This window comes from Kribbella kalugense, assembly GCF_004365875.1.
Lineage (GTDB): Bacteria > Actinomycetota > Actinomycetes > Propionibacteriales > Kribbellaceae > Kribbella > Kribbella kalugense.
Window position 1 is genome coordinate 458,931 of sequence record NZ_SODF01000003.1, and the last position, 115,063, is coordinate 573,993.

General features: G+C 67.9%; 108 protein-coding genes (2 of these 108 only partly in view). 49 read left to right on the forward strand and 59 right to left on the reverse strand.

The window, feature by feature from the left end; genetic code table 11:
- Positions 1-195, forward strand: partial view of an RNA polymerase sigma factor gene (locus EV650_RS33505; protein ID WP_238174645.1) — the 3' portion only. Its footprint begins 348 nt before the window's first position; only the last 195 of its 543 coding nucleotides appear in the window; the start codon falls outside the window, past its left edge; its stop codon occupies positions 193-195.
- Here the strand turns inward: EV650_RS33505 and pepN are convergent.
- Genes pepN through EV650_RS33520 form a run of 3 tightly spaced genes read right to left on the reverse strand, consistent with a single transcriptional unit; the run spans position 182 to position 4,109 of the window.
- Entirely contained in the window at positions 182-2,629 is a 2,448-nt protein-coding gene (pepN, locus tag EV650_RS33510) for an aminopeptidase N (RefSeq protein ID WP_134123168.1), read from the reverse strand. The two genes, EV650_RS33505 and pepN, sit on opposite strands and share 14 nt — an antisense overlap.
- Positions 2,630-2,639: 10 nt before the next feature.
- Entirely contained in the window at positions 2,640-2,999 is a 360-nt protein-coding gene (locus tag EV650_RS33515; protein ID WP_134123169.1) for a hypothetical protein, read from the reverse strand.
- Positions 3,000-3,008: 9 nt separating this feature from the next.
- Entirely contained in the window at positions 3,009-4,109 is a 1,101-nt protein-coding gene (locus EV650_RS33520; protein ID WP_134123170.1) for an FAD-dependent oxidoreductase, read from the reverse strand.
- Positions 4,110-4,182: 73 nt separating this feature from the next.
- Here EV650_RS33520 and EV650_RS33525 point away from each other — a divergent pair, with 73 nt between their 5' ends.
- Entirely contained in the window at positions 4,183-4,887 is a 705-nt protein-coding gene (locus EV650_RS33525; protein ID WP_134123171.1) for a TetR/AcrR family transcriptional regulator, read from the forward strand.
- On the opposite strand, the gene EV650_RS33530 is transcribed toward EV650_RS33525, so the two are convergent.
- Positions 4,877-5,752: a LysR family transcriptional regulator gene (locus EV650_RS33530; RefSeq protein WP_134123172.1), complete on the reverse strand. Its 876-nt coding sequence runs from the start codon at positions 5,750-5,752 to the stop codon at positions 4,877-4,879. The genes EV650_RS33525 and EV650_RS33530 overlap by 11 nt on opposite strands.
- A gap of 82 nt (positions 5,753-5,834) precedes the next feature.
- On the opposite strand from EV650_RS33530, the gene EV650_RS33535 reads away from it, so the two are divergent.
- On the forward strand, positions 5,835-6,578 hold the full coding sequence (locus EV650_RS33535; protein ID WP_134123173.1) for a sulfite exporter TauE/SafE family protein: 744 nt from the start codon (positions 5,835-5,837) through the stop codon (positions 6,576-6,578).
- Positions 6,575-7,018, forward strand: coding sequence for a hypothetical protein (locus tag EV650_RS33540; RefSeq protein ID WP_134123174.1), 444 nt, complete (start codon positions 6,575-6,577; stop codon positions 7,016-7,018). Before EV650_RS33535 ends, EV650_RS33540 begins: the two co-directional genes overlap by 4 nt.
- Here EV650_RS33540 and EV650_RS33545 read toward each other — a convergent pair.
- Entirely contained in the window at positions 6,936-7,448 is a 513-nt protein-coding gene (locus tag EV650_RS33545; protein WP_134123175.1) for a YkvA family protein, read from the reverse strand. The genes EV650_RS33540 and EV650_RS33545 overlap by 83 nt on opposite strands.
- Before the next feature lie 485 nt (positions 7,449-7,933).
- Between EV650_RS33545 and EV650_RS33550 the strand changes: the two genes are divergently transcribed.
- Positions 7,934-9,922 (forward strand): HNH endonuclease signature motif containing protein, encoded by a 1,989-nt coding sequence (locus EV650_RS33550; RefSeq protein ID WP_166678371.1) that lies wholly within the window; start codon positions 7,934-7,936, stop codon positions 9,920-9,922.
- Between the two features lie 69 nt (positions 9,923-9,991).
- On the opposite strand, the gene EV650_RS33555 is transcribed toward EV650_RS33550, so the two are convergent.
- From EV650_RS33555 to EV650_RS33575, 5 genes are read right to left on the reverse strand one after another with little or no spacing between them, the layout of a single operon-like run.
- The gene (locus EV650_RS33555; protein ID WP_134123177.1) at positions 9,992-11,500 is read right to left on the reverse strand and encodes an FGGY family carbohydrate kinase; all 1,509 of its coding nucleotides are present in this window, start codon (positions 11,498-11,500) and stop codon (positions 9,992-9,994) included.
- A gap of 10 nt (positions 11,501-11,510) precedes the next feature.
- Positions 11,511-12,974: a mannitol dehydrogenase family protein gene (locus tag EV650_RS33560; RefSeq protein WP_134123178.1), complete on the reverse strand. Its 1,464-nt coding sequence runs from the start codon at positions 12,972-12,974 to the stop codon at positions 11,511-11,513.
- On the reverse strand, positions 12,971-13,813 hold the full coding sequence (locus tag EV650_RS33565; RefSeq protein ID WP_134123179.1) for a carbohydrate ABC transporter permease: 843 nt from the start codon (positions 13,811-13,813) through the stop codon (positions 12,971-12,973). Before EV650_RS33565 ends, EV650_RS33560 begins: the two co-directional genes overlap by 4 nt.
- Complete coding sequence (locus EV650_RS33570) at positions 13,810-14,763, reverse strand: carbohydrate ABC transporter permease (RefSeq protein ID WP_134123180.1); 954 nt, start codon at positions 14,761-14,763, stop codon at positions 13,810-13,812. The genes EV650_RS33565 and EV650_RS33570 overlap by 4 nt, the downstream gene beginning before the upstream one ends.
- Before the next feature lie 13 nt (positions 14,764-14,776).
- Positions 14,777-16,141, reverse strand: a complete 1,365-nt coding sequence (locus EV650_RS33575) for an ABC transporter substrate-binding protein (protein ID WP_134123181.1) — start codon at positions 16,139-16,141, stop codon at positions 14,777-14,779.
- A 123-nt stretch (positions 16,142-16,264) separates the two neighbouring features.
- Between EV650_RS33575 and EV650_RS33580 the strand changes: the two genes are divergently transcribed.
- The 4 genes from EV650_RS33580 to EV650_RS33595 all read left to right on the forward strand — a co-directional run bounded on the left by EV650_RS33580 (position 16,265) and on the right by EV650_RS33595 (position 19,382).
- Positions 16,265-17,230 (forward strand): sugar-binding transcriptional regulator, encoded by a 966-nt coding sequence (locus tag EV650_RS33580; RefSeq protein WP_202875158.1) that lies wholly within the window; start codon positions 16,265-16,267, stop codon positions 17,228-17,230.
- A 6-nt stretch (positions 17,231-17,236) separates the two neighbouring features.
- Positions 17,237-18,025 carry a phosphotransferase gene (locus EV650_RS33585; RefSeq protein ID WP_134123182.1) on the forward strand — a complete coding sequence of 263 codons (789 nt, stop codon included), beginning with the start codon at positions 17,237-17,239 and terminating at the stop codon, positions 18,023-18,025.
- A 22-nt stretch (positions 18,026-18,047) separates the two neighbouring features.
- Entirely contained in the window at positions 18,048-18,656 is a 609-nt protein-coding gene (locus EV650_RS33590; RefSeq protein WP_134123183.1) for a uridine kinase family protein, read from the forward strand.
- Between the two features lie 72 nt (positions 18,657-18,728).
- Complete coding sequence (locus EV650_RS33595) at positions 18,729-19,382, forward strand: hypothetical protein (protein ID WP_134123184.1); 654 nt, start codon at positions 18,729-18,731, stop codon at positions 19,380-19,382.
- Between the two features lie 6 nt (positions 19,383-19,388).
- Here EV650_RS33595 and EV650_RS33600 read toward each other — a convergent pair whose 3' ends face one another.
- From EV650_RS33600 to EV650_RS33625, 6 genes are all read right to left on the reverse strand, one after another.
- Positions 19,389-20,663, reverse strand: a complete 1,275-nt coding sequence (locus tag EV650_RS33600; protein WP_134123185.1) for a thymidine phosphorylase — start codon at positions 20,661-20,663, stop codon at positions 19,389-19,391.
- A complete protein-coding gene (locus tag EV650_RS33605; RefSeq protein ID WP_134123186.1) occupies positions 20,663-21,073 on the reverse strand; it encodes a cytidine deaminase in 411 nt (136 codons plus the stop codon). Before EV650_RS33605 ends, EV650_RS33600 begins: the two co-directional genes overlap by 1 nt.
- A complete protein-coding gene (locus EV650_RS33610) occupies positions 21,048-22,337 on the reverse strand; it encodes an ABC transporter permease (RefSeq protein WP_134123187.1) in 1,290 nt (429 codons plus the stop codon). Before EV650_RS33610 ends, EV650_RS33605 begins: the two co-directional genes overlap by 26 nt.
- On the reverse strand, positions 22,334-23,551 hold the full coding sequence (locus EV650_RS33615) for an ABC transporter permease (RefSeq protein ID WP_134123188.1): 1,218 nt from the start codon (positions 23,549-23,551) through the stop codon (positions 22,334-22,336). The genes EV650_RS33610 and EV650_RS33615 overlap by 4 nt, the downstream gene beginning before the upstream one ends.
- Positions 23,552-25,102 (reverse strand): ABC transporter ATP-binding protein, encoded by a 1,551-nt coding sequence (locus tag EV650_RS33620; protein WP_134123189.1) that lies wholly within the window; start codon positions 25,100-25,102, stop codon positions 23,552-23,554. It lies immediately after the preceding gene.
- A 95-nt stretch (positions 25,103-25,197) separates the two neighbouring features.
- The gene (locus EV650_RS33625) at positions 25,198-26,289 is read right to left on the reverse strand and encodes a BMP family lipoprotein (RefSeq protein WP_134123190.1); all 1,092 of its coding nucleotides are present in this window, start codon (positions 26,287-26,289) and stop codon (positions 25,198-25,200) included.
- A gap of 289 nt (positions 26,290-26,578) precedes the next feature.
- On the opposite strand from EV650_RS33625, the gene EV650_RS33630 reads away from it, so the two are divergent.
- Positions 26,579-27,760, forward strand: coding sequence for an amidohydrolase (locus EV650_RS33630; RefSeq protein WP_134123191.1), 1,182 nt, complete (start codon positions 26,579-26,581; stop codon positions 27,758-27,760).
- Here EV650_RS33630 and EV650_RS33635 read toward each other — a convergent pair.
- Positions 27,757-29,331, reverse strand: a complete 1,575-nt coding sequence (locus EV650_RS33635) for an acyl-CoA mutase large subunit family protein (protein WP_134123192.1) — start codon at positions 29,329-29,331, stop codon at positions 27,757-27,759. The genes EV650_RS33630 and EV650_RS33635 overlap by 4 nt on opposite strands.
- Positions 29,332-29,465: 134 nt before the next feature.
- On the opposite strand from EV650_RS33635, the gene EV650_RS33640 reads away from it, so the two are divergent.
- The 4 genes from EV650_RS33640 to EV650_RS33655 all read left to right on the forward strand — a co-directional run bounded on the left by EV650_RS33640 (position 29,466) and on the right by EV650_RS33655 (position 32,560).
- Positions 29,466-29,696, forward strand: coding sequence for an AbrB/MazE/SpoVT family DNA-binding domain-containing protein (locus tag EV650_RS33640; protein ID WP_134123193.1), 231 nt, complete (start codon positions 29,466-29,468; stop codon positions 29,694-29,696).
- Entirely contained in the window at positions 29,683-30,117 is a 435-nt protein-coding gene (locus tag EV650_RS33645; RefSeq protein WP_134123194.1) for a type II toxin-antitoxin system VapC family toxin, read from the forward strand. Before EV650_RS33640 ends, EV650_RS33645 begins: the two co-directional genes overlap by 14 nt.
- Positions 30,118-30,191: 74 nt before the next feature.
- Positions 30,192-31,334 (forward strand): glycosyltransferase family 4 protein, encoded by a 1,143-nt coding sequence (locus EV650_RS33650; protein WP_238174646.1) that lies wholly within the window; start codon positions 30,192-30,194, stop codon positions 31,332-31,334.
- Complete coding sequence (locus EV650_RS33655; RefSeq protein WP_439648823.1) at positions 31,331-32,560, forward strand: glycosyltransferase; 1,230 nt, start codon at positions 31,331-31,333, stop codon at positions 32,558-32,560. The genes EV650_RS33650 and EV650_RS33655 overlap by 4 nt, the downstream gene beginning before the upstream one ends.
- A gap of 108 nt (positions 32,561-32,668) precedes the next feature.
- Here EV650_RS33655 and EV650_RS33660 read toward each other — a convergent pair whose 3' ends face one another.
- Positions 32,669-33,478 carry an MBL fold metallo-hydrolase gene (locus EV650_RS33660; RefSeq protein WP_134123195.1) on the reverse strand — a complete coding sequence of 270 codons (810 nt, stop codon included), beginning with the start codon at positions 33,476-33,478 and terminating at the stop codon, positions 32,669-32,671.
- A gap of 185 nt (positions 33,479-33,663) precedes the next feature.
- Between EV650_RS33660 and sdhC the strand changes: the two genes are divergently transcribed.
- From sdhC to EV650_RS33685, 5 genes are all read left to right on the forward strand, one after another.
- The gene (sdhC, locus tag EV650_RS33665) at positions 33,664-34,041 is read left to right on the forward strand and encodes a succinate dehydrogenase, cytochrome b556 subunit (protein ID WP_134123196.1); all 378 of its coding nucleotides are present in this window, start codon (positions 33,664-33,666) and stop codon (positions 34,039-34,041) included.
- A gap of 1 nt (position 34,042) precedes the next feature.
- Positions 34,043-34,498, forward strand: coding sequence for a succinate dehydrogenase hydrophobic membrane anchor subunit (locus tag EV650_RS33670; protein ID WP_134123197.1), 456 nt, complete (start codon positions 34,043-34,045; stop codon positions 34,496-34,498).
- 7 nt (positions 34,499-34,505) lie between these two features.
- Positions 34,506-36,248 (forward strand): succinate dehydrogenase flavoprotein subunit, encoded by a 1,743-nt coding sequence (sdhA, locus tag EV650_RS33675; protein ID WP_134123198.1) that lies wholly within the window; start codon positions 34,506-34,508, stop codon positions 36,246-36,248.
- Positions 36,248-36,952, forward strand: coding sequence for a succinate dehydrogenase iron-sulfur subunit (locus EV650_RS33680; RefSeq protein ID WP_134123199.1), 705 nt, complete (start codon positions 36,248-36,250; stop codon positions 36,950-36,952). The genes sdhA and EV650_RS33680 overlap by 1 nt, the downstream gene beginning before the upstream one ends.
- Before the next feature lie 66 nt (positions 36,953-37,018).
- Positions 37,019-38,170 (forward strand): WD40/YVTN/BNR-like repeat-containing protein, encoded by a 1,152-nt coding sequence (locus tag EV650_RS33685; protein WP_134123200.1) that lies wholly within the window; start codon positions 37,019-37,021, stop codon positions 38,168-38,170.
- On the opposite strand, the gene EV650_RS33690 is transcribed toward EV650_RS33685, so the two are convergent.
- Positions 38,167-38,589 (reverse strand): DUF2000 domain-containing protein, encoded by a 423-nt coding sequence (locus EV650_RS33690; protein WP_238174648.1) that lies wholly within the window; start codon positions 38,587-38,589, stop codon positions 38,167-38,169. The two genes, EV650_RS33685 and EV650_RS33690, sit on opposite strands and share 4 nt — an antisense overlap.
- Before the next feature lie 52 nt (positions 38,590-38,641).
- A complete protein-coding gene (locus EV650_RS33695) occupies positions 38,642-39,469 on the reverse strand; it encodes a M55 family metallopeptidase (RefSeq protein ID WP_134123201.1) in 828 nt (275 codons plus the stop codon).
- Between the two features lie 23 nt (positions 39,470-39,492).
- Here EV650_RS33695 and EV650_RS33700 point away from each other — a divergent pair, with 23 nt between their 5' ends.
- Positions 39,493-40,284 (forward strand): helix-turn-helix transcriptional regulator, encoded by a 792-nt coding sequence (locus EV650_RS33700; protein WP_134123202.1) that lies wholly within the window; start codon positions 39,493-39,495, stop codon positions 40,282-40,284.
- Here the strand turns inward: EV650_RS33700 and EV650_RS33705 are convergent.
- The 8 genes from EV650_RS33705 to EV650_RS33740 form a co-directional block, all read right to left on the reverse strand.
- Positions 40,256-40,486 carry an SCO4848 family membrane protein gene (locus EV650_RS33705; RefSeq protein ID WP_134123203.1) on the reverse strand — a complete coding sequence of 77 codons (231 nt, stop codon included), beginning with the start codon at positions 40,484-40,486 and terminating at the stop codon, positions 40,256-40,258. The two genes, EV650_RS33700 and EV650_RS33705, sit on opposite strands and share 29 nt — an antisense overlap.
- Positions 40,487-43,249, reverse strand: coding sequence for an AAA family ATPase (locus EV650_RS33710; protein WP_134123204.1), 2,763 nt, complete (start codon positions 43,247-43,249; stop codon positions 40,487-40,489). It abuts the gene before it with no gap.
- Between the two features lie 231 nt (positions 43,250-43,480).
- Entirely contained in the window at positions 43,481-44,983 is a 1,503-nt protein-coding gene (locus EV650_RS33715) for an amino acid permease (RefSeq protein ID WP_134123205.1), read from the reverse strand.
- 86 nt (positions 44,984-45,069) lie between these two features.
- A complete protein-coding gene (locus EV650_RS33720; RefSeq protein WP_134123206.1) occupies positions 45,070-45,789 on the reverse strand; it encodes a FadR/GntR family transcriptional regulator in 720 nt (239 codons plus the stop codon).
- 174 nt (positions 45,790-45,963) lie between these two features.
- Positions 45,964-46,740 (reverse strand): 3-oxoacyl-ACP reductase, encoded by a 777-nt coding sequence (locus EV650_RS33725; protein ID WP_134123207.1) that lies wholly within the window; start codon positions 46,738-46,740, stop codon positions 45,964-45,966.
- A complete protein-coding gene (locus EV650_RS33730) occupies positions 46,741-48,087 on the reverse strand; it encodes an aldehyde dehydrogenase family protein (RefSeq protein WP_238174649.1) in 1,347 nt (448 codons plus the stop codon).
- Positions 48,084-48,788 carry a gamma-glutamyl-gamma-aminobutyrate hydrolase family protein gene (locus EV650_RS33735; protein ID WP_238174650.1) on the reverse strand — a complete coding sequence of 235 codons (705 nt, stop codon included), beginning with the start codon at positions 48,786-48,788 and terminating at the stop codon, positions 48,084-48,086. Before EV650_RS33735 ends, EV650_RS33730 begins: the two co-directional genes overlap by 4 nt.
- Entirely contained in the window at positions 48,769-50,121 is a 1,353-nt protein-coding gene (locus tag EV650_RS33740; protein ID WP_238174651.1) for a glutamine synthetase family protein, read from the reverse strand. The genes EV650_RS33735 and EV650_RS33740 overlap by 20 nt, the downstream gene beginning before the upstream one ends.
- A 201-nt stretch (positions 50,122-50,322) precedes the next feature.
- Here EV650_RS33740 and EV650_RS33745 point away from each other — a divergent pair, with 201 nt between their 5' ends.
- The gene (locus EV650_RS33745; RefSeq protein ID WP_134123210.1) at positions 50,323-51,267 is read left to right on the forward strand and encodes a zinc metalloprotease; all 945 of its coding nucleotides are present in this window, start codon (positions 50,323-50,325) and stop codon (positions 51,265-51,267) included.
- Positions 51,268-51,313: 46 nt separating this feature from the next.
- Positions 51,314-52,441 (forward strand): D-alanyl-D-alanine carboxypeptidase family protein, encoded by a 1,128-nt coding sequence (locus tag EV650_RS33750; RefSeq protein ID WP_134123211.1) that lies wholly within the window; start codon positions 51,314-51,316, stop codon positions 52,439-52,441.
- Here EV650_RS33750 and EV650_RS33755 read toward each other — a convergent pair.
- Genes EV650_RS33755 through EV650_RS33785 form a run of 7 tightly spaced genes read right to left on the reverse strand, consistent with a single transcriptional unit; the run spans position 52,438 to position 58,800 of the window.
- Positions 52,438-53,478, reverse strand: coding sequence for a YihY/virulence factor BrkB family protein (locus EV650_RS33755; protein ID WP_134123212.1), 1,041 nt, complete (start codon positions 53,476-53,478; stop codon positions 52,438-52,440). The two genes, EV650_RS33750 and EV650_RS33755, sit on opposite strands and share 4 nt — an antisense overlap.
- A 28-nt stretch (positions 53,479-53,506) precedes the next feature.
- Positions 53,507-54,019 (reverse strand): 2'-5' RNA ligase family protein, encoded by a 513-nt coding sequence (locus EV650_RS33760; RefSeq protein ID WP_134123213.1) that lies wholly within the window; start codon positions 54,017-54,019, stop codon positions 53,507-53,509.
- A complete protein-coding gene (gene trpS, locus EV650_RS33765; protein ID WP_134123214.1) occupies positions 54,016-55,074 on the reverse strand; it encodes a tryptophan--tRNA ligase in 1,059 nt (352 codons plus the stop codon). Before trpS ends, EV650_RS33760 begins: the two co-directional genes overlap by 4 nt.
- 51 nt (positions 55,075-55,125) lie before the next feature.
- Positions 55,126-55,530 carry a hypothetical protein gene (locus EV650_RS33770; protein WP_202875161.1) on the reverse strand — a complete coding sequence of 135 codons (405 nt, stop codon included), beginning with the start codon at positions 55,528-55,530 and terminating at the stop codon, positions 55,126-55,128.
- Between the two features lie 56 nt (positions 55,531-55,586).
- Positions 55,587-56,588, reverse strand: coding sequence for an iron-siderophore ABC transporter substrate-binding protein (locus EV650_RS33775; protein WP_134123215.1), 1,002 nt, complete (start codon positions 56,586-56,588; stop codon positions 55,587-55,589).
- A 47-nt stretch (positions 56,589-56,635) separates the two neighbouring features.
- Positions 56,636-57,979: an N-acetylglucosamine/diacetylchitobiose ABC transporter substrate-binding protein gene (ngcE, locus tag EV650_RS33780; RefSeq protein WP_134123216.1), complete on the reverse strand. Its 1,344-nt coding sequence runs from the start codon at positions 57,977-57,979 to the stop codon at positions 56,636-56,638.
- A gap of 29 nt (positions 57,980-58,008) precedes the next feature.
- Positions 58,009-58,800, reverse strand: a complete 792-nt coding sequence (locus tag EV650_RS33785; protein WP_134123217.1) for a sugar isomerase domain-containing protein — start codon at positions 58,798-58,800, stop codon at positions 58,009-58,011.
- A gap of 202 nt (positions 58,801-59,002) precedes the next feature.
- Between EV650_RS33785 and EV650_RS33790 the strand changes: the two genes are divergently transcribed.
- Complete coding sequence (locus EV650_RS33790) at positions 59,003-60,013, forward strand: N-acetylglucosamine kinase (RefSeq protein ID WP_134123218.1); 1,011 nt, start codon at positions 59,003-59,005, stop codon at positions 60,011-60,013.
- Between the two features lie 38 nt (positions 60,014-60,051).
- Here EV650_RS33790 and EV650_RS33795 read toward each other — a convergent pair whose 3' ends face one another.
- Entirely contained in the window at positions 60,052-60,435 is a 384-nt protein-coding gene (locus tag EV650_RS33795) for a YciI family protein (RefSeq protein WP_134123219.1), read from the reverse strand.
- 95 nt (positions 60,436-60,530) lie between these two features.
- Between EV650_RS33795 and EV650_RS33800 the strand changes: the two genes are divergently transcribed.
- Positions 60,531-61,373 carry an alpha/beta fold hydrolase gene (locus tag EV650_RS33800; RefSeq protein WP_134123220.1) on the forward strand — a complete coding sequence of 281 codons (843 nt, stop codon included), beginning with the start codon at positions 60,531-60,533 and terminating at the stop codon, positions 61,371-61,373.
- On the opposite strand, the gene EV650_RS33805 is transcribed toward EV650_RS33800, so the two are convergent.
- Positions 61,374-62,972, reverse strand: a complete 1,599-nt coding sequence (locus tag EV650_RS33805) for an MFS transporter (protein ID WP_202875163.1) — start codon at positions 62,970-62,972, stop codon at positions 61,374-61,376.
- A gap of 72 nt (positions 62,973-63,044) precedes the next feature.
- Here EV650_RS33805 and EV650_RS33810 point away from each other — a divergent pair, with 72 nt between their 5' ends.
- Positions 63,045-63,638, forward strand: coding sequence for a helix-turn-helix domain-containing protein (locus EV650_RS33810; RefSeq protein WP_134123222.1), 594 nt, complete (start codon positions 63,045-63,047; stop codon positions 63,636-63,638).
- Positions 63,639-63,640: 2 nt separating this feature from the next.
- The gene (locus tag EV650_RS33815; RefSeq protein WP_134123223.1) at positions 63,641-64,900 is read left to right on the forward strand and encodes an MFS transporter; all 1,260 of its coding nucleotides are present in this window, start codon (positions 63,641-63,643) and stop codon (positions 64,898-64,900) included.
- Here the strand turns inward: EV650_RS33815 and EV650_RS33820 are convergent.
- Positions 64,842-66,170, reverse strand: coding sequence for a hemolysin family protein (locus EV650_RS33820; protein WP_134123224.1), 1,329 nt, complete (start codon positions 66,168-66,170; stop codon positions 64,842-64,844). The genes EV650_RS33815 and EV650_RS33820 overlap by 59 nt on opposite strands.
- Positions 66,171-66,337: 167 nt before the next feature.
- Here EV650_RS33820 and galT point away from each other — a divergent pair, with 167 nt between their 5' ends.
- Complete coding sequence (gene galT / locus EV650_RS33825) at positions 66,338-67,384, forward strand: galactose-1-phosphate uridylyltransferase (RefSeq protein WP_134123225.1); 1,047 nt, start codon at positions 66,338-66,340, stop codon at positions 67,382-67,384.
- Positions 67,381-68,511, forward strand: coding sequence for a galactokinase (gene galK, locus EV650_RS33830; RefSeq protein ID WP_134123226.1), 1,131 nt, complete (start codon positions 67,381-67,383; stop codon positions 68,509-68,511). Before galT ends, galK begins: the two co-directional genes overlap by 4 nt.
- Here galK and EV650_RS33835 read toward each other — a convergent pair.
- Complete coding sequence (locus EV650_RS33835; RefSeq protein ID WP_134123227.1) at positions 68,508-69,320, reverse strand: DeoR/GlpR family DNA-binding transcription regulator; 813 nt, start codon at positions 69,318-69,320, stop codon at positions 68,508-68,510. The genes galK and EV650_RS33835 overlap by 4 nt on opposite strands.
- A gap of 78 nt (positions 69,321-69,398) precedes the next feature.
- Between EV650_RS33835 and EV650_RS33840 the strand changes: the two genes are divergently transcribed.
- The 6 genes from EV650_RS33840 (at position 69,399) to EV650_RS33865 (ending at position 76,170) form a co-directional block, all read left to right on the forward strand.
- Positions 69,399-70,517 carry a GNAT family N-acetyltransferase gene (locus EV650_RS33840; RefSeq protein ID WP_134123228.1) on the forward strand — a complete coding sequence of 373 codons (1,119 nt, stop codon included), beginning with the start codon at positions 69,399-69,401 and terminating at the stop codon, positions 70,515-70,517.
- 208 nt (positions 70,518-70,725) lie between these two features.
- Complete coding sequence (locus tag EV650_RS33845) at positions 70,726-71,388, forward strand: GNAT family N-acetyltransferase (protein WP_134123229.1); 663 nt, start codon at positions 70,726-70,728, stop codon at positions 71,386-71,388.
- A gap of 96 nt (positions 71,389-71,484) precedes the next feature.
- The gene (locus EV650_RS33850) at positions 71,485-72,300 is read left to right on the forward strand and encodes a CAP domain-containing protein (protein ID WP_134123230.1); all 816 of its coding nucleotides are present in this window, start codon (positions 71,485-71,487) and stop codon (positions 72,298-72,300) included.
- A 196-nt stretch (positions 72,301-72,496) separates the two neighbouring features.
- Entirely contained in the window at positions 72,497-73,480 is a 984-nt protein-coding gene (locus EV650_RS33855; protein ID WP_134123231.1) for a CAP domain-containing protein, read from the forward strand.
- Positions 73,481-73,682: 202 nt separating this feature from the next.
- A complete protein-coding gene (locus tag EV650_RS41225) occupies positions 73,683-75,743 on the forward strand; it encodes a hypothetical protein (protein WP_238174653.1) in 2,061 nt (686 codons plus the stop codon).
- Positions 75,744-75,909: 166 nt separating this feature from the next.
- The gene (locus tag EV650_RS33865; RefSeq protein WP_134123232.1) at positions 75,910-76,170 is read left to right on the forward strand and encodes a hypothetical protein; all 261 of its coding nucleotides are present in this window, start codon (positions 75,910-75,912) and stop codon (positions 76,168-76,170) included.
- Here the strand turns inward: EV650_RS33865 and EV650_RS33870 are convergent.
- Positions 76,146-77,099 (reverse strand): GlxA family transcriptional regulator, encoded by a 954-nt coding sequence (locus EV650_RS33870; protein ID WP_134123233.1) that lies wholly within the window; start codon positions 77,097-77,099, stop codon positions 76,146-76,148. The two genes, EV650_RS33865 and EV650_RS33870, sit on opposite strands and share 25 nt — an antisense overlap.
- An 82-nt stretch (positions 77,100-77,181) precedes the next feature.
- Between EV650_RS33870 and EV650_RS33875 the strand changes: the two genes are divergently transcribed.
- A complete protein-coding gene (locus EV650_RS33875; RefSeq protein ID WP_134123234.1) occupies positions 77,182-77,943 on the forward strand; it encodes an MBL fold metallo-hydrolase in 762 nt (253 codons plus the stop codon).
- Between the two features lie 111 nt (positions 77,944-78,054).
- Positions 78,055-78,525, forward strand: coding sequence for a lamin tail domain-containing protein (locus tag EV650_RS33880; RefSeq protein ID WP_166678372.1), 471 nt, complete (start codon positions 78,055-78,057; stop codon positions 78,523-78,525).
- A gap of 6 nt (positions 78,526-78,531) precedes the next feature.
- On the opposite strand, the gene EV650_RS33885 is transcribed toward EV650_RS33880, so the two are convergent.
- On the reverse strand, positions 78,532-79,383 hold the full coding sequence (locus tag EV650_RS33885; protein WP_134123236.1) for an MOSC domain-containing protein: 852 nt from the start codon (positions 79,381-79,383) through the stop codon (positions 78,532-78,534).
- Between the two features lie 57 nt (positions 79,384-79,440).
- Between EV650_RS33885 and EV650_RS33890 the strand changes: the two genes are divergently transcribed.
- Positions 79,441-79,953 (forward strand): helix-turn-helix domain-containing protein, encoded by a 513-nt coding sequence (locus EV650_RS33890; RefSeq protein ID WP_166678373.1) that lies wholly within the window; start codon positions 79,441-79,443, stop codon positions 79,951-79,953.
- Here EV650_RS33890 and EV650_RS33895 read toward each other — a convergent pair.
- Complete coding sequence (locus EV650_RS33895; protein ID WP_134123238.1) at positions 79,916-80,722, reverse strand: spermidine synthase; 807 nt, start codon at positions 80,720-80,722, stop codon at positions 79,916-79,918. The two genes, EV650_RS33890 and EV650_RS33895, sit on opposite strands and share 38 nt — an antisense overlap.
- 16 nt (positions 80,723-80,738) lie before the next feature.
- Positions 80,739-81,881 carry a glycerophosphodiester phosphodiesterase gene (locus EV650_RS33900; RefSeq protein ID WP_238174654.1) on the reverse strand — a complete coding sequence of 381 codons (1,143 nt, stop codon included), beginning with the start codon at positions 81,879-81,881 and terminating at the stop codon, positions 80,739-80,741.
- A gap of 192 nt (positions 81,882-82,073) precedes the next feature.
- Here EV650_RS33900 and EV650_RS33905 point away from each other — a divergent pair, with 192 nt between their 5' ends.
- A complete protein-coding gene (locus EV650_RS33905) occupies positions 82,074-83,066 on the forward strand; it encodes a malate dehydrogenase (protein ID WP_134123239.1) in 993 nt (330 codons plus the stop codon).
- Between the two features lie 46 nt (positions 83,067-83,112).
- Here the strand turns inward: EV650_RS33905 and EV650_RS33910 are convergent, their stop codons facing one another.
- The 3 genes from EV650_RS33910 to EV650_RS33920 form a co-directional block, all read right to left on the reverse strand.
- Positions 83,113-86,331, reverse strand: a complete 3,219-nt coding sequence (locus EV650_RS33910) for a S8 family serine peptidase (protein WP_134123240.1) — start codon at positions 86,329-86,331, stop codon at positions 83,113-83,115.
- Positions 86,332-86,401: 70 nt separating this feature from the next.
- Complete coding sequence (locus EV650_RS33915; protein WP_134123241.1) at positions 86,402-89,743, reverse strand: S8 family peptidase; 3,342 nt, start codon at positions 89,741-89,743, stop codon at positions 86,402-86,404.
- 164 nt (positions 89,744-89,907) lie between these two features.
- Positions 89,908-90,618, reverse strand: a complete 711-nt coding sequence (locus EV650_RS33920; protein ID WP_134123242.1) for a transporter substrate-binding domain-containing protein — start codon at positions 90,616-90,618, stop codon at positions 89,908-89,910.
- 137 nt (positions 90,619-90,755) lie between these two features.
- Between EV650_RS33920 and EV650_RS33925 the strand changes: the two genes are divergently transcribed.
- Both EV650_RS33925 and EV650_RS41535 read left to right on the forward strand, forming a co-directional pair.
- Positions 90,756-92,027, forward strand: a complete 1,272-nt coding sequence (locus EV650_RS33925) for a glycoside hydrolase family 18 protein (protein ID WP_134123243.1) — start codon at positions 90,756-90,758, stop codon at positions 92,025-92,027.
- Positions 92,028-92,669, forward strand: a complete 642-nt coding sequence (locus tag EV650_RS41535) for a phosphotransferase (protein WP_134123244.1) — start codon at positions 92,028-92,030, stop codon at positions 92,667-92,669.
- Here EV650_RS41535 and EV650_RS33935 read toward each other — a convergent pair.
- Positions 92,657-93,577 carry a GlxA family transcriptional regulator gene (locus EV650_RS33935; protein ID WP_134123245.1) on the reverse strand — a complete coding sequence of 307 codons (921 nt, stop codon included), beginning with the start codon at positions 93,575-93,577 and terminating at the stop codon, positions 92,657-92,659. The genes EV650_RS41535 and EV650_RS33935 overlap by 13 nt on opposite strands.
- 71 nt (positions 93,578-93,648) lie before the next feature.
- Here EV650_RS33935 and EV650_RS33940 point away from each other — a divergent pair, with 71 nt between their 5' ends.
- Entirely contained in the window at positions 93,649-93,951 is a 303-nt protein-coding gene (locus EV650_RS33940; protein WP_134123246.1) for a cupin domain-containing protein, read from the forward strand.
- Here EV650_RS33940 and EV650_RS33945 read toward each other — a convergent pair.
- Entirely contained in the window at positions 93,948-94,928 is a 981-nt protein-coding gene (locus EV650_RS33945) for a pirin family protein (protein ID WP_134123247.1), read from the reverse strand. The genes EV650_RS33940 and EV650_RS33945 overlap by 4 nt on opposite strands.
- 136 nt (positions 94,929-95,064) lie before the next feature.
- Here EV650_RS33945 and EV650_RS33950 point away from each other — a divergent pair, with 136 nt between their 5' ends.
- The 3 genes from EV650_RS33950 (at position 95,065) to EV650_RS33960 (ending at position 98,604) form a co-directional block, all read left to right on the forward strand.
- Positions 95,065-97,212: a glycosyltransferase family 39 protein gene (locus tag EV650_RS33950; protein WP_238174655.1), complete on the forward strand. Its 2,148-nt coding sequence runs from the start codon at positions 95,065-95,067 to the stop codon at positions 97,210-97,212.
- A 230-nt stretch (positions 97,213-97,442) separates the two neighbouring features.
- On the forward strand, positions 97,443-98,300 hold the full coding sequence (locus EV650_RS33955; RefSeq protein WP_134123248.1) for a bifunctional methylenetetrahydrofolate dehydrogenase/methenyltetrahydrofolate cyclohydrolase: 858 nt from the start codon (positions 97,443-97,445) through the stop codon (positions 98,298-98,300).
- A gap of 34 nt (positions 98,301-98,334) precedes the next feature.
- Positions 98,335-98,604 carry a DUF3017 domain-containing protein gene (locus tag EV650_RS33960; RefSeq protein ID WP_134123905.1) on the forward strand — a complete coding sequence of 90 codons (270 nt, stop codon included), beginning with the start codon at positions 98,335-98,337 and terminating at the stop codon, positions 98,602-98,604.
- Positions 98,605-98,610: 6 nt separating this feature from the next.
- On the opposite strand, the gene EV650_RS33965 is transcribed toward EV650_RS33960, so the two are convergent.
- A complete protein-coding gene (locus EV650_RS33965; RefSeq protein ID WP_166678374.1) occupies positions 98,611-99,243 on the reverse strand; it encodes a TetR/AcrR family transcriptional regulator in 633 nt (210 codons plus the stop codon).
- 68 nt (positions 99,244-99,311) lie between these two features.
- Between EV650_RS33965 and EV650_RS33970 the strand changes: the two genes are divergently transcribed.
- From EV650_RS33970 to EV650_RS33980, 3 genes are all read left to right on the forward strand, one after another.
- Positions 99,312-99,959, forward strand: a complete 648-nt coding sequence (locus tag EV650_RS33970) for a hypothetical protein (RefSeq protein WP_166678375.1) — start codon at positions 99,312-99,314, stop codon at positions 99,957-99,959.
- 147 nt (positions 99,960-100,106) lie between these two features.
- The gene (locus EV650_RS33975) at positions 100,107-100,424 is read left to right on the forward strand and encodes a helix-turn-helix domain-containing protein (RefSeq protein WP_238174656.1); all 318 of its coding nucleotides are present in this window, start codon (positions 100,107-100,109) and stop codon (positions 100,422-100,424) included.
- A 26-nt stretch (positions 100,425-100,450) separates the two neighbouring features.
- Positions 100,451-100,915 carry a GNAT family N-acetyltransferase gene (locus EV650_RS33980; RefSeq protein ID WP_134123252.1) on the forward strand — a complete coding sequence of 155 codons (465 nt, stop codon included), beginning with the start codon at positions 100,451-100,453 and terminating at the stop codon, positions 100,913-100,915.
- On the opposite strand, the gene fes is transcribed toward EV650_RS33980, so the two are convergent.
- The 4 genes from fes to EV650_RS34000 are packed head-to-tail and all read right to left on the reverse strand — an operon-like array spanning position 100,912 to position 105,607.
- Positions 100,912-102,144, reverse strand: coding sequence for an enterochelin esterase (fes, locus tag EV650_RS33985; RefSeq protein ID WP_134123253.1), 1,233 nt, complete (start codon positions 102,142-102,144; stop codon positions 100,912-100,914). The genes EV650_RS33980 and fes overlap by 4 nt on opposite strands.
- 4 nt (positions 102,145-102,148) lie before the next feature.
- Positions 102,149-103,708: a bifunctional phosphoribosylaminoimidazolecarboxamide formyltransferase/IMP cyclohydrolase gene (gene purH / locus EV650_RS33990; protein ID WP_134123254.1), complete on the reverse strand. Its 1,560-nt coding sequence runs from the start codon at positions 103,706-103,708 to the stop codon at positions 102,149-102,151.
- Positions 103,705-104,331: a phosphoribosylglycinamide formyltransferase gene (gene purN / locus EV650_RS33995; RefSeq protein WP_134123255.1), complete on the reverse strand. Its 627-nt coding sequence runs from the start codon at positions 104,329-104,331 to the stop codon at positions 103,705-103,707. Before purN ends, purH begins: the two co-directional genes overlap by 4 nt.
- Before the next feature lie 16 nt (positions 104,332-104,347).
- Positions 104,348-105,607 carry a cell division protein PerM gene (locus EV650_RS34000; protein ID WP_134123256.1) on the reverse strand — a complete coding sequence of 420 codons (1,260 nt, stop codon included), beginning with the start codon at positions 105,605-105,607 and terminating at the stop codon, positions 104,348-104,350.
- A 176-nt stretch (positions 105,608-105,783) separates the two neighbouring features.
- Between EV650_RS34000 and EV650_RS34005 the strand changes: the two genes are divergently transcribed.
- Positions 105,784-107,124 carry a hypothetical protein gene (locus EV650_RS34005; RefSeq protein ID WP_134123257.1) on the forward strand — a complete coding sequence of 447 codons (1,341 nt, stop codon included), beginning with the start codon at positions 105,784-105,786 and terminating at the stop codon, positions 107,122-107,124.
- Positions 107,125-107,170: 46 nt separating this feature from the next.
- On the opposite strand, the gene sucD is transcribed toward EV650_RS34005, so the two are convergent.
- The gene (gene sucD, locus EV650_RS34010) at positions 107,171-108,061 is read right to left on the reverse strand and encodes a succinate--CoA ligase subunit alpha (protein WP_134123258.1); all 891 of its coding nucleotides are present in this window, start codon (positions 108,059-108,061) and stop codon (positions 107,171-107,173) included.
- A 14-nt stretch (positions 108,062-108,075) separates the two neighbouring features.
- Positions 108,076-109,248, reverse strand: coding sequence for an ADP-forming succinate--CoA ligase subunit beta (gene sucC, locus EV650_RS34015; protein ID WP_134123259.1), 1,173 nt, complete (start codon positions 109,246-109,248; stop codon positions 108,076-108,078).
- Between the two features lie 128 nt (positions 109,249-109,376).
- Here sucC and EV650_RS34020 point away from each other — a divergent pair, with 128 nt between their 5' ends.
- Positions 109,377-111,014 (forward strand): glycoside hydrolase family 13 protein, encoded by a 1,638-nt coding sequence (locus tag EV650_RS34020; RefSeq protein ID WP_134123260.1) that lies wholly within the window; start codon positions 109,377-109,379, stop codon positions 111,012-111,014.
- 173 nt (positions 111,015-111,187) lie between these two features.
- Here the strand turns inward: EV650_RS34020 and EV650_RS34030 are convergent, their stop codons facing one another.
- The 4 genes from EV650_RS34030 to icmB all read right to left on the reverse strand — a co-directional run.
- Positions 111,188-112,042 carry a carbohydrate ABC transporter permease gene (locus tag EV650_RS34030; RefSeq protein WP_134123261.1) on the reverse strand — a complete coding sequence of 285 codons (855 nt, stop codon included), beginning with the start codon at positions 112,040-112,042 and terminating at the stop codon, positions 111,188-111,190.
- Entirely contained in the window at positions 112,042-113,109 is a 1,068-nt protein-coding gene (locus tag EV650_RS34035) for a carbohydrate ABC transporter permease (protein ID WP_134123262.1), read from the reverse strand. The genes EV650_RS34030 and EV650_RS34035 overlap by 1 nt, the downstream gene beginning before the upstream one ends.
- A gap of 94 nt (positions 113,110-113,203) precedes the next feature.
- Positions 113,204-114,484, reverse strand: coding sequence for an ABC transporter substrate-binding protein (locus tag EV650_RS34040; RefSeq protein WP_238174657.1), 1,281 nt, complete (start codon positions 114,482-114,484; stop codon positions 113,204-113,206).
- Positions 114,485-114,864: 380 nt separating this feature from the next.
- Positions 114,865-115,063: the 3' end of a coenzyme B12-dependent isobutyryl CoA mutase small subunit gene (gene icmB, locus EV650_RS34045; RefSeq protein ID WP_134123264.1), read on the reverse strand. 212 nt of this gene lie beyond the right edge of the window; 199 of the gene's 411 nt are visible here — the last part of the coding sequence; the start codon falls outside the window, past its right edge; it ends in the stop codon at positions 114,865-114,867.

Genomic DNA, 115,063 nt, shown 5'->3' on the forward strand with positions numbered 1-115,063 from the left:
CGCCTCGACCTGCTCGAGGCCCTCGAGGCGCTCGAGTCCAGCCACCCGCAGCTCGTCCAGCCGCTCGTCCTCCGCGATCTCGGCGCGCTGTCGTACGCCGAGATCGCCGACGAGCTCGACGTACCGCTCGGCACCGTCAAGGCCCGCATCCACCAGGCCCGCAAGGCCGTCGCGGAACGCCTCACCGTCCGCTGAAGGTACGCCGCACCTCGACCGCCCGACGCAGGTCATCGAGGAAGTTGGCCGTCTGCCGGCGGACAGCAGGATCCACGGCCGGGTCAGCGATCAGCCGTTCGGCCGGGCCGACCAGGCTCTCGTCGATCGCGAACCGGGGCGCGATCCGGTGTGCGGTGAGTCCGATGACCATGCCGGCTCGGATGTCCGCAGTACCTGCGATGTCGGTGAAGTAGCGCTGCACGTACGGCGCGGTGATCGCGGCCTGACCTGGATGCCAGAAGCCGTCGGCCGCCGCGAGCAGTTCCTGGACGCCGATCGCCGGGTCGGTCATGATCCGGGTCCAGGCCGCCTCCTTGCCGGCAGGCAGCGCGGCCCGGCAGCGAGCGGCGTGGTTGACGCCCTCGGTCGAGGTGTCGCGGGCGAGCTCGTCGTTAATCTCGGTCGCGCCGAACGCGTCGAGCCGGACGAGGCGCAGTACCAACTGCCAGCGCAGATCCTGGTCGAGCTCCAGGCCGGCCGGCGTGTCGACGCCGTCGAGCCATGACTTCAGCAACACCACGTCGGCCGTGGTCTCGACGAACCCGCGGAAGGTCGCCAGTTGCACGCTGCTGCCCGGCTCGACGCTCGCCAGCTTGTTGCCCAGGGCATCCGCTACCGGACCGCGAGCCTCGTCGTACGGGAGGTAGCTGCCGAGCAGGTGCTCCTCCACCCAGCGCACCACGGAGCCGACGGCGATGTCGCTGTCCTCGTGCTGGATCGCGGTCACAAACAGGTCGAGGGCCTGGCGGGGATCCAACTCCGCGTCGGCGGTGGCGTCGCGGACCGAGTTCCAGATCACCGCGCGGGTGGTGCTGTCGGTGATCTTCGGCAGCACCTGCGGAAGGTTGGCGAGGCTGGTCGGATCGAGACGGAGCTTGGCCCAGGTGTCGTCGTTCGCGTCCGGGACGATCATCGCGAAATCATTGCCCAGCGCAACGTCCACGCTGTCCTGGTCGAGCAGCACATCGACGGTCGTGCAGGCTCCGGTCGCGTCGTACCCGGCGACACTGAGCTTGTGCGGCCGCCGCGAATCGTCCGGGCTCCGGCGATGCAGTACGACGCCATCGGTGGTCCGCTCGACGGAGATCGTGTCCAGGCCCGACGTCCGCAGCCACTGCTCCGACCAATGGTCCAGGTCCCGCGCGCCGGCCTCGGTCAGCTTGGCGATGAACTCCGCCAGATCAGCATTGCCGTACTCGTGCGCCTCCAGGTGTGAGTTGACTCCCTTGAGGAACACGTCGTCGCCGAGGTACTTGACCAGCTGCTTGATCACCGCCGCGCCCTTGGCGTACGTGATCCCGTCGACATCGTCGAGCGACTGCCGGGCGTCCTTGAGACTGTCCGGTGCGACCGGGTGCGTCGAGCTGCTCTGGTCGGTCACGAGCCCCCACCACTTGCGGACGAAGGCGAAGTCGGTCCAGTTGCCGCCGTAGCTGGTGGCGTCCTCCGCGACCCGGTGGGCCATGTACTCGGCGAACGACTCGTTCAGCCACAGGTCGTTCCACCACTTCATGGTGACCAGGTCGCCGAACCACATGTGCGCCATCTCGTGGTCGATGATGCGGGCCCGAGTACTGCGTTCCGCCTCGGTCACCTGCCCGCGGAAGACCAGGCTGTCGGCGAACGTCACGCAGCCCGGGTTCTCCATCGCGCCCAGGTTGAAGTCCGGAACGAACACCTGCCAGTACTCACCGAACGAGTACCGCTGCCGGAACATCCGGTGGTACTCGTCGAACGCCTCCCGCGTGGTCCGGAACAGATCCTCGGCGTCCCGCTCCAGGTACTCCGCGAGCGACTGCCGGCAGGCGAGTCCGAGCGGAATCCCGTCGTACTCGCTGCGGATCTGGTGGTACGGACCGGCGACCAGCGTGACGAAGTACGTCGACAGCGGCTTGGTCTCGGCGAGCGTCCACTCTCCCGGCCCGGTCTGCGTGGCCGCACCGTTGCCCATGACAACCCAGTCCTCGGGGCACTTCACCGTGACTGTGTACGGCGCTTTGAGATCGGGCTGATCGAAGCACGGGAAGTAGCGCGGCGCCGACTCGAGCGATGACATGCCATAGGTGTAGACCCGGCCGTCGGCCGCGTCGACGGACCGCTGCAGGCCCTCGCCGTCGGCGGCGTACTTCATCTCAGCTGCGACTACGAGCTCGTTCTCGGACTGCAGTCCGTTGAGTGGGAACCGGCCGCCGTCGAGTGCGGCGGGATCAAGCGTCTGCCCGTTGAGCTCGACGCTGATGAGCCGCTCGGGCTTTACGTCGACCCAAGTCGTCTCGGTCGTGGCGGCGAACCGGATCCGGCTGGTCGTGACAAACGTGTCGCCGGAGCCGGTCAGATCGAACGCAACCTCGTACGACCGCAGGTCCAGATCCGTCGCCCGCTGCCGGGCCTCATCCACTGTCAACGCGCGCATGTTCTGAACGCTATCTGGTGCGAGTAGCCACCAGCGTCGCTACTGCACGGATCTGGTCGTCCGTCGTGCTTTGGAGTATGCGGTCGATCAGCTCGGCGTCCTCCGGCTCGGCCAGAGTCGTCAGCACATTCAACGCACTCAGATGATCGAACCCGGCCGCGATCTCGTCACCGGCCTCGACCGGCGGCCGCGACAGGACCTCCCGGGCAACCGTGCGCACCTCTCCGGCCAGCGGTTCGAGCGGATTGCCGCCGCTCAACCGGGTGTACGACGCGGCCACCTGATACATGTTCAGCGCCCGGCACACAGTCGGGATGTTCTCGCTGTGCAGCAACGCGCTGAACGCCTGCAAGGGGATGTCCGCGGTCATGGTTGAACGCTAGTCGACGAGGTCGGGCTGGAAGAACCGCAGTACCTTCTGTGCGGCACCCGGCCCAGAGATCATCTCCATCGCCTTCGCGGAGTCCTCCGCAGCCTCGGCCGTGCGAGCCTGCATCGCCGGCTCGTAGACCGCGACTGCGGCGTCCAGGTCGTCCGGATGCGCGGCGATGGCGAGGGCGAGCTCGGCACCGTCCAGCATGGCCGCGTTCGCTCCCTCTCCCATCGGTGGCATCAGGTGGGCGGCGTCGCCGAGCAGGGTGACACCGGATCGACGCGGCCAGGTCAGACCGATCGGCAGTACGGCGATCTGCCGCACCACGAACGGCTCGTCACAAGCACGCACCAGCTGCCCGAACCGGGGATCCCAGCCGTCGACCAGCGCCGCAGCGTCCGTCTCTTCGTCGAGCACCCCCTCCGGACCCCGCATCGACAGGCTGACCCGGATGGTGCCGTCACCGTTGCGTTGCGCGGACAGACGCAGGTCGCCTGGCCCGAAGACCCAGAAGTTGCCGCGGCCAACCATCTCGGCGAGCTCAGGCTGGGTGCGATCGGCGTCGTGAATGATGCTCTGCAAGGAGGTACTACCGGCGTACGTCGGCTCGGCGTCGGTCAGCAGTCGGCGCACCCGCGAGTTCGCGCCGTCCGCACCTACGAGCAGGTCGGTTTCGACGGAGCTGCCGTCGGTGAAATGTACGACGTACCCGCTTGATCTTGGCTCGGCGTGACTGAAGGCACGCCCCCAGCTGATTGCCTCGGCCGGAAGCGAGTCGACCAGCAGGTCGCGCAGGTCCGAGCGGTCGATCTCCGGACGGGCCATCGGCGCATCGTCCGGGGTGTCCTGTTGCAGCAGTAGCGCGCCGGTGTGGTCCATCATGCGCTGGTCCTGCCCCTCGCGCCGGGCCGCGGCGAGGAACTCGCTCTCGAGCCCGGCCGCCTGCAGCGCAGCCTGGCCGGTCTCGGTGTGCAGGTCGAGCATGCCGCCCTGGGTGCGGGCCGCGCGGGAGGCGTCTCGCTCGTAGACGACTGCGTCGATGCCGTGGACGTGCAGGACCCTCGCGAGGGTGAGCCCTCCGGGGCCGCCGCCGATGATCGTGATCATTCGCCACTCCTTCTTCGATACGCTGTATTGATGCAATACACTGTATCTCACGCGACGCTGTATCGTGCGACGAGTGGAAGACACCCCATCGGTCTGGGAACGACCCGAACCGCCCGAGCGGCGCGCACCGAGCCCGTTGAGCCGCGAGCGGATCGTCCGCGCCGCACTCACGCTGGCCGACGCCGAAGGCATCGAGGCGGTCTCCCTGCGCAAGGTGGCGGCGGCGCTCGACGCCGGCCCGATGCGGCTCTACCGCTACATCGGCACCAAGGACGAACTGCTCGAGCTGATGGTGGACGCGGTGTACGCCGAACTCCCACCACCGACCGGATCCGGCTGGCGCGAGGTCGCGGCGTCCTTCGCGCACGAGATCCGCGCGGCGGGGCTGCGGCACGAATGGTTCATCGACCTGCTCGACGGCCGGCCACGCCTCGGCCCCGCGACCCTCGCCCACTCGGAGGCCACCCTGTCCGCGCTCCGGGCGGCAGGCCTGGAGAACATCGACATGATCATGAGCACGATCGAGGTCCTGACCGTCTACCTGATCGGGGCGGTCCGCAGGGAGGTCGGCGAGCACCGAGCCGAACGCGCCAGCGGTCTCACCCAGCGCGAATGGCAGCACTCCCGGGCGCCGCATCTCCTCGCGATGCTTGCTACTGGCAACTACCCGATCCTGGCCGAGGCGGTCCACGACGCCCAGCACCGCGACCCTAGTCAGAAGTTCGAGCTAGGTCTGGGCTACCTGCTGGACGGAATCTCTAAGCGCCTTAAGGCTTAGCGGCCGCGTGGAGATGGGCCGCTAGGAGGTGGGCGGGCTCGGGGGCGTTCGCGGCGTAGCAGAGCAGGTGCTGGCGGGTGGACCACGCGTCCTGAAGCGGGCAGATCTCGACGGCGGTACTGGCGTCGACAGCTCGCCGCGGAACGATCGCGAGCCCTGCGCCCGCCGTGGCCAACGTGATCAGCGCATGCAGGGTGGGTACGACGGTGCGGTAGCGCGGCGCGGGGGCGTGCGGGCCGAGACGGTCGTCCATCCATTGGCTGAGCGGTGAGTTTCGATCCAGGCCGACCAGGGGATGTTCGGCAACTTCGGCGTACGCGATCGAAGCGCGGCCCGCGAGGATGCCGCCGGCCTGGCCGATCACGACCAGAGAGTCGTCGGCCAATGGTTCGGTCCTGAGCGGCGTGGGCTCGTCGTCGAGAATGACGCCGAGATCCGCCTCACCGGCCGCGAGCAGGCGGACGCTGCGAATGGTCCGGCGTTCGCTCACATTCACGTCGTACTCCGGATGGTCGCGGAGGAACGTGGCGAGCGCGATAGGGACCAACTGATGCATCGCGGACCCGCCGGCGACCAGGCGGATCGGGGCGGTTGTTGAGACCGCGTACGACGCAACCGCACTGTCCAATCTGGTTGTCTCGGCGAGCACCTCGCGGGCATGCCGGGCCAACGTGGCCCCCGCCGGGGTCAGCCGGACGCCGCGGCGCTCACGGACCAGCAGCGGCACGCCGGCCTGCGTTTCGAGCGCTCTGACCCGCGCACTCGCCGAAGGCAGGCTGAGGTGCATCACCCGCGCGCCGCCGGTGATCGAGCCCTCCGCCGCCACGTTTGTGAACAGCCGGAGATCATCGAGGTCGTACCGCATTCAGCCAGCCTACGCCTCAGACTAAGGCTGGCTACGGGGATCGCGCATTGTGAAGCGTCGGCTTTGCGTCGATGCTCGAACGGTGCTGCTGATCCTCCTGGCCGGTGTCGCAGCCGGCGCACTGAACGCCGTCGGCGGCGGCGGAAGTTTCGTAGCACTCACCGCCCTGGTCGCAGCCGGCATGCCACCGGTCACGGCGAACGCGACCACAACCGTCGCCCTACTGCCCGGCAACGCGACCAGCGCGTGGGTCTACCGCCGAGACATCGAGAGCTTCACCCACCCATCGCCAGTCCGTCTCACGATCGCCAGCGTCTGCGGCGGTGCGATCGGCGCCGGCCTGCTCTTGTTGTTGCCCTCAGCATCTTTCGACGCGGCGGTACCGTGGTTGCTGGCGTTCGCGACCGTCGTACTCGCCTTCGGCCGGCGACTGACAGCCGCCCTGCGGCTCGGGCAACCTGGTCCAGCGGCGATCTTGGCCGGGCAGTTCCTGCTGGCGATCTACGGCGGATACTTCGGTGGCGCGGTCGGGCTGATGATGCTCGCCTTCTGGACCGCGACGACCTCGCTCGACCCGGCGCGCGGGAATCCGCTTCGCGTTATCCAAGTCGCGGCCGTGTATCTGACGGCGGCGGTGATCTTCGTGTTCGCGGCCGACGTCCTGTCCCAGCCGATCCACTTGGTCGCGCTGCTTTGCGGTGCTGTTGTCGGCGGCTACCTCGGCGCTCATCTCGTACGCCGTCTGCCTGCGACGGTCCTGCGCGTCCTCGTGCTCACCACCGCAATCGCGATGACCGCCGTCTTCTTCGTACGGGCCTTCGGATGAACCGCGCCCAGCTAGCCATGGCCTACCAGGCCTGCGAAATCGCCGACCTAGCAACCTTCGCAGTCACTGTCAGCGACCCGACCGAGGCCTTGGCACAGGCAGCGCGGGTACTCGCCGCCGCCCACCAACTGCTCGCCGCCGCAGACTCAATGGCGGCCTACTCAGTCGCCACCGACTCAGTTGCGGCCGACGATTTTGTGGCCGACGCCGACTTGGTGGCTGAGGCCGATCCGGTGACCGCCGCCGACTTAGCGGCCGCCGACCCGGTCGCCGCCGACCGTCCTGCCGATCATGTGAAGCCGACCGATCCGCTCCAACTCTTCGCCTACGAACATCCCGAAGAAGCAGCAGCCGACATCAGTGAGTGGCTCCGTTCCCGAGGTCACGATCACCGAGATCACGACCGCCTGGAAGGCGCCGCCGCTCCCGCTCCCGATTGAGGTAGAGCCCGGTCGCCGTCGACACGCTGGTGAGCAGCCAGACAGCCACCCCGGCGTCATCGGTGACCCCGATCACCGGCAGCAGATCAGGCAGGATGTCGATCGGCGAGATCAGGTAAACGAGCGCGAGTACCCAGATGAACGGCCGGCTCTTCGGCAGATCGGCGTACGTACCCTGGCGAACCTCCCGCAACAACCGCGGCAACGCCCGAGCCCGCTGAAACACATCCCCAACCGGCACCGGCTCTCCCCGCGCAATCTTGCGCCGACGCACCACCCGCCGCCGCACGACGCCAAACGCACCCACCACCACGCCCACCACCAGGAGCCCGACCCCAACCGCCACCGCAGGCATCCCGGCCACATCCCCGTCCCGGAACACCAGCGTCAAGAGCCCGATCAGCCCGAGGAACCCACCGAAGTACACCATCCGCTAACTGTAGGCCGTACCCACGCCATCTTCCTGTTCAACCGATGCCCACAAGCCCACCCACGACACCATCATTTAGTTGCTATCAGCAACTTTTAGCCAGATCGCCAACCCCACAAGACCTTCCGGACCTTCCTCTCGAAGCCCATGATTTTGAATCTATCGAACACCTGTTCTAATATAGACGCATGAGCGAGTCCGTGATCACATACGCCGGCCATGATCCATCGATCACCGCCGGCAGGATCACGCCGTCCCCGGCCGGCGCGACCGGCGCTCGACCTGGTCGGCACGATGGTCCTTCCCCAGCCGGCGACCGGCCGCCTACGACACCGTGTCGATGCTCATGCTCGTGCTCATCGTCAGTCGGCGCCGACTGGAGAGAAGCCGCCACGTCCTCGCTGGATCGAGAAATTCCGGCCGATCTAGACATCCCAGAGGATCCCGACGATCCCCTAGGCCCCAGATTCTTCAGCGAACAGGACATGCTGGACGCCGAACTCGACGAACTCCTCGGCGGTCACCGCTTCTCACGAGTAGACGCCCTCGAGTGGGAGCTCTGGGACGGCGTCGAACAAGACGAGGCCGAGCGAGCAATGCTCCGCCGCGAAGCACCGAGATGGGTATTCCTCAAGCCCGGCGGCGATCTCGCGACCGCATTGGAAGACACCAGGCCACAAGCAATGTCCCCGACAGCGCTAATAGAGCTGATGAAGGCCGCGGATCGCCTGACCGGCTGGTCCGAATCGATCAAGGCGACCGCGATCGCATCCTTCATCCGGCAACGCCGCGCCGAACACCAAGACTCACCCCGCCCAACCCAACTGGACGCCAAAGGCCGCCCAATCGACCCCGAACGCTCCTGGTACTCCGAGATCGCCCTAGCACTCGGCCTGTCCCCAGACACCGTGGGCCGCCGAGCCGAAACAGCCCTCCGCCTCACCTCAACCCTGTCAGCCACCCACTCTGCGCTGAGGTGCGGAGCCCTGACCTGGGGCAAAGCCCTGGCCATCTCCGAAGCCACCAGAACCCTCCCCGACGACGCCGCCCAAGCAGTAGAAGCCCACGTCCTGAAACGCGCCGCCTCCCAAACCCATCGAAACCTCCGCGAATCCCTGCGCCGCCAAGTCGCGAAACACACCGCCCCACAAGCAGCCGAAGATCACCGCGCCGCCGCAGCCGACCGCACCTGCAAGATCGTCCCCCTGTCGGACGGCATGGCCGGCCTATGGATCGTCCACACCGCCGACAAGATCCAGCAAATCTGGATAGCCATCCAAGCCATGACCACCCTCGCCAAACGAGCCACCCCCACCGCACCCCAAACCCCCGAGCCCACTAACTCCCCCATCCCAGAAACCACACCCCAAACCCCCGAGCCCACCAACTCCCCCACCCCAGAAACCACACTCCACCACCACAACCCGCCACCCCAGAACAACCCGTCACGCGATGACAACCCCTCGCGCCCGGGAACCCCTCCACCCGCAGCCGATCCTCCGCGCGCCCCAAGCCGACCACACCGCACCGACGCCACCCTCCACCGCGACCCCACACACCAAGACGAAAGCACCGCGGCACCCGCCACCGCAGACGCTGCCGCCGCTGCTACTGCTAGTGCTGCGAACTGCGATGTTCCGGACGCCCGCGCCCTGGATGCCAACCCTGCGAGCGCTGGTCCTGGCGCGGCGGACCGTGGAGCAGCGGACGTTGGCGACCTGGACACTGACACGTCGGACGCTGGTGCTGTGGACCGTGGTGCCGAGAAGGACACCCGGACCGCCGAGCAGCGCCGCGCAGACGTGGCCGCTGACCTGTTCGAACACATCCTGCACAACGGCGTGGACTGGCTCGGTCGTCGGCTCCCCGATCAGCATCGACGCCGTCCGCACATCGAGGTCGTCGTACCCGCGTCGACCTTGCTCGGCCTCGACGACGACCCCGCCGAACTCACCGGCTACGGCCCCATCCCTGCCGAGATGGCCCGCCGAATCGCCGCTGACGGTACCTGGCGACGACTCCTCACGGACCCCATCAACGGTGCCGTACTCGAGGCCTCCACCACCCGCCACGACCCCGGATCACTCGTCACCGAAACCCTGCTCGCCCGCCACCCCGTCTGCGCGTGGCCCGGCTGCAACCGCACGTCCCGCGACTGCGACCGCGACCACCTCACGCCGTTCGCTCAGTCCGGACGTACGAGTCTGTCCGGCATGGCGCCGTACTGCGAGTACCACCACGTCATCAAAGACACCCCTGCCTGGGGCTGGACCACCACCAGCCACCCGGATGGCTCCATCACACTCGTCACGCCAACGGGCCACCGCCACACGACCGTCCCACCCGCCCGCGGCCCAATCACCCAACAAACCAACACAAGTCCCCCGACCCAGCAAAGCCCCACCACCCAGCAACCCACCACTGATCCCACTGCCGACCCCAAGCAGACAGCTCACGACCCACCACCGTTCTGAAGTACCGCGCGGTGGGTCGAGCCCAACCGCACAGAAGCTACGGCGGTGGAGGGTCGGACGTCGTTGGGGCTAGCGGTTGTAGGGGTGGGATAGGAGGGGGCGGGTGTTGGTGAGGATTTGTTCGTAGTTTGCGCGGATCTTTTCGGGGTTGAGGGTGATGGGGGGTTCGGGTTTGCCGAGGGGGACTTGCCAGGTTGGTGGGGTGTTGGCGCCGGAGAGGGCCCAGGCGGCTTGATGGGCGGCTCCTAGGGCGACGTACTCGGCTGGTTCGGGGAGGACGACCTCGGCGCCGAGGAGGGCGGGGGCCAGGGCTTGTACGGCGCGGGAGCGGGCGCCGCCGCCTAGGAGGAGGACTCGGTGGACGGGTAGACCCTGGGCGCGGAGGGCGTCTACGGCGTCGGCGAGGCCGCAGAGGAGGCCTTCGACGGCGGCGCGGGCCATTGTCGCGGGCTGCATGGTTGCGCGGGTGAGGCCGTAGATGAGGCCGGTGGAGTGGGGGAGGTCTGGGGTACGTTCGCCGTCGAGGAACGGGAGCAGGACCAGGCCGTCGCTGCCGGGTGAGGTGATTGCGGCTTCGTCGAAGGCGGCTAGGTCTAGGCCGAGCATTTGGGCTGTTGCGGACATGACTCGGGCTGCGTTGAGGGTGCAGACGAGCGGGAGGTACTCGCCGGTGGCGTCGGCGAAGCCGGCGACGAGGCCGGTGGGGTCGGCGGTTGGGTGGGTTGAGCGGGCGAACGCGGTTCCGCTGGTTCCGAGGGAGACTGCGACGTCGCCGGGCTGGAGGTCGAGGCCGAGTGCGGCGGCGGCGTTGTCCCCGGTGCCGGCTGCTAGGGCCGCGCCGAAGGCTGTTTGGCCGACGATCTCGGCTGGGGCGGCGACTCGGGGGAGCTTGAGCGAGCGGCCGAAAGCGAGTTCGACGAGGTCGGGGCGGTAGCTGTTCGTCGCAGGCGACCACCAACCGGTGCCGGACGCATCGCCGCGGTCGGTGGTGATCCCGTCGATGCCGCGCCGGTCCGCCGCCAGCTTCTGGGTCATCCAGTCGTGCGGCAACACGACCGCGGCAGCCCGCAGTGCAGCCTCGCGCCGCATCGCAGCCTCCCGCCGCACCGCGTCTGTGTCCGCCGCACCGTGGGCAGCCCCGCCCGCCGGTTTGCTTTCGCCCCGCGCAGCCTCATCTCGGAGCCAGCGGAGTTTGGTGACTGTGAAGGATGGGACGGGGACCGAGCCGATTGCTTCTGCCCAGGCCTCGGCGCCGCCCAGTTCTGCGATCAGCTCAACGGTTGCGTCGGCCGAGCTGGTGTCGTTCCACAGGACGGCGGGGTGGACGACCTCACCGGAGTCGTCCAGGAGCACCATGCCGTGCTGCTGACCACCGACGGCGATCGCCTCGACCCCGTCGAGTAGGCCGTCGGAGGCGTGTTCCCACGCCTTCCACCATTCGGCCGGGTCCACCTGGGTGGCGTCTGGATGCGGTGCGCGGCCCTCGCGGACCACGGCTCCGGTTTCGGCATCGCATACAAGGACCTTGGTCGCCTGGGTGGAGCAGTCCACCCCGGCGACCAACCTCAGCTCAGTCATACAACCCAGACTAGAGGGCTTCGAGAGTGGCGCGGGCGCCGATCTCGTGCAGCGACTCGAGGGCGGCCTTGTACTGCGTGACGAAGCGGTCGTCGGACGCGAGATCGCCGAACAGATCCGGGTCCGAGATGAAGACCAACGGATCGTCCCGGTTGTGCTGGGCCCGTTCGACCAGTTTGTCGCGCAGTCGATCCACGACCTCGATCGGCTCACCCTGTTCGTCGACACCCTCGGCGTACCGGGCCCAGGACGCCACGACCAGGACCGAGCGCTTGATCTCGCGCGAGGCCGCGAGCTGCTCGCGGACCACCGGCAGCAGCCACTTCGGGATCCGGTCCGAGCTCTCCGCGCACAGTCGGGCGAGCGTGTCGCGGACCTCCGGGTTTGCGAACCGTTCGATCAGCTGGTGCTTGTAGCGGTCCAGATCGACCCCAGGCACCGGCGGCAACGTCGGCGTACCTTCGTTGTCCATGTAGCCGAGCAGGAAGTCGATGAACAGCTTGTCCTGGCACACCTCGTGCGCATACCGGTAGCCGGCCAGATACCCGAGATAACACAACGCCTGGTGCGACGCGTTCAGCAATCGCAGCTTCATCAGCTCATACGGCTCGACGTCCTCGACGATCTGTACGCCGACATCCTGGTACGGCGGCCTGTCGTCACCGAAGTCGTCCTCGAGCACCCACTGGGTGAACGGCTCGCACACCACCGGCCAGCCGTCCTCCACGCCGAAACGTGAAGCCAGCGCCTCCCGGTCCGCATCCGTGGTGACCGGCGTGATCCGGTCGACCATGCAGTTCGGAAACCGGACCGCTTCGGAGATCCAGTCGGCGAGCGCCGGATCCTTCAACCGGGCAAACGCGACCAGCATTTTGCGCGCCACGTGTCCGTTGCCCGGGATGTTGTCGCACGACATCACCGTGAACGGCGGTACGCCGGCCGCCCGCCGCCGGGCGAGCGCCTCGATGATGAAGCCGAACGCGCTCCCCGGTGTCGCGCCCGGCTCCAGATCAGCGGCCAACGAGGGATCGGACGCGTCCAGCTCGCCGGTCACCTGGTTGACGTGGTAGCCGCCCTCGGTGATCGTCAGCGACACGATCCGGGTGGCCGGATCGACGAGACGGTCAAGGACGGCGGACGGGTCGTCCGGGGCGAACAGATAGTCCACCATCGACCCGATCACTCGAGGCTCGAGGGTCCCGTCCGGGTGCTTGATCACCAGTGTGTACAGGTGATCCTGCGCGGACAGGACGTCGTACATCCGCTTGTCCTGCGGGAGGACGCCGATGCCGACGATCCCCCAGTCGAGCGCCTTTCCCTCGTTCATCAGCCGGTCCAGGTACATCGCCTGGTGTGCGCGGTGGAAGCCGCCGACGCCGAAGTGCACGATGCCGGGGCGTACCGCCGTACGGTCGTACGACGGCACCCCGACCTCGTTGCCTAAAGCATCCAGAGCAGCAGTACCCAGTTTCACTTAACCGCCCCCAGCGACAGACCCTGGACGAGCTTGTCCTGTGCGGCGAACCCGGCGATCAGCACCGGCAGCGACACCACGAGCGACGCGGCACAGACCTTGGCGAGGAACAAACCTTGACTGGTCACGAAACCAGTCAAGAACACCGGAGCCGTCTCCGCCACTGTGCCGGTCAGCACTCGGGCGAACAGCAGCTCGTTCCAGCTGAAGATGAAGCAGATCAGCGCGGCCGAGGCGATACCGGGTGTGACGATGGGTGCCACCACCGACCGTAGTGTGCGCGGCAGGTTCGCCCCGTCGACCGAGGCCGCTTCGAGGATCTCGACCGGTACTTCGGACAGGAAGCTACGCAGCATCCAGACCGCGATCGGCAGGTTCATCGAGGTGTACAGGATGATCAGCAGCCAGATGTTGTCCAGGAACCCGACCGACTGCGCGAACAGGTAGATCGGCAGCAGGCCGGCCACCACCGGCAGCATCTTCGTGGACAGGAAGAAGAACAGTACGTCCGTCCACTTCTTCACCGGCCGGATCGACAGCGCGTACGCCGCTGGGAAGGCGAGCAGGATGACCAGCGCGGTGGACAGGATGCTCGCCGTCAGCGAGTTCGCGATCGACGGCCAGGGTCCGGTGTCGAAGAACGCCCGGTAGCCGTCGAGGGTCAGCGGCGCCGCGATGTCCGGCGGGTTCTTGGCCGCGTTCTCCTCGGAGTGGAACGACGTCAGCAGCATCCACAGCACCGGCAGCACGAACAGGACGCCGACGACCCACGCGACGACACTCAGCACCGAGCCGCCCCGGTTCTTCCGTCCGGTCACGATGGTGACTTGGCCGCTCATTTGCTGGTCTCCTCTCGGAACAGCGTCGACACCGACCGCAGTGCGAAGGTCGCGATCAGGATCGTGCCGATCACGACGATCACGCCCGCCGCCGACGCACGGCCGTAGTCGTGGGCGGTGTAGAAGGTCTGGTAGATCGTGTACGGCAGGTTCGCCGTACCCAGGCCGCCGGAGGTGATCGTGAAGACCGCGTCGAAGTTCTGTACGACGTAGATCGAGCCGAGCAGCGCAGACAGTTCGAGGTACTGGCGCAGGTGCGGGAGCGTCATGTAGCGGAAGATCTCCCACTGGTTCGCGCCGTCGATCCCGGCCGCCTCGATCACGTCCAGCGGACGGCTCTGCAGGCCGGCCAGCAGGATCAGCATCATGAACGGCGTCCACTGCCAGACCAGCGCGAAGATGATCGACCACAGTGGCTGGTTGCTGATCCAGTCCGGTTGCGGCGCGTTGTCGCCGAAGATCCACTTCAGTACGCCGTTGAAGAGGCCGTACGTCGGGTTGTAGAGCGCGTGCTTCCAGAGCAGGGCCGCCGCGACCGGTACGACGAGGAACGGCGTGATCATCATCGTCCGGACCGCTCCGCGTCCGCGGAACTTGCGGTCGAGCAGCAGCGCGATCAGCAGCCCGAATACCAGGCTGATCAGTACGACGCCGGCGGTCAGCAGGATCGTGATCCAGATCGCGTGCCGGGTGTTCGCGTCGGTCAGTACCCGGCGGAAGTTGGAGAAGCCGGCGAACCCGCGCTCGTCGGGGTAGTAGGCGTTCCAGTTCATGAAGGACACGATGATCGTGACCACGAACGGCAGCTGGGTCACGATGATCATGAACACCAGCGCGGGCAGCAACGGAGCGCGCCGGGCCCAGTCGCCGGTCCTGCGCATCAGCGAACCCTCCGAACCAGGCGGCGGAGCAGAGTGCCGGCTCTTCGGCGTCTCGGTAGTTACAGTCATGGCCTCTCCCCTCTCACTTCGCCTGTCGCGAGCGGTAGCGCTCGGCGACGTCGTCGGCGAGCACCTGCCCGCGTTTCAGCGCCTTGTCGACGCTCATCCGCCCCGCGATCGCCGAACTCACGTCCTGACTGACCTGGGTCCCGAGGTCCGGGAACTCCGGGATGTCGATGAACTGGATCCCCGGCGCCGGCCGCGGCTGGGTACCCGGGTTCTTCGGGTCGGCGTTCTCGATCGCCGACTTGGTCGGCTCGGCGAAGGCCGCGGCCTGCTTCACGTACTCCGGGATCTCGTACGTCGAGGCGCGCTTGCCGGCCGGAACGTTGGACCAGCCAACCTTCTCGCCGACCAGCTTCTCGTAGTCCTTGCCGGAGGCCCAGGAGATGAACTTCCAGGCGGCGTCCTTCTTCTTCGAGGCTTCCTGGATCCCCCAGGCCCACGCGTACAGCCAGCCGGAGCTGTCGGTCTTGACGACCGGAGCCGGTGCGTAGCCCATCTTGCCCTTGACCGGCGAGTTCGGCGCCTCGAGCGATCCGGCCGCCGACGTCGCGTCGTACCACATCGCGACGTTGCTCTGGATGGTGTTGTTCAGGCACTCGGTGAAGCCGGCCTGCGGTGCGCCCGCCTCACCGTGCTCGCGGACCAGGTCGACGTAGAACTTGGTCGCCTCGGTGAACGCCGGCGAGTCCACCTGGGCCTGCCAGTCCTGGGTGAACCAGGTGCCGCCGAAGGTGTTCACGACCGTGGTGAGCGGGGCGAACAGCTGACCCCAGCCGGGCTGGCCGCGCAGGCAGATGCCGCGCATCCCAGGCTGGGCGTTGTCGACCTTGGCGGCGATGTCCGCGACCTGCTGCCAGGTCGGCTTGTCCGGCATCGTCACGCCCTTGGACGCCAGGATGTCCTTGCGGTACATCAGGAACGACGACTCGCCGTAGAACGGCTCACCGTAGATCTTGCCGTCGTCCGCGGTCATCGACTGGGTCATCGGCTTGAGGATGTCGTCCTGGTCGAACGACGAGTCCTTGGCGATGTAGTCCGACAGCGGCGCGATCCACTTGCTCCGGGCGTAGATCGGGATCTCGAAGTTGCTCACCGACGCCACGTCGTACTGACCGGCCTGGCTGGAGAACTCCTGGCTGATCTTGTCCCGGACGTCGTTCTCCGGCAGCACGGTGAAGTTCACGTGGATGCCGGTCTCTTTGGTGAAGTTGTCGGCGGTCAGTTTCTGCAGGTCGACCATCTGCGGGTTGTTCACCATCAGCACGTTGATGCTGTCGGCGCCACCGCCGCCGGCCCCGCCGCCCCAGCCCGCACAGCCGCTGACCGCACTCACCAGGAACGCGACCCCGACCGCTCCGATCCGTTTACGCCTACTCAGCACGAGCCACACTCCCTTGCTGGTGGTCTGCTCATTTGAGCATGCCTCTGCTCACAGCATGAGTGAACCGGGAAGCCCCTTGACCTGTCAAGGGTCTGTGCAACACTTGGGTCCGATGGTGCTCATATGAGCGGGGAGGCTTTGATGGAGTCCTTCGGGCCGGCACACCTGGTGCTTACCGCGTCGATCGCGCGGCGGTACTACGTCGACGGGCGGTCGAAGGTGGAGATCGCGGACGAGTTCCGGCTGAGCCGGTTCAAAGTCGCGCGATTGCTCGACCAGGCGCGCAGTAGTGGGCTGGTTCGGATCGAGATCAGCCACCCGGGAGCCATCGATCTCGACCTGTCCTCCCGTCTGCAGGAGTCGCTCGGCCTGCGGCGCGCGATCGTCGTAGACACTCCGGAGGTCGACGAGCCCGCTTTGCGGACGCAGCTCGGGAAGGCCGCAGCGGATCTGCTGTCGGAGATCGTCACGCCGGAGGACGTGCTCGGGTTGGCCTGGGCTCGCGCGGTGACCGCGATGACCGAGCAGCTGACCTCCCTCGCACCGGTGCCGGTCGTCCAGCTCACAGGTGCGCTCACCCGGCCGGACGTCGAGGCGAACTCGGTGGAGCTGGTCCGCCACACGGCCCGATTGTCGGGCGGCCCGGCGTACCTGTTCTACGCACCTCTCGTCGTACCGGATGCGGCGACGGCGCGGGCGTTGCGGCAGCAGCCGGAGGTGGCGGAGGCGATCGGTCACTTCGAGTCGGTCACCAAGGCCGTGGTCGGGCTCGGTTCTTGGGCCGCGGGGCAGTCGACGTTGTACGACGCGATGGACGAGAAGGCCTGTGATCAGCTGCGGAAACGGGGTGTCGTCGCGGACATTTCCGGGGTGTTCGTGGACGCGGACGGTGCGGCGGTGCAGAGCCGGGTCACCGATCGTGTGATCGCGATCAACGCCGAGCAGATGGACAAGATCGACGAGGTGATCGCGATCCCGTACGGCCTGGCCAAGGTCGCGGCGGTGCGCGCCGCCGTACGCGGCGGGCTGGTCAACGGGATCGTTACCCACGCACCCCTGGCGAAGGCCCTGCTGAACGAGACACACTGACCCGCGATGCCTGCTGAGGTTGAGACCGAGTTGCTCGGCGGTACTGCGAACCGTGGGCTGGTTGTGCGGGTCGGGGACACCGTCCGGAGGCCGTTGCGCGCCAGCAGTACGGCGACGCACGCGCTGCTGCAGCATCTGGAGAGCGTTGGGTTCAAGGGAGCGCCGACGTTTCTCGGGGTCGATTCGCAGGGGCGAGAGGTGCTGTCCTACCTGACCGGTGAGACGGTCACGACGCCGTACCCGGACTGGTCGATGACGGATGAGGCGCTCGACAGCGTCGCTCACCTGCTGCGGGCGTATCACGACGCGGTGGCGGACTTCCGGCCCGTCGGGTACGAGTGGGCCGAGCCGGTGCCGCCCGCTTATGTCACGGGGTTGATCAGCCACAACGATCCGAACCTCGACAACGTGGTGTTCCGGGACGGCGTCGCTGTCGCGTTGATCGACTTCGATCTGGCCGGCCCGGGGTCGGCGCTGTGGGATATCGCGACCGCGGTGCGACTGTGGGCGCCGCTGCGTCCCGAGGCAGACATTCACGACGTACGGCGTGGGCGGTCGTTGACTCGGCTCCGTCGTTTCGCGGACGCGTACGGGCTGACGGACGAGGATCGGCTCCGGCTGGTGGACGCGGCCGCGGACAACCACGTCTGGTGCATGGACTACGTACGCCGTGGCGCCGAGACCGGACACCCGTGGTTCCACCAACGCTGGACCACCGGCGAAGCCGACCTGACCAACCGAACCAACACCTGGTTCACCCACCAGGCCCAGGCCCTCCGCGAGGCCCTGCTCTAACCACTCGCGCTCATGGCGGAGAATGTGGCCTGTGCGTTCACGGGTGGTGTTGTTGGCTGGGCCGTCGGGGGCGGGGAAGTCGCGGCTGGCGGAGCAGGTTGGGCTGCCTGTGGTTCGGCTGGACGACTTCTACCGGGACGGCGACGACGAGGCGATGCCGCGGTCGCCGCTCGGCATCGTGGACTGGGACGATCCGCGATCCTGGGACGGGGATCGCGCGGTCGCGGCGCTCGAGCAGTTGTGTACGACGGGAGCCGCGGAGCTCCCGATCTACGACATCGCTGCCGACGGCACTGTCGGTCACCGGCCGGTCACTACCGGCGGTTCCCCGCTCATCGTTGCCGAGGGCATCTTCGCCGACCAGATCACCGGCGCGCTCCGTGATCGCGGTCTGCTCGCCGCCGCGATCTGTGTCCGGCACCATCGGATCGTCACGTTCGTACGGCGGTTCCAGCGCGACCTGCGCGAGCACCGCAAACCCCCGCTGACGCTGCTTCGTCGCGGTCTGCTGTTACTCCGTGACGATCCGCAAGTGGTACGCCGCTGTGTCGAAGCCGGCTGCGAACCGCTGCACCCGAAGGCCGCCCGGGCCCGCATCGAGACACTTCTCACGCAGGCGACGTCCCAGTAATACAAGGTTGTTAGCCTGAAGTTCACCAACATCTGATGGCATCAAGGCCGGAATATCGGATGGAGAGGGATCGTGAAGCGGACAGCACCAGGCGTTGCCATTGGCGTGACAGCACTGCTGCTGGGTATGACTGCCTGCGGGAACGAGGACGGTACGTCGGCCGCCGGAGAGACCCCGGCCGCCAAGCATTCGGCGCTGACCGGCCCGAAAGCGGCGAAGGGCACTCTCGCGGGCCTCGCGGTGCTGCCCCGCGGTTATGTAGCCGACCCGCGCAACACCACCGGCCCGTTCACCGCGACCGCCTTCCTGAACACGTGGTCCGCTGACCCGGCGCTGGACCGCGCCCTGCTGCTGAACGCGAGCTTCGTCGAGGGGTACCGCGCGACCCGGCTCAGTCCGGACAAGAAGAAGCGCTACACCCTGCAACTGTTCAAGACCGGCTCGGCAGCCAAGGCGACAGTTCTCCAAAACGGGCTCTGGGGCCAGGACACCCACGACCACCCGTTCAAGCTCGCCGGCGCCCTGGCCGACGCCCGGGTCGAGTACGACGGTGGCGCAGCCCAGTCCGCGGCCGTCGCCGAGGTCAGCCTCGCGGTCGGCCCGATCGTCGTCGAGATCAGTGTCCGCGAAGTAGGTGCCGTGGGCAGCAATCTCACCCCGGACACCGCTCTGGTCACCTCCCTCGCCAAGGAACAGCGCACCCGCCTCACGGCCACCAACAGCTAGCGGCTTTCAGCCGATGCGGTCGATCACCAAAGGACCCGGCTGGTAGGAGTACGACACCGCTACAGCATCGGTCAGGGCCTCCAGCGCACGCTCGATGCGAGTTGGGTCGTCGGTGTGGAGGGTCAGAAGGGGCTGGCCTTCCTGGATCTGGTCGCCAGGCTTTGCGTGCATTTCCACGCCGGCCACCGCCGACACTGGGTCTTCCTTGCGAGCGCGACCAGCACCGAGGCGCCAGGCAGCCACACCGACGGCAAGAGCGTCGAGCTTCGACAGGGTTCCAGACGCAGGAGCTGGTACGGCGTGTTGCTCCGGGGCGACCGGGAGTTCGGCGGATGGGTCGCCGCCCTGGGCCGAGATCATGCTCCGCCAAGCGTCCATCGCCGTACCGTCGCGGAGTTTCTCGGCTGGATCGACGCCGGTCACGCCGGCCGCGGCAAGCATTTCGGTGGCCAGGGCAACGGTCAGCTCGATCACGTCGGCGGGTCCGCCGCCGGCCAGCACCTCGACCGACTCGCGGACCTCGAGTGCATTACCCGCGGTCAGGCCGAGTGGAACGGACATGTCGGTGAGCAGGGCAACGGTCTTCACGCCAGCGTCGGTGCCCAAAGCAACCATGGTCTCGGCGAGCTCGCGGGCGTCGGTCAGATCCTTCATGAACGCGCCGGAGCCGACCTTCACGTCCAGCACCAGGGCACCGGTGCCCTCGGCAATCTTCTTGCTCATGATCGAGCTGGCGATCAACGGGATCGCCTCGACCGTACCGGTCACGTCACGTAGCGCGTACAGCTTCTTGTCGGCCGGCGCCAGACCGTCACCGGCAGCGCAGATCACCGCGCCGACGTCCTCCAACTGCTGCATCATCTCGTCGTTCGACAGCGCCGCCCGCCAGCCCGGGATCGACTCCAGCTTGTCCAGCGTCCCGCCGGTGTGCCCGAGACCGCGCCCGGACAGCTGTGGTACGGCGACTCCGCAGGCCGCGACCAAAGGTGCCAACGGCAACGTGATCTTGTCGCCGACGCCACCCGTCGAGTGCTTGTCCGCGGTGGGCCGGGACAGCTTGCCGAAGTCCATCCGCTCGCCGGACGCGATCATCGCGGCGGTCCAGCGGGCGATCTCGCGCCGGTTCATTCCGTTCAGCAGGATCGCCATCGCGAGCGCGGACATCTGCTCGTCGGCGACGTCGCCCTTGGTGTAGGCGTCGATCACCCAGTCGATCTGCCCGTCGCTCAGTTCACCCTTGTCCCGCTTGGCCCGGATGACATCCACCGCGTCGAAACTCATCAGTTCTCCAAGTCCTCCGGCCCGAACGCGTCGGGCAACAACTCACGCAACGGCCGCGGTCCGGTCGGTGTCTCCAGCAGCAGGCCAGGCCCGCCGTTCTCGTGCAGTAGCTGCCGGCACCGCCCGCACGGCGTCAGGAGGTCGCCGTGGTGGTCCACACAGGTGAACGCCACCAGCCGCCCTCCCCCGGTCCGGTGCAGCTCCGACACCAGTCCACACTCCGCACACAACGTCAGGCCGTACGACGCGTTCTCGACGTTGCACCCGGCAACCACCCGCCCGTCGTCCACCAGTGCCGCCGCACCCACGGCGAACCCGGAGTACGGCGCGTACGCCCGCCCCATCACCTCGACGGCCACCGCACGCAACGCGGCCCAGTCGATCTCACTCGGTGACGTAGGGCTCACCATCGGCCTTTGGTGCTCTGACTCGTCCGACCAGACCGGCTACCGCGATGATGGTGGCCAGGTAGGGAGCCATCAGCAACAGTTCGCCGGGGATCGGCGTCTGGATGATCTGGAGCTGGGACTGCAACTGGGTCGCGAACCCGAAGAACAGTGCGGCCACGGTCGCGCCGATCGGATGCCAGCGCCCCATGATCAACGCTGCCAGCGCGATGAACCCGTTGCCGGCGGTCATCTCCTTGCTGAACGAACCGGCGTACCCGACCGTGAAGAACGCGCCGCCGAGACCGGCCAGGATGCCGGCCGCGAGAACCGCGGAGTACCGGATCCGCTTGACCTTGATGCCGACCGTGTCGGCCGCCTTCGGGTGCTCGCCGACCGCGCGGATCCGCAGGCCCCACCGGGTCTGGAACAGCACGAACGTGACCACGGCGACCGCGAGGTAGGTCAGGTAGACCAGGATCGTCTGGTTGAACAGGATCGGCCCGAAGAACGGGATGCTGGCCAGGCCGGGGATCTTCACCGCCGACAGCACGTCCGGCGTGTTCAGCTTGTCCGCATTCGGCTGCAGGAACTCGTCGAACAGGAAGCCGGTGATGCCGGTCGCGAAGACCACCAGGACGACACCGAGGACGACCTGGTTGACCAGGTACTTGATCGAGAAGACCGCCAGCAGCGCGGCCATCAGGACACCGGTCGCGGCTGCGGCGATCAGGGCGGCCGCTGCGCTTCCCGTCGTACTGGAGACGACGGCCGCGGTGAACGCGCCGACCAGGAACTGGCCCTCGATCGCGATGTTGATGACGCCGGCCCGCTCGGACAGCACACCCGCGAGCGCGCCGAGGATCAGCGGGGTGGCGAAGTTCAGCGTGCCCTGGAACTGGTTCGCCAGCGGGAAGACCTTGCCCGCGGACGCCCAGCACAGGAACGCGCCGATGAAGCAGATACCGAGTACGGCGGCCAGCCAGCCGGCGTACCGCTGCGGCACCCGGCGCACGATGTAGGCGGCCGCGGCGCCGACGCCGATGATGCCGAGCAGCAGACCGACCGCCTGCGCGGGCAGATGGAGCAGGTTGTTCTGCAGATCGCCGGAGACCAGCTGGAACGTCGCCTTGCCGCTCTTGGTGAAGATCGCCAGGAAGAGGCCGATCAGCGCGAACACCAGCATCAGGGTGCCGACCCGCAGCCGCCGGGTCCGCTCGGCCGGACCCTCGATGACCTGCGGCTTGGCCGGGGCCGCGGGTACGGCGTCCGGAGTTGTCTCGGTCATCCGTTCCAGCCTTTCGCGAGGACAGCTCCGATACCGCGTTCCTTCGGCAGGAACCGGAAGATCGAACGCACCAGCGCCGGAGCCGCGACGAACAGCACGATCACGGCCTGCAGGACGGTGGTCAGGGTCAGCGGCGTCTGGGTGATCAGCTGCATCTGCAGACCGCCCGCGTTCAGCGCGCCGAACAACAGGCCGGCCAGGACGGTGCCGAGCGGCGTACCGCGGCCGAGCAGCGCAACCGTGATCGCGTCGAACCCTACCGACGCCGCGACGCCGTCGGTCAGCGGGAGGTCCGTCCCGAGCACCTGCTGGGTGCCGGCCAGACCGGCGAGAGCACCGGCCACGACCATCGCGATGATGTACGCGCGGCCGACCGACATGCCCGCGGTCCGGGAGGCGTCGGCGTTCGCTCCGACGGCGCGCAGCTCGAACCCGACGGTCGACCGGTTCAGCAACCACCAGACGAAGACCGCGGCGAGCAACGCGAGGATGAAGCCGGCGTGCAGCCGGGTGCCGCCGAACTGCGGGTACTGCGCGTTGCCGTCGACGATCGGCGAGATCGGGTCGGTCCGCCCGGGCCGCCGGAACGTCGACGTGGTCAGCAGCCAGGCGAGCAGGTAGATCGCGACGTAGTTGAGCATGATCGTCACGATCACCTCGTGCGCGCCGGTGCGGGCCTTCAGCAGGCCGACGACGCCGCCCCACAGCGCTCCACCGAGCAGACCGGCGAGGATCGCCACGATCAGGTGCAGCCCGGCCGGCAGGTGCCAGGCGAAACCGACGTACGAGGCCAGGATCGCGCCGGCGATCAGCTGGCCCTGGGCGCCGATGTTGAACAGTCCGGTCCGGAAGGCCAGTGAGACCGCGAGGCCACCGCAGATCAGCGGCGTTGCCTGGGTCAACGATTCGCTGATCGGGGTGATCCCGCCGAGCGCGCCGACGGCGAGTGCCTTGTAGGCGTCGCCGACCGCGCTCGCGGCCGCGGAGAAGGTGTCCATCGGCGCGGCACCGAAGTACCCGGCCGCTGCCTTGACCTGATCGTCGGTGACGATGATCAGGATCGCGCCGACCACCAGGGCCAGCACGATCGCGCTCAGCGAGACCAGGCCCTGGATCGCCCACGACGGCAGGCCGGAGCGCTCTGGTTCCTGCGCCGGTGCCGGCGCGGCCGGGGCCGGCTCGACCGTGGTGTCTGTGTCTTCTTCGGGGCTCATCTAGATGGTTCCCAACGTGGTCGGGTTCTCGATCGCGACATCGTGCGCCTCGGACTTGGAGGCGCCGGCCATCATCAGGCCGAGCTCGTCGCGCGGGGTGTCGGACGGTACGACGCCGACCACCTTGCCGCGGTACATCACCGCGACCCGGTCGGTCAGGGCAGCGATCTCGTCGAGTTCGGTGGACACGATCAGCACCGCGGTGCCGTTGTCGCGTTCCTCGACGATCCGGCTGTGCAGGAACTCGATCGATCCGACGTCCACACCGCGGGTCGGCTGCGACGCGACCAGGAGCTTCAGCGGCCGGGACAGCTCGCGGGCCAGCACCACCTTCTGCTGGTTGCCGCCGGACAGCGACGACACCGGCAGGTCGATGCCCTGCGTGCGGATGTCGAACTCGTCCACCCGGGCCTGCGCGTTCTTGTCGATCTCCTCGGTCCGCAGCGACAGTCCGTTGCCGAACGGCGCCTTGCGGAACAGGTCCAGGACGAGGTTCTCGGCCACTGTGAACGAGCCGACGAACCCGTCGTGCGCCCGGTCCTCGGGAACGTAGCCGATCCCGGCGTCGAGCCGCTGTCTGGTCGTCCGGCCGGTCAGATCCTCGCCGTCCAGCGAGATCGTGCCGGCCGCGATCTGGATCAGCCCAAGCAGCGCCTCTGCGAGCTCCGTCTGACCGTTGCCCTGGACACCGGCCACCGCGACGATCTCGCCGGCCCGGACCTCGAGGTCCACGTCGTCGACGGCGGTGAACCCGCGCTCGTCGATCACGGTCAGGCCTTCAACCCGCAGTACGACGTCCTTCGGCTGGGCCGGCGCCTTGTCCACCACGAGGTCGACGGCGCGGCCGACCATCAGCTCGGCGAGCTGTTCCTCGGTCTCCGACGGCTCGGCCTGGCCGACCACCTTGCCGCGGCGGATCACGGTGATCTTGTCCGCGATCGCCTTGACCTCTTTGAGCTTGTGGGTGATGAAGACGATCGAGGTGCCGTTCTCCTTGAGCTGACGCATCACGCCGATCAGCTCCTCGATCTCGGCCGGGGTGAGCACCGCGGTCGGCTCGTCCAGGATCAGCACGCTGGCGTCGTTGGTGAGCGCCTTGATGATCTCCACCCGCTGCTGGACGCCGACCGGAAGATCCTCGACCAGCGCCTCCGGGTCGACCTCGAAGCCGTACCGGTCGGACAGCTCGGTGACGAGTTTGTGGGCCTTCTTCCGGTCCAGCACACCGCCGGCCCGGGTGTTCTCCCGGCCCAACATGATGTTCTCGGCAACGGTGAAGACCGGGACGAGCATGAAGTGCTGGTGCACCATCCCGATGCCGTGGTGGATCGCGTCGCTCGGCGAGGTGATCTTCACCTTCTCGCCGTCGATCAGGATCTCGCCCTCGTCGGGCTGCAGCAGCCCGTAGAGCATGTTCATCAGCGTGCTCTTACCGGCCCCGTTCTCGCCGAGCAGGCAGTGGATCTCGCCCGGCTCGATCACCAGGTCGATGTGGTCGTTGGCGACCAGCGAGCCGAAGCTCTTGGTCAGGCCGGACAGCTCGAGGTGCATGGCAGCCTTCCCTCTCAGACGGAGAGCCAGGAAGGCACGACCTGTAGGTCGACTGCCTTCCTGGCTCGCACCGTACTACGCAATCGTGCGGCGGTTCAGGATGCCTTCGGCTGAACCTTCGACTCGATGGTGATCTTGCCGCTGATGATGTCGGCCTTGATCGTGTCCAGCTCGGACTTCACGTCCGCCGGGATCTTGCTGTCGAAGTCGTGGAACGGCGCGATCGCCGTACCGCCGTTCTGCAGGGTGCCGGTGAACTGGGTGTTGTCGAACTTGTTGTCGACGACCGAGATCACCGCGTCCTTGACCGCGACGTCCATGCCCTTCTCGACGCTGCTCATCAGCACGGAGCAGTACTCCTCGGCGCTGATGCAGCCGTCGGTGTCGACCCAGATCGCGTTGACCTTGCCGTTGCTGGCCTTCGCCGCCTGCAGGGCGCCCAGACCGGACGGACCGGCCACCGGGAACACGATGTCAGCGCCCTGGGTGATCAGGTTCTGCGCGTTGTTCTGGCCCTTGGCCTTGTCCTCGAAGTCGCCCGTGAACAGGCCCTTCTGCTTCTGGTCGTCCCAGCCGAGCACCTGGACGTTCTTGCTCTTCTGCGTGTTGTAGTAGCGCACGCCCTGGGCGAAGCCGTCCATGAAGATCGTCACGGTCGGGATCTGCAGACCGCCGAACGTGCCCACCTTGCCGGACTTGGTCATCGCGGCGGCCAGGTAGCCGGCCTGGAAGCTGGACTGAGCGGTGTTGAACAGCAGCGGCTTCAGGTTCGCGATCGGGCCGCCCTTGGTCGGGTCCGGCGCCGAGTCGACGATGGCGAACTTGATGCTCGGGTTGGCCCTGGCCGCCTTCTCGGTGGCGTCCTCGAGCTTGAAGCCGACGGCGACGATGACGTTGCACTTGGCGCTGACCATCGCGGTCATGTTCGTCGTGTAGTCGTTGTCCGACTTCGACTCGGCCTTGACCTCGGTCAGGCCCCGCTCCTTCACGGCGTCCTGCAGGCCCTTGTACGAGGTCTGGTTGAACGACTTGTCGTCAAAACCCCCCGAGTCGGAGACCATGCAGGCCTTGAAGTCCTTGTTGGCGCTGCTGCCGCCTGAGCTGCTGTCGGTCGGCTTGCTGCCACACGCGGCGACGGCGAGCGTCAGCACGCCCACGATCGCCGTTCCCCGCACGTACTTCTTCACCGGATGGTCTCCTTCGTCAACCAGACAAATCTTTGCCGGGCACGCCTTCCCCCACGTGCCGCATCCGCAGACTATAGGGCTCGGCCCGTCATTCTTTGAACGTCGCGCAGGCCTCGATACCGGAAAGTGACCGGCATGTCCGTCACATTTCGACAACATCTCCGGCCCGGTCACCGGCTGCGGTGCCGGCGTCACGGTGTGCACGCTCCGTGGTTGCGTTCACCGTCTGTGTTCGTCACCACCCGTCACCTGGGCTGTACGGCGTGCCTCGGGGTGTCACAATCTCCGGATGAGTCATCAGTTGCTGGCCGCGGACGTCCTGGCGCGCGTCGAGGCGGTGCGCGAGGAGATGGTCGACGTACGGCGTGATCTGCACGCGCACCCGGAGCTCGGGTGGCACGAGGTCCGCACGACCGAACTGCTCGAGAAGCGGCTGGTCGCGGCCGGACTGTCGCCGCGGGTGCTGCCGACCGGGACCGGGCTGATCTGCGACATCGGGTCGGGCGACACGTGCGTCGCGCTGCGGGCCGACATCGACGCGCTGCCGGTGCCGGACGGGGTGGACGCGCCGTGGCGGTCGACTATCGACGGGGTGGCGCACGCCTGCGGTCACGACGTACACACGTCGGCCCTGCTCGGAGCGGCGCTGGTGCTGGCCGGGATGGCGCGTGACGGGCAGCTCGATCGGCGGGTGCGGGTGATCTTCCAGCCGGCCGAGGAGGTGATGCCGGGCGGGGCGCTCGGTGTGATCGCGGCCGGCGGACTCGACGGAGTACACCGTATTTATGGTCTGCACTGCGACCCACGGCTGCAGGTGGGACAGGTCGGGTTGCGGGTCGGCGCGCTGACGGCGGCTGCGGATCGGATCCTGGTTCGGCTGACCGGGCCGGGTGGTCATACGTCGCGGCCACACCTGACTGCCGACCTTGTTTATGCGCTCGCGACTTTGGTGTCGGAGCTTCCGGCGGCGCTCTCCCGGCGGGTCGACCCGCGGGCGGGGATGTCTCTTGTTTGGGGCCGCATCACGTCCGGCTCGGCCGCCAACGCGATCCCGTCGCGGGGTGAGGCCGAAGGGACCTTGCGTTGCCTCGACGCGAACGCGTGGCGGCTCGCGGAGGAGCTCATTCCGACCCTGGCCGCGCAGATCGTCCGCCCGTACGGCGTGGAGGTCGACACCGAGGTCACGCACGGCGTACCGCCCGTCGTGAACGACGCGACCGCGATCAACGTCCTGCACGACGCCGTACAGCAGACCCTCGGCTCCAGCGCGATCGCACCCACCGACCAGAGCCTCGGCGGCGAAGACTTCGCCTGGTACCTCGAACACACCCCCGGCGCGATGGCCCGGCTCGGCGTCCGACCACCCACCCTAGAAACCGCCGCCGACCTCCACACTCCCGGCTTCACCCCCTCCGAAGAAGCCATCACCCTAGGCACCACGGTCCTGACCTCAACCGCCCTACTGGACTAGAACGTGTCGGCGGGGATGTAGACGCCCCAGACTTCGCGGAGGGTGTTGCTGACTTCGCCTACGGTGGCTCGGGCTTTGAGGGCCTGTTTCATCGGGTAGAGGCAGTTGTCGTTGCCTTGGGCAGCTTTTTTCAGGGCGGCGAGGGCTTCGTCCACCGCGGTCTGGTCGCGGGTGGCGCGGAGGGTGGCCAGGCGGGCTGTTTGCTGAGCCTCGATGGTGGGGTCGACGCGGAGCGGCTCGTAGGGCTCTTCCTCGGCGACCCGGAACTTGTTCATGCCGACGACGACGCGTTCGGCCGAGTCGATCTGCTGGGCGATCTGGTACGCCGAACGTTCGATCTCCTGCTTCTGGAAACCGACCTCGATCGCGGCGACCGCACCGCCGTACTCCTCGACCTGGTCCATCAGCTCGACCGCGGCGGCCTCGACCTCGTCGGTGAGCGACTCGACGACGTACGAGCCGGCGAAGGGGTCGACGGTCGCGGTGATGTCGGTCTCGTAGGCGAGGACCTGCTGGGTGCGCAGCGCGAGGCGGGCGGCCTTCTCGGTGGGGAGAGCGATCGCTTCGTCGTACGAGTTCGTGTGGAGGGACTGTGTGCCTCCGAGTACGGCGGCCAGGCCCTGGACGGCGACGCGGACCAGGTTGATCTCGGGCTGCTGCGCGGTGAGCTGGACGCCGGCGGTCTGGGTGTGGAAGCGGAGCATCTGCGACTTGGGGTTCTTGGCGCCAAAGGAATCGCGCATCACCCGGGCCCAGATCCGCCGCGCGGCGCGGAACTTCGCGACCTCTTCCAGCAACGTCGTACGGGCGACGAAGAAGAACGACAACCGCGGCGCGAACTCGTCGACGTCCAGCCCGGAGGCGAGCGCGGCGCGGACATACTCGATCCCGTTCGCCAGCGTGAAGCCGATCTCCTGCGCGGGCGTCGCGCCGGCCTCGGCCATGTGGTAGCCGGAGATCGAGATCGTGTTCCAGCGCGGCAGCTCCTTCTGGCAGTACGCGAAGATGTCGCTGATCAGCCGCAGCGACTCCTTCGGCGGGTAGATGTACGTCCCGCGGGCGATGTACTCCTTCAGTACGTCGTTCTGGATCGTCCCGGTGAGCTTGTCGGCGGAGACGCCCTGCTCCTCGGCGACCAACTGGTACAGCAGAAGCAGCACCGAACCGGGCGCGTTGATCGTCATCGAGGTCGACACCTGGTCCAGCGGGATCTTGTCGAACAGCACCCGCATGTCGTCGATCGAGTCGATCGCCACCCCGACCTTGCCAACCTCGCCGGACGCGATCGGCGCGTCGGAGTCGTACCCCATCTGGGTCGGCAGGTCGAACGCGACCGACAGGCCCATCGTGCCGGCGTCGATCAGGTGGTGGTACCGCTGGTTCGACTCGGCCGCCGTCCCGAAACCGGCGTACTGGCGCATGGTCCAGGGCCGCTGCGTGTACATCGTCGGGTAGACGCCCCGGGTATACGGGAACTGCCCCGGCTCACCCAGCTTCGCCTCCGGATCGAACCCGTCCAACGGCTCGTAAACCGGCGAGAACTCGAACCCAGACTCGCTGCGATGACTCATCCTCCCACCGTAGGCCGAACCACCACCCAACTGGTATGCACCAGGTGGGTGACGTCGAGCACGCCGAGTGAACAGCGCGCTCGAGCGACCTCGGGTATGATTCCTACTGGTTGGATTCCTACCAGGAGGTGTCCATGAAATTGCGGCCAAAGGGTCAACTGACCGTACCGGTGGAGATCCGCGAGCATCTGGGGCTCCACGACGGGGACGAAGTGGAGTTCGTCGTCCGCGGGAACGCCGTACAGCTTGTCCGCGCGAAGTCCAACCGGTCGCACGGCCGGCGGGCTGCCGCACGGCTGCGCGGCCGTGGCACGAGCGGCATGAGCACCGACGAGATCATGGAGCTGCTGCGTGGCGAGGACTGACCTGTCACTGGTCCGGCCACCGACAACTCTCGTCGACGCCTGCGTCATCCTCGACCTCACCACCGACGACCCGAAATGGGCCGACTGGTCGGAGGACGCCCTCGCGCAAGCGGCCGACGAAGGACCACTGGTGATCAACCCGATCGTGTACGCCGAGGTGTCGGTCGACTTCAATTCCGTCGAGGAGCTCGACGCAGTCCTCGACGAGGGCGAGCTGGGACGCGAGCCGCTCCCGTTCGACGCCGGATTCCTGGCTGGGAAGGCATTCCTCACCTACCGTCGGCGCGGAGGGCCTCGCCGTTCGCCGCTCGCCGATTTCTACATCGGAGCCCACGCCGCGATCGCCGGCCACCGGCTCCTCACCCGCGACGCCAACCGCTACCTCACCTACTTCCCAACTGTTCCGCTCATCGCCCCCTGACCCGCGCCCTGCGCCCATCCGTCGACAGGGGATCGACGTCGTGTCACGAGAGCGTCGCCCAGGGTTCATGCACGGTGAGGAACCTTCGAGATGTGCGAATCGTGATGGTTGCCGAGACCTTCCTGCCGCAGATCAATGGCGTGGCGAACACGGCTCGCCACGTCGCCGACCGGCTGCGTGCCCGCGGGCACGAGCTGCTGATCGTCGCGCCCGGACCGGGCCCCGACGCGTACGGCGACGTACCGGTACTGCGGGCCCGCAGCTTCCGGACGCCGGGGTACAAGGAGTACCCGGTCGGGCTGCCGGACCCCTCGATCGAGCGCGCGATGGCCGACTTCAAGCCGGACCTGGTGCACCTCGCCTCGCCGTTCATCATCGGCGCGTACGGGCTGCGCGCGGCCCGCAAGCTCGGCGTGCCTACGGTCGCGATCTTCCAGACCGACATCGCCGGGTTCGCCCGCCAATACCCCTGGTACGCCGCCGCCGACCGCGGCATCTGGCGCTGGGTGAGCCGCACGCACTCCCGCGCCGACCGCACCCTGGCGCCCTCGACCTCGGCTGTCGACGCGCTGGTTCAGCGCGGGGTACCTCGGGTGTATCGATGGGGCCGCGGCGTGAACCTGGACCTGTTCGACCCCAAGCACCGCGACGAGAGCTGGCGCCGGGAGATCTCCCCGGACGGCAAGCCGATCGTCGGGTACGTCGGCCGGCTGGCCGCCGAGAAGAAGGTCCGTCGGCTCGCCGAGCTGACCGATCTGGACTGCCGGATCGTGATCGTCGGCGACGGCCCCGACCGCGCCTCGCTGGAGAACGCGTTGCCGACGGCAACCTTCCTCGGGATGCGCCGGGGCGCCGATCTGGCGTCGATCTTCGCCGGGCTCGACGTGTTCGTGCACACCGGCGAGCACGAGACCTTCTGCCAGACGATCCAGGAGGCGCAGGCTTCCGGCGTGGCAACGGTCGGTCCGGCCGCGGGAGGTCCGCTCGACCTGATCCAGCCGGGTGAGAACGGTCTGCTGTTCGAGCCGGGCAAGACCGGATCGCTGCGTGACCAGGTGAAGATCATGCTCGACCACCCTGCCGCCCGCAGCCGGATGGCGGCGAGTGGCCTGCAGCGGGTGCAGTCCCGGACCTGGCCGGCGGTGGTCGACGATCTGGTCGACCGGCACTACGCCGAGGTCCTGCGTGAGGCGGCGGCTGTCCGGCGGGTCGCGTGAGTGCACTGAGGATCGCCCAGCTGGCCAACTTCGTCGGCCCGACGTCCGGTGGGATGCGGACCGCGATCGAGCAGATCGGCCAGGGGTACGTCGAGGCCGGCGCCGAGCGGATCGTGATCACGCCGGGTGAGCGCGACACCGTCGAGGAGACCGCGTCCGGCACGGTGGTCCGGGTGAAGGCGCCGAAGGTGAGCGGCGGCTACCGGCTGATCACCAACCCGTGGAACGTGATCGACGTACTGAAGAAGTTCGGCCCGACCACGGTCGAGATCTCGGACAAGTCGACGCTGCTCCCGGTCGCGCGCTGGGCCCGCCGGAACGACATCGGCACGGTCCTGTTCAGTCACGAACGCCTGGACGCGATGCTGGCGCTGGGCTCGGCCCGCCCGGGTCAGCTCGGCGGTCACGACGTACTGCGTCCTGGGCGGATGCTCGGCGAGGTCAGCCAGCGCACCAGCCGCTGGACCGGTGAGAGCGTTCAGCGCCGGGCCGAGGGTGTGAAGGCCAGCCAGCTCCATGTGGTCGCGACGGTTGCCGCGCTGTACCGGATCCTCAGTCGCACGTACGACGCTGTTGTCGTGACGTCCCGCTACGCGGCGGCCGAGTTCGATGAGGTGACGACCCCGCTGGTGCGGATCCCGCTGGGGGTCGACCTGGAAACCTTCCATCCGTCCCTGGGCGCGCCAGTGGACGACGGCGTACTGAAGCTCGTGCACGCCGGGCGGCTGTCGCGCGAGAAGAGCCCGCATCTTGCGGTTGCCACGGCGGCCGAGCTGCACCGCCGTGGCGTCAAGCTACGGATGGACGTGTACGGCACCGGACCGCACCTCGACGAGTTGGTCGAGATCGCGGGCGATGCGCCGGTCACGTTCCACGGGTACGTCGACGGCCGCCACACGCTGGCCAGGCATCTCGCCGAGGCCGACGTCGCACTGTCCGTCTGCCCCGGCGAGACCTTCGGCCTGGCCGTCCTCGAAGCCCTCGCCGCCGGTACGCCGGTAGTCACCGCCAACACCGGCGGCGCCCGCGAGCTGGTCGACGAAACCTGCGGCCGCTGGGCGCCGGCCAACCCGTCCGACCTCGCCGACGCCACCCTCGCCCTGGCGCAACTCCCCAACCGCAGAGCCGCCGCCCGCCACCGCGCCGAGCTCTACAACTGGGACACCTGCATCCGCCACATGCTCGCCCTGCATGCCCGCCTGGCCCAGTCGCGGATCGCAGCCTGACGGGCGGCAGCTCGACAGGAGGTGTCGCCGATTCCGGCATCTTCCGATGTCCGGTTGAGCGTGAGCGATTGGCCCAGTGGACGTATACGCACTGTCGAGCTGCAGACGTCAGGTCAGATGGTCGTAGTCGCCCCGGGTCCAGGCGGCGTGGCGGTCGGCTGAGCGGCGGACTACTGCCTTGGCGTCGACGGGGATGCTGGCGCCGAAGTTGTTGTAGAGGCGGTCGTACTCGTAGGGGTCGAGGGAGCGGGCGACTCGGTCTACTACCGCACCGGACAGCGGGATGCGGTTCGGGTAGCTGCGCATGAAGCTGACCGAGGTGCGGTCGGGGTTGGCGAAGATGGTGTCGCCGGACAGGATCACACCCTTGCCCTCGGCACCGTTCTGCCAGTGCACGACCGCGCTGCCCGGGAAATGACCGCCTGGTTGAAGAACCGTCACTCCGGGTAGCGGCGTCAGTGTGCCGGACCAGGTCTGGATGACCGCGTCCTGGCGCGCGACCCATTCCTTGTCCGGCTCCGAGACGTACACCGGTACGTCGCCGAGACGGTGGCTCCACTCGACCTGGACGCCGTACATGTGCGGATGACTGGCGATGATCGCGACCACGTCGCCGTGCTCGCGGACCCGGCGTACGGCGTCGTCGTCCACGTACCCGATCGGGTCCCAGAGCAGGTTGCCCGCGTCCGTTGTCAGCAGCATCGACTGCTGGCCGATCCCGACCGGCGGCTTCGAGCGGATGCCGTACAGGCCGGGCTCCACCTCGGCGATGGTCACCTCGGTGCCGGCCAGCTCTTCGAGCGTGGTCCAGTGCTGGCCGTCGGCGGGCACCCACTGCCGCTCGTCGGCGCAGATCGCACAGACCTCGACCTGCTCGGAGTGTTCGACCGCGCAGGTCGCACAGATCCAGAAACTCACTGTCATTCTCCCCTTAGGCTCTGATGTGCCGGTAAGCCAACGCGTTCAAGCTCAGTTGAAGTCAAGCGCATCGACGCGACCGAGATCACACGCCTGGCGATCGATGTCACATCTGTCAGGACATTTCACCTCTCGGAGCGGGTCTAGCATCAAGACGACCTGGCGTTTGCGACGAGGAGGAACTGGTGCCCAGCAAACCAGCCGGCACGCTGTACCGCGGCCGGGAGGGCATGTGGTCATGGGTCGCGCACCGGATCACCGGTGTCGGGATCTTCTTCTTCCTGCTGGTGCACGTGCTCGACACCGCGCTGGTCCGGGTCTCGCCGCACGCGTACAACGAGGTCATCGGCACCTACAAGAACCCGATCGTCGGCCTGCTAGAGGTCGGTCTGGTGGCGGCGATCCTGTTCCACGCGTTCAACGGCATCCGGCTGATCCTGATCGACTTCTGGGCCAAGGGCCCGCGCTACCAGCGGCAGCTGATGATCGGCGTCGGGGTGATCTGGGTGGTGCTGTTCGTACCGTTCGTCATCCGGCATCTGACCCACGTGTTCGGAGGCTGAGATGTCGGAGATCGCTGCTCCCCGGTCCAGTTCGCGCAGCCGCTCTGTGAAGGGCGGCGGACGGAACCACTCCGGTCAGACCAACTTCGAGCTGTACAGCTGGTTGTTCATGCGGCTGTCCGGGCTCGCGCTCGTCATCCTGGTGCTCGGGCACCTGTTCGTGAACCTGATGCTCGGCGGCGGGATCACCGCGCTGGACTTCGGTTTCGTGGCCGGCAAGTGGGCCAACCCGCTCTGGCAGGTCTGGGACCTGTTGATGCTGTGGCTGGCCATGCTGCACGGCGGCAACGGGCTGCGCACGATCATCAACGACTACGCCGAGAAGGACCAGACCCGGTTCTGGCTGAAGGCCCTGCTGATCACGGCGGCGCTCGTCATCGTCGTACTCGGCACCCTGGTGATCTTCACTTTCGATCCCTGCCTCGACCCGAACAGCACGCTGTCCGTCTGTAAGTAAGGAAGTCATGCAGCAACATCAGTACGACGTCATCATCGTCGGCGCGGGTGGGGCCGGAATGCGGGCCGCGCTGGAGTCGAGCACGCGGACCCGGACCGCCGTACTCACCAAGCTCTATCCGACCCGGTCGCACACCGGCGCGGCCCAGGGCGGCATGTGCGCCGCGCTGGCGAACGTCGAGGAGGACAACTGGGAGTGGCACACCTTCGACACGGTCAAGGGTGGTGACTTCCTGGTCGACCAGGACGCGGCCGAGGTGATGTGCCGCGAGGCCGTCGACGCGGTGCTCGACCTGGAGAAGATGGGTCTACCGTTCAACCGGACCGCCGAGGGCAAGATCGACCAGCGCTTCTTCGGCGGACACACCCGCAACCACGGCGAGGCCGTCGTACGGCGTTCGTGCTTCGCGGCGGACCGTACCGGTCACATGATCCTGCAGACGCTGTACCAGCAGTGCATCAAGCAGAACGTCGAATTCTTCAACGAGTACTACGTTCTCGACCTGCTGATGACGGACGGCAAGGCGAGCGGCGTGGTCGCGTACGAGCTGGCGACCGGCGAGCTGCACGTGTTCTCGGCCAAGTCGGTCATCTTCGCCTCGGGCGGGTTCGGGAAGGTCTTCCGTACGACGTCCAACGCGCACACGCTGACCGGTGACGGGATGGGCATCGTCTGGCGGAAGGGTCTGCCGCTGGAGGACATGGAGTTCTTCCAGTTCCACCCGACCGGCCTCGCGGGTCTCGGCGTACTGCTGTCAGAGGCGGCCCGTGGTGAGGGCGGCATCCTGCGCAACTCGGACAACGAACGCTTCATGGAGCGGTACGCGCCGACGGTGAAGGACCTTGCACCGCGGGACATGGTGGCCCGGGCGATGGCGAACGAAGTACGAGAGGGTCGTGGCTGCGGGCCCGACAAGGCTTATGTGATGCTCGACCTGACTCACCTCGAGCCGGCCCACATCGACGCGAAGCTGCCGGACATCACGGAGTTCGCCCGGACGTATCTGGGCGTGGAGCCGTACACCGAGCAGATCCCGGTCTTCCCGACCGCGCACTACGCGATGGGCGGCATCCCGACCAACATCAAGGGCGAGGCGCTGGCCAACAACGAGGACGTGATCCCCGGCCTGTACGCCGCCGGCGAGGTCGCCTGCGTCTCGGTGCACGGTGCGAATCGGCTGGGCACGAACTCGCTGCTCGACATCAACGTATTCGGCCGGCGGGCCGGTATCGCGGCAGCGGAGTACGCCGAGACCGCGGTCTTCGAGGAGCTGCCCGACGACCCGTCAGCGTACGTCGTGGACCTGGTCGAGGGGCTGCGGACGTCCACCGGTGAGGAGCGGATCGCGGCGATTCGGTCCGATCTGCAGGCGACGATGGACCTGAACGCGCAGGTCTACCGGACCGAGGGCTCGCTCAAGCAGGCGCTGGTCGACATCGAGGCGCTCAAGGAGCGGTTCAAGAGCGTCGGGGTCCAGGACAAGGGCCGGCGGTTCAACACCGACCTGCTCGAGGCGGTCGAGCTCGGCTTCCTGATCGACCTGGCCGAGGTGCTGGTGGTGTCCGCGCTGGCCCGCAAGGAATCCCGCGGCGGGCACTTCCGCGAGGACTACGCGACCCGCGACGACGTGAACTTCATGCGGCACACGATGGCGTACCGCGAGGTCGATGCTGAGGGCAACGAGAACATCCGGCTCGACTACAAACCGGTCGTCCAGACCCGTTACAAGCCGATGGAGCGCAAGTACTGATGGACGTGAAGGTCAAGATCCTCCGGTACAACCCCGAGGTACTCGACGAGGCCGAGTGGAAGACGTACTCCGTCACGCTCCAGCCGACCGACCGGGTCCTCGACGCGCTGCACAAGATCAAGTGGGAGCAGGACGGCACGCTGACCTTCCGCCGGTCCTGCGCGCACGGGGTCTGCGGCTCGGACGCGATGCGGATCAACGGCCGCAACCGGCTGGCCTGCAAGACGCTGATCAAGGACCTGAACCCGGGCAAGGAGATCACCGTCGAGCCGATCAAGGGCCTGACCGTGCTCAAGGACCTGGTCGTCGACATGGACCCGTTCTTCGAGGCGTACCGCGCGGTGATGCCGTTCCTGGTCACCAGCGGTCACGAGCCGACCCGGGAGCGGATCCAGTCCCAGGCCGACCGGGACCGGTTCGACGACACCACCAAGTGCATCCTCTGCGCCGCGTGTACGACGTCCTGCCCGGTGTTCTGGTCCGACGGCCAGTACTTCGGCCCGCAGGCGATCGTCGGCGCCCACCGGTTCATCTTCGACAGCCGCGACGAGGGCACCGAGCAGCGGCTGGAGATCCTGAACGACAAGGAAGGCGTCTGGCGCTGCCGGACCACCTTCAACTGCACCGACGCCTGCCCGCGCGGCATCGAGGTCACCAAGGCAATCCAGGAAGTGAAGCGCGCGCTCATCTTCCGCCGGGTGTGATCGGCTGCCCCAGGCGTCACATAAACTTCTCCCCGGCCATCTTCGGGGGTGATTGTGTACGCGCGCGTGCGTGAGTTCTTCGACCGCTACTACCCGCGACTGGTAGAGCTGTTGGAGCGCTGCGGCGTACCCCGGAGCAAGCCGCCGCTACTCGTGCTCGGCGTACTGGCCGCCACCACGTCCGTCGTCATCGCGACGCTGGTGTGGATCTCCCACCGGACCGGAGCCGACGACGCGCCGGTCGCGATGGAGCCGGCGGCCGCTGGGCGAGCCGGGATCGACGTGGTCAACGCCGAGCGGGCGCAGGTGCTGTCGATGACGATGGTGACCCGGAACCGCTGGGCGGCCGGCTGGTCCGACTGCACCACCGCCCCAAATTGCCGGTACGCCGCCGTGGTCGACCGGGACGGCGCCCGCGCCACCGCACCAGAGTGGCCGGTCCCGTACGCGACCCTGCAGGCGGGCGACGAGGCGATCGCGGTCGCACCGCCCCGCGAGGGCACGCTGACCGGAGGCGCGGCGCTGATGTTCCGGCTCACGTACGACGGCCCGGTGCTGACCCGCCTCCGGTACCGGCTGCCGACCTCGACCTTCCAGCCCGACGAGATCCTCACCGACCAGATCGTGCCCGGCCGGATCGTGGTGGTGAACCCGAAGGAGTTCACCGTCCGGATGCTCCAGACCCGCGGCACCCGGTCGCCGGTCTGTGACACCACCGGCCGCTGCTGGATGCTGACCGGGATCGGCCGGACCGACATCGTCTGGACCGACGACGGCGGCAAGACCTGGCGCGCGCAGGCGCTCGACAGCCACAACCAGCTCGGCGAGCTCGCCGTCAGCCCGGACGGCAGCACCCTGCTGACGACCTCGATCATCGTCGGCGACAGCGGGCAGGCCGTCGCGAAGATGCGGATCTCCAAGGACCGCGGGGCAACCTGGACCGTCGTCCAACACCCACCGGCGACCCTGACCGCGCCGCCGCTCGCCTTCGACGACGGCACCGCGCTGATGCTGGGCGGCCCGGCAGGCGCTCGGCCGCGGCTGTACCGGGTCCGCGACACCTCCGCCAACCTGGACAAGGGCTACCCCGGCGACCTCGCCGACCTCTCCGGCGACGACCACCTGATCTACGGCTTCGAAGTCCCCAAACGCCGCACCACCGAGGTAGTCCTCAGCACCGACCAAGGCGCCACCTGGACCAAGTTCGCCCCCCGCTAGTGGTGTTTGGTGGCGCCCTTGAGGATCTTGTCGACGGCGTTCTTGGGGCCGTAGACGGCGATGCCGACCAGGTCTAGTTCGGCGGTGGCGACTGCTTTCACGGCAGCCCGGTTGTCGCGGTCGTTGCCGGTGGCAAACAGGTCCTGGGTGAAGACGGCGTGCTCGACTTCTCGGCGTACCGCCCGGTCGTGGGCGGTGGTCATGAACTCTTTGCTGCCTTCGAAGACCATCACCGGCTGGCGGAACATCGGCAGGTAGCGGGTGCCGTCGGCGTCCTCGTAGGGTTCGCCCACGACCTCCGGATGCGTACCGGCGATCCCGCTGACCAGGAACGCGGTCACGTTCAACCGCTGCCACACCGCCAGATCGTCGCGCAACAGCACAGCAATCTTCGTATCAAATCTGATCGGCTCATCCACAGCACCGATCGTCACCGAAGACCCCGGCGGCCGTCTTGTACGTTTTAAGCCTCTAGCAGTATGGCGGGTTCGACGTGACGGCTGTGCAGACTCGCAGGAACAGGTTGAAGAGTCGGTAGAGCTGGAGCATGTCGCCCTCGACGGTCACCGTGCGGTCGTCACGCCGTTCGACACCGGGGATGGCGGTGAGGTGCGAGGCGACGGACGCGGACTGCCAGCGGACCGTGAGGGTGCGGGGACCAGGCGGCGCGTCGGACGGCGAGAGGCTGCGAAGGGCTTGCGCCGCCGTCGTCTCGATCGACTCGTGGGATTCGGCGACGGGGACGAGTTGGGCGGCGAAGCGGTCCTTGGCGAATTTGACCGGGACGGTGGCGACGGTCGGGTCCCAAGACTTCATTTCGTCGCAGGCGGTGTCGTCGCCGGTGAGAAGGGCGACGGGTACGCCGTACGCGGCCGACGCGGCGTGGAGGAGGCCGATCTCGCCGGTGAGCTGGTCGTCGAGCCAGATGTCCTCGATCTCGTGGCCCATGAAGCTGTGACTCAGTACGCCGAGAACGCCGGCCCGGGCGTGGAATCCGATGCAGACAGTCGCTTCGTACTCGCTGGTGAGGCCTTCGATCATGCCCATCGGCTTCGGGCGGCCCTTGATCAGGCGGGCGCGGGGGTCGAGCAGGTCGGGGAGCAGGTTGCGCATCGGGCCGTGGGCGTCGTTGACCAGGACGGCTGTCGCGCCGGCGGCGTACGCACCGCGGATGGCCGCGTTCACGTCCTGGGTCATCAGCACCCGGCCGCGCTCGTAGTCGCGCCCCGGCGGCTGCACGTCCTCCGCGTCGACCAGTCCGGTGACGCCTTCCATGTCCGCACTCACGTAGACCTTCACGCCGAGAAGCGTATGTTCTGAGTATGAGTCGTGGCGCCACGGTCCGGGCGTGGCGGCCCGGGCTGGCCGGGGTCGTCGAGGTTCTGCACGCCCACTTCCCGTCGCATGCGTACCCGAGCCACACCCACGACGCGTGGACCGTGCTCATCGTCGACGAGGGCGCCGTACGGTACGACCTGGATCACCGCGAGCACGGGCTCGCCCAGGCTCAGGTCTCGCTGCTGCCACCGCATGTGCCGCACGACGGGCGGTCGGTGCGGCCGGAGGGGTTCCGCAAGCGGGTGCTTTACCTGGCACCGGATCGGCTCGGGGACGGCCTGATCGGCGCGGCCGTCGACCAGCCGGAGTACGTCGACCCGCTGCTACGGCACCGGATCCACCAGCTGCACGGCGTACTGCGGGATGGTCTGGAGGATCTGGAAGCGCAGAGCCGGTTGACGCTGATCGAGGAGCGCCTGCAGCAGCACCTCCGCCGCCACGTGGTCGATCCACCGGACCGGTACGACGCCGGCGTCGCCACGCGGCTACGTGAGCTGCTGGACGCGAACGTCGCCGATGGGATCACGCTGGAGGATGCGGCGAAGGTGGTGCATGCGCATCCGGCGCATCTGGTGCGGGCCTTCAGCCGGGAGTTCGGGATGCCGCCACATCGGTATCTGACCGGACGGCGGGTCGATCTCGCGAGGCGATACTTACTCGACGGGCATCCGGCCGCTGAGGTGGCAACGTTGGCCGGCTTCTACGACCAGTCGCATCTGAACCGGCACTTCCGGAAGATGCTTGGTGTTACACCGGCGAGTTTTGTGAAGCCTTAGACGCCTTGTACGCACGGACACCCCAGGTGCCGAGCAGTACGGCGATCAGCAGGTTCACGATGACCAGGATGGTGTGCGCCACGTAGTACCCGGTCGGGCGGCCCTCGGTGTCCATCAGCGCTTTGATGAAGCGCAGATACGTGATGACGTTCCAGGCGGCGATGGCCAGCAGGATCAGGGCGTGCTTGCGTTCGAGTTTCACCTAGCCATTGTGACCAGGGCGGTCCACGGTCCGGAGTAGCTGGGTGCGGTTGGCGACGCCGAAGCGGCGGTAGAGGCGGGTGAGCTGGGACTCGACCGCCTTCACCGACAGGTAGAGGGCCGCGGCGATCTCGCGGTTGGTGGAGCCGTCGCGGACCATCGAGACGATCTGCTGCTCGTTGTCGGTCAGCTCGGAGGGCTGCCGGCTCCGGCTCGGTACGTCGAGACGCGCGAGCTCAGTCTCGGCCACCTCGCGCCAGGCGGGAGCGCCGTACGCCTCGAACTGCTCGATCGCGTCCAGGAACGCGGTCCGCGCGACCGATCGGCGGCGGGCCTGCCGGGCGACGCGGCCACGGGTGAGTTCGCAGCGGGCGAGGTCGAGCGGGTAGACCCGGTCCCCCGCCGTACTGATCGTCTTCTCGAGCAGCTCCAGCGCCGCGGCCGGGTCGCCCTGCTTGGCGATCAGCAGCGCCTCGGACCGGGCCAGGCCGATCATGATCACGGCGCGGTCCAGGTTCTCCGCGCGGGTCCGGATCTCGGCGATCAGCGCGGCCGCGTCGTCCAGCCGGCCGGCCGCGACCAGCGCCTCGGCATAGTCGGCGTGCCACGGGATCACGGCCGGGTCGTACGGCATCGCGGCCTCGCCCGACTCGGCGACCGCGTCGAACGACTCGACCGCACGCTGCGGATCCCCGGTCAGCACCCCGATCAGCCCGAGACTGACCAGCGCCGGGCCGGTCCACTCGTCGTTCGCGACCAGGCGGACGCCTTCGAGCGCGGCCTCGGCCAACTGCCGGCCCATGGCCGCCGAACCGCCGACCCACTCGGCCCGGCTGGCGATGATCATCCCGACCTCGGCCTCGTCACCGATGTCCTGCATCAGCTGGTAGCACTCGTGTCCGGCGGCCAGCGCGTCGGCGCCACGTCCGCTGCGCTCGTAGATCGCGGTCGCTGAGATCAACGCGGACGCCAGCCAGCGCATCGCGCCGTGGTCGCGGACCTCGTCGACCAGCGCGGTGATCGCCGTGATCGCCTTGTCGGTCCGGCCGCGGAACAGCTCCCGCATCGCCGCCATCTGGCGCGCGTTCACCACAGTCCTGGTCAGCGGCAGGCTGCTCGCCAGCTCGGCGGCCTGCTCCAGCACGGCATCCGAGGACTCATCGGCATCGCGAGCCATCAAGACCGAACTCGCCGCACTCAGCGCGTCGACGATCGCTTCCGTGTCGCCGGACTCGCGCGCCAGATCCTCGGCGATCCGGGCGTCCTCCTGCGCGTCGTCCAGGCTGCGGTCGAAGTAGTGGCTGTGGCTGCGCTCGATCCGCACCCGGGCCTCCAGCCGCTTGTCCCCTGCGGCCGCCTCGAATGCTTCCGCGAGCAGCTCGACCCGATGGTCGCGCTCCGGCCAGACCGCGTCGGCGCACAGGAGCAGCGCGGGCACCTTGGTCTCCGGCGTCATCGCCGCCTGTACGGCGAGGCGCGCCATGTCGGCCGATTCCGCGACGTGTCCGGCAGCTGCTGCGTCGTCGGCGGCCCGGGTCAGTCTCCGGGCGCGTTCGTCCGGCTGCGTGCTCGGCGTCCGGTCTGCGCTTAGCTTCCAGAGGGTCGCGGCGGCACCGGGCGCGCCACGGCCGGCCGCAACGACAGCGGCCTCCTCGATGGTGACCGCCAGCTCCGGGTCTGCCTCCTGGGTGGCGAGAGCGCGGTGGGTCGCCTTCTCGACCGGCTCGTCGACCACGGCCGCCAGCTGGGCGTGGGCCTGACGGCGGGCGGCAGACGTGGCTTCGGCGTAAACGAACTCGCGGAGCAGCGGGTGGGTGAAGCGGAGGCGTTCGGCGGTGATGTCGATCAGCCCGAGGGTCTCGGCTTCGGCCAGGTTGGTGTCGATCCGGCGGTCGAGGGACCGGGCGAGCTGGGTCGTGGTCGGGCGCGGCGAGGACGCGGCGTGCAGGAGCAGCTCGTGGGCGCCGGCAGTCAGGTCGGACAGGCGGTCGCCGAGCAGGATCTTGAGCCGGCTGGACACCGGGAGCGGGTCGTTCGGCGAGACGCTCTTCGGATGCCGCAGTACTGCGCGACCGAGCTCGAGCGCCATGAACGGGTTGCCGGCGCTCGCCGCGAAGATCCGCCGCGCAGTACGGACCGGGAGCGGGCTCGACAGACGCTGGCGGAGCAAGCCGAGAACGTCCGGCTCGGTCAGCGGCGGGACCTCGAGCTGGAGCACGGGCTCCGGGCAGGCGTCGGCCATGATCGGCAGGTCGCCATCGGCCACCTGCTCAGTCGCGAGCAAGTGCACGCCCTCGGACAGGCGGCGGGCGCAGAAGGTCAGGACCTCGAGGCTGGACGGGTCCACCCACTGGATGTCGTCGACGACCAGGAGGACCGGGCCGGTGGTGGCGAGGCGGCGGAGGACGTGCAGTACGGCGAGGCGGACAGCGAGCTCGTCCCGGACGGTGTCGGGCGCACTCGCCTTCAGCAGCGCGACCTCGAGAGGTTGACGGAGATGGTCGGGGAGCACCTGCCAGGCGAACTCGAGCTGGTTGGACAGCAGATCCAGCAGTGTGACGTACGGGAGGCCGGCCTCCGAATTGGACGGGGCCGCGCTGAGAATCCGGCAGCCCTTCCGGCCACGCTCCGCGACGAGAGCCCGGCCGAGAGCCGACTTGCCGATACCGGTCGGGCCGTAGAGCAGCACACTGCCGCTGGTCTCGAGCTGCTTGGTAGCACGCTCGACCAGTCCGGCACGCCCGACCAGCTCGTCGTCAGTCATTCAGCTCCCCGAAGGATTACCTTCGCTGATTATCACAGGAAACGACCGTCCGACACGGCAAGTGTCACATCACGAAAGTTTCTGGACACCATCCTGTCACCGACCGCTGCCCAGATCCGAGCAGTCGCGACGGCACGATCGTGCCGGGGCACCGGATGGTCTACGCCTTGTAGACAAAGTTCAACCGCCTGCCGAACTCTTGCGCAGCAGGCGGTTGAACTTAGTTCTGGACTAGATAACTTCGAGGTCGCGCTCGATCTCGGCCAGCTCTTCCTCGCTGCCCTGGACCTTGGGTCCGGTGAACCAATGGCGAGCGGAGACGAACCAATAGACGGCCGCGAAGCCCAGGACGACCAGGACTGCTAGCGGTGTGTAGTTGAAGGTGCTGCCGGTGACGGGGCTGACCTGAGGCAGCATGAACAGGATCGTGATGAAGCAGACCCAGACGATCGCGATGATGCCGATCGGGCGGCTCCATCGGCCGAGGTTCCACGGGCCGGGCTGGAAGCGGTCACCCTGCATGAGCCGGAGCAGGGTGGGCAGGACGTAGGCGATGTAGAGACCGATCACGGCGATCGACGTGACTGCGGCGTACGCCGTCGCGTTCCACAGGTACGGCAGGCCGAGGACGAAGGCACCGGCCGCGGCCAGCCAGATCGCGTTGGTTGGCGTCCGGGTCCGCTTGTTGATCTTGTGCCAGAGGCTCGACCCGGGCAATGCGCCGTCCCGGGAGAACGCGTAGATCATCCGCGAGTTCGCCGTCACCGACGACATCCCGCAGAACAGCTGGGCTCCGATCACGACCAGCAACAGGATCTTCCCGGTGACCTCACCGACCGCGTCGATGAAGATCTGCGCCGGCGGTACGCCGCTGGAACTGTGCAGCGACCCGTCGTAGTTCTGGATCGCGAACGTCAGGCCGATCAGCAGCACCCATCCGGCCACGAGTGACACCAGGATCGACATCACGATCCCGCGTGGACCGGACCGCGCCGCGTCATGCGTCTCCTCGGTCATGTGCGCGGAAGCGTCGTACCCGGTGAAGGTGTACTGCGCCAGCAGCAAGCCGAGCAGTGCGACGTAGAAGGTCGAGCCCCACCCGGTGTTGTTGACGAAGTGGCCGAACACGAACGACGCCGACTGGTGCTTGTCCGGTACGAAGACCAGGACGCCGACGATGATCAGTACGCCGAGAATGTGCCACCAGACGCTGATGTCATTGAGCCGCGCGACCAGTTTCACGCCGAACGAGTTCAGCAAGCCGTGCACGATCAGGATGATCCCGAACAGCAGGATCGTGTGCCCGGGCGTTGCGGTGAACCCCCACTGCAGGTCCAGGAACGCGTTCAGGAAGAACGCCGCCCCGAAGTCGATCCCGGCCGTCACCGCGACCTGGCCGAGGAAGTTGAACCACCCGGTGAACCACGACCACGCGGCGCCGTTGGACGGCGCGAGTTTCGCGGACCAGTAGTACAGCCCGCCGGCGGTCGGGTAGCTCGAGCACACCTCCGCCATCGCGAGGCCAACGAACAAGGTCATCAGCCCGACGATCGGCCAGCCCCAGACGATCATCACCGGGCCGCCGGTGTTCATCCCGAACCCGTACAGGGTCAGGCAGCCGGACAGGATCGAGATGATCGTGAACGACACCGCGAAGTTCGAGAACCCGGACATCGTCCGGTTCAGCTCTTGTGCGTAACCCAGTTGGTGCAGGCGATCCTCGTCGTCCGTCATTGAGCCTCCTAGACACACAGCGCCTCAATGGTCTTCCCCCAGACCTTTACGCAATTGAGGCATCCGGTATCGCGAGTGTCAAGGAGTCAGGCGAGAAAGCCGTGCAGGAGGACCGCCGTACCCGAGAGGTGTTCCTGCATCGCCTGCCGGGCGGCCTCCGGGTCACCGGCCAGGATCGCGTCGACGATCGCCGTGTGCTGCTGGTTCGAGTGCTGGATGTTGCGCTCGAGCAGGGGGATCGCGTCGAGGAGCTCGTTGAGGCGCATCCGGACGTCGGCCATCGCCGAGGTCAGCGACGGCGAGCCGGTCACCTCGGCGATCGCAAGGTGTAAGCGTGAATCCAGGCGACGGTAGTCGGCCAGGCGTGCGGCCGATGTGTCGGCGAGGCAACGTTCAAGATGGTCGCGTTCGCCGCTGCTGAGCTCCCGGGACGCGGCCGTTTCTGCGGCGCCGGTTTCCAGCACGGAGCGCAGCGTCAGGGCGTCGTCCAGTCCGTCGGCGAGGTCGCGGGCGAGCCGTTTGGCCGTCGTACGGCGGGGTTTCGGCAGCTGCTCGTTGACGAACGTGCCGCCGTACCGTCCGCGCCGGGACTCGACGTACCCGGCCTCGGTGAGGGCGTGGATCGCCTCCCGGAGCGTGACCCGGCTGACGTTCAGCCGGGCCGCCAGCTCGCGCTCCGGCGGCAACCGGTCGCCGGGCACGACGACGCCGAGCTTGATTGCCTGGAGCAACCGCTCGACCGTCTCCTCGAACGGGTTCCCGGCCCGGACCGGCCGGAACACCGCGTCATCTGCCTGAACGACCATGAGGCCAGACTAGGGGGTGTCTCCCGCTCCCACGCCGTAGCGAGCAGGTGCTCGGTGCGGTGCATCGGCGCGCGGGAGCGAAGGTCTCGATGCGGAGCATCGTGGCCTTTGCTCACGTGCGCCGAGGTGCCGTGCCGAGTGCCGCGCAGTAGGCGTGGGAGCGGGAGACACCCCCTAGATCGGTGTTACGTAGGCGCCCGAGATTCCGCCGTCGACGAGGAACGTGTTGGCGGTGATGAAGGACGAGTCGTCGCTGGCCAGGAAGGCGACCGCGGCGGCGATCTCGTCGGGTTCGCCGAAGCGACCCATCGGGACGTGGACCAGGCGGCGCTGGGCGCGCTCCGGGTCCTTGGCGAACAGCTCGGTCAGGAGTGGGGTGTTCACCGGGCCCGGGCAGAGTGCGTTCACCCGGATCCCCTGCCGGGCGAACTCGACGCCGAGCTCCCGGCTCATCGCCAGTACGCCGCCCTTCGAAGCGGAGTACGAGATCTGCGAGGTCGCCGCGCCCATCACCGCGACGAACGACGCCGTGTTGATGATCGACCCCTTGCCCTGCCGTTGCATGTAAGGGATCGCGGCCTTGCAGCACAGGTAGACCGAGGTCAGGTTGACCTCCTGGACCTTTCGCCACGCCTCCAGTCCGGTGTCCAGGATCGACGCGTCATCGGGCGGCGAGATGCCGGCGTTGTTGAAGGCGATGTCCACGCTGCCGTAGGTGTCGAAGGCCTGTTTGAAGAGGTTCTCGACCGCAGTGGGGTCGGTGACGTCGGTCTGCACGAAGAGGCCGCCGACCTCGTCCGCGGCAGCCTTGCCGGCGGCCGGATCGAGGTCACCGATCACGACGTGCGCGCCCTCCGCTGCAAGCCGTCGTACCGTGGCCAGACCGATCCCGCTCGCACCACCGGTCACCACGGCGACGCGACCCTCGAGCCGATGAGCTTGTGAGTCCATTCAGTCCTCCGTACTGATGAAGATGTTCTTGGTCTCGGTGAACGCGGCCAGCGCGTCCGGACCGAGTTCCCGACCGAGGCCGGACTGCTTGTAGCCGCCGAACGGTGTCGAGTACCGGACCGACGAGTGCGAGTTGATGGAGAGATTGCCGGCTTCGACACCGCGGCCGACCCTGATCGCGCGACCGACGTCCCGCGTCCAGATCGAGCCGGACAGCCCGTACTCGCTGTCGTTCGCGATCCGCAGCGCGTCGGCCTCGTCCTCGAACGGGATCACCGCGACCACCGGCCCGAAGATCTCCTCGCGGATCGCCCGGTCCGACGCCGGCGCGAGGACCGTCGGCGGGAACCAGAAGCCGGGGCCGCTCGGCGCAGTCCCTTGAAATGCTGGGTTCTCGACGTACGACGCCACTTGCTCGCGTTGCTTGGCGGAGATCAGCGGCCCCATCTCCGTTGCCGGATCGCTCGGATCGCCGACCTTGAAGTTCTTCACTGCGGGTTCGAGGAGTTCCAGGAAGCGGTCGTACGCCTTGTTTTCAACGAGGATCCGGGATCGCGCGCAACAGTCCTGGCCGGCGTTGTCGAACACGCCGTACGGCGCTTGCGCTGCCGCCTTCTCCAGGTCCGCGTCGGCGAAGACGACGTTCGCGGACTTGCCACCCAGCTCCAGCGTCAACCGCTTCACCTGGTCGGCACAGCCGGCCATGATCTGTTTGCCTACTGTGGTCGAGCCGGTGAAGACGATCTTCCGGACGGCGGGATGCGTGACGAACCGTTGCCCGACCACGGTGCCTTTGCCTGGCACGACTTCGAATACCCCGGGCGGAATGCCGGCCTCCAGCGCCAGCTCGCCGAGCCGGATCGCGGTCAGCGGCGTGAGCTCGGCCGGCTTGAGTACGACGGTGTTGCCGGCGGCAAGGGCTGGGGCGAAACCCCAACCCGCGATCGGCATCGGGAAGTTCCAGGGCACGATCACGCCCACCACGCCCAGGGGTTCGTGGAAGGTGATATCGATGCCCCCAGCAACGGGAATCTGCTTGCCGAACAGGCGTTCCGGCGCGGCCGCGTAGTACGTCAGGACGTCGCGGACGTTGCCTGCCTCCCAGCGGGCGTTGCCGATCGTGTGGCCGGCGTTCTCGACCTCCAGCTCGGCCAGGTTCTCCAGGTCGGCGTCGACCGCGTCGGCGAACCGTCTCAGCAGCTTGCCGCGGTCGGCGGGCGTCACGTTTCGCCAAGTTTCGAAGGCCTTTGCGGTTCTGGCGATCGCGGCGTCCGTCTCTTCTTCGGTGGCCAGCGAGATCGTGCGGATCACCTTTTCGGTGGCCGGGTTGATCACGTCATACGTCACGTTGCACTCCTGATCAGAGCGGTGAACAGCCGCAGGTCGTCGGGGGTCTCCTCCGGATGCCATTGCACACCGAGCGCGAAGTCGTGGCCTCTGACTTCGGCCGCCTCGACCGTTCCGTCGCCGGCGCGGGCGGTGACCTTCAACGCCGGTGCGACGACATCGATGGCCTGGTGGTGGTAGCAACTGCCGCCGGCGTGATCGCCGAGGATGCGAGCGGTGAGGGTGCCGGGCTCGACCTTCACCTCGGTGGTGCCGAACACCGCGGGCGACGGGCGGTGCTCGTCGTGCGCGACGACGTCGGGGAGGTGCTGGTGCAGCGTGCCGCCGAGGGTGACGTTGAGCATCTGGAGGCCTCGGCAGATCGCGAGGAGCGGGAGATCGCGGTCCAAGGCGGCCTCGATCAGCACGCGCTCGTGCTCGTCGCGGCCCGGTCTGGTGTCGACTGTTTCGGGATGCGCTGACGCTTGATAGGACGCCGGATCGACGTCGCAACCGCCTGCGATGACCAGGCCGTCGAGCACGTCGAGGATTGTGGTGTCGGTGCCGACTGGAGGCAGTAGAAGCGGCACCCCTCCGGCCGCGACTACCGCATCCAGGTACACCTTCGGGAGCAGAGCAGCCTCCCGCTGCCAGATCCCCCAGGTCGCCGGCTCCAGGTACGTCGTGATGCCGATCCGGGGCCTAGAGTCGTTCGAAACCACGGACCCGCTCCCAGTCGGTGACAGCAGCGTCGTACGCATCGAGCTCGACCCGCGCTGCGTTGGCGTAGTGGTCGACCATCTCGTCGCCGAACGCCTCGCGGGCGAGCTTCGAGCCGGTGAAGAGCGCAGCCGCCTCGCGCAACGTCGCCGGTACGTGCTCCTTGTCGGACTCGTAGGCGTTGCCGACCAGCAGCGGCTCCAGCTCCAGTTCGTGCTCGATGCCGTGCAGGCCGGCGGCGATGATCGCGGAGACGGCGAGGTACGGGTTCACGTCGCCGCCCGGGAGGCGGTTCTCGACCCGGAGCGACTCGCCGTGGCCGACGACGCGGAGCGAGCAGGTGCGGTTGTCGAGACCCCACGCGATCGCGGTCGGCGCGAAGCTGCCTTTCTGGAATCGCTTGTAGGAGTTGATGTTCGGGGCCAGCAGATAGGTGAACTCCGACAGGCACGCGAGCTGACCGGCGATGAACTGCTCCATCAACCGGGAGAACCCGTGGTCACCGTCTCCGGCCAGGACCGCGTCACCGTCGGTCGAGCGGAAGCTCAGGTGGATGTGACAGGAGTTGCCTTCACGCTCGTCGTACTTCGCCATGAAGGTCAGACTCTTGCCGTGCTTGGCCGCGATCTCCTTCGCCCCGGTCTTGTAGATCGAGTGGTTGTCGCAGGTGGCAAGCGCCTCGTCGTACCGGAAGGCGATCTCGTGTTGCCCGAGGTTGCACTCGCCCTTCGCGGACTCGACGTACAGGCCGGCGCCGGTCATACCGTTGCGGATGTCGCGGAGCAGCGGCTCGATCCGGGACGTGCCGACGAGCGAGTAGTCGACGTTGTACTGGTTCGAGGGGGTCAGATCGGCGTACCGCTTGTTCCAGGCGGTCTCGAAGGTGTCGTCGAACACGATGAACTCGAGCTCGGTGCCGACGTACGCCTTCAGGTTCCGTTCGGCCAGCCGGTCGAGTTGGGCTCGTAGTACCTGACGCGGCGACGCGACGACCGGGGAGCCGTCCAGCCACTCGACGTCGCAGAGGACCATCGCCGTACCTTCGAGCCACGGGATCAGCCGGAGCGTGTCCAGGTCGGGCGCCATCACCATGTCGCCGTACCCACGCTCCCAGGACGACATCGCGTACCCGTCCACGGTGTTCATGTCCACGTCGACCGCGAGCAGGTAGTTGCACCCCTCGGTCCCGTGCTTCAGCACCTCCTCCAGGAAGTACCGAGCACCACACCGCTTCCCCTGCAACCGCCCCTGCATATCAGTGATCGCCACCAACACCGTGTCGACCTCACCAGCCTCAACCAGCCCCCGCAGCTCCTCCACACCCAACACAGCCACTCCCGGAGTCTATTGGTCTACGTCCAGTCCATTGACTCAACCCCACCGCCCGCTGTCAATCCCGCCCGGCCCACAGGACTCGCGGCGCTGTGGTGCCTTGGCACTGTGCGGACAGTGAACGGCTAGGCACTGTGCGGGATCGTGGGGAAAATCTCCGGATCCGGCCGCACCGCCCAAGTGGCCCGATTCAGGAGGACCGCTATGCGATCTTTCATTACCCGCCCCCGCGCTCTGGCCGTTGTGCTGGCCGGTACGGCGCTTGCGTTCAGCCCGCTCGCTGGTCAGGCGACTGCCCAGCTGCCGGCGAATCAGACCGGGAACCCGGCCTGCTTCACGCCCGAGGAAGGCCCGGCCGCACGTGGTGGCTTCGGTGCCGACCACCGCGAACTGTCGGCCGCCGAGCAGAAGGCGATCGACGCCAAAACCGCGCAGATCCTCAAGGCCAAGCAGGCCCGCGGACTCGCGCCGACGGACGGGAAGCTGGCCGCGGCGAGTGTTCCGGTGTACGTGCACGTGATGCTCAGCACCTCCGGCGCCGGTGATGTCACGGACAGCCAGATCAGCCAGCAGATCGCCGAGCTGAACCAGGACTACGCCGGTCAGGAGTCGTCGCAGGCGGCGAACACCGGCTTCACGTTCACCCTGGCCGGCACCGACCGGATCAAGAACAACACCTGGCACACCGACGGACAGAGCACGACGTACCGCTCACAAACGCGCAAGGGTGGTAAGAACGCGCTGAACATCTGGCTGGTCGACTTCTCGTACCTGGGGATCGCCACCTTCCCGTGGGACTACGCGAGCAACCCGAAGATCGACGGCATCCGGGTCCAGTACAGCTCGCTGCCCGGTGGTTCGGCGACCAACTTCAACCTCGGCAAGACCGCGTCGCACGAAGCCGGCCACTGGTTCGGGCTCTACCACACGTTCCAGGGCGGCTGCACGAGCACGAACGACTCGGTGTCCGACACGCCCGCCCAGAGCAGCTCCTCCAGCGGCTGCCCGACCGGCCGGGACTCCTGCTCGCTGCCCGGTCTCGACCCGATCCACAACTACATGGACTACTCCTACGACTCCTGCTACAACCAGTTCACGCCCGGCCAGTCAACCCGCATGAGCAACATGTGGACCGCATATCGGGCATGAGACCCTCCTGTGACATCTGCACCGTCGGGCAACTAGAGTGCCCGCGATGCGTTTGCTTCTGACGGCCTGCGCAACCACCGCACTGGTGGTCGCCGGACCTCTGACAGCTACCGCCGCCGGCCAGGGCTCACAAAGCCCGGTCGGCGGCGACCTGCTGACGGCGAAGCCGACGGTGATCGCCGACGGGGCGGCACCGCCGGCCGTGCAGGCGTCGGCGTACGTCGTGGCCGACCTGGACACCGGTCAGGTGCTGGCCGCGAAGGCTCCGCACGCGCAGCTCCGCCCGGCCAGCACGCTCAAGACGCTGACCGCGCTGGTCCTGCTGCCGCGGCTGAAGAAGACCGATCCGGTGATCGGTTCGGACGCCGACGCCGGGATCATCGGCAGCAAGGTCGGCGTGTACCCCGGCCTGCACTACACGGTCGACCTGCTCTTCCAGGGCATGTTCCTGGCCTCCGGGAACGACGCCGTCCACGCGCTCTGCGCTCACGACCAGGGCGGCATCCCCGCGACCATCCAGCGGATGAACGCGAAGGCCAAGGAGATCGGCGCGCTCGACACCCACGTGACCGACCCGACCGGCCTGGACGCCGACGGGCAGTACTCTAGCGCCTATGACCTGGCTCTCTTCGCGCAGGCGGGGCTGGCTCGGCAGGACTTCGCGAAGTACGCCTCGACCAAGTTCACGAACTTCCCGAACGCGGGCAACAAGGGCACCTACCAGGTCGCCAACCAGAACAAGCTGCTGTTCAACTACGACGGCGCGCTCGGCGTCAAAACCGGCTACACCACGCTGGCCCGCAACACGTTCGTCGGCGCCGCCCGCCGCAACGGCCACACGCTGGTCGTGACGATGATGAACGCGCCGCACGGCATCACCGAGGACGCGAGCAACCTCCTGACCTGGACGTTCTCCAACTACGCCAAGCTCAAGCCGGTCGGCAACCTGGTCAAGGAGGCCGCGGCTCCGCCCAAGACCCAGAGCGAGGGAAAGCCGGAGACCAAGACCTCAGGTACGGCGCACCCGCCGGGCAGCCGCACCGTCCTCAGCCCGGGCCAGGCCGTCCAGTCGCTCGCCCTGCGCGTCCCCGTCTGGGCGTACGCCGCCCCGCCCGTGCTACTCCTCAGCCTGTTCCTCCGCCGCCCCCGCACCCTGCGGCGCCGCCGCCACTAACGACGGACCGAACGCACCGCTCGTACCGCCTGGACGGCAATCGTGGTGAGCGTGGCACCCAGCACGGCGCCGGCGGCGACTGCGACCGTGTCCGCCTGGCGCTCCGGAATCGGGACCACCTTGAAGCGCTTGCCCGGCGGCCCGAGCAGGAGCGGCTCTTCCTCAACAGGCTCCGGCGCCGCTTCCTCTTCGACCACGCGCAGGTCGACGGTCGCTTCCTTTGTCCAGGCCGCGACCAGCATGATCACCCGGGTCATCAGGTAGATCCAGACCAGCAGTGCCAGCGGCAACGCGAGAGCGCCGTACGCCGCGTTGGCACCGATCACGTGATTCACGTAGATGTTGCCGAGCTTCTGCGCGAGATAGAAGGCGATGCCGCCCGCCAGCGCAGCGATCAAGGCGACCTTGCGCGGCAGGAGGATCCGCGGCAGCGCGGTCTGCATGTAGAGGAACAGGACCGCGCCTGCTCCGATGCCCACGACGATGCTGATCAGGTCGATCCCCCAGCTAGCCAGCCAGGTCCCGTCCAGGTCGGAGGCGTTGACGATGCGCTGGGACAGGCCGGTCAGCACCGACGAGGCGCCGGTCGCGATCAGGCCGATCAGGCCGAGGCCGACCAGTGCGCCGAAGTCGACGACCTTCAGCCTGATCGCGTTGCCGGGCTCGTCGTCCAGTTCGTGCATCGAGCGGATCGAGGCCCGCAGCGAGTCGATCCAGCCGAGACCGGTGAACAGCAGCGAGACCCCGGAGACCAGGCCGATCGTGCCGGCATGGTTGACCAGGCTGTCGATGTCGATCCGGTCGCCGATCCCGGGCAGGTTCTGCTGGAGGGCGTCCTTCAGGGTCTGGATCGCCTTGTCGCCGAGCAGCGGCCCGGTCACCGCCGCGGCCAGCACGATCAGCGGGAACAACGACAGGAACCCGAAGAAGCTCGTCGCCCCGGCCAAGCGGTTGCCGCGCTGGTCGCCGTACCGCTGCCAGGCGCGCCACAACTGCGTCTTGCTGAATCGCGCCCAGACGCGCTTGATCGTCCCCATGAGACTCCTGTACCCGAGAGTGGCGGGCTCAGCCTGCCAGCGGGAACGACCGCTGCGGGCGCCACACGCCGTCGGCGCCGTGTTCGTAACGGCTGAAGTACTCGACGTCGAAGGCACAGTCGTACTCCGACAGGGCGTCGTACGCGCGGTCGAGCGCGTCCTTGTCCAGGTCGTGGGCGACCGTCACGTGCGGGTGGTACGGGAACCGCAGGTCGACCTTGAGCGGGCCGGACCGGACCTGCGACTGCAGCACCTCGCACGACGAGATGCCCTCGGCCAGCGGCACGAACACCACCGGCGAGATCGGCCGGAACGTCGCCGTACCGCGAAGCCGGATCCGGAACCGCGGGAACCGGGCCGCCAGCCCGAGCAGGTGCTCGTCGATCACGTCCAGGTCGGTCGCCTCGATCTCGGTCGGCGGCAGCAGCGTGACGTGGGTCGGGATCGACGCGGCCATCGGATCACCGAACTCGGCCCGGAACTTCTGCAGCTCCGTGCCGTACGGCTCCGCGATCGGGATCGCGACACCGATAGTCGTCATCCGCGGCCCTGCGGGGGGCCAGGAACGAACCCGATCCGGTCGTAGACCCGGGCCAGGGTCGGCTCGGTGACCGCACGGGCCCGCTCGGCGCCGGCGGCCAGGATCGCGTCCAGCTGCGCCGGGTCGTCCAGGTAGCCCAGCGTCTTCTCCCGGAACGGCGTGACGAACTCGACCACGACCTCGGCCAGGTCCTTCTTGAAGTCGCCGTACCCACGGCCCGCGTACTCGTCCTCGAGCTCGCTGATCTTGCGGCCGGTGAGCGCGGAGTAGATGGTCAGCAGGTTGGCGACGCCGGCCTTGTTCTCCGGGTCGAAGATCACGTCGCGGCCGGAGTCGGTGACGGCGGAGCGGATCTTCTTCGCGCTGACCTTCGGGTCGTCCAGCAGGTCGATGATGCCCGCCGGGGACGAGCTGGACTTGCTCATCTTCGCGGTCGGGTCCTGCAGGTCGAAGATCTTCGCGGTCTCCTTGACGATGTACGGCTCGGGCACCCGGAAGGTCTTGCCGAACCGGTGGTTGAAGCGCTGCGCCAGGTCGCGGGTCAGCTCCACGTGCTGCCGCTGGTCCTCGCCGACCGGCACCCGGTCGGCCTGGTAGACCAGGATGTCCGCGGCCTGCAGGATCGGGTACGTGAACAGGCCGACGGTGGCGCGCTCGGCGCCGCCCTTGGCGGTCTTGTCCTTGAACTGCGTCATCCGGCTCGCCTCGCCCATCCCGGTGATGCAGGACATCACCCAGGCCAGCTGGGCGTGCTCGGGCACGTGCGACTGGACGAACAGGGTCGACCGCTCCGGGTCGATACCGGCCGCGAGCAGCTGGGCCGCTGAGCGACGGGTCCGCTCCCGCAGCGCCTTCGGCTCGTACTCCACGGTGATCGCGTGCAGGTCGACGACGCAGTAGAACGCCTCGTGGTCGTCCTGCAGGGCCACCCACTGCCTCAGCGCGCCGAGGTAGTTACCGAAGTGGAAGGAGTCCGCCGTCGGCTGGATCCCGGACAACACCCGAGGGCGAGGCTGGGAACCGGCTGCGGAGGGGTCAGACGCAGCTTGGGACATAGCCCGATTCTGCCAGCGACCCGAGTCCAACCATCACCCGGGCGGTATGGCTTACCAGCTCCAGCCCCGGGAGGCGAGTTCTTGCTCCTCCTGCCAGCGTTTTTCCTCCGCGCGCCGGCACTCCGCCTGGTCGGGTACGCCGGCCAGGCGGCAGGCCTCGTCCAGCAGGTCGTCGTACGCCGCCTCCAGCGCCATCAGGCGGTGGGCTTTGGCGTAGACGTGCGGGGCGGACTCCACGGTGCGGATCTTGCTGGACAGATCGCCCAGCCGGGTCTGCAGGCGGAGGGTGTCGAACGGATCCGGTGCAGGGACCGGATGCCGGCGGAACCGAGCGGCCATCCCCGTGGTCACACGCTGGAGCCGACGCCGCCAGCGGGACGGCGGCGGACCGGGGAGCAAGAGGCCGAGCAGGGCGCAGAGCAGCAAGAACAGAACCGCTGCTCCAAGCCACGCCATCGCGTTCACTCCTCAGCAAGAGAGTACGGCGATGAGCGCCCGAGAGCGACGGTGTATTACGCGTTCGTTGCCGGGTTGCCGTCAACCGCGGCGGCCAGCTTCGGGACCAGCTCGTCCAGGACGATCGGCAGGCTGAGTACGGACACGAAACTGACCGCGCCGTACAGCTGGTCGTCGTAGTCCTCCTCGACGAACACGTCACGTCCCTCGGTCCGCACCTTGAGGTTCTTGTAGAGCGGATCGGCCTTCAACTTCGCCGTACCGCCCTTGGACGGGAACCAGACCACGGCCTGCTGGTCGAGCAGCGAGACCCGTTCGGCGCTGACGTTCCCGCCGAACTTGTCCCCGATCACCTTGTCCAGCCCGGCCGGCAGCGAGAACCCGAAGTCGGTCAGCAGCCGCGACCGCGGATCCTGCGTGCCATAAACGAAGTACCCCTCGTACGGCGAGGCCATCAAGGCGGGCTTGCCCTTGAACTCGGGATGCTGCGCCCGCACGTCCGCGAACCGCTTCTCGATCCCCTTCACCAGCTCGTCCGCCTGCTGGGGCTTCCCGACCGCCTGACCGACGGTCCGCGCCACGACCTGCCAGGCCACGCCATAGTCCGGTACGCCAACCGGCTGGGCCACCGTCGGCGCGATCGCGGTCAGCTTCTTGTAGTCGTCCGCCGTGATCCCGGCGTACAGCCCGATGATCAGGTCGGGTCGCAGCGCGGCGATCTTCTCGAACTGGATCCCGTCCTTGTCGCTCAACACCTGCGGTACTGCGGCATCCCCGAGCTTCGCCTTAGCCCACGGGAACAGCGCACCGGGCTTCTCCCCGAACCACTCGGTCGTGGCCACCGGTACGACGCCCAGCGCGAGCAGCGCGTCCTGCTCGACCAGCCCGACCGTCACGACCCGTTTCGGAGCCTGCTCGACCACGGTGTCGCCGTACTTGTTCTTGATCGTGACCGGGAACGCGCCACCGCTCTGCGAGCTCGCGACCTGCTGCTTTTCGTCGGTTCCGCAGCCGGCCAGGGCCAGGAGCAGCACAATCAGGACCACCAGCCGGCGCATAGAGACCTCACAAGAGTCGAGTTAGGTTGCCCTAACCTACCCAGATCTCAGTCCCGGTGGTACTTCGTGATTGCGTTGTCCTGCTTCAGCTTGTCGGCGGCGGCCTGGATGCGGGCGGTCCATTCGGACTGCTGGAGTCCGCCGGCCATGAGCTGGCCGGTGGCCGCGGCGGCTGCGTTCGCGAAGGCGGGGTACCAGCTGTCGAAGTACCAGGTGATGATCTGGTCGCCGGCCGCCGAGAGCAGGTCGCGTGCCGAGCGCAGCGCCGTACCGATCTCCAGCCCGTCGGCCGCGCCGCGGACGATCGTGAGCTGGTTCGACTCCGAGGTGACCTGCGATGCCACGTCCTGGGACAGCAACGCCCGCAGGTACTCGAGCCCGCCGGCGTTGTTCTTCGCCTTCTCCGGGACCAGGAACGGCGCGGTCGCCGCGACATGCAGCCCGCTGGCGAGCGCCGGCGACGTGTCCAGTGCCGGTACGGCGAACATCGTCAGCGCGAAGTTGGCCGGGATCAGCGTCTTCATCTCGTTCTCGAGCCAGTTCCCGCACGGCAGCATGCCGGCCTTCGAGGCGAAGAACCGCTTCTGCGAACCGATGTGGTCGTACTTCGCGGCTCCCGTTGCGAGCAGGCCGCGTTTGGCCAGCTCGCCGACCGCGGTGATCGCCCGGGTCACGTTCGCGTCCTTCCAGGCGCCGTCGTCGAGGTTGTCGATCCGCTTCAGCACGTCCTGACCGCCTTCTTTGGCGGCCAGCGTGAGGACCAGCTCGAGCAGGTAGTACGGGTGGGTTCCGGCGTAGATGAACGGGCCGAGACCGGCCGCCTTCATATCGGTGCCTAGGGCAAGGAGATCCGGCCAGGTCCGCGGTACGTCCCAGCCGTTGCGCTGGAAAAGGCTGGCGGAGTACCAGAGGCCGTAGACGGTCGCGACGTAGTTGACCGTGCGTTGCGCCCCGTCGTACTGGCCGATGTTCAGCAGGTCGGACATCAGTTGGTCCGCGACCTTCGTGTCCTGGTTGTCCCAGGAAGGGGCGTCGAGCAACTGCTGCAGATCGGTCAGCTGACCGTCCTTGACCAGGCGCCCGATGTCGAGGTCGTTGTCACCGGCACTGAGCACTACGTCCGGTGGATTGCCCGCGGCGAAGCGGGGCAGCAGTTGTTCCGACAGCTGCGCCGTCACCTTCGGCGTGACGGTGGCACCTGCGTACTTCTTCCGGTACGCCGCGGCCGCGAACCCGCCGTACTCGTCGCTGATCACCAGGTCGACCGGCGCGTTTCCGTCGACAGTGAACGGGTTCCCCGGCGACACGACCGGCGCCGGCGGGGTCGAGGAGCATCCGCTCACGACCGCGCCGGCCAGAACACCTTGCAGTAATGTCCGCCGCTTCAGCACCCCGGCAGGCTATTACTTCGGAGTGTGATTCACGCAGTACGCCGGATGCGCCCGGCGTACCGCTCTTCCAGGGCATGGTTGTGCTCGTCGCCGCCCGGGATGTTCGCGGACAGGTAGACCGGCGGGGTCTCGCCGGCCTCGGTCATCCGGCGGAGCACCTCGGCGACCAGCATCTGCGCGATCAATGCGGCGGTGATGGACGAGACCGCGCAGACCTTGCCGCCACCGTCGGGCAGGTCGAGCACGGAGTCGCCGTACGGCGCCTGGTTGTCGAGGACAACGTCCGCGAAGTCGATCAGCTTCTTGCCGGACGGGTGCCGGGAGTCCATCCCGCTGGTGTGCTGCAGCGAGGTGATCGCGATCAGCGGGTGACCGTGCTCCTTCACGACGCTCGCGAGCTCGACGATCGAGCCGTTCACGCCGGAGTTGGAGGCGATCACGAACAGGTCGCCCGGTCGCGCGGCGGACAGCTCGTAGAGCTTGCGGGAGTACTTCGGGTCGCGCTCGAGCTCCGCGCTGCGCAGCAGCTCCGGCGGCTCGCCACCGAGCAGGACCAGGTCGCGGAGCGCGATCCGGTTGGTCGCGATCAGCCCGCCGGCCCGGCCGGCGATCTCCATCGCGAGCGCTTCGGAGTGCCCGGAGCCGAAGGCCTGGATCACGCCGTTCGCGCGTAGGGAGGCGGTCATCAGGTCGGCGGCCGGCTGGATCGGACCGTCAATCAGCTCTGTCACTGCAGCCAGAATCGGGGTCAGTGTGTGCACATAAGACTGCGCGCTCACGCCGCTCGTCTCCCCGGATCCCCCGTGCTTACTGCTGGCCATCAGCGGCCCACCCCTCGACTAATCTGCTCGCAGCGACACTCCTGGTGCCGACAAGTGCGCAAGTTTGCGGTTTGCTGGACAGAACTTTTCTCAACTGGCAGCTAAAGTCAAGGCTCATCATTTGTGCTCTCCCAGACCGTTGCGTGACCTTGTTCGCTTGTGCTTGTAAATAGGCTCTTTTGAGCAGTTTGGAGCGTTGCGTATGTCGGTCGAACGTCCCCTGCCGGCCCCTTCCGCAGCCGGTCCGCTGGTGCTGGGCGGGGATCTCGGTGGGACCTCCACCCGGATCGTGATCGCGGACTCTGAGGGCAACGTAGTCGGTCGCGGTGCTGCCGCGGGCGGAAACCCGACGAGTCATCCGGCAAGCGCGGCGGCCAACTTCGGTCAGGCGCTTCACACCGCGCTGGCCGGGCTGGACGCGGCCGCGGTCAAGTCGAGTGTGGTCGGCATGGCGGGCAGCGTGGCGCTGGGCCGGCCCGATGTGGCCGCTCAGTTCGAGGCTGCGTGGTCGGGCGCGGGGCTGACCGTTCCTCCGGACTACATCGGCGATCTCGAGGTTGCTTTTGCCTCGGGTACGCCGGAACCGGACGGGACTGTGCTGATCGCGGGGACCGGCAGCAACGTGGGCCTGGTGCGCAACCATCAACTGCTGCGGACCGCGGGCGGGCATGGCTGGCTACTGGGTGACGACGGGTCCGGTTTCTGGCTCGGCCGGGAAGCGGTCCGCTCGGTGCTGCAGGCGCTCGATCTGCGCGAGCCGCTCGGTCTACTCGGGCAGGCCGTCGTACAAGCTGTTCTGCCCGATCGGGGCGAGCACGCGACTCCACAGCGTGAAGGGTACGACGCGCTGCGCGACGATCTGGTACGGACAGTTAACAGCCGGCCACCGGTCATGCTCGCCGAGTTGGCACCGACCGTCATCGCGGCGTACGCACAGGACGACGAGACCGCACAGGCCCTGGTGAAACGCGCAGCCGAGTTGCTCATGGAGACGGTGGCGCGGCTGAAAACGACGTCGGACAAAGGCCCGATGGTGCTCGCGGGCAGCGTCGCCGGCGAATCATCACCGGTCGGCAAACTGATCCGGCAACACTTCGCCGGCGAAGTCCTGACCGCCCGAGACGGGGTCGGCGGCGCCACCTGGCTAGCCCTCGGCGCCCTCGACCCCGCCCTCGCAACCAACGAAAACCATTCACGCCTCGTCGAACACTGAACTGCCAGCCCTCGCGTAGCACCGCGAGGGCCGCAGTACTACTCGAAGACCGAGACCGGGCGGACCTCTACCGCGACGAACTCGGCCTCCGGGATCGTCGCGGCGATCTCCTCGGCGCGTTCCGGGGTTTTGACGTCGATGAGGAAGACGCCGGCTAGTTGCTCCTTTGCTTCGGAGTAGGGGCCGTCGGTGGTGGCTCGGACGCCTTCGCGGACTCGGACTACCCGGGTCTTGGCCGGCGGGTCGAGTGGGACCGCGTTGATCAGCTCGCCGGAAGCGTCGATTTCGTCGAGCAGCTTGTCGAGCTGTGCGGTGAGGGTGTCGCGGGCCTTCTTCGGGAGGGCCCTGCCCTGTTCGGTGTTCAGGAACGAGGGGTGGCCCCAGGTGATCGGGTTGCTGTGGATCAGCAGCAGGTACTTCATGATCGGTGTCCTTTCGGGAAGCTGTTTGGGATCTTCGCAGCAGAGGTCGGAAGCGATCGGCACTACTCGACATTTCGGCGTTTATGGTGAGCAGCATGGAGGAGATCGACTTCCGGCTGCCGGACGGCCGCACCCTGCACGTGTACGACAGCGCGCCCGGCGACAACACGCGGCTGACCGTTGCCTGGCACCACGGCACGCCTAATCTCGGTACGCCGCCGGAGCCCTTGTTCGAGGCCGGTAAGTGGCTCGGGATCCGGTGGATCGGCTTCGATCGGCCCGGGTACGGCGGTTCGACTGCCAAACCTGGTCGGACGATGGCATCGGTTGCGGCCGATCTGACTGCGGTCCTGGACGCCCGAGGGATCGGCACGATCGCGCTCATGGGGTACTCCGGCGGCGGCTCCTACGCACTCGGCTCGGCCGCGGTCCTCGGCGAACGAGTCGAGGCAGTCGCCACGTTCGCCGCCATCGCGCCGTACGACGCCGACGCCTTGGACTGGTACGCCGGGATGGTCCCGAGCGGACTCGCCTCGCTCCACGCCGCGGCCCGCGGGCGGGACGCAAAGGTCGGGTACGAGACGTCCGGCGTCGAATACGACCCCGAGTTCACCGAATCCGACGTAGCGATGTTCGACGGACCGTGGGGCTGGCTCGGCTCGGTCGCCGGCGAGAAGTCGATGCCCAACGGCCCCGACGGTCTGGTCGATGACGACTGCTCCTACGTCAGCGACTGGGGCTGTGACCCGACCACGATCACCGCCCCCACCCTCCTGGTCCACGGCACCACCGACGGGATCATCCCGTCGTCACACGGACAGTGGCTCGCCGCCCACCTCCCCACCGCGAGCCTTGACCTCCACCCCGGCCTCGGCCACATCTCGGTCCTGAGCCACTCCGAGCCTGCTCTCGAGTGGATCCGCGAGCAGACCGGCTGATCAGTCGGTCACCAGCAGGTGCCGGATGCGCGGCGGTTCGAGGGCGAGCCGCGAGGCCTCCTCATAGAGACCGGCGTCCAATCCGGTGATGCGCTCGTTGTGCTGACGTAGGTGCTCACCCCAGGTCGCCACCTCGAACATCTCGACGTACACGTCCGGCGTACCAACGTCGCGGTACGCCGTCCATCGGCGCGCGCCGGTGCGTTGCCGCGAGAGGCCGACCCGTGCCAACGCGGTCCGGAACTGCTCCGCGTTCTCCGGCGGCACGTGGTACGAGACCTCGACCAGGACCGGACCCGAGCGCGGATCGAGATCGGTCTCGTCCTCGGTCAGGATGCCGATCTCGGGATCCGGCCAAGGCTGGACCACGGTCCGATCCAGCTGACCCGTTTGCGCGTAGATCGGAATCACTGCCAGCGAGGCGGCCCCGAGCAGCAGCAGAATCCCGGAGATCAGTAGTGTCGTCGGGGCTCCGAGAGCAGCGGCTACCAACCCCCAGATGAGCGCACCGACGCCCTGACCGCCGAGGAAGACCATCAGGTAAACGGCCAGCGCCCGCGCGCGAACCCAAGCAGGCAAGGCCAACTGCAATGTCGTGTTCAGCGTTGACAACGCACCGAGCCATCCGGCCCCTGCGACCACAAAGATCACCGCGACGATCGTTGCGTTGTGCAACAAAGCCACAGCCAGTACGCCGATCGCGTAGGCGGCGGTCGCGCATCCGAGCAGGGTGTTGCGCCCGACCTTCGCCCGTACCGGCCTGAGCAACATGGCTCCGCCGACGGCGCCCAGACCGAGTGCTGCGAGCAGGACGCCGTACCCGGTCGAACCGAGGCCGAGGCGATGCACTGCCACCACTGGCAGGAGTCCCCACAGGGCCGAGGCGGGTAGGACGAACAGCATCGCGCGCAGCAGGATGCGGCGTACGCCGGGTGCGTAGACGACGTACCGGATTCCGGCGCGGAGGGCCGGCAGCATCGGCTCGCCGGCTGCGGCCGCCGCGGTCGGGCGGCGCCAGCGCACCAGCACGACGAGGATCGCCAGGTACGAGACCGCGTTGACGGCGAACACGATGGCCGAGCTGCTCACGCCGAGCACGAAGCCGGCCAACGCCGGGCCGATCGCCCGCGCGAGGTTCACGTTGAGACTGTTCAGCGCCGCGGCCTCCGGGAGCTCCTCGCGCGGCACGAGCTCGGGCTGGATTGCCTGCCACGCCGGACTCGTCAACGCCTGGCAAGCGCCAAGCACGAAGGTGATCGCGATCAGCGCCGTCGGGGTCAGCAGGCCCTCGGCACTCAGCACCGCCAGCCCGCCCGCAACGACGGCCATCGCGGCGGTCGCCGCGGCGATCAGCCGCTTCCGATCGAGTACGTCGGCCAGGACGCCGGCGGGTAGCGACACGAACAGCACTGGAAGCAGGCTCGCGGCCTGCACGATCGACGCCAGCGCCGCCGCGTTGGGCTGATGGACAACGGTCCACTGCGCGCCGACGGACTGCATCCAGCTACCGACGTTCGATCCGAGCTGCGCCAGCCACAGCGCGCGGAACACGCTCCGCCGCAGCGGAGCCCAGGCAGACGACGACTCCGCACCGGCCATGGATCGCATCGTACGGCGGAGCATTCCAAGCAATGGCTTGACATCTGATTCAGGCTGGTGGATATTCCAAGCATGTCTTTGGAGAAGGATTCGCGCCGGACCCGGTTGCTGGACGATCCGTTGGCCATTCGGGCGATGGCTCATCCGGTCCGGTTGGACCTGCAGTCGCTGCTGGGGCGGGAAGGGCCGATGACCGCGGCCGATGCGGCGCGTCGGTTGGGGATCAGTCAGGCGCTGGCCTCGCATCACCTGCGGCAGTTGGCGAAGTACGACTTCGTCGAGCCGGCGCCGGGGAAGGACAACCGCGAGCGGCCGTGGCGGTTGGTGTCCACGTCGCAGTCGTGGCGGGATGCTGCCGCGACCCCAGAAGGTGCCGCGGCGGCCGACGTACTCGAGCAACTGCTGGCCGAGCGGGCGTTGGAGCGACTCAGCGAGTGGCAGCAGCAGCGGACCACCGAGGACGCGGTCTGGCGGGAGAACGCGGGCATCGGGCAGAGCGGCTTCTACCTGACCGCCGACGAGCTGGCCGAGCTGGTCACGGAGGTCGACGCGTTGCTGCAGCGCTGGGTCGACGAGCGGCCGATCGACGACAAGTCCACCCGCCCGCCCGGTAGCCGGCACGTCTCGTTCACACACATCGTCACGATCTCGCCGGAGAAGGAGTAGAGATGAAGGACTTGTGGGGCGTCCTTGCACGGCAGCGCGACTACCGCCTGATGCTGAGCGCCGGCCTGATCTCGCTGATCGGCGACTGGCTGCTGCGGACCGGGCTCGCGTTCCAGGTGTACGTGCTGACCGGGTCGACGCTGGCCTCGGGTGGGTTGCTGCTGGCCTCGTTCCTGCCGGCCGTCGTACTCGGCTCGCTCGCCGGAGTCTTCGTCGACCGCTGGAACCGGCGGACGACGATGATCGTGACGAACGTGCTCAACGCGGCGGTCCTGCTGCCGCTGATCGCCGTACACGACAAGAGCACGATCTGGATCGTGTACGGCGTCGTGCTGGCGCAGAGCTGTTTGCAGCAGTTCTTCCAGCCGGCCGAGCAGTCGCTGGTCCCGGTGCTGGTGCACGAGGAGCAACTCGTCACGGCGAACGCGCTGAACAGTCAGATCCGCGACCTCGCCCGGCTCATCGGCGCGGCACTCGGTGGCGTACTCGCGGCCGCCGGCGGGCTGACACTGCTCGCGATCGGCGACGCCGCGACGTTCCTGATCGCGGTCGTGCTGATCGCACGGATGCGGCACCGGCAAGTCCGGCCCGCAGTGGAACAGACCGCGGGTGGTGCGATCAGGCGGCTGAAGGAGGAGTGGACCGAGGGCTTGCGGTTGTGCGTTGCCGGGCCGGCGATCCGGTTGTTCTTCATCTTCTGCATGGTCACTGGTGTCGGCGAAGGGATCATGAGCACGCTGTTCGCGCCGTTCGTGAGCGCCGAGATCGGCGGCGACGGGCAGGTGTACGGCCTGATCGTCTCGTCGCAAGCAATCGGCGGCATCGTCGGCGGTCTGGTCGCTGCCGCGATCGGCTCACGCTGGCCGGCGGCCAGGTTGTGGGGCATCGGCGCCTTGGCCTTCGGCCTGATCGACTGCACGCTGTTCCTCTACCCACTGGCGTCGAACAGTGTGATCCCCGCGTTCGTCTGCATGATCGTCGTCGGCCTGCCCGGCGCGCTCACCGTCGCCGGCATGATGACCGTCTTCCAGAACCTCACTGTCGACGGCACCCGCGGCCGCATCTACGGCGCAGTCGGGGCGGCTGAAAGCGTCGCCGTCCTGATCGGCATCACCGCGGCCGGCTTCCTCGGTGACGCCGTCGGCATCATCCCGGTCCTGGTCTTCCAAGGCCTCGGGTACGTCGTCGGCGGGCTCGTCGTGCTCAGTCGGCAGCGGGTGCTGGCGTCTCGGCCGGAGGTTGCTCGCCCTCTGCCGGCCTGACCCGGTGCAGCCGGACCCGGGCGACGCGGCGACCGTCCATCTCCTTGACCGTGAGGGTGTGGGAGTCGAAGGAGACTTCGTCGCCGATCGACGGGACCTTCCCGAGACGAGCGGCGAGGAAACCGCCGACGGTCTCGTACGGTCCGTCCGGGAGCTCGATCGTGGTCGCGTCGGCGAAGTCGTCGAGGTTCAGCAGGCCGTCGACCTCGATGTCGCCGCTGATGAACCGGGTGGTCTCCGCCGCCTCCTCGTCGTACTCGTCCTTGATGTCGCCGATCAGCTCCTCGACCAGGTCCTCCAGCGTGACGATGCCGGCGGTGCCGCCGTACTCGTCCAGGACGATCGCGATATGCGTGCTCCGGCGGCGCATCTCGGTCAGCGTCGGCAACAGCTTCGCGGTGTCCGGCAGCATCAGTACTTCGCGGGCCAGGTCGCCGACCCGGACCGATCGGGACGCGACCGCCGGGTCGAACAGGTCGCGGACGTGGACGAAACCGACGATGTCGTCGGCGGAGCCGTTCATCACCGGGTACCGCGAGTGCGGCCGCTCAGCGGCGAACTTGACCGCCTTGTACGCCGGCATTTCACCGTCGACGAAGTCCACCTCGGTCCGTGGCAGCATCACCTCACGCAACTGCCGGCTGCCGGCCTCGAACACGTCGTCGACGATCTTGCGCTCTTCCTCACCGAGCGACTCGTGCGCCGAGACCAGGTCGCGGAGCTCCTCGTCGGACATCACCTCGCGGTTCGCGTTCGGGTCGCCGCCGAGTGCGCGGACCACCAGGTCGGTCGACTTGGACAGCAGCCAGATCACCGGCCGGGCGCCCGAGGCGAGCTTGTCGACGAGTGGAGCGAGGCCGAGTGCGAACGTCTCGGCCCGCTGCAGCGCGAGCCGCTTGGCGGCCAGCTCACCGATCACGATCGAGACGTAGGAGATGCAGATGGTGATCAGGACCAGGGCCACCGTGCCGGCCACGGACGCCGGCAGGCCGAGGTTCTGCAGGTGTGGTTTCAGGCTGTCGGCCAGCGTCGCGCCACCGAAGGCGGCCGACAGGAAGCCCATCAGGGTCACGCCGATCTGAACGGCGGACAGGAAGCGGTTCGGGTTGGCGGCCACCCGGGCCACCGTCTCGCCGCGCTTGCCGCGGTGCGAGAGGGACTTGAGCTGGCTCTCGCGGAGGGAGACCAGGGCCATCTCGGCTGCGGCGAAGACCCCACCGATCAGCACGAAGATCAGAATGAGGACGATGTTGAGCAGGGTGTCGTTCATGGGTCGGTGTTCCTAGCGCCCTCTCGTCAATCCACGAGAGGGCGGGCGTTGGGCGTAGTCGTCCATTGATGAAGCCTACCGGTCGCCCGGTCTTCCGTGCGTGTTCGAGTTTGTTGGTTTACGATGATTCCTGGCCGGACGCGTCGTACGGCCGGGAGGGTCACACGATGAACACGCCCCGCGGTGTACGCCGTACCGACACCAAACTGTCGGACGGACGCGAGCTGATCTACTACGACCCGGCCGACACGCCGGTCCGGGTTCCGCTCGAGGACACCCGCGGCCTGCCCGCACCGCAACCGCAGGTCGAGCTGCGCACCGACCCGTTGACCGGTGACGTGATCACCTACGCCACCCACCGCAACACCCGGACGTACCTGCCGCCGGCGGACCAGTGCCCGTTGTGCGCGAGCAAGCCGGGCAACCCGACCGAGATCCCGGACCACGACTACAACGTCGCCGTCTTCGAGAACCGGTTCCCGTCGTTCGCCGGCCCGGGCCGGACCGAGGTGGTCTGCTTCACCAGCGACCACAACCAGTCGTTCACCAAGCTTTCCCAGGGCCAGGCCCGCCTCGTCGTCGACACCTGGGCCGACCGGACCGCCGAGCTGGGCGCCCGCGACGACGTCGAACTGGTCTTCCCGTTCGAGAACCGGGGCCGCGAGATCGGCGTCACGCTGAGCCACCCGCACGGCCAGATCTACGCCTACCCGTTCCTGCCGCCGCGGATGCGGAACCTGATGACGCAGGCCCGGAAGCACCAGGAAGTTGCTGGCAGCAACCTGTTCGCCGACGTCCTGGCCGCCGAGCGCAAGGAGGGCACCCGGGTCGTCGCCGAGAACGGCAACTGGACCGCGTTCGTCCCCGAGGCAGCCCGCTGGCCGGTCGAAGTACATCTCTATCCGCACCGCCAGGTGTTCGGTATCGACGAGCTGTCGGTCGGCGAGCGCGACGACTTCGCCGAGCTGTACCTCGACGTCCTGAACCGGTTCGACGGCCTGTACGGCGAGCCGCTGCCCTACATCGCCGCCTGGCACCAGGCCCCGGTCCGGATCGACCGCGAGCTCGGCTACCTTCACCTGGAGCTGTTGTCGATCCGCCGGGCCAAGGACAAGATCAAGTACCTGGCCGGCTCGGAGTCCGGCATGGGCGCGTTCATCAGCGACACCCGGCCCGAGGACGTGGCCGAAACCCTGCGGAAGGTTGGTTCGTGAGCTCCTTCGGAGATGTCTTCGGTACGACGCCGGACGGCAGCTGGCGCGCTCCCGGGCGAGTCAACCTGATCGGCGAACACACCGACTACAACGACGGCCTGGTTCTCCCGATCGCGTTGCCGAACCAGATCGTGGTCACCGCGTCGAAGCGCGACGACGGCCGGATCGCGGTCGCTTCCGCCGGACGCGGCGGCGTCACCGAGTTCGCGATCGACGAGCTGGCCCCGGGATCGGTCGACGACTGGGCGTCGTACCCGGCCGGCGCGGCCTGGATCCTGCGCGAGTCCGGCTACTCGATCGGCGGCGCGAACCTGCGGTTCGAGTCCGACATCCCGTCCGGTGCCGGCCTGTCGTCGTCCGCGGCCCTGCTCTGCGCGACGCTGGTCGCCCTGCTCGGTCTGCGCGATATCGACGTCGACCCCGCCGAGGTCGCCCGGCTCGCGCAACGGGCCGAGAACCAGTACGTCGGCGCTCCGGTCGGACTGATGGACCAGACGGCCTCGATGTGCTGCACCGAGGGCCATGCGTTGTACTTCGACATCCGGGCGATGTCGACCGACCAGATCCCGTTCAACCCGGCCGCCGACGGGCTCGCGCTGCTGGTCGTCGACGTGAAGGCACCACACCGGCACGTCGACGGTGAGTACGCCGCCCGCCGGAAGAGCTGTGAACAGGCCGCGGCCGAACTCGGCGTACCCGCGCTGCGATCGATCGCCTTCGAGGACCTCGACGCTGCGCTCGCGCGGTTGTCGGACAACGTCGTACGGCGTCGGGTCCGGCACGTCGTCACCGAGATCCGCCGGGTCGAGGACGCGGTCGCGTTGATGCGCTCCGGCAAGCTCCGCGAGGTCGGCCCGCTGTTCACCGCATCGCACGTGTCGATGCGCGACGACTTCGAGATCACCGTGCCCGAGCTGGACGTTGCCGTCGACACCGCCCTCGAGGCAGGCGCGCTCGGCGCCCGCATGACCGGCGGCGGCTTCGGCGGCTGCATCATCGCCCTGGTCGAGGCCGACGCGGCCGATTCGGTCCTGGCCGCAATCGAGAAGGCCTTTGCGGAGAAGGGCTTCACCGCACCGGCAGCCTTGGCAGCTACCCCGTCGGCCGGTGCCTCTCGCCTCAGCTAGGAGGCGATGATCAGGTCGCACCCCGTGTCCCGCATGGCCTTGCGGGCGGGGGTTGAGAGGCCGTTGTCGGTGACGATGACGTCGAGGTCTGCCCAGGTGGCGAAGGTGCTCAGGCCGACGGTGCCCCACTTGGTGTGGTCCGCGACGACGACGATCTCGCGGCTGGCGGCGATGAAGGACCGGTTCGTCTCAGCCTCCATCAGGTTCGGCGTACTCAACCCGTGCTCGGCGTCGACACCGTGCGCACCGAGGAACAGCAGGTCGAGGTGCAGCGACGCCAGCGCCGCGGTCGCGATCGGTCCGACCAGCGCGTCCGACGGGGTCCGGATGCCGCCGATCAGTACGACGGTGCGGTCCGAGCGACCGTTGCCGTGGAAGACATCAGCGATCCGGGCCGAGTTCGTCACGACGGTCAGGTTCTCCACCCGGAGCAACTGACGGGCCAGGGCGTACGTCGTCGTACCGGCGCCGATGCCGATCGCGCTGTCCGGCTGGACCCGGGTGGCCGCCTCGGCCGCGATCGCCTGTTTGGCCGCGGACTCCTGCGTCAGCTTGGCGTCGAAGCCGGGCTCGTGCGCGCTGCGCAGACCGACCGACGTCGCGCCGCCATGCACCTTATGTAGTAGACCGCTGGAGTCGAGGGCGTCCAGATCGCGCCGGATCGTCATGTCCGAGACGCCGAACCGATCGACCAGCTCGGCCACCGTGATCGCGCCCCGACTGTTGACCTCGGCAACGATCGTGGCCTGGCGCTGGGCGGCCAGTTGCCCTCCCCGGCCGCGTGGCGGCTCCCCTCCGGCTGCGTTCACGCTGACAGCCTAATCTCGAAAACTCTCGCTGTCAGGGAAATGCGTTGCTCACCTGATCGCAGCGCGTCACCCTGAAGCATGCGATTCCCCGAGGACGTGCCGGTGCTGACCGACGGTGTGGTGACTCTGCGCGCCCACACGGCCGACGATGTCGAGCCGGCGTACCGGATCTGCCAGGACCCGGTGATGCAGCAGTGGACCACCATCCCGGTCCCGTACCGGCACGAGCACGCGGTGAACTTCCTCACCGAGGTGGTCCCGAACGGCTGGCGCACGAACACGATGTGGGCCTGGGCGATCGAGTACGACGGCCGGTACGCCGGGACGATCGACCTCGGCGACGGCGAGGGCGGGGTCGGTGAGGTCGGGTTCGCGGTGGATCCGGAGGTCCGGGGCAACGGGGTGATGACGCGGGCGCTGAAGCTGGCCGTGCGGTACGCGTTCGACGGTCTTGGCTGGGAGCGGGTGATCTGGCGGGCGTTCGTCGGGAACTACGCGAGCCGCCGGGTCGCCTGGAAAGTTGGTTTCCGCGGGCTTGTCACGATCCCGGGCGGTGGCCGGGCGCGCGGCGTACGGAAGGACGAGTGGGTCGCGTCGGTCGGGCGGGACGACGAGCTTGAGCCGCAGGGCATCTGGTGGACGGTGCCCGTGCTCGAGGATGGCGGGATCCGGCTGCGGGCGTTGCGGGATTCGGATGCGCAGCGGGTGATGGAGGCGTGCAGCGACGAGCGGACGCAGCAGTGGTTGTCGGGTATGCCGTCGCCGTACGGACTGGACGAAGCAGCAGGCTTCATCGCGAGCCGGCCTGATGCGGCGGCCAGTGGTGAGGCGGTGGCGTGGGCGATCGCCGACGCGGCCGGCGACGAGCTGCTCGGGAACGTCAGCGTCTTCGGCCTGAAGAACCGGATCGACCGCACCACAGGCGAGATCGGGTACTGGATGCACCCGGACGCGCGCGGCCGGAAGGTGATGTCGACGGCAGTCGAGCTGGTGATCGCGCACGCGTTCCGGCCGATCGAGGACGGCGGTCTCGGCCGGCGCCGGCTGATCCTGCGGTGTGCCGATGTGAACACCGCGTCCGCGCACGTTGCCGAGGCCAACGGCTTCACCCGGGTCGGCAACGAACGCCTCGCCGACCCCCGCCGCGACGGCACCTACGACAACCTCCTCACCTACGACCTCCTCGCCACCGACTGACCCACCCCCGGACGTCTCAGGGGTCAACCCCTCGGATCGCCGGTTGACTCCCGGGAATCCGGGTCCGCAACCGGCCGGCTCAGGGGTTGACCCCTGAGACGTCCGGGGCGTAAAGGTGACCCGCTGCAGGCAGTGGTTTACGGCCAGTTGGTGTCAAGCGACACCGGTTCCCCTCGCCGTCGCGCTGTCGGGCTGCTTGAATCGACTAGTGAGAGATCGTGAGGAACTCGTCCGCCGTTGGCAGGCCGGGTGGTCCGTCTCGCGGGGCTGGACCACGGTTGAGGACGACAACGACGGCATTCTGATCGTCCGGGCAGGTGAGGAGAGCCGGCCGACGGAGTACGTCGTACTGGATGCCGACGACAAACCGGAACGGGTCGAACGGGCCGCGCAGCTGGCCGTGGCCGACGGCGGTGGGCGTGGCGCGGGCTGGATCACGCTGGCCACCGACGACAAGGACGCCCGGATCGAGCAACTGGAGGACCTCGGCCTCGAGGTCCAGCAGGACCAGGACTGGCTGATGACGATCCAGCTCTCGGAGCAGCCTGCTCTGAAGCTGCACGAGCGATATACGTTGCACACCGAGCTCGAGGACGACCTGATCATCACCCGCGCCACGCAGCACGGTGGAGTGGTGTCGAGCGGGCGGATGGCGGTCGTCGGCCCGGACGCGGTCGCGGACCGGATCGAGACCGACCCGGCACACCGCCGGCGCGGGCTCGGCAGCGCGGTGATGGCGTCCCTGGTCGAGGCGGCCGCGTCGAAGGGTGCGAAACGCGGCATCCTGATCGCCTCGATTGACGGCCTGCGGCTGTACCGCAGCCTGGGCTGGAAGGTCGTCGCCGACATCGTGATCGCCCGCTCCCGCTGACACACAACCGCTTGAAACGATTGCGATAGTCAAAGGTTTGTGAAGGGGTGCCCTTGCATGGGTCGGTAAACGCCGACCTGGGCAAAGGTGCACACCATGACGAACCACAAGCGGTCACTCGGAAGCGGAGTGGCCGGGCCTCTCATCGCGTCGCTGTCGGCTCTGGTCCTGCTGGTGGGCGTCGGGTGGTTCGTACTGCGGGAGACCGGCAGCAGCAAGGTGACGAGCCAGGAGAGCCCGATCACGACCGTGGACGACGCGTCCAAGACTCCGGTCCGCCCGACCAGTCCGTCGTACACACCGCGCCGTACGACGCCTGCACCGTCGGCCACACCGACACCTACTGCTTCGCCGACACCGACTCGGTCTGCGACGAAGACTCCGACGCCGACTCGGTCGACCAGAGCACCGAGCCGCGACAGTACTCGTACGCCGACCCCCACGAAGTCGACGTCGAAGCCGACGCACACCGCAACGCCTACGCCGACCAAGACGACGACCAAGCCGGGTGGCGGGTCAGGTCCGGCCGAGGCGCAAGTACTTGCCCTGACCAACCAGGAGCGGGCCAAGGCCGGCTGCGGACCGCTGCGGACGAACAGCTCGCTGACCAAAGCAGCCGAGGCGCATGCGGCCGACATGGTCGACAAGCACTACTTCGCGCACGACAGTCTGGACGGCCGCAGCCCGTTCGACCGGATGAAGGCGGCCGGCTTCAAGGGCGGTGCGATGGCCGAGAACATTGCCGTCGGCTACTCAAGCGCGGCCGCGGTCCTGACCGGCTGGATGAACAGCCCGGGCCACCGCGCGAACATCCTCAACTGCACCTACACGATGATCGGCATCGGGTACGACAGCGGGCAGGTCAAACCGGACTGGGGCAACGGTAGTTGGGTGCAGGACTTCGGCGGGTGATCGTCCGTTCAAGGACCGTTCGTTAATCGTTGGCGGAAGAACCTTCGGGAATCGTTAAGAGGCGTCGCAGACCTGTAACGATGACCTCGCGTGTCCGTTAAGGTCGCTGTTCGGTAACCAGGGGGGACCTGGCTGGACCACGGGGAACGACGCGACACTCGGCACAACGAAAAAACGAAGAGGATTCGCCCATCCCATGACGGATTCGCCTCCCCCCCGGCGGCACCGCGGCAGTAGACGAGCTCCCCGGCGGAGCCGTGGCCTGGTCGGCCCGATCGTCAGCGCGCTGTCGGTTCTGCTTGCCATCGGCCCCGTTGTCTGGCTGATGTCCCACGACAAGTCGACCGTCGACGATTCCACCAAGGTGCTGAACGTGTCCGAGGACACGCGCGTCGACGGCGGATCGGCGGACGGTACGACGAACGGGACTCCGCTCGTCACGATCACCAAGACGCTGCCGAACGGTCGTACGACCACTGCCGTCGTCGGTACGCCGGCACTCGGTCCGGCGGCGACGTCGACGACTCCGGTGACCAGCGGTACGCCGAGTGACACGCCCACCGGCGTACTCACAACGCCGACGGCTCCGACCGTCGGCGTGACGACTGTGACTGTTCCGCCGACCGCGCCGACCTCGCCGGGAACCACACGGACGAGCAGCGGTCGGCCGAAGCCGACCCGGACTACTACGAGCACGACGCCGCGCAGTACGCCGACGAAGACGCGGACCACCGAGCCGACGCCGAGCGACACCCCGCAGCCCCCGACCAGCGGTGGCGGGACGAACGCGCAGGAGCGTCAGGTCCTCGACTACACGAACCAGATCCGCGAGCAGCAGGGCTGTGGACCGCTCCGGCTGGACAGTTCACTCGTCGAGGCGGCCGGGAAGCACGCGTCGGACATGGTCCGGCGGCATTACATGGACCACACCAACCCCGATGGTCAGGATCCGGGCGACCGGATGCGGGCCGCCGGGTACCGCGGGTCGAGCTGGGGCGAGAACATCGCGGCCGGCTACGACAGCGCGCAGAAGGTGGTCGCGGCCTGGATGCAGAGCGACGGCCACCGCGCGAACATCCTGAACTGCAAGTTCACCACGATCGGCATCGGTTACGACTCCGGGAAGGTCAAGTCGGACTACGGACCGGGCAGCTGGGTCCAGGACTTCGGCCGGAGCTGAGGCCGGCCGTGGTTGTCATTGTGCAGAGATCACCGAGTGCGGCCGAGACGTTGTCTCAGGCCCACAATGTCCGGCCGGTTCACGGCTGGTCGCCGCGGGTAGATCCGACCTTGTCATGTCGCCGGACGTTCCTGGGGGGCTCCGGTGAGACGGCTGATGAGGCACGTCTTGGGGGCGCGACTTTGAAGGGAACAAAGAAATAATGTCCGAGTCCGGTAACGGCCGGTACAAACCACGCAGGAAGGCGACCCGAGCAGCTTCACGCTCGTCGCGTTCCGGCAACCGGTCCACCCCGCCCGCGGAGACCACCCCGCCCGCACCGCCCGAACCACCCCGCTACGCACCGCGCAACAGCGACGAGTCGCCCTTCTGGGCCACCGCGCAGTCCGCCGGCGCGTCCAACGAGTCCCCGTTCTGGGCCGGAGGCAACCAGTCCCGCCCGGCCACCCCGCAGTACGCCCCACGCGGAGCCCTGCCCAGCTACACCGCCCCCGAGGACGCCACTGGTCAGCCAGTGTCCGGTCAGCCGGGGACCGGTCAGCCAGGTTCCGGTCAGCCGGGGTCCGGTCAGCCGGGGTCTGCTGAGGCTGGGCTCCCGGCGCGACGGCCTGCCGGCGGTACTCCGTCGTGGGTCCAGCAGTCGATCGCCGGCGACGACCCCGAGCCGCCCAGCCGCGCCCGTCGCGCCGCTCGCCGCGCGGAGTCCGCGGAACCGGCCGAGCGAACTGAACGCTCGGATCGCAGCGAGCGCACAGAGCGCACCGGCCGCAGCGAACGCACCGGCCTCGGCGAAACCGCCGCCTCCTGGTCCTCCCGCCGAGCATCCGACGACTGGGCCTCCCTAGGCATCGAACCCTCCACGGCCGACCCAACCCCGTCCCGCCCAACCACACCCCCGGCAACCGCCGGCGCGGCGAACGCCAGCGGGAACGACGCGAGGGGCAGTCGGGCCGGGCGAGACGGCGCAGCAGCCGGCACAACCGCCGCCAGCGCAGCCGCACAAGACCTAGCCGCCACCACCGCCCGCCGCTCCACCCACCCCACCCCCTCCGAACGCGACGCGGCCGGCACAACCGGCGCAGCCGCCAACGCGTCAACCCTCGGCGCAACCGGCGCAGCCGCCACACGCCTCGGCCACCCAGCGGATCTCGACCCCAGCCACACCACCGCCCGCTTCGGCGCATCCGGCCTCGGCGACTCCGCTGACGATTCCGGCGACAGGAGCGCGCGCTTCGGCGCGGCCGGTGTTGGTGCTGCTGGCCTTGATGGAGCGCACGTTGGTCGCGCTGGCGGTGGTGCAGCGGGTGCCGGTGGACGTGGGTCGTCTGGGCCTGGTGGTTCTGGGCCCGGTGGTTCGGGACCGGGTGGTTCTGGTTCTGGTTCTGGATCCGGGCGGGGTGGGCGGGCTGCGGCTCGGTCGGCGGCTGCGGGGCGGGCTCGGGGGCGGCGGTCGATTGTTGCGATCGCGTCCGTCGTACTGGTGATCACGCCGATCTCGTGGATCCTCTTGCACCAGCCGCAGAACGACGACGCGGACGCCTCGGTACCGATGGTCACCCGGACCGACGACACCTACATCACCCCGACCACAAAGGCCGCCGTCGCAACCCCGTCATCGCGGGTCACCACTCCCAAGGTCACCCCGACGACCACGCCGACCGTCACCCCGACGACGACTCCGACCGCGTCACCGACGGACACGCCGACGGATTCCGCGAGCCCGACCACGGTCCCGTCGACCACCCCCAGCACCACAGACCCGACGGACACGCCGACATCCGAGCGAGCCACCGCGGCCCCGACGTCCCCCGGCCGCACCGTCAGTACCGGCCGCCCAACCCCGACGTCCACTCCAACCAGCACCCCGCCGCCGCCACCTCCGGCGCGGGACGGCGGTATGAACAGCGACGAGCTGCAACTGTTCGACATGCTCGACAGCGCCCGTAAGAACAACGGCTGCAAGGGCCTCGAGCAGGACCCGGGCATCACCGACAGCGCACGCTCCGACGCGAGCAGCCGGGCCAAGTCGGGCTCGACCAACAGCAGCGGCTCGTCGAAGTCGACCGCCGGCGGCGACAACTGGAGCGCTCAGCAGGCGTACGACCAGATGATGGCGCAGAGCCGGAGCACGATCCTCAACTGCGGCCTGACCACCCTGGGCGTCGGCCGGAAGACGTACGCGCACTGCACGTCGATCGACCTGCTCGGCCTCTGCATCGGCTCCAAGCCGACCCGAGTCGCCTGGGTAGCCGACTTCTCGTAGTAGCCGGATCTGCACGCAGGCAGAACCCCCTCGGACAGCCCGTCTGAGGGGGTTTTGCGTGGGTTCTGCATGCGTGGAGGGACAGGTTGTGGATTTGCGGGGCCGTTCGGGGTGGTGAGTGCGACCATGGGTAGACGACCTGGTCCACCAACCCGCGGGAGGCTGGATGTTTTCCGAGCGTGACGACGTGGATCGGGAGGCGCCCGCGCACTACGGGATTCATCCGGACGCGTTCGCCGAGGAGCGGCCGGATCCGCGGCCGGAGGAGGCCAGGCGGATGGGATTGAGCCGGCACACCGAGGAAGGCGCCGTGCTGTCGTTCGCGTCCTCACTCGACCGCGGCAAGCCCGGGCATCGGATGATGGCCTGGATCCTGCTCGTCACGTTCGCCGCACCCGTGGTCTACATCCTGCTGGTGCTGCTGTAGAACTCCTGCCGATGCCGCACCGGCGTCGTCCCCAGTACGGTGTGAAAATGGTGGCGTAGCGCGTCGCTGCTGCCGAACCCGCTCTCCCCCGCGATCCGCTCGACCGGCAGATCGGTTGTCTCCAGCAACAACCGGGCCCGGTCCAGCCGCTGCCGCAACAACCACGCCTGCCCCGAACTCCCCGTCCGCGCCCGGAACTGCCGCGTGAACGTACGCCGTGACAGCGCCACCGCGGCCGCCCACTCGTCCAGCGACACCGGCTGGTCGAGCCGCGCCCGCGCCCACACCATCGCCTTCTCGATCACGTCGTCGCTCGGATCCGGCGGCACCGGCACCGGGATGTACTGCGCCTGTGACCCGCTCCGATGCGGCGCCACCACGATGTCGCGGGCAACCTTCTCCGCCTCCTCGACCCCGTGATGGGTCCGTACCAGGTGCAGACAGCAGTCCAGCGATGCCGCCGTACCCGCCGAGGTGATGAGATCGCCGAGATCGGACCAGAGCACGTCGGCCCGTACCTTCAGCGACGGATGCCGGGCCTGCAACTGATCCGCCCACCGCCAGTGCGTCACCACCTCGCGGCCCTCGGCGATCCCGCTCTCCGCGACCAGGAACGCCCCGACGCACAACCCGACCACGGTCGCTCCCCGCCCATGCGCGCGCCGAATCGCATCCAGCAGTACGTCGGAAGCCTCGAGACCCGGCTCCCAACTCGGCAGCACCACCACGTCGGCCCGGTCCATCACCTCGAGCCCGTGGTCCACGGTGATCCCGAAGCCGGCGTTGGTCCGCATCGATCCCGGCTGCTCCGCACAGACCAGTACGTCGTACTGCTTCGAGCCGCCGCGGCGCTCGCCGAGGACCAGGCACGGCACGGACAGGTGGAACGGGCTCATCCCGTCGTACGCGAGAACCGCGACAGTTCGCATGCCAACAGTATGGCCCGATCTTCGGTAAGTGTGGCTCCCGGGCCAATGGTGAGGCAGGGCACCACACAGGAGGATCGTGGTCATGGAGATCACGCACATCGGCGGTCCGACCGCCGTTCTCAGCCTTGGTGGCCTGACGTTCCTGACCGACCCCGCCTTCGACGCACCGCAGGACTACCAGCTCGGGAACCGGGTGATGACCAAGCTGACCGGTCCGGCGATCCCGGCCGCGGAGCTCGGTCCGATCGACGTCGTGCTGGTCTCGCACGACGAGCACAAGGACAACCTTGACGACGCCGGCCGCGCGCTGTTGCCGTCGATGCCGACCGTCCTGTCGACGCCAGGTGCGGCGACCCGCATCGCCGGCGTTCGCGGACTCGAGAGCTGGGAGTCGATCGACCTGCCCCGGCCGGACGGCGGTGTGATCACGGTGACCGCCGTACCCGCGCTGCATGGTCCGGAAGGCGCCGAGAAGATCCTTGGCGTCGTCACCGGGTTCGTCCTGCAGGGCGACGGGATTCCGACTGCCTATGTCTCCGGCGACAACGCCTCGATCGGCCTGGTCAAGGAGATCGCGGACCGGTTCGCGCCGATTGATGTCGCGGTGCTGTTCGCGGGTGCCGCTCGGACCGGATTGCTCGACGGGGCCAGCCTCACCTTGACGTCGACGGAGGCGGTCGAGGCCGCGCAACTGCTCACGCCGGCGACGATCATTCCGGTGCACACCGAGGGCTGGGCGCACTTCACCGAGGGCCCGGATCAGTTCGTGGCCGCGTTCCAGGACGCCGGTCTGGCGGACCGGGTGAAGGTGCTCGAACCCGGGGTCGCGACGACCGTTGGTTGAGCCCTTGACGAGCACGGAGCGTAACGACTAGCGTGCGAGCGCCGGGGGGAACCGGCAGTTGTGTTCATCGGGCCGGGGGGAAATCGGCCCACTGCCAAGGGGGAAATCCTTTTGTTCGTACGACGCTTCCGCACGCTCTTCTCCGCCGGAACGGCCGCTGTTCTGCTGGCCGGTACGGCGGTGCTCGCACCACTGACGGCCGACGCGGCGATCACGGCGGTACTCAGCGGGATCCAGTACGACCCGCCGGGCACCGACGTCCGCACCAACGCGCAGATCAACAACGAGTTCATCACCGTCCGCAACATCAGCACCCGGCCGATCAACCTGTCCGGCTTCCGGATCCTGGATGTCGCGAACCACGTGTTCGTGTTCCCGCGGGGCTACGTGCTGCCGGGCCGGTCGACGGTGATCGTCCGCACCGGCAAGAACCGCAACCGCGCGCTCACGCTGTACTGGAACTCGGGCAACTACATCTGGAACAACACCGGCGACACCGCCCGCTTCCAGACCCCGGCCGGCAAGACGATCGACACCTGCTCCTACAAGGCCGTCACCGGCCGCTACCGGCTCGCCTGCTAAGAGCCGCTAGTTCTGCGCGGGATCGGCGCCGTCCGGGATCCATTCCCGGACGGCGATCTCGTCGCCGACCCGAATGGTGCCTCCGGCAAGTACTGCGCCCTTGATCCCGAAGCTGACCCCACCGCCGTACTCCGGTTCACGCCGGTACGTCGCCAATGTCCGAGTCGGCTCTGGACCGGCCTTGGCCCCGGTCGCCTGGTTCACCGTCGGAACCGCGCACCGGATGCCGCGGGCCGAGTAGCCGATCTCGACCGAACCGGCCGTCATCCGCAACACCTTGTCCTCGGTGTGCGGCTCCGGCCAGCCGGACACGACGATGTTCGGCCGGAACCGGTTCATCGGGATCGCATCGCCGCCGTGCTCGACGATCCGCTCGTTCAGCCCGTCGAGTGACGACTCCGACGTGATCATCAAAGCGTGCGCGTCGCCGAACCCGGTCAGTCCGCGATGCGCACCCCACCCCGGCCGGTCGTGCTCGGGCGTGACCCGGACCAGCGCGGCCGGCGTACCGAGGCGGGCCGTGAACCACTCGTCCGCGGCCGAGTCCTGAACGACGCCCTGGCCGAACCATTTCCCGAACAGGCTGACGTCGCGCCGCTTGCCGTCGTACTGGATCGCGAGCTCGAGCGAAGCGGCACCGGCGGCGGACAACCGGAGGCTGTCGCCGGCCAGCTCGGCGTGGATCGTCGCCATCGCGGGCAGCTTGCGCTGGCTGAGGAAGGTGCCGTCCGGCTCGACCAGCATGAACAGCCGATCGTTCAGCAGACCGGTCGGACCGACCTCGGCCGAGTCGACCGGGATCCCGGCCAGGCCCTTCACCGGGTAGTACGCCAGGGCGGAAACCTTCGCGACAGACACGGACCAAGCCTAACCGGACCTTGCTCTGTTGAAACATGTTGAGTTATGTTTGAACACGTGGAAGATGCTTTCGCAGCCGCATTACAACGAGTCCGACGTCAGGCCGGCCTCAGCTACCGGCAGTTGGCTGACCGCGCCCACTACTCCCATCCACACCTCGTCCGCGCGACGAACGGCAAGCACCTCCCGACCTGGGACGTGACCGCGGCCTTCCTGACCGGTTGCGGCGTACCCGCCGATCTGATGCCGGTATGGCGCCGGCGGTGGGAGGAGGCGAGTCGCGATCCGCGAGACATCGTTGGACTGCTGGAGAACGCGGAGACCCTGGAAGAGCTGGGTGCTGCTGTCGCCGCACTCGCGCGACCGCGATCGTTGCGATCGCTCGAGCAGCTGACCGGCATTCCTCGGGCCACGATCCAAGCCTGGCTTCAAGGTACGAGGCTGGCCGGTCGCGACCGGCTCGACCACCTGGTCCGGTCGGTCGACGCGACGCCGGCCGAGCGCGCCGCCGTTGCCGAGGCAGTGGAGCGGCTCAGCTCCGGAAGACTGAGGCCGGCGCCTGCGGCGTGACGAATCCTTCGGCGTCGGTCAATGCCGCTGCCTTGCCAGCCAGTTCGGCCAGCGCCATCACGTCGTACGGCGGCTGGGCCCGGCGACCAGCGTCCGTCAGATCGGGGACGGGCTGCGGTGACGCGACCACGATGACGTTCCCGAATCCCTTGCCACGCAGGATTTTCCGCTCCGCAAGCACGACCCCAGCACCGATCGCGGCCTGCACGGTCGCCGCCGTACGCCGGATGAACGGCAACCCGGCCTTCCCGTCGATCAGGTTTGCCACGAGTACGCCGGTCGGCCGCAGAACACGGGCGCACTCGGCGAAGAACTCGGCGGTGACGAGATTCGCCGGGACGGCCTCGTGCTCGAAGGCGTCCAGGATCACCAGGTCCATCGAGTCGTCGTACAGCTCGGTGATGCCGGCCCGGCCGGTGACCGGGCGGACCTTGATCCCGGAACGTTTCGGGAGTGGGAGCGCCTCGCGGACGAAGTCGGTCAGGTCCTCGTCCGGCTCGAGGACGACCTGACGAGAGCGAGGCCGAGTCACAGCGACGTACCGCGGCAGGCTCAGCGCTGCTCCGCCGATGTGCGCGACCGCGATCGGCTGACGTCGCGGCGCCACCGCGTCCACGACGTCGCCGATCCGGCGCATGTACTCGAACGGCAGGTTGGCGGGATCAGCCAGATCAACCTGCGACTGCGGCGACCCGTCGATCCGCAGCACGAACGTCCCGTCGTGCTGCGCCTCTACAGTCGCCAGCCCGGAGGCCGTCCGCCGTTCCACCCACCCATCATTCCAGTCAGCGAGCTTCCTTCTCCTCCGCCACCGCGATGTCGGTGTTGTCGGTGAACAGCCCGTCGATGCCAACCTTGCGGTACGCCGCGATCTCGCCGAACAGGTCGCCCGAGTCGTTCGGGTTCGCGTCGCTGTCGAAGTCGGCCGGCAGGAAGGTGTTCTCCACCCGGAACGTGTACGGGTGCACGACCAGGCCGGCCCGGTGCGCGTCGGCGACCAGGCTGGTCGGCTTGCCGAGCTTGCCGGCCGCGTCCAGCGGGATGATCTGGTCCTTGGACGGACCGAGGCCGTCGGCGTACTTCCCTACCTCGCGGAGGCCAGAAGCGCTGCAGATATCGGCGTACGTGCGCTTGTCGCCGGACGCGACGAAGTCGTACGGCGCGCCGACCGAGCTGGTCAGCTGGACCAACGGGACCCGGAGCTGCTTGTCCAGGGCCTTCAGGTTCGACACCTCGAAGGACTGCACGAAGACCTTGGCGTCCGGCCGGTTCAGGCCGTTGCGGTTCAGCGCCTTGATCAGCTCCGGCTCGAGCGGGAGACCCTGCTGCCGGAAGTAGGTCGGGTGCTTGGTCTCCGGGTAGATGCCGATCGGCCGGCCGAGCTCCTTGGACAGGCGCTTGCTGAGGTCGATCACTTCCTGGAAGGTCGGGATCTGGTAGTGGCCGTCGAAGACCGTGTTGTGCTGACGGGTCGCCGGGATCCGCTCCTTGGCGCGCAGCGTCTTCAGCTCGGCCAGCGTGAAGTCCTCGGTGAACCAGCCGGTGGTCGCGACCCCGTCCAGCATCTTCGTCTTCTTCCGGTTCGCGAACTCAGGGTGGTTCGCGACGTCCGTCGTACCGCCGATCTCCGGCTCGTGCCGGGTGACCAGCACGTGATCCTTGGTGGTGACCAGGTCGGGCTCGATGTAGTCGGCCCCCATCCTGGCGGCCAGCTCGTACGACGCCAGCGTGTGCTCGGGCCGGTATCCGGCCGCGCCGCGGTGCCCGACGATGACGAAGTCGTCGTGCTTGGCGGCCTGTACTGCGGTCGCCCCGGCCGAGTCCGGATCGGACTGGTGGACGGCCTGCGGGACCAGGACCGCGGCGGTCACCGCGAGCACCGACGCGGCGACGGGGACGAATCGGCGGGACAACACCGTTCGCATCATGGGCAACTCTCCTTACACCTCAGGGACTGTTGCCACCCTTGGGCATCGGGGCAGCCCTCTGCCGTACGCGGAATGGCCGATCGATGAATCATCCATCGGGATGTGAGCAATTCGGCCCGCCCCCAGCGTTGGGCTCCCGGTCGGACCTTGCTAGCGTCCGAAGGACACCAAACGCACAGAATTGGAGTGGTCGTGAGCACTACACCGGTGAAGGTGGCCGTTACCGGGGCCGCTGGGAATATCGGCTACAGCCTGCTGTTCCGGATCGCGAGCGGAGCGCTGCTCGGGCCGGACACGCCGGTGGAGCTGCGGCTGCTGGAGATCACCCCGGCGCTGAAGGCGCTCGAGGGGGTCGTGATGGAGCTCGAGGACTCCGCCTTCCCGACGCTCGCCGGGATCGAGATCGGCGACGACCCGAACGTGATCTTCGACGGTACGAACGTCGCGCTGCTGGTGGGTGCGCGGCCGCGGACCAAGGGGATGGAGCGCGGCGACCTGCTCGAGGCCAACGGCGCGATCTTCACCGTCCAGGGCAAGGCGCTGAACGACCACGCCGCCGACGACGTCCGGATCACCGTCACCGGCAACCCGGCGAACACGAACGCGCTGATCGCGAAGAGCAACGCGCCGGACATCCCGTCCGAGCGGTTCTCCGCGCTGACCCGGCTCGACCACAACCGGGCGCTCGCGCAGCTGGCGAAGAAGACCGGTACGCACGTCACCGACCTGAAGAAGCTGACGATCTGGGGCAACCACTCCGCCACGCAGTACCCCGACATCTTCCACGCGGAGGTGGCCGGCAAGAACGCGGCCGAGGTCGTCAACGACCAGGCCTGGCTGGAGAACGACTTCCTCCCGACCGTGCAGAAGCGCGGCGCCGCGATCATCGAGGCCCGTGGCGCATCGTCGGCCGCCTCCGCCGCGGCCGCCACCATCGACCACACCCGCGACTGGCTGAAGGGTTCGGCCGAGGGTGACTGGCTGTCGATGGCAGTCGTCTCCGACGGCTCGTACGGCGTACCGGAAGGCCTGATCTCGTCGTTCCCGGTGACCACCAAGGACCGGAACTGGGAGATTGTCCAGGGCCTGGACGTCAACGAGTTCTCCCGCGGCAAGATCGACGCGTCGGTCGCGGAACTCAGCGAGGAGCGGGACGCCGTGAAGGCGCTCAACCTGCTCGGCTAATTGCACCCACAGAACGCCCCCGCCGATGGCGGGGGCGTCTGCTGTCTCACCGCATTGTGTAGGCGGTGATGATGGTTTGCGTGGTGCTGTTGCCGGCTGCGTCCGTTGCCGTCGAGCGCAACGAGATCGCCTTACCGGCCGGCGTCGGGAAGATCGCCTTGTTGCCGGCGACCGGTGCCTGCTTCCAGGTCGCTCCGCCGTCGCCGGAGTACTGAATCTGCACCTTCTTCACACCCGCGACCGTGAACGGCAGGACCGTGACCGGCTTGCGGAGCATCGTGTTGTTCCCGTCCACGTCCGGCTGGTAGCTGACGGTGTGGATGGGGATGCTCGGCTGGTCCGCGGACGACGTGAAGTTGGCCTCCAGGTCCATCCGCGTCGAGAACGGCCAGATCTCCTGCGTGCCGGTGGTGACCAGCTTGTACGACGCCTTACCGGCCGGCTGGCCCGTCACGCTGACGCCGAGACCGTCCGACGACCCGACCTCGGTCCCGTCGCGGTAGAGCTTCGTACTCGCGGACTTCATCGCGATGAAGCCGTTGTGGCCATCCGCGTCGCTGAGGCTGTACAGGGAGATGTCCAGCGCGTCCGCGGACCGGGTGGCGGCGTACACCGACGGCGCGAACACTGCCGCGTTCCACCGCTCCTGGTAGTGGTGCCCGCGTTTGTAGATCACGGGTGCACCGTCGAGTTCCCACTGCCAGATCGGCAGTGGTGAGTCATCGGTGTCCTGCTGGGTGATGCCGGACCAGCCTCCCGCCGTCTCGTCGAGGTAGTACCGAATCGTCCGCGGCACGTCCAGCCGGATGACGCGCGCGAACACACCGTCGGCCCCCGGGTGCTGCGGGGCGATCATCTTGAACACCCGTGCACCGTCGGTCGCGTTCACCGTGCTGTCCACGACCGCGAGGTCGGACTGCTTCACCCTCCGGTCGAACCCGGTGACGAACTCGCCAGGCTGGTAGTTGGCGATCCCGTAGAGGTACGGCGTGTTGGTGAACAGCCCGTCCTCCCCCGGTACACCCCACTGCGACGTGACGTGCCCGGTGATGGCGGAAGCCGGCAGCTTCGGGCCGGTGCTGTAGGTGTACATCGACCCGGACAGGAACCCGGACGACCCACTGCTGAAGTTGCCGGTCTCGATGGCCCGGTCGTACCCGATGTCAGCGTTCGCCTGCACCGCGGTGGTGCCTGGGATCGAGGTGGTGACGACCTTCGCCTGGCGGGCGTCGAGGACGACGGTCTGGTCGGCGGTGAGCTTCACGCTCGGCGCGGCCAGCTTGAAGAAGATCCAGTCCTCGGGCGCCCGCTCGAACTCCTGGAACTGCTCGAGCAGGTACTCACCCTGCGGCAGCCGGATCGACACCGTACCGGTCTCATCCGGCGCATAGTTGCCAAAGGCATCGTTGTCGACGCCGACGAGCAGCAGCGGGTAGTCCGGGTCCGGTGCCCCGTTCGGCTTGATCAGCTTGACGGTCAGCGTGTACGTCGGGCCTTCCTTGTCGACCCCCACGGGTACGACGACCGTCTGGCCGCCCCCGGTCGCGGTGATGCGACCGCTGTACAGCCCGTCCACACCGCCGAGGCTGGTGTCCGACGTGGCCTGCACGGACGCCGTACCGCCGGCCGGGACAGTCACCGAGTCGACGCTCAGCTTCAGCGCACCGGCCGGAGCCGCCGCACCATTTGGCCCGCTCAACATGGACGTCAGCGACAGCGTGACGGCTGCGTCGCCCAGGTTGCGGAAGGTCACGTCGCGCGTGACCGGCTGATCGTCGGTGTGCGGGTACGACGCCTTGCCGAACGACACGCTGCCCGAGGCGACCACGCTCTGCTTGATCGCCGTCGTCAGATCGATCCGACCGGCGCCCTGCTGGAACGAAGTCTGATTGGCGGCGACCTTCGCCGAACCCATCAACGCGTCCTTCACGTCTGCCGGTGTCCAGGACGGATGCTCCTGCAACAGGATCGCCGCCGCGCCGGCGGTGTGCGGCGTGGCCATCGACGTACCGGAGAGCCGCAGGTACTTGTCACCGACCGGCTCGCCGATCGACGAGTCCTTCGACTTCGCGGCCACGATGTCGGTGCCGGGCGCGGTCACGTCCGGCTTGACCGCGCTGTCGCCGATCCGCGGCCCACGGCTCGACGTGGAATTGAGCTCATCCTGCTTGGTCACGTTGCCGACGGTCAGCGCCGCGTCCGCACTACCCGGCGAGGCGACGGTCGATTCACCCGGACCTTCGTTGCCGGCGGCAATCACGAACAGGGTGCCGGTCTGCGCGGTCAGCCGGTTCACGGCCTCCTCGAGCGGATCGACGTCCGGAGTGTCCTGACCGCCGAGGCTGAGGTTGACGATCTTCGCCTTGACGTCGGTCGCGGCCCAGTCCATCCCGGCCAGGATCGCCGACTCGTCGCAGCCCCAGACCTCGCAGACCTTGCCGTCGTAGATGCGCGCGTCCGGCGCCACGCCCTTGTAGCGCCCGTCCGAGGCCGCACCAGTGCCGGCGATCGTCGACGCGACATGCGTGCCGTGACCGACGAGATCGTCGGCGGACTCGGTGGTGAAGTTCTTCTCCCCCACGACCTGGGTCGCGAGGTCGGGATGGGTCGCGTCGATACCGGTGTCGAGCACCGCGACCGACACGCCCTTGCCGGTGTACCCGGCCTGCCACGCGACCGGTCCACCGATCTGCGGCACCGACTGGTCCAGCAGCACCTTCCGCTTGCCGTCCAGCCACAGCTTGCTGAATCCGCCCGAGCCGATGAAGGCCCTGGCGTCGGACTTGTTGACCTTCATCGCCGCGCCGCCGATCGACGGCAGCTGACGGGTGACCCTCGTCCCCGCCGGTACGGCGCGCTTCGCGGTCCCGGCGTACGTGGTCAGGACCGGGATGGTGCTCGTCGATGCGTCGTCGTACCCGTCCTTGACCAGCTCGGCGACGTCGAAGAGCCGGCGGTCGATCTTCCCGTCCCCCACGGCTTTCGTGACGTCGGCCGGGATGATGTACGAGTGGTCCTTGGTCCGGTACGTGTTGAAGCCGACGTGCTGCCGGCCGGCACCGGGGTCGATGGTCGCCTTGGTCGGGTCACCGCCGACCAGGGTGACCCGGTCGCCGGTGATCAGCGTGACGCTGACGTCCTTTCCCGCTGCTGAACTGGTCTTCGGTGCTGCCGCATAAGCCGGCGCGACGGTTGAACCGGCGAGCAGGCCCGCGACCGCCACGACGGCGATCGCGGGCCTGCTCCGTATGGATCTCGAACTCACAGGGCCTCCCCAGAAATCGGTTGTCTGCGCAGCCTTCTAAACGCAGTGACTGGTCTCCGGGGTTGCGTGCTCAGCCCAACGGATAAGCGCCGATAACGGTCAGATCCGTAATGTTGCCGGCGCCGTCGACCAGGTGCGACTTCAGCGAGATCGTCGCCGCACCCTTCGGCGTCACGAAGATCGCCTTGTACGAACCGCGCCCGGTCGGCGCGACCGCGGCGTTCTGCCAGGTCTTGCCGTCGTCACCGGAGGCCTGGACGGTCAGCTTCCTGATCGCGGGCAGCGGCTGACCGGGCTGCGCCTCGACCGCGACGGGCAGCACCGTGACCGGCGTTCGCTTGGCCACGTTGCTGCTGTTCACCTCCGGCCGGTAGCGGATCCCGAGCAACGGCAGCGGTGTCTGCTCGGCGGTTGCTGCCGAGGAGAACGTCCAGCGCAGATCGGTGCGAGTGCTGAACGTGCTGAACGACTGCCGGCTCTGCGTCGACTCGAGCGTGTACGTCGCCTTGTCGGCGGGCAGCCCTTGCGCTTCGACGTACCCGAAGTACGGCATCTCGGCCACGACCTGCCCGTCCCGGATCAGCTTGGTGGACTCCGAGTCGGTGGCGCTGAATCCGTTGTTCCCGTCCGGATCGGCGAGGCCGAAGGCGGACACGACCAGGTCGTTCTGGGCCCGGGCCGCGAGGTCCGGCGCCACGCTGAGGACCGCGGCGTTGAAGCGCTCCCGATACGACTTGCCGGCCTTGTACGACTTCACCGGCGACATGAGCCGGCTGATCGTCTGCGGGAACGGGTCGTTCGGATCCGTGCTCGGGATGATCTCGTCCACCTCGGTCTGCCAGGTGGACGGCTTGCCGTCCGCGAACAGCGTCGTGGTCAGCGGAGCCTTGCCGTAGTCGAGCACCGGCGACCAACTTCCGCCCATCCCCGGCCCGCTGCCTGTCACGATCCGCTCGATGAGCCGGTCACCGGTCGCGTTAGCGGCCTGCTTGACGGTGGCCTGATCCTTCGCCTTGACGGCTCGGACGAAACCGGTCGGCATCACCCCGGGGAACGTGTTCAGCTGCCCGACGAGGTACGGCGAGTTGTTGAAGCTGCCGTTGGCGTCGGGTTTCGCCCACTGCGAGGCGACGTGGCCGGTCATCTGCTCCGGCGGCAGCGCCGGACCGAGCTGCGCGGTGTAGACGCCGTCGAAGTTGAACGACAAGCCCCCATAACTGAGTCCGCGGGTGCCGTCGGCGGACGTGCGGTCGAAGCCGACGTCGGCGAGCGCGACCTGTGCGTCGGCCTGCGGCACGGTCACCTTGACCGGCTTGGCGAGCCGCGCATCGAACACCACCGTGGTGTCCTTGGTCAGCTGGATCGACGGCTGCACGAGGTTGTAGCTGGTGAAGTTGCCGTCCGGCTGCTCGACGAACTGACTGGTCGTCGCCAGGTACTCGCCCTTCAGCATCCGCAGCGAGAGCGTGTCGCTACCGTCGCCGACGAACTGGAACAGGTCCTGGTCCATCCCGGTCACGAGGCCGTCGACCGGAGCCGGCTTGCCGTCCGGACCGATCGCCTTCAGGGTCAGGGTGTAGCTCTCCTTCTCCTTCTCCACACCGATCGCCGACGTGACGCTCACGTCGCCGCCGGTCGCGGTGATCCGGCCGGAGTACAGGCCGTCCGGGCCGTTGTGCTTGGTGTTCGAGGTGGCCTGCACGGACGCCGTACCGCCGGCGGGGACGGTGACCGAGGTTGCGCTCAGGGTCAAGGCGTCGGCCGGGGCCGGGCTGCCGTCCGGACCGTTCAGGGAGGCGGCCAGGTCGAGCGTGACGGGCTGGTCGCCGAGGTTGCGGTAGCTCACCGTCTTGGTGACCGGGGTGTCGTCGTCGTGCGGCCAGACCGCCGTACCGAACGAGATGTCGCCGGGCTCGGCGATCACGGTCTGCTTGATGCCCTTGCCGACATCGACCCGGCCGGCGCCCTGCTCGAACGCGGTCTGGTCGGCAGCCGGCTTGGCCGAACCCATCAGCGCGCCCTTGAGCTCGGCGGCCTTCCAGTTCGGGTGCTCCTGGGCCAGGATCGCGGCCGATCCGGCCACGTGCGGCGTCGCCATCGACGTACCGTCGAGCCGGAGGTACTGGTCGCCGACCGGCTCGCCGATGATCGAGTCCTTCGCCTTGGCTGCGACGATCGAGACTCCCGGCGCGCTGATGTCGGGCTTGACGGCTCCGTCGCCGACGCGCGGGCCGCGGCTGGAGAAGTCGGCCAGCCCGTTCTGCTTGTCGACGGCGCCGACGGTGAGTGCGGCGTCCGCACTGCCCGGCGAACCGATCGTGCGCTCGGTCGGTCCGTCGTTGCCGGCGGCAATCACGAACAGGGTGCCGGTCTCGGCGGTCAGCCGGTTCACGGCCTCCTCGAGCGGGTCGATGCCCGGGGAGTCGGTGCCGCCCAGGCTGAGGTTCACGACCTTCGCCTTGATCTCGGTCGCGGCCCACTCCATCCCGGCGAGGATCGCGGAGTCCTGGCAGCTGCCGCCGTCGTCACAGACCTTGCCGTCGTACAGCCTCGCGTCCGGAGCCACGCCCTTGTACTTGCCGGCCGAGGCGGCCGCCGTACCTGCGATCGTGGAGGCGACGTGGGTGCCGTGGCCGAAGTGGTCGCCGTCGGGTGCGTCGGTGAAGTTCTTCTCGCCGACGACCTGGGTGGCGAGGTCCGGGTGCGACTTGTCGATGCCGGTGTCCAGCACCGCGACCGGGACGCCCTTGCCGGTGTACCCGGCCTGCCAGGCGATCGGTCCACCGATCTGCGGGACCGACTGGTCCAGCGTGACCTTGCGCTTGCCGTCGAGCCAGATCTTGTCGATCCCGGCCCCGGTCAGGACGCTCGCGGGCTTGGTCACCGTCAGCGCGGCGCCGTTGATGACGGGCAGCTGCTGGGAGACCTTCGTCCCCGGGATCGAGGCACGCTTCTGAGCCTTGCCGGTGTAGGTGACGATCAGCGGCAGCGTGCTGCTCGACTTGTCGTCGTACCCGTCCTTGATCAGTCCGGTCACGTCGAACAGCCGGCTGTCGAGCTTCCCGCCGGACACCTTCTCGCGGACGTCCGACGGTACGACGTACAGGTGGTCCTTCAGGCGGTACGTACTGAAGGCGACCTTGCTGCGGCCGGCTCCGGGTCGCACCGAGGCCCGGGCCGGATCGCCGCCTTGCAACGTGATCCGGTCACCGGTGATCAGTGTGACGCTCTGGTCCTTGGGTTTGGCGGCTGGTTTGGTGGCGTTCGCGGCCAGTGGGTGCGCTTGCGGGCCTGGTGGGTTCGCTTGCGGTCCGGCCGAAGCCTGGCCCGGGGCGGACAGCCCGAGCCCCAGGGCGGCGATCGAGGCGACGGCGGCTACGCCGAGGCGCCTCGATCGTGGTGTGGATACCACGATGAGTCCCTCCCGATCGTTGTCCTCACATCGGGCCGCCGGAGCCTTCCTCACGGAGCGGAGCCGGGCGGCCACTCAACGGTAGATGTCCGGACTGGACCAAAAGGTTGCCAGCAGAACCTGCCACGGCAGGTTGCTGCCTGACTACTGCCCGTAAGGGCAGCTCAGGCAGGCGGAGCGACGGCAGCGTCCGCCTGACCGGAGGCGGCGAGCGATGCGGCGACGAAACCGGAGGCTTTGAGCTCCTCGACCAGGTCATGGAGGTAGGCGACGGTCTCGGCACTCTTGGTACGGGTGGTGCCGACGGCCTGCTGGATCTGCATGAACCGCTCGTCGATCAGGCGGACGTCCGGGTGCTCGGCGACGTACCGGGTGATCGGCTGCCGGATGCCGGCCGTCGCCTCCAGACCCTCGGCGAGGAACGCGTCGACGCCTTCCTCGCCCCGGACAACCGTTGCCTGCTGCAACGTTCTGGTCAGGTACAGGTCGTACGCCGAACCCTGCTTGACCCCGATCCGCACTCCGGCCGCATCCACGTCGGCGACCGTGGTCAGCGCGGAGTCCCGTGGTACGGCGAAGACACCTTCGATCACGACGTACGGCGCCGTGAAGGCAACCTCCTCCGCCCGGGCCGGGTCGATGGCCAGGAAACAGATGTCCGCCTGACCGGTCGTCATCGCCTCGAACGACTTCCGGGCGGCGTCGAAGCAGACCAGCTCCAACGGCAACTCCAGTCGCTTCGCGAGCTCCCGGGCGATGTCGACCGTCACGCCGGCCGGCTCGTCGGGCGTGCCTTGGGCCAGCACCGGATTCCCGAGGTTGATGGAGGCCCGCAGTACACCGGTCGGCGCCAGATCCGCCTGCACAGTCGTCATACCGGCGACCCTACCGACGGCCTCCGGGTCAGGCTCCGGACGACTGACTGATTCCGTCAGTCGTTTCAGTTATTGCAGAGACATTGTGTAAGTCCACGGGCAGTCCTACTGTGTGCGCAACAACCGATGGGGGTGCAATGAAACGTCGGAGTGTGGGGCTGCTGGTGGCAGCGACGATGGTCGTCCCGATGACCGTCGCGATGCCTGCCCAGGCGCACGGCAGCGACAAGCGCGTCGTGGGCTACTACACCAACTGGAGTGGGTACGACCGGAACTATCTGGTCAACGATCTGGTGAAGAGCGGGGCCGCGGCCCGGCTGACCCAGATCAACTACGCGTTCGGCTTCGTCGACGCCCAGGGGAACTGCATCAGCAGCGACGCGTGGGCCGACTACCAGCGACCGTTCAGCGCCGAGCAGAGCGTGAACGGCAAGGCCGACGAGCCCGGACAGGTGCTCAACGGCAATCTCAACCAGCTCAAGGAGCTGAAGCAGAAGTTCCCGAAGCTGCACATCAGCATCTCGCTCGGCGGCTGGACCGGTTCGGCGCACTTCTCCGACGCGGCACTCACGCCGGCCTCGCGGGCCGCACACGTGAAGTCCTGCCTGGACATGTGGCTGAAGGGCAACCTGCCGGGCCTGCCCGCGGGTGCGGCGAAGGGCATCTTCGACGGCGTCGACCTCGACTGGGAGTGGCCGGCCAGCGACGGCAACCCGGGCAACGTGATCCGGCCGGAGGACAAGCAGAACTTCACCGCGCTGGTGCACGAGTACCGCAAGCAGCTGGACCGGCTGTCCGGACGGCCCGGGCGCTACAACCTGACCGCGTTCCTGCCGGCGAACCCGACGATGATCGACAAGGGGTTCGAGGTCCGCAAGCTGTTCAAGGACCTGACGTTCGGTTCGACGCAGGGCTACGACTACCACGGTCCGTGGGAGACGCTCACCAACCAGCAGTCCGCGATCGACGGACCCAAGGGTGACCCGACCACGCCCGAATTCAGCTCGCAGGTGACGATCGACTCCTACCTGGCCAGGGGTGCGCCACGAGACAAGCTGGTGATGGGTGTGCCGTTCTACTCACACGGCTGGACCGGCGTGACGAACGCGAACCACGGGCTGTTCCAGACATCGACCGGCCCGGCGCCGGCGACGTACGAGGCAGGCACCGAGGACTACCGCCTGCTCAAGGCTCATCTGTCCGACTACACGGTCTACCGCGACAACAGGGCCGGGTTCGCCTGGCTGTTCGACGGTACGACGTTCTGGACCTGGGACGACCCGGTCGAGATGGCCCGCAAGGCGCAGTACATCTCGCACCGCGACCTGGGTGGCGCGATGATCTGGTCGCTCGACGGCGACACCGGAAATGGGGAGCTGATCTCGGCGTTGCACCGTAATCTTCGGTGAGTGGATCTGAATGCTCTGATTGATCGGTTCGGCGCTTCCGGCGCCGAACCGATCCAGGTCGGTTGCTCCGACGCCACCGTCGTCCGGCTCGAGCGTGCGGCGGAACGCCTGTACTACAAGGTGGGCCCCGGTGTCGACGCTGAGGGCGACCGGCTGGCGTGGCTCGGCTCGACCGGCTTTCCCTGTCCTCAGATCGTTGACCGCGGCAACAACTGGCTGCTGACCACGGAGCTTCCCGGCCGCGATGCCTCCCAGCCCTGGCCGGCAGCTGACCGTCCCGCCGTGCTGGTCGCGATCGCCGACGGCCTGCGTGCGTTGGACGAGCTCAGTGGGTGTCCCTTTCCATCGTTGTTCCCGGGCTCGGGCGACGCGGTGACCCATGGGGATTACGCGGCGCCGAACGTCTTCATCGACCCGACGACACTGCGGTTCACCGGCGTGCTCGACTTGAGCCGGCTCGGGACCGGTGATCGGTACGTCGATTTGGCGCTGATGTTCAAGAGTCTGCGCGGGACGCTCAACCCGCAGTACGGCGGTCCGCCGGCGGCCCGGCGGTTCGTCGAGTTGTACGGCGGCGATCCGGACGATCCGCGGATCGAGCACTACATCAGGCTGGACGACTCGGGCGACTACTTGCCCTGATACGCCCTTCTGTAAGCGCTTGGAGTGGTGTGGAGGGCGGCGCGGAAGCGTCTGCGCAGGTTGGTCGCGGACGAGAGGCCGACGCGGGTTGCAATGGTCTCCACGGGCAGGTCTGTTTCTTCAAGCAGGACACGGGTTCTGGCGATTCGTTGGGTGAGCAACCATTGACCGGGCGCGAGGCCGAGTTGCTCCTCGAAGCGGCGGGCCAGGGTGCGCGGCGAGACGTTGACCCGAGCCGCGAGGTCGTCGATGGTGATCGGTTCGGCGAGGTGATCGGTCGCCCAATCGAGCACAACGCCCAACGACTGCGGCGATTGCGGCGTCTCCGTTCGGTATTGGGTCTGACCACCTTCACGGTGTGGCGGCATCACCATCTGCCGCGCAACCCGGGCGGCGTGGGCGGCACCGCAATCGCGGCGCACCAGCTGAAGACACAGGTCGATCCCGGTGCCGGAACCTCCGCTCGTCGCGACGTCACCGTGGTCGATGTACAGCACGTCTGGATCCACTTGTACGGCGGGGAACCGGTGCTGCAGCTCATCGGCGTACCGCCAATGGGTCGCGGCTCGGCGGCCGTCGAGCAGACCTGTTGCGGCGAGCAAGTATGCACCGGAGCAGATGCTGACCAGGCGTGCTCCGCGTCGATGGGCGCGGGTCAGCGCACGCAGTACCGATTGCGTCGGCTCGCGATTGATGGGCAGCCAGCCGGGGACGACGACCGTGTCGGCGCGGTCGAGAGCGCGCAGGCCGGACGTGACGACCAGGTCGAAACCCTCGGTGGTACGGACGTTTCCGGGCCGCTCGGTGCAGACGCTGAAGCGGTACGGCGCCTCGCGGAACACGGCCGCCGCACAGCCGAGCTCGAAGCTCGCCTGCGGTCCGGTCACCAGGGCGACGACGCGATGCATGGCAGAAAAGTACCTCATCGGGACTATTCAGACACTGTGTCTCAAGCTGCGGAGTGCAGAGAATCAGAGGTATGCAGAACTACGAGTGGGCGTCGATGCACGACGCACCGGTCCGCAAACTCTTCCCTGGCATCAGGTTGCGGCCGCTGTGGTCCGACAAGGCGTTCGTTTTGGAGATGGACCCCGGCAGTTGCTGGGAAGGTATCGACGTACACGATCCGGGACCGGAGGAGGTGTTCGTCGTCGACGGCGTGTTCAACGACGGGATCCGCGACTATCCGGCCGGTTCGTTCATCCACGCCCCGGCCGGGTCGTCACACGTGCCGCAGTCCGCTGTGGGCTGCACGCTGTTCTTGTTCTATCCCGAGGGTTAGTCGGTACTACGGAGCTCGGTCGGGGCGCCGTGGACGGCGGGGATGCTGCCGAGCTTGCCGGCCTGGAAGTCCTCGAAGGCCTGGACGACCTCGTCCCGGGTGTTCATCACGAACGGGCCGGCCATCGCGATCGGCTCGCGGATCGGGCGGCCGCCGAGGACCAGTACGTCGAGGTTCGGCTCGGCCTGCGATTGCGACGTACCAGCCTGGGTGCGAATCTTGTCGCCGGGACCGAAGACGGCCAGCTGACCCTTGCGGATCGGCCGCCGGTCGGCGCCGACGGTGCCCTGACCGGCCAGGACGTAGACGAGCGCGTTGTACTCCGGCTGCCACGGCAGCACCAGCTCCGCGCCCGGGCTGACCGTCGCGTGCACCAACGTGATCGGACTGTGTGTCGAACCGGGACCGTCGTGACCGTCGACCGCGCCGGCGATCACGCGGATCAGGGCGCCGCCGTCTTGCGTGGACAGCAGGGCCGCGTCGCCACCGCGGATGTCCTGGTAGCGCGGCGGGGCCCACTTGAGCGCCTTCGGCAGGTTCACCCAGAGCTGGATGCCGTGGAACAGCCCGCCACTCAGCACGAGGTGCTCAGGCGGGGTCTCGATGTGCAGGAGACCTGAGCCTGCGGTCATCCACTGGGTGTCACCGTTGGAGATGACGCCGCCACCGCCGTTGGAGTCCTGGTGCTCCATGATCCCGTCGAGCATGTACGTGACGGTCTCGAAGCCGCGGTGCGGGTGCCACGGGGTGCCCTTCGGCTCGCCCGGCGCGTACTCGACCTCACCCATCTGGTCCATGTGGATGAACGGGTCCAGGTCACGGAGATCCACGCCGGCGAAGGCCCGGCGTACCGGGAAGCCCTCTCCCTCGTAGCCGCTCGGCGCGGACGTCACGGACTTGACCGGGCGCTCGTTGGCCGGATCCTGCGGGCTGATGCGGGGCAGGACAGTGATGTCACTGACGGTCACGGCGGGCATGCTGGCTCCTCGGGGTCTGATAGTTCAAGAATAAACTATCTGCTGGAACCGGGGCAAGGGCGTGGGCATTCCCGGCTCACAGGGACCTCCCAGCTGATGTCCAGGGAGGCCGAAGACCCGGTTGGCATCGTCGCCAGTGGAACCCATCCGTGAACTGGAGACGATCATGACGACGCTGCTCGACCGACCAGGCAACACTCTCGCCCCGCCCGCCGAACCGCCGGCGCATCCGCCCGGCCGGGTCCGGCGGCTGATGCGCGGACCTGCCTCGCAAGCGGGGTACGTCCGGCCGGCCGCGCTCGCGATGCTCGTCGGGACCGCGTTCCTGTACCTGTGGAACCTGACGGCCTCCGGCTACGGGAACAGTTTCTATGCGGCCGCGGAGTTGGCCGGGACGCAGAGCTGGAAGGCTTGGCTGTTCGGGTCGCTCGACGCGGGGAACGCGATCACGGTCGACAAGCCGCCGGCCGCGCTGTGGGTGGCGACCGCGTTTGCGCGGGTGTTCGGGTTCAACAGCTTCACCGTGCTGGCTCCGCAGGCGTTGATGGGGATCGCGGCGGTTGGGTTGCTGTATCTGACCGTCAAGCGTTTGGCCGGCCCGGTGGCTGGATTGGTTGCCGGGAGTGCGCTGGCTCTGACGCCGGTCGCCGTACTGATGTTCCGGTTCAACAATCCGGATGCGTTGCTTGTGCTGCTGATGGTCGCGGCGGCGTACTTCGTCGTACGGTCGCTGGAGAAGGCGTCGGCGCGTTGGCTGGCGCTGGCCGGAGTGGCGATCGGGTTCGCGTTTCTGACCAAGATGGGGCAGGCGTTGCTGGTCGTGCCGGCGTTCGGGCTTGTGTACCTGATCGCGGCGCCGACCTCGTTGCGTCGTCGATTGCTGCACCTGCTGGGTGCGTTGGGCGCGATGATCGTGAGCGCTGGCTGGTACGTCGCTCTGGTCGAGTTGTGGCCGGCGTCCAGTCGCCCGTATATCGGTGGGTCGACCAACAACTCGCTGCTGGAGCTTGCCCTTGGCTACAACGGGTTGGGGCGGCTGTTGGGTGGTTCGGGCAACGGTGGTGGCGGCGGAGGAGGCGGTGGCGGGAACACTGGGTTTGGTGGGAGTACGGGGATCACGCGGATGTTCGGTGATTCCTTCGGCACCGAGATCTCGTGGTTGTTGCCGGCAGCACTGATCGCGCTGGTCGGCGGGGTGTGGGTGACCCGGCGTGCGCCGCGGACGGATCTGATCCGGGCCGGTCTGGTCTTGTGGGGCGGTTGGCTGCTCGTGACCGCGGGTGTATTCAGCTTCATGAGCGGGACGATCCACCCGTACTACGCGGTCGCGTTGGCGCCGGCCATTGCTGGGCTGGTTGCCTTGGGCGTGGTGATCGGGCGCCGGGCGCGGTGGTTGCTGGCCGCAATGGTTCTGGCCACTGGGGTTTGGGACTACGTGTTGCTGACTCGTACGCCGGAGTTCCTGCCTTGGGCGAAGTACGTCGTTCTGGCCGCTGGCGTTCTCGGGGCGGTTCTCCTGATGGTCGGACGCCGGGCTCGGCGGGCGTTGCCGGCCGTTGTACTCGCGGTTGTGGTGTCGCTTGGGCTCGGGAGTACGGCGTACGCGGCGTCTACTGCTTCTCAGGCGCACAACGGGTCAATCCCGACCTCAGGCCCATCCAGCAGCGCCATGGGTGGCGGAATGGGCGGCGGGACGGGTGGCGGGACGGGTGGCGGCGGCACCGGTGGCGGCCCAGGTGGTGGCGGACGGGGTGGAACACCACCCAGCCAATCCGGCACCTCTGGGACCTCGGGCACCGGGTCCACCAGCACCTCCGGCACAACCGGCACCTCGGGCACTGGATCCAGCAGCACCTCCGGCACGTCCGGCACCTCCGGCACGTCGAGCTCCTCCGCCTCGGCTGAGGCGGGGGCGCAAGGTGGCGGCGGCATGGGCGGTGACGCCTCCGCCAGCAGTGAGTTGACTGCTCTGCTGGAGAAGACGACCACGACCTGGGCTGCCGCTACCAGCGGATCCCAGTCGGCGGCGTCGCTCGAGCTCGCAACCGGCAAGTCCGTCATCGCCATCGGCGGCTTCAGCGGTACGGACGACGCGCCCACCCTGGCGAAGTTCAAGCAGTGGGTCGCCGAAGGCAAGATCACCTACTACATCTCCGGCGGCCAAGGCGGCGGAGGTGCAGGCGGCGGCAACTCCTCCGCCGCCTCCGAGATCCAAGCCTGGGTCACGGCCAACTACACGGCCACGACCGTCGGCAGCAGCACCGTCTACAAACTCACCACCTAAGAACCCCCAGGCCATCACAATCACCGCGTCTCAACCGCGCCACCGCGTAGCGGCCCGGCAGGACGCCGATTGTGATGGCCTGGCGGTTCGCATACCCGGACCTCCCCCACTCACCAACCCGCCGTACTCGGCCCAGCGCCCGGCGTTTCACGCTCAAGGCCGGGCGTGGGAGCGGCGTTGGTGAGTGGGGGAAGTCCGGTGTCCGGGGGCGCATGGCAGACTCTGGAGCCGTGACGGCGCAGATTCTGGATGGCAAGGCGACGGCGGCCGCGATCAAGGACGAGCTGAAGGTCCGGGTCGTGAAGCTCGCCGAGCAGGGCGTGGTGCCCGGGCTCGGCACGATTCTGGTCGGCGACGACCCGGGCAGCCGGGCGTACGTGGCCGGCAAGCACCGCGACTGCGCGGCGGTCGGGATCGCGTCGATCCAGGTCGAACTGCCGGACACCGCGACCCAGGACGAGATCGCCGCCAAGGTCCAGGAGCTCAACGAGAACCCGGACTGCACCGGCTTCATCGTCCAGCTCCCGCTCCCCAAGCACGTCGACACGAACACGATCCTCGGGCTCATCGATCCAGCCAAGGACGCCGACGGCCTGCACCCGGTCAGCCTCGGCAAGCTCGTCCTCGGCCAGGACGGTCCGTTGCCGTGTACTCCGAAGGGCTGCGTGGAGATCCTGCGAAGGTACGACGTACCGATCGCCGGAGCCCACGTAGTCGTCGTCGGGCGCGGCGTGACCGCGGGCCGGCCGATGGGGCTGCTGTTCACCCGGCGCAGCGAGAACGCCACCGTGACGCTGTGCCACACCGGCACGAAGGACCTCGGCGCGATGGTCCGTACCGGCGACATCGTGATCGCCGCGGCCGGTTCGGCCGGCCTGATCACGGCGGACATGGTCAAGCCCGGCGCCGTACTGCTCGACGTCGGCACCAGCCGCAACGCCGAAGGCAAGATCGTCGGCGACATCGAGCTGGCCGCCCGCGAGCAGGCCGCCTGGATCGCCCCCATGCCCGGCGGCATCGGCCCGATGACCCGAGCCATGCTCCTCACCAACGTAGTAGAAGCCGCCGAAGCGAGCCTCCCCCAGTGATCGCTAGTGCAATGAAGGGGAGCGTGACGTGCTGATGGCGGGAGAGGCCCAGCGCCGCAGCCAATGGCCGCTCGCGCTGTCACTCCTGGTCGCGCTCACCGGCCTGGTCGTCCTGTGGTTCTACAACTGGCGCAACGGCGTACTCATCTTCGCCGGCAGCGTAGGCCTGGCCGGCCTCCTCCGCGTCTTCCTCTCCGACACCAAAGCCGGCCTCCTCCACGTCCGCAGCCGAATGTTCGACACAACCTTCCTCTTCCTAACCGCCGCCGCAATAGCCGTCCTAGGCCTCATCATCCCCAACTGAGTCAGCTCAGGCGTCGATGCCGAACAGCTGTTCCAGCAGGACGTCCGCGGCCCAGTCGGCGACCTCCTGGTTGGTCCAGCCGAGGTCGCGGGTGAACTGGCTGAAGATCTGCGGCCCTAGTACGACGAGCAGGATGTCGCGGGCGCGAAGACTGGTCAGCCCGGGCCGGAGGTCGTGCTTGCGGGCGAGGAAGGCGATCGCGCGCTCGTAGCCGGCACGGCGCAGCCCGTCGTTGTACTCGTAGCCAGGCCGGGCATTCTCGTCACCGAGCACGGCCCAGACCAGTGGTGCGGCGCGCTCGAAGACCGACATGGTGCCGTCGACGAACAGTCGTACCGCCGTCGAGACCTCCGGCGCAGCCTCAGCGGCCTGCCACCACGACGACAGATGCGGCGGTACGCCGTCCGGTCCGTCGACCGCGTGCTCGTACGCCGCCTGTAGCAACTCGCCCTTGGTCCGGAACGTGAAGTACACCGTCTGCACGGCGACCCCCGCGTCACCGGCGACGGAGTCCATCGTCGTCGCCGCATATCCCTGCTCGGTGAATCTCTGGTACGCCGCCTCGACGATGCGCCGGCGGGTCGATTGCGCCCGCTCGCGGCGCGACTGCCGTGCCGGCGTGCCCTTGACATCTGCCACGGCGAACAATCTACTAGAGATCTCACTAGTGGCATCACTAGTGAATGCATCAGTAACGGAGCGCGGCCATGACCATCGAGACGAACACGGAACCGCTCGGAGCAACCAAGCCGACGTACGGCGGCATCGCGGCCATCCTCGGCGCCGCTCTGGCGATCGTGGGCAACGCGCTGATCGTCCTCGCCGCACCAGCCGCCGCACCGGACACCGTCAGCTACCCGCTCTCGGTGACCCAGTTCCGGTGGGCGCAGCTCTTCTTCGCCGCGACCCAAGCCCTGATGGCCTACGGCATCCTCGAGCTGGTCCGCTCAGGCGCCGTACGACGAAGGCGGTCGACCGTCACGTTTTCCTTCCTCGCCGTCATCGGGTTCGCATTGACGGTCCCCGGCGAGCTGGTCCTGATCCCGGTCGCCTCATCCGCGAGCGACTCGACCGCCGCCGCGGCAGCAAGCACCGTCTTCGGCGTCGGCCTCCTCATCGCCGACCTCGGCCTGATCGGCTACGGCCTCACGGCACTCCGAGACCACCACTGGCCCCGCCCCTGGGCCGCCCTACCTGCAACCCTCGGAGCCTTCCAGCTCCTGGTGGTAACCCCAGTAGCCCTCTCCACAGGCTTCGCCAGCACCCCAACCTTCGCCACCATCACCCTCGCCAACCTCCTGATCGCCGCCCTCGGCGTACGTCTGGTGAGAACGTCGCAACTGATCGGCCAATAGTACTTTTGGGTTCTAGAACCTAGAGGAACTATTGTGCGCGGGTGGCCGTGTCACCAGAACATGAAGGAGCTCCGGAGCGGCCATCCGGGTGCTGTTTGCGTTCGATCCGGTCCGGGGATTCCTGACTCGGACGAGGAGGAGGTAGTGGTGAAGTACAGAACGCATAACGAGGTGCGGGGCGAGTTCGTCAAGACGCAGCAGGACGAGACTGAGGTTGCGGCCTTCAAGGAGGCGGCGTTGGCCGAGGTACGTGCGCACCGGCTTGCCGACGTACGTCAGGAGCACGGACTCACCCAGACCGACCTTGCCGACAGGCTGCACATCACGCAGACCGCGGTCTCCAAGATCGAACGCGGCGAGCTGGCCCGATCCGAGCTGAGCACGATCCGGCGGTACGTCGAAGCACTCGGTGGCAAGCTCGAAATCATCGCCGACTTCGGCGACGAACGTCTCGTCCTCGGCTGAGCTGACCGCAGGTAGGTGATAGCCGGATGGTGACTATTCGTGCCGCTGTTGTTGGGGATGGGGCGGAGGTTGCGCGGGTCTATGTCGCGTCGTCGAATGACGGGTTTGGGGAGCTGATGCCGGTCATGGTGCTGGACGGCGGGCGGGTTGCGCGGTGGTCGAAGACTGTTGCTGATGGCAACTGGTGGGTTGCCGAGATCGACAACACCATCGCCGGATTCGTTGGCATCGGGCCGAGTCGCGATCCGGTTGACCCGGAGCTTGGCGAGCTCGACACGATCGCCGTCGACTCGCCGTACTGGCGCCGAGGTGTCGGCACCGCGCTCATGGAGAAGGCACTCGAGCAGCTCGCCGCGCAGTACGACGAAGCAATCGTCTGGACCCTCGCCAACTACCCCCAGGCCCAAACCTTCTACACCAAAACCGGCTGGACGCTAACCACCCAGACCCGCAACGACGGGCATCAGGTGTCGTACCGTCGTACGTTCTAGTGGTCGTGGGTGGAGAGGGCGATCAGTGCGTTGGCGAGGGTGCCTCGCCAGCAGATGTAGTCGTGGGCGCCGTTGAATTCGGTGTAGGTGACGTCGTAGCCCTTGGTTTGCAGGATGGTTCGTAGGTGACGGTTCGCGACCAGGAGGGACGGGCCGTCGTCGGGCGCCGGACCGCGCTCCAACACGCCGACGTCCAGGTAGATCCGCACCGGCCGGCGCTCGGATGCGGCGTACTGGCGGGTCAGCCACTCGTGCTCGTGGTCGTCGTCAGGGCTCCACCAGAACGAGCCCGACTGCGAGATCACGTTGCCGAAGACATCTGGTCGCCGGAACCCCGCGAAGGCCGCGGCCTGACCGCCGTGGCTCTGGCCGGCCACGATCGTCCGTGCGGGATCGGTCGTGATCCGGTACTGCGCGCGGGCCCACGGAAGCAGTTCGTCGGTGAGGTACTCCAGGAACGGCGCACCACAAGGGAGTTCGCGGTTGCGGACCTCCTGGGTCAGGCTGTCGACGAGGACGGCCACCACCGGCGGGATGCGGCCGTCGTCGATCAGGTTGTCCAGGATCGTCGGGAATGGGATCGGGCCGCGTACGACGTCGCCGTCGAACAGCACGAGCAGCGGATACGGCTCGTCGTCCGGTTGATAGCCGGGCGGGGTGTAGACCCAGATGCGGCGTTCGTTGTCGAGGATCTCACTACGGTGCAGCTGCTGGACGACCTCGCCATGGTTCGCGTCGGCACGCGGGGCCTGCCACGGCTGCGCAGGCGCGGCCGGCAGCTCGATCAAGGACACCACGATCTCGTCAGAGCCTAGGAACTCGTCAGCGGGATAGACGAAGGTTGCCGGGTTGAGTGGATCGGCGAACCAGCTCGCGATGTGTGCTTCCCAATCCTCCGCCGTGAGCGCCGAGCCGTCCGCGCCGTCGACTGCCAGCCGGTAGGTACTGCGTAGATCGCTGCCGATCCGGTAGGTGAGGTACCAGATGTCGGTGCCGTCCAAATGGCGCATGAGATTGGCCGGCGGGTCCCACCCCGCAGGTCCACCGAACACCGCGACCTTGCCGACCGGCTCGGTCTCCCGGTAGAGGAATGTCAGCCAGACGTGCTGGTCGTCGTCCGGCACCGGCTCGACCAACGGCGTGCCTTGTACGGCGATGTCGGCCCAGAACTCCTCGGTCCGATCCGGATCGAGGGTCTGCAAACGCGGGCTATCGATCTGGTTGGACAAGGGCTTAGTGGAAGAAGTGGCGGGTGTTGGTGAAGTACATGGTGATGCCGGCTTTGGTGGCGGCTTCGATGGCGGCTTCGTCTCGGATGGAGCCGCCGGGCTGGACTACTGCTTTGACGCCGCCTTCGATCAGGACCTCGAGGCCGTCGGGGAAGGGGAAGAAGGCGTCGGAGGCGGCGACCGATCCGGTGGCGCGGTCGCCGGCTCGGGAGACCGCGAGACGGCAGGAGTCGACTCGGTTGACCTGGCCCATGCCGACGCCGACCGACGCGCCGTCGGAGGCCAGCAGGATCGCGTTGGACTTGACCGCGCGGCACGCCTTCCAAGCGAACGCGAGGTCAGCCAGCACCTCGGGCGAAGCGGCGTCACCGGCGGCGAGGGTCCACGCGGCCGGGTCGTCGCCTGGGGCCTGGAAGCGGTCGCGGTGCTGGAGCAGGAGGCCGCCGCTGATCGCGCGCATCTCGACGACCTCGCTCGGGTCGACGGCCGGCGCGACCAGGAGGCGGATGTTCTTCTTGCCCTGCAGGATCTCGACCGCACCGTTTTCAAAGGCAGGTGCGACCAGCACCTCGGTGAAGATCTCCGCGACCTGCTTGGCCATCTCGACCGAGACGGGTGCGTTCGTCGCGATCACACCGCCGTACGCCGACACCGGGTCGCACTCGTGCGCCCGTCGGTGTGCCTCGGCGATGTCCTTGCCGACGGCAATCCCGCACGGGTTGGCGTGCTTGATGATCGCGACTGCGGGCTCGCTGAAGTCATACGCGGTACGGCGGGCTGCGTCGGCGTCGACGTAGTTGTTGTACGACATCTCCTTGCCGTGCAGCTGCTCAGCGGCAGCCAATCCACCGCGGCCGTTCAGGTACAGGGCGGCCGGCTGGTGCGGGTTCTCGCCATAACGCAGTACGGCGGACTTGTCCCAGGCCGAACCGACCCACGCCGGGAAGCCGGACCCCTCGGATGTGTCCGTCAGGTTGGACCCCATCCAGGACGCAACAGCGACGTCGTACTCCGCGGTGTGCACAAAGGCGTCGACGGCCAGCTGCCGCCGCTGCTCCAGCGAGAAACCACCCTCGTCCAGCGCGGCGACGATCTCCGGATAGCGCGACGGCGAGACGACGACAGCCACGTTCGCGTGGTTCTTCGCCGCACCGCGGACCATCGACGGTCCGCCGATGTCGATCTGCTCGATGCACTCGTCCACCGACGCGCCGGACGCGACGGTCTCGGTGAACGGGTACAGGTTGCTGATCAGCAGGTCGAACGGCTCGACCCGCATCTCGGCCAGCTGCTCGACATGCTCCGGCTTGCGTACGTCGGCGAGCAGACCGGCGTGCACCCGCGGGTGCAGCGTCTTCACCCGCCCGTCCAGGCACTCGGGGAACCCGGTGAGCTCCTCGACCTTCATCACCGGTACGCCGGCCGCCGCGATCCGGGCCGCGGTGGAACCGGTCGAGACGATCTGGACGCCGGCCTTCGACAGTGCGGACGCGAGCTCCTCCAGACCGGTCTTGTCGTAGACGCTGATCAGCGCGCGGCGGATCGGCCTGCGGTCGGTGCTCACTTCAGTCGAACCTTTCGTCCGGTGATGGTCCAGCCCTCCCGGACCAGGCGGCCGACCCACTCCACCAGCTGGCGGCGTTCGACCTCCTTGATCCGTTCGGTCAGGGTGTCTTCGGTGTCGTCGTCCTCGACGGGTACGACGACCTGCGCGATGATCGGCCCGGTGTCGACGCCGCCGTCCACGAAGAACAGCGTCGCCCCGGCGACCTTCACGCCGTACTCCAGCGCGTCCCGCGGACCGTGGATCCCGGGGAAGGCCGGCAGCAGCGCGTTGTGAGTGTTGATGTACCGGTCGCCGAACGCCCCGAGGAAGTCGTCGCCGACCAGCTTCAGGAAGCCGGCCGACACGACCAGGTCCGGCTTGTGCTCCGCGACCGACGCGGTCAGCGCCCGGTCCCAGTCCGCTCGCTCCGGGTAGGCCTTCACCTTGTGCACGAACGTCGGTACGCCGGCAGCCTCGGCCCGGTCCAGCCCGACGATGCCGTCCCGGTCAGCGCCGACGGCGACAACCTGAGCGCCGTACGCCGGGTCGGCACAGGCGTCGAGCAGTGCCTGCAGGTTCGATCCCGATCCGGACACGAGCACGACCAGGCGTGCAGACCCGGAATCAGAAGCAGAAGTCACGGCGGGAAGCCTATCGTCAGGCGTCGACCTGATCCTCAGCCGGTCGGCGCGAGGCGGCCACAGCGGCCGTCACCGCGGCCCCGATCGCCATCCCAGCGGCCAGTACGCCGGCCGCCGGCAGCGCGCCCGGAACGCCGACCACCGACATCCGCCCAGGCCCGGCAGACCCACCCGACATCGCCAACAGCACGAAAACAACGATCCCCGCGAGCAGCGCCGCCATCGCACCCCGCAGCGCGAACGCGTCCCACCCCAGCGCAAACGCATCCCGCTCCGCGAGCCCTCGCCGTACGACGACCAGCCCGGCGACCGCGCCCGCCAGCAGCGGCACCACTGCCGTCAGCACCAGCAGGTACGACGGAGTCGCGCCGTCGGCAGGTACGGCAGCCAGTAGCGGAAAAGCCGGCAGGTTCCCAACATCCACCCCGGTCGGCGCGATCGTGGTCCCGGTCCCGAGCTGGAATCCAGGTCCGGCCAGGAACGCGACGACGTACAGCACCATGTTCGGCACCAGCATCAGGCAGATCGCGAACAGCACGACCGACCCGATCACGCCGGCGTCCAGGAGCTCGAGCATCCCGGTGATCCGGGAGAAGTGGATCGCGAGCAGTACGCCGTACATCACTGACGCCAGCGCGATCACGGTCAGTACGGCGGCCATCGCGGCCGGGAACACGTGCCGCAGACCGGGCGGAGTCGCGTCCGCGAGGTCCGCCGCGGCACCAGACTCGACCAGAATCCCCGCCGTACCGGCCACCAACGCCAGCGAGAAGGCGCCGAGGAACGCGGACAACGGCGACGCCTTGAGCGCGCCGTCCGCAGTGAGCAACGCCACGACGAGCCCGCCGAGGCCGTAGATGAGCGCGAACATTCCGGCCAGCGAGAACAGGTCCCGGCTGCGATCGGCCGCGCTGGACCGGGCCGCTGACTTGCCGCCGCGGTACAGGCACCAGGCGAAGAACAGGGTCAGACCGAGCGGCGCGACGCTGAGCCGGCCGGTGCCGAGCGTGCTGCTGCCAATTGTGACGGCGGACTTGTGCGCGACCAGCCAGACCGCCGCACCGGCCCGTACGGCGCCTGACGCCCCGCCGAACGTCGCTCCGAGCCAGCCGATCACCGCGACCGCGGCGCAGGTGAGCAGACCGGTCAGCAGGCAGGCTCCCGCCGAGATCACGGCCGAAACGATCAACGGCTTGGTCTGGGCGGCGATCTCCGACGTGGGCGTTGCGCTCGATTCACCGTCCCGGGCGCCCGGGCGGCTCAGCATGTCGGTCATCTGACTCCCATCGTCTCCCCGCGCACGGACGCCACTCGAACTGACACGCCGGATGTGGAAGACTTCGGCGCGCCTACTCACGCTCTGTTTCCGGGGTTTTACGTCCTGGTAGTTGAGTTGGGAGTGGCGTGGGTCCACCGGGTACTGTCAGGTGGAATCAGTCAGGAGGACGAGCTTTGGCGGGTTCCCACCGTGCATCACGCGCGGGCGGTCGCGCCGCTGCCCGGGAAGCGCGCCGCCAGCAGGCGCGCAAGCGGAACCAGACGATCGCCGCCGGTGTCGCGGTCGTGGTGCTGGTCGGCGGCGGCGGTGTCGCTGCCCTGAACGCGTTCGGCGGCGACAAGAAGGCCGACGCGAAGATCGGCAACGGTCCCTCGGACGACAAGCCGAACGACTCGAACGTGCTGGCCGACGACAAGGCGCTGCTCGACGCCGTGGGCGCGAAGTCGCTCGGCGCGACCGGCACCTGGGCGGTGACCAACACCGCGGACGGCGACGCCGCGCCGGACACCGCGTTCGTCTGCCAGGCGCAGCGGTTCGCCGACCCGTCCGGCCTGCGCACCTGGGTCCGCAACTTCACCAACGCGACCACCAAGGACACCGCCGTGCAGTACGTCGAGGTGTCGAGCGACAAGACCACCGCGGCGAAGACCTACACCTCGGTCGTCCACTGGCTGAGCCAATGCACGGCCGCCCAGACCCGGCTGTCCTCCGGTTACGTGACGACGGGCGTCGGCGAGCGCGGCGTGATCGCGGTGTTCGGGATGGTCCCCGGCTCCAAGACGAAGTACAAGACCGTCGCGGTCACGCTGGCCGGCCAGGCCACGGTGGTTGTCGAGCACGACACCCTGTCGGCCACGCCACCGAAGCCGGACGCCGTCCTGGCCACGGCGAACGTCGCGGCGAAGAAGATCTGCGCCCAGTCCGGCGGCTGCGGCACCGGCGCTGCGGTCGCGAAGCCGGCACTGCTGCCGAACGTCGATGCCCCCGGGTTCATGGCCTCGGTCGACCTGCCGCTGCTGGACGAGATCAACAAGCCGTGGGTGAGCGCGCCGGCGGCGAAGGGCAACAGCAACGGCAGCGGCGGTTGCGAGAAGATCGACCTCAAGAAGGCCAAAGCGACCAAGTTCGGCACCGTCACGTACGTGACGCCGGAGGCGAAGGTGCCGACCGAGTTCGGCCTCGACGACACGGTCGCCAAGTTCGCGACGCCGACCGCGGCGGCGAACTTCGTCAGCCAGATCCGCAAGAACGTCGACGCGTGCGAGAAGAACGTCTCGAACGCCAGCGTCCAGTCGACCGGCACCATCCAGACCAGCACGATCAAGGGCAAGAGCTGGAAGGCGACGTACGACAGCGGTGACGGGAAGAAGTTCGCCTACCGGATCGGTATCGCCGGGTCCGGGGACCGGGCGGTCTACGTGCTGTTCCCGGTGCTGAAGGGCCTGGACATCTCCGACACGTCGTTCAACGAGACGGTCGCCCGCGCTGTCGACCGATCGGCCGCTTACAAATAGAAACGGGACCTGCCCCGTTAAGGACAGGTCCCGTCTCGACGTGAAGCTACTTGCTGAGCCCCTGCATGATCTCGCGCATCAGGTTGGCGGTCTCGCTCGGCGTCTTGCCGACCTTCACACCGACGGCCTCGAGGGCCTCCTGCTTCGCGGCCGCGGTACCGGATGAGCCGGAGACGATCGCGCCGGCGTGGCCCATCGTCTTGCCCTCCGGCGCGGTGAAGCCGGCGACGTACCCGACGACCGGCTTGGTCACGTTCTCCTTGATGAACGCGGCCGCCCGCTCCTCGGCGTCACCACCGATCTCACCGATCATCACGATCGCGTCGGTGTCCGGGTCGTCCTGGAACGCCTGCAACGCATCGATGTGCGTCGTCCCAATGATCGGGTCGCCGCCGATCCCGATCGCGCTGGAGAACCCGAAGTCCTGCAGCTCGTACATCATCTGGTAGGTCAGCGTGCCCGACTTCGACACCAGGCCGATCCGGCCCTGGCCGGCGATGCTGGCCGGGATGATGCCGGCGTTCGACTCGCCCGGGGTGATGATGCCCGGGCAGTTCGGGCCGATGATCCGGGTCTTGCCGGACGCCTGCGCGGCGGCGAAGAACGCGGCGGTGTCGTGCACCGGCACGCCCTCGGTGATCACCACGACCAGCGGCACCTCGGCCTCGACGGCCTCCAGTACGGCGTCCTTGGTGAACTTCGGCGGCACGAAGATGACCGACACGTTCGCGCCGGTCTCCTTGACGGCGTCCGCGACGGTGCCGAACACCGCGACCGACTTGCCGTCGAAGTCCTGGCTCTGACCCGCCTTACGGGGGTTCACGCCGCCGACGATGTTGGTGCCCGAGGCAAGCATCCGGGTGGTGTGCTTGGTGCCCTCGGAGCCGGTCATGCCCTGGACGATGACCTTGCTGTCCTTGGTCAGGAAGATAGACATTGTTCGGCGATCCCTTACTTCGCAGCCAGCTCGGCGGCGCGCTTGGCGGCGCCGTCCATCGTGTCGACCCGCTCCAGACCGGCCAGCCCGGCCTCGTCGAGGATGCGGCGGCCCTCCTCGGCGTTGTTGCCGTCCAGCCGGACGACCAGCGGCTTGGAGACGGCCTCGCCCCGGCTCGCCAGCAGCTCGAACGCCTGGACGATGCCGTTCGCGACCGCGTCGCAGGCGGTGATGCCGCCGAAGACGTTCACGAACACGCTCTGCACCTGCGGGTCGGAGATGATGATCTCCAGACCGTTCGCCATCACCTCGGCGCTCGCGCCGCCGCCGATGTCGAGGAAGTTGGCCGGCTTGACGCCGCCGAACTCCTCACCGGCGTACGCCACGACGTCGAGGGTGGACATGACCAGGCCGGCGCCGTTGCCGATGATGCCGACCGAGCCGTCCAGCTTCACGTAGTTCAGGCCCTTGGCCTTGGCCGCGGCCTCCAGCGGGTCGGCCGCCGAGACGTCCTCGAACTCGGCGTGGTCCGGGTGCCGGAAGTCCGCGTTCTCGTCCAGGGTGACCTTGCCGTCGAGCGCCTCGACGTTGCCGTCCTCGAGCTTGACCAGCGGGTTCACCTCGACCAGCGAGGCGTCCTCGGCGATGAAGACGTCGTACAGCTTGACGATCTCCGGTACGACGGCGTCGATCACGTCGGCCGGGTACTTCGCGGCCACCGCGATCTCGCGCGCCTTCGCCTCGTCCACACCCTTGGCCGGGTCGATCGAGATCTGCGCGATCGCGGTCGGGTCGGTGTGGGCGATCTCCTCGATCTCCATACCGCCGGCGGCGGAGGCGATGCAGAGGTAGTTGCGGTTGGCCCGGTCGACCAGGAAGGAGAAGTAGTACTCCTCCGCGATCGCCGCGGCCGGGACGATGTTCAGGATCTTGACGACGTGACCCTTGATGTCCAGCCCGAGGATCTCGCGGGCCTTCTCCTCGGCCTCGTCCGGGCTGCTCGCCAGCTTGACACCGCCGGCCTTGCCGCGGCCACCGGTCTTCACCTGGGCCTTCACCACTACCCGGCCGCCGATCTTCTCGGCCGCCGCGCGCGCCTCTTCCGGGCTGGTGACGACCGCACCGACGGTCGTCCGCACGCCGTGCTTGGCGAAGACCGTCTTCGCCTGGAATTCCATCAGATCCACGAGTGTGGTCCCTCTCTCGCCTGTACGGGCTTCTGACACTAGCCACCCTGGTGATCAGGACAACAGCCGGGGTCTGTGCTGAGACGACCGTCACAGCCTCCCCCGGGCGCCATGTCAGGCTAGATCACATGACCGATCCTGAGATCAGACCAGCTGACGACTGGTGGCGTAGCGCCGTCGTCTACCAGGTGTACCCGCGCTCGTTCGCCGACGCCACCGGTGACGGCACCGGCGACGTGAACGGGATCCGCGCCCGGCTGCCGTACCTCGCCGAGCTCGGCGTCGACGCGATCTGGATCAGCCCCTGGTACCCGTCCCCGCTGCTCGACGGCGGGTACGACGTCGCCGACTACCGCGACATCAACCCGGAGTTCGGCACCCTCGCGGACGCCGACGCGCTGATCGCCGAGGCGCACGCGCTGGGCCTGCGGATCCTGATCGACCTGGTCCCGAACCACTGCTCCTGGGAGCACCCGTGGTTCAAGGCGGCGCTGGCGGCGGGCAAGGGTTCTGACGAGCGGGACCTGTTCTGGTTCCGCGACTCCAAGGACGGCGGGCCGCCGACCAACTGGCCGGCCGCGTTCGGCGGGGGCGCGTGGCAGCAGATCGAGGACGGGCAGTGGTACCTGCACCTGTTCGACATCTCCCAGCCGGACTGGAACTGGGACAACCCGAAGGTGATCGAGGAGTTCGACGCGATCCTGCGGTTCTGGTTCGACCGCGGCGTGGACGGGTTCCGGATCGACGTGGCCGACTCGATGGCCAAGGATCCGGCGCTGCCCGACGTACCGCTACACAACGGGGAGCCGACCCGGGAGAAGTACGTCGGGAACCCGTTCTACGACCAGCCCGGGGTGCACACCATCCACCAGCGCTGGCGGTCGATCGCGGACGAGTACGCCGATACACCGCAGGGACCGCGGGTGTTCGTGGCGGAGGCGTGGCTGTCGCCGGCCGAGCGACTCGCGCAGTACGTGCGGCCGAACGAACTGCACTCGGCCTTCAACTTCGACGCCCTGCGTGCGGCGTGGGACGCGAAGGAACTGCGTGAGGTGATCGACCACACCACCGACAACCTGTGGGCGGTCGGGGCGCCGGCGACCTGGGTGCTGAGCAACCACGACACGATCCGGCACCGCACCCGGTTCGGCCGCGACAAGCGGGACGCGCTCGAGGGCGCGGGCGTCGTACCGACCGATCTGGCGCTCGGTCTGCGGCGAGCCCGAGCCGCTGCGCTACTGGAGCTGTCGCTGCCTGGTGGCGCGTACATCTACCAGGGCGACGAGCTCGGACTGCCCGAGGTCGAGGACCTGCCGGAGGACGTGCTCGACGACCCGACCTGGGAACGCTCCGGCCACACCGTCCGCGGCCGCGACGGCTGCCGGGTCCCGATCCCCTGGTCCGGATCAGAACCGCCGTACGGCTTCGGCCCTGGCACCGGCCAGCCCTGGCTCCCCCAGCCCGCCGACTGGTCCGGCCTGACCGCCGAGGCGGAGGCTGGGGACCCGGACAGCCACCTGAGCCTCTACAAGGCCGCGCTCCGGATCCGCCGCGACCACCCGGCGCTCGGCGAAGGCCGCCTGGTCTGGGACGCCGACACCCCGGACGGAATCCTCTCCTTCACCCGCGAGCCAGGCTTCCGCTGCGTGGTCAACATCAGCGACACCCCGGTCACGCTGCCACCCCACCAGCGGGTGCTCCTCGCCAGCGAGCCGCTGGCAGACGGCGTACTCCCGGTGGACACCACTGTGTGGCTCGAGGTCTGATCCAACAAGAAACGGCCGGAGCTCAGGCTCCGGCCGTTTCTTTGTTCGGTGCTACCGCCGACGATCCCGGTCGTCCCGGTCCCGCCGGTCACGGTCCTCGCGGTCGCGACGGTCCCGTTCCTCGCGGTCCCGCCGGTCACGATCCTCGCGATCGCGGCGGTCCCGGTCGGCGCTCACTTCACGCCGCCTGCCGTCAGCCCGGCGACAATGCGTCGCTGGAACAGCAGTACGGCGATCACCAACGGGATCGTGACCACCACACCGGCGGCCATCTGGCTGCCGAACGGTTGGTCGCGGCCCGTCGTACCGGTGAACTGCGAGATGATCACGTTCGCCGTCTGGATCGACTTCTTGTTGGTCATGCTCAGCGCGATCAGGAACTCGTTCCAGGCCGCGATGAAGGTGATGATCGCGGTCGTGAACACGCCAGGCGCGGCCAACGGGATGATGACCTTGCGGAACGCCTGGGCCGGAGTACACCCGTCCACCATGGCCGCCTGCTCGAGCTCCTGAGGCATCTGCCGGAAGAACGAGGTCAGGTTCCACACCGCCAGCGGCAGTGCGAACGACAGGCTGGGCACGATCATCGCCTGGTAGGTGTTGATCCACTTGATGTCGATGAACAGCTTCAGCAGCGGAATCACCAGCGAGATGCCCGGGAACATCGACGTGGTGATGATGATGGCCAGCACGACGTTCTTGAACTTGAAGTCGAGCCGGGCCAGCGTGTACGCGGCGACCATGCCGATGATCAGCGTCAGGATCGTCACGGTGCCGGCCACGATCAGGCTGTTCAGCAGGCCCCGGCCGAAACCGTTCGAGCCGGCGAAGACATCCTTGAAGTTCTGGATCGAGAACGGCGCCGGGATGATCTTGTTGGAGAACTGGTCGGACGGCCGGCGCAGCGCCGACACCACCATCCAGTAGAACGGCGCGAGGCAGTAGATCACGATCACCGCGACGCCGGCCAGCGGCGCCCAGCGACGGATCGGACCGGCCTCGGCCGGCTGGGGAGCTACGGCAGCCATTACGCTCCACCTCCCATGGCAACGGCGCCGACCGACGTGTCGGCCGAGCCCTTGACCGCGTTCTTCTTCTTCCAGCGCTTGCCGCCGCCGCCACCGCCACCGGGCTTCTTGGCCCGGGCTTCACCGATCACGTCAGCTCCGAGAATCCTCACGAAGGCATAGGCGACCACGGCGACGTAGATGAACAGCACCGTCGCATAAGCGGCCGCCGGCCCGTATCTGGTGTTGAACGCCTGGTCGTACGCGAGCATCGACAAGGTCTCGACCGAGTCCTTGTGCGGGCCGACCAGCACGAACGGCAGGTCGAAGATCCGCAGCGTGTCGAGGATCCGGAACAGCACTGCCACCAGCAGTGCCGGCTTCACCAGTGGCAGCGTGATCCGGGTGAAGGTCTTCCAGACGCTCGCGCCGTCGACCTTCGCCGCCTCGTAGACCTCGGCCGGGATGGTCTGTAGTCCTGCGAGGACCAGCAGGCCGATGAACGGTGCGGTCTTCCAGGTGTCGGCGATGATCACCGACAGCTTGGACTGCCAGCCCTCGGTGGACCACAGCACCTGCGCGCCGATGAGTTGGTTGGCGACGCCGTCGGCCTGGAAGATCCACTTCCACAGCAGCGCCGAGACGACGGTCGGGATCGCCCACGGGACCAGGATGCTGGCCCGGACGATACCGCGGCCCTTGAAGGCCTTGTGCATGATCAGCGCCATCGCGACGCCGAGCACGGTCTCCAGTACGACGCAGACCACGGTGAAGAACGTCGTGTTGTAGAACGCGTTCCAGAACCGGTGGCCGGTGTCGCCCTTGAAGATGTCCAGATAGTTGTCCAGCCCGACGAACGTCGAGCCCTTCACGATGAAGCCGTTCGCGTCGAGCTTGGTGCCACTCGTGAACAGCGACTCACGCAACGCCGAGATGATCGGGAACAGTACGACGAGCCCGAGCACCAGCAGCGTGGGAGAGAGCAGCAGCGCGGCCAGCCGGCCGGTGCCCTCGTTGAACCGTTGCGGTCGCTTCGATTGCTTCGGTTCCTTGGCCGGCCGTTCTGCGACCGGCGCGGTTACAGTCACCTGCGCCTCCTTAGTGCTTCCCGGGCGAACCCGGGCAGGGACTGGCCGGGGCCGGCACGCGGTCACTCACCGCGCACCGGCCCAGGCGCATCGGTCAGGGCGTGATGAGCGATTGCAGCTTGGTCTGCAGCGCCGTGAGCGTCGCCTTGGGGTCGGACCCCTTACTGAGGGCGTCGTACGCCGCCTGCTGGATCGCTGCCGTCACGTCGCCGTACTTGACCACTCGCGGCCGCGGCTGGGCGGTCGCGATGGAGGCCTTCAGCTGGGGCAGGTACGGGAACTGCTTGATCAGCGTCGGGTCGTCGTACAGCGAGGCCCAGGTCGGCGCCAGCGACGTCTTGGACAGGTTGTCCTTCTGCTGGGCTTCGCTGGCCATGAAGTTGATGAAGTCCAGTGCGGTCGCCTTGTTCTTGGCGAACGAGCTGATCGTGTAGTCGTGACCACCCAGCGACGAGACGCCCGGGCCGTCCTTGCCCGGCAGCGGCGCGACCGCGAACTTGCCGGCGATCTTCGACGAACCGTCGGTCTTGTTCGCCAGCGAGTAGACGTAGGGCCAGTTGCGCAGGAACAGCAGCTTGCCGTCCTGGAAAGCGCGCCGGCTCTCCTCTTCCTTGTAGGTGATCGCGGCCTTCGGGATCGCACCGGTCTTGAAGCCGTTCTGCAGCTCCTGCAGACCCGCCAGCGCCTGCGGGGTGTCGACGTCCGGCTTGCCGTCCTTGTCGACGATCGAGCCGCCCGCGGAGTTGACCGCCTCGGAGAAGTTGACCGTCAGGCCCTCGTACTTCTCGAACTGACCCGCGTAGCAGTTCATGCCCTTGCCGCCCGGGGTTGCGGCGACCTTCTGGCAGTCGGCCAGCAGCTCGTCCCAGGTCTTCGGCGCGTCGGTGATGCCGGCCGCCGTCAGCAGGTCCTTGCGGTAGTAGAGCAGACCACCGTCGGAGGTGATCGGCACGCCGTACAGCTTGTCGCGGTACTTGGCGGTCTCCACCGTCGCCGGGACCAGCTTGCCCAGGTCGGGCACCTTGTCCTCGGGGATCGGGGTGATCCACTGGTTCGCCGCGAACTCCGACGTCCAGACGACGTCCGTCACCAGCACGCTGTACGCGTCGGACTGGTTCTGCGCGTTCTGCACCATCTGCTGCCGCTGCGCATCCGCGTCGTCGGGGAGCTCCTTCAGCTCCACCTTCTCGTTCGGGTGCTTGGCGTTCCAGGCGTTGAGCTGGTTCTGAAGGTTTCCGGACGTGTCCTTGCCACTGGCAAGTGTGATCGGCCCCCGACCCTCGAGCGCGCCGGCCGTGCTGCCGCCGCTGCTGCTTCCGTCATCGCCACTACCACACGCGGTGGCCAGCAGCGCGAGGCTGCCTGCCACGGCCACAAAGGCCGTCCTGCGTGCGTGTGATCGTTCAAACCTCATCGTTTACCTGCCCTCTCCCGATGGGACGTCGCTTGGTCCGGCATCGGCCGATCGCAGACCCCCACCAGACCGCGATCCGCCATGTCCGGACAGTAACCGAGAACAGGGCCGATGTGTTCTGAGCCACACACAGTCCCACTCGACGGTCTCTGAAACGGACAGCCGCATGGCTGTATGCGACCGCGTTTGGGAAGCCCGCACAACCAGGCATTTCCTAACGATTCGGTATTACCGATTAGTAACCTGGCTGAACGGGGCAGGAGTGTTCAGAACGACTCCGGGCAGTCGTCATTACGCTCCGGAGCGGATCCGGGACTCCGGAAGTTCTCGGCTCGAGTGGTCTAGGCCGACGCGTCGCCGACGTTGGCGCGGACCCACTCGACGATCTCGGTGGTGGTCGCGCCGGGGGTGAAGATCTTGTGTACGCCGAGCTCGGCCAGCGGCTTCAGGTCCGCGTCCGGGATGATCCCGCCGCCGAACACCACGATGTCCTCGGCGTCCCGCTCGGCAAGCAGCTCACGGACGCGCTTGAACAGCGTC

Coding starts and splice junctions, on each gene's coding strand:
- EV650_RS33745 (WP_134123210.1), top strand. CDS start 50,323: ATGCGATCTTTCATTACCCGCCCCCGCGCTCTGGCCGTTGTGCTGGCC.
- EV650_RS33820 (WP_134123224.1), bottom strand. CDS start 66,170: ATGAACGACACCCTGCTCAACATCGTCCTCATTCTGATCTTCGTGCTG.
- sdhA (WP_134123198.1), top strand. CDS start 34,506: ATGCAGCAACATCAGTACGACGTCATCATCGTCGGCGCGGGTGGGGCC.
- EV650_RS34020 (WP_134123260.1), top strand. CDS start 109,377: ATGACCGATCCTGAGATCAGACCAGCTGACGACTGGTGGCGTAGCGCC.
- EV650_RS33815 (WP_134123223.1), top strand. CDS start 63,641: ATGAAGGACTTGTGGGGCGTCCTTGCACGGCAGCGCGACTACCGCCTG.
- EV650_RS33760 (WP_134123213.1), bottom strand. CDS start 54,019: ATGACGACTATCGGTGTCGCGATCCCGATCGCGGAGCCGTACGGCACG.
- EV650_RS33945 (WP_134123247.1), bottom strand. CDS start 94,928: ATGCCCGCCGTGACCGTCAGTGACATCACTGTCCTGCCCCGCATCAGC.
- EV650_RS33520 (WP_134123170.1), bottom strand. CDS start 4,109: ATGATCACGATCATCGGCGGCGGCCCCGGAGGGCTCACCCTCGCGAGG.
- EV650_RS33770 (WP_202875161.1), bottom strand. CDS start 55,530: ATGGCGTGGCTTGGAGCAGCGGTTCTGTTCTTGCTGCTCTGCGCCCTG.
- EV650_RS34030 (WP_134123261.1), bottom strand. CDS start 112,042: ATGGCTGCCGTAGCTCCCCAGCCGGCCGAGGCCGGTCCGATCCGTCGC.
- EV650_RS33710 (WP_134123204.1), bottom strand. CDS start 43,249: ATGACTGACGACGAGCTGGTCGGGCGTGCCGGACTGGTCGAGCGTGCT.
- EV650_RS33795 (WP_134123219.1), bottom strand. CDS start 60,435: ATGAAGTACCTGCTGCTGATCCACAGCAACCCGATCACCTGGGGCCAC.
- EV650_RS33960 (WP_134123905.1), top strand. CDS start 98,335: ATGGCGGGAGAGGCCCAGCGCCGCAGCCAATGGCCGCTCGCGCTGTCA.
- EV650_RS33865 (WP_134123232.1), top strand. CDS start 75,910: ATGTTTTCCGAGCGTGACGACGTGGATCGGGAGGCGCCCGCGCACTAC.
- EV650_RS33725 (WP_134123207.1), bottom strand. CDS start 46,740: ATGGACTCACAAGCTCATCGGCTCGAGGGTCGCGTCGCCGTGGTGACC.
- EV650_RS33600 (WP_134123185.1), bottom strand. CDS start 20,663: ATGAGTTTCGACGCGGTGGATGTCATCCGGGCCAAGCGGGACAAGGGT.
- EV650_RS33970 (WP_166678375.1), top strand. CDS start 99,312: ATGACCATCGAGACGAACACGGAACCGCTCGGAGCAACCAAGCCGACG.
- galT (WP_134123225.1), top strand. CDS start 66,338: ATGAACACGCCCCGCGGTGTACGCCGTACCGACACCAAACTGTCGGAC.
- EV650_RS33750 (WP_134123211.1), top strand. CDS start 51,314: ATGCGTTTGCTTCTGACGGCCTGCGCAACCACCGCACTGGTGGTCGCC.
- EV650_RS33925 (WP_134123243.1), top strand. CDS start 90,756: ATGAAACGTCGGAGTGTGGGGCTGCTGGTGGCAGCGACGATGGTCGTC.
- EV650_RS33590 (WP_134123183.1), top strand. CDS start 18,048: ATGTGGCCTGTGCGTTCACGGGTGGTGTTGTTGGCTGGGCCGTCGGGG.
- EV650_RS33775 (WP_134123215.1), bottom strand. CDS start 56,588: ATGCGCCGGCTGGTGGTCCTGATTGTGCTGCTCCTGGCCCTGGCCGGC.
- EV650_RS33755 (WP_134123212.1), bottom strand. CDS start 53,478: ATGGGGACGATCAAGCGCGTCTGGGCGCGATTCAGCAAGACGCAGTTG.
- EV650_RS33785 (WP_134123217.1), bottom strand. CDS start 58,800: ATGGCCAGCAGTAAGCACGGGGGATCCGGGGAGACGAGCGGCGTGAGC.
- EV650_RS33615 (WP_134123188.1), bottom strand. CDS start 23,551: ATGAGCCCCGAAGAAGACACAGACACCACGGTCGAGCCGGCCCCGGCC.
- EV650_RS33810 (WP_134123222.1), top strand. CDS start 63,045: ATGTCTTTGGAGAAGGATTCGCGCCGGACCCGGTTGCTGGACGATCCG.
- EV650_RS33545 (WP_134123175.1), bottom strand. CDS start 7,448: ATGGTGTACTTCGGTGGGTTCCTCGGGCTGATCGGGCTCTTGACGCTG.
- EV650_RS33715 (WP_134123205.1), bottom strand. CDS start 44,983: ATGACGGACGACGAGGATCGCCTGCACCAACTGGGTTACGCACAAGAG.
- EV650_RS33700 (WP_134123202.1), top strand. CDS start 39,493: ATGAGTCGTGGCGCCACGGTCCGGGCGTGGCGGCCCGGGCTGGCCGGG.
- EV650_RS33670 (WP_134123197.1), top strand. CDS start 34,043: ATGTCGGAGATCGCTGCTCCCCGGTCCAGTTCGCGCAGCCGCTCTGTG.
- EV650_RS33790 (WP_134123218.1), top strand. CDS start 59,003: ATGTCGGTCGAACGTCCCCTGCCGGCCCCTTCCGCAGCCGGTCCGCTG.
- EV650_RS33540 (WP_134123174.1), top strand. CDS start 6,575: ATGAACCGCGCCCAGCTAGCCATGGCCTACCAGGCCTGCGAAATCGCC.
- EV650_RS33840 (WP_134123228.1), top strand. CDS start 69,399: ATGCGATTCCCCGAGGACGTGCCGGTGCTGACCGACGGTGTGGTGACT.
- EV650_RS33720 (WP_134123206.1), bottom strand. CDS start 45,789: ATGGTCGTTCAGGCAGATGACGCGGTGTTCCGGCCGGTCCGGGCCGGG.
- EV650_RS33630 (WP_134123191.1), top strand. CDS start 26,579: ATGAGTCATCAGTTGCTGGCCGCGGACGTCCTGGCGCGCGTCGAGGCG.
- EV650_RS33900 (WP_238174654.1), bottom strand. CDS start 81,881: ATGATGCGAACGGTGTTGTCCCGCCGATTCGTCCCCGTCGCCGCGTCG.
- EV650_RS33680 (WP_134123199.1), top strand. CDS start 36,248: ATGGACGTGAAGGTCAAGATCCTCCGGTACAACCCCGAGGTACTCGAC.
- EV650_RS33620 (WP_134123189.1), bottom strand. CDS start 25,102: ATGCACCTCGAGCTGTCCGGCCTGACCAAGAGCTTCGGCTCGCTGGTC.
- EV650_RS33550 (WP_166678371.1), top strand. CDS start 7,934: ATGCTGGACGCCGAACTCGACGAACTCCTCGGCGGTCACCGCTTCTCA.
- EV650_RS33855 (WP_134123231.1), top strand. CDS start 72,497: ATGACGGATTCGCCTCCCCCCCGGCGGCACCGCGGCAGTAGACGAGCT.
- EV650_RS33605 (WP_134123186.1), bottom strand. CDS start 21,073: ATGGTGAGCCCTACGTCACCGAGTGAGATCGACTGGGCCGCGTTGCGT.
- sucD (WP_134123258.1), bottom strand. CDS start 108,061: ATGTCTATCTTCCTGACCAAGGACAGCAAGGTCATCGTCCAGGGCATG.
- EV650_RS33610 (WP_134123187.1), bottom strand. CDS start 22,337: ATGACCGAGACAACTCCGGACGCCGTACCCGCGGCCCCGGCCAAGCCG.
- EV650_RS33870 (WP_134123233.1), bottom strand. CDS start 77,099: ATGCGAACTGTCGCGGTTCTCGCGTACGACGGGATGAGCCCGTTCCAC.
- EV650_RS33805 (WP_202875163.1), bottom strand. CDS start 62,972: ATGGCCGGTGCGGAGTCGTCGTCTGCCTGGGCTCCGCTGCGGCGGAGC.
- EV650_RS33980 (WP_134123252.1), top strand. CDS start 100,451: ATGGTGACTATTCGTGCCGCTGTTGTTGGGGATGGGGCGGAGGTTGCG.
- pepN (WP_134123168.1), bottom strand. CDS start 2,629: ATGCGCGCGTTGACAGTGGATGAGGCCCGGCAGCGGGCGACGGATCTG.
- EV650_RS33580 (WP_202875158.1), top strand. CDS start 16,265: ATGAGCGGGGAGGCTTTGATGGAGTCCTTCGGGCCGGCACACCTGGTG.
- EV650_RS33850 (WP_134123230.1), top strand. CDS start 71,485: ATGACGAACCACAAGCGGTCACTCGGAAGCGGAGTGGCCGGGCCTCTC.
- EV650_RS33875 (WP_134123234.1), top strand. CDS start 77,182: ATGGAGATCACGCACATCGGCGGTCCGACCGCCGTTCTCAGCCTTGGT.
- trpS (WP_134123214.1), bottom strand. CDS start 55,074: ATGTCCCAAGCTGCGTCTGACCCCTCCGCAGCCGGTTCCCAGCCTCGC.
- EV650_RS34000 (WP_134123256.1), bottom strand. CDS start 105,607: ATGACCGACATGCTGAGCCGCCCGGGCGCCCGGGACGGTGAATCGAGC.
- EV650_RS33530 (WP_134123172.1), bottom strand. CDS start 5,752: ATGCGGTACGACCTCGATGATCTCCGGCTGTTCACAAACGTGGCGGCG.
- EV650_RS33635 (WP_134123192.1), bottom strand. CDS start 29,331: ATGAGTCATCGCAGCGAGTCTGGGTTCGAGTTCTCGCCGGTTTACGAG.
- EV650_RS33800 (WP_134123220.1), top strand. CDS start 60,531: ATGGAGGAGATCGACTTCCGGCTGCCGGACGGCCGCACCCTGCACGTG.
- EV650_RS41225 (WP_238174653.1), top strand. CDS start 73,683: ATGTCCGAGTCCGGTAACGGCCGGTACAAACCACGCAGGAAGGCGACC.
- EV650_RS33570 (WP_134123180.1), bottom strand. CDS start 14,763: ATGACTGTAACTACCGAGACGCCGAAGAGCCGGCACTCTGCTCCGCCG.
- EV650_RS33935 (WP_134123245.1), bottom strand. CDS start 93,577: ATGCATCGCGTCGTCGCCCTGGTGACCGGACCGCAGGCGAGCTTCGAG.
- EV650_RS33940 (WP_134123246.1), top strand. CDS start 93,649: ATGCAGAACTACGAGTGGGCGTCGATGCACGACGCACCGGTCCGCAAA.
- EV650_RS33565 (WP_134123179.1), bottom strand. CDS start 13,813: ATGAGCGGCCAAGTCACCATCGTGACCGGACGGAAGAACCGGGGCGGC.
- EV650_RS33585 (WP_134123182.1), top strand. CDS start 17,237: ATGCCTGCTGAGGTTGAGACCGAGTTGCTCGGCGGTACTGCGAACCGT.
- EV650_RS33640 (WP_134123193.1), top strand. CDS start 29,466: ATGAAATTGCGGCCAAAGGGTCAACTGACCGTACCGGTGGAGATCCGC.
- EV650_RS33555 (WP_134123177.1), bottom strand. CDS start 11,500: ATGACTGAGCTGAGGTTGGTCGCCGGGGTGGACTGCTCCACCCAGGCG.
- EV650_RS33515 (WP_134123169.1), bottom strand. CDS start 2,999: ATGACCGCGGACATCCCCTTGCAGGCGTTCAGCGCGTTGCTGCACAGC.
- EV650_RS33920 (WP_134123242.1), bottom strand. CDS start 90,618: ATGACGACTGTGCAGGCGGATCTGGCGCCGACCGGTGTACTGCGGGCC.